Source organism: Nesterenkonia xinjiangensis (assembly GCF_013410745.1).
GTDB lineage: Bacteria > Actinomycetota > Actinomycetes > Actinomycetales > Micrococcaceae > Nesterenkonia > Nesterenkonia xinjiangensis.
Map to the genome: position 1 here is coordinate 746,174 of NZ_JACCFY010000001.1, position 114,400 is coordinate 860,573.

The window sequence follows — 114,400 nt, forward strand, 5'->3', positions numbered from 1 at the left end:
CACAGAGAGGGCGCTGTACTGATACTCGCCGTCACCGACGACGGGAGGGGCCGCGAAGCCGATGTCATCGAAGTACTGGCTGTTGCCTTCCTGCACCAGATCGTTCATCCGGCCAGAGAACATGATGGAGATGGCTGCCGACCCGTTGTACATCTGCTGCTGGACGGCAGGCTGATCGAATGTCGTCACCTGTGGGTCCAGGAAGGGCCGGAGCTCGAGCAGCGCCTCAAAGGCCTGGATGGCCTCGGGCTGGTCGAAGTTGGGCGTCTGGGCCTCATGGTCGACCAGGTCCACGCCCAGAGATCCCAGTGCCGAGTCATAGGCCGTCAGCAGATCCGAGCTGGTGTGCAGAGGCAGCGCGAGCGGGTAGGACATCTCCCCCTGGTCCTGGATCTCCTGGGCCACGTCGCCGAGCTCGTCGAACGTCGTGGGGGGCTCCAGGCCGAGGTCGTCGAAGATATCGGTGCGGTACGCCATCACGAACACCTGAGCCTGCATGGGAAGGGCGTACAGCGACCCCTCGTAGCTCATCGCCTCGATCATCTGCGGGTTCAGCTCGTCCAGTCCATACTGCGCGCTATGCTGTTCCACCAGGTCGTCCAGGGGGATGAGCCGTTCCGTCTCGGCGTTCTCCGGAATGATCATGCCGTAGGTCTCGATGATGTCGTACGTCCCGCTGGAACCGGCGAGGGTGGTGGTGGTCCGCTGGACCTGACCGGCGAAGTCCACCGGCTCGTGGACGACCGAGACGTCATCCTTGGAACAGTTGGCGACCAGTGCGTTCGTGAAGGGATCGATGGCGGATGAGTTGTACGCCAGGACGTTGACCGTCGTCGGGGAGGACGGCGCCTCGAAGTCGCATGCGACCTCCGGAGCGGTCTGGTCCGCGCTCCGCGAACCTGCTCCGCATCCGCTGACCAGCATCGTGGCTCCGATGCTTGCCGCCACGGCGGCCTTCGTCGATGATCGGTGGAACATCTTGACACTCCTATGTGAGGGTGAGCTGGATTCATACGTATACAAGTCTCGGAGCCTGACAGAGGAGCCCTGGATCCGGGAATATCTAGGCATCATTCGCAGGTGATGTGACTCGCAACACACTAATATCGTAGCCCAATGCATACGTATACGCTATGGATTGGGTGAAGTGATCACGACGACGCGACGCCCGCCCGGGCCTCATCTGCGGAGGCTCGGCACCACCGGCTGCGGGATTGCGGGCAGCAGGGCTAGATCACGAGAGATGGCGCTCCAGGCGCATCGTGGCCGTGACCCGGTGCGCCTCCATCCCCTCGTAGGTCGAGATGACCTCCACGTGCCGGGCGACGTCCGGCGTCGCCTCCCTCTCCACGCGCTGATACGTCAGAGGCCTGAGGAATCGAGACACGGACAACCCGGCGCTCGAACGGGCACCGCCGCCCGTCGGGAGGACGTGGTTCGTCCCGGAGACGCCCTTGTCCGAATAGGCGACCGTCGACCACGGCCCCAGGAAGATCGACCCGTAGTTGCTGAGGTTGTCGTGGTAGTACGAATCGTCGGCCGTCTGGATCTCCAGATGCTCCGGGGCCAGGACATCCATCAGCTCCACCGCCGCCTCACGCCCTTCCGCGACATAGACGGTGCCGTAGTCCCTCCAGGCCGGTCCGGCGATGTCACGAGTGGACAACGTCTCCAGCTGCCTCTCGATCGCAGCGATGACGGCCCGCCCGAAGGAGTCCGATGTCGTCACGAGGGACGCAGGCGACTGTGGGCCGTGCTCGGCCTGCCCCAGCAGGTCGGCGGCCACGACCTCGGGGGACGCCGTGTCATCCGCGATGACAGCGACCTCGGACGGACCTGCAAGAAGGTCCATGCCGGTCCGCCCGAACAGCTGCCTCTTGGCCTCGGTGACATAGGCGTTCCCGGCACCGATCAGCATGTCGGCTGGCCGGTCTCCCAACAGTCCGAACGCCATGGCGGCGAGCGCCTGGACGCCGCCCAGCGCGAAGGCGCGGTCGGCGCCGGCCAAGTGGGCGGCATAGAGGACGGCGGGATTCCCGCCGATGGGGTCGTTCGTCGGCGGGGTGCAGGCGATCACGCTGGGCACTCCCGCAGCCTTGGCCACGCCCACCGTCATGAATGCGCTCGCGAGGATCGGGAATCGTCCGGCCGGAAGATACGCTCCGACCCTCGGCACCGGAGTGTAGCGCTGTCCGACGACGACGCCGGGGAGCAGTTCCTTCTCGAAGTCCACCAGGTGATCCTTCTGAGCCAGGGCGAACGCCCTTGTCCGATCCGCACCCGCCGCCAGCGCCTCGCGCAGCTCCGGGGAGAGTGCGCCCCCAGCCCGCTCAAGATCCCTTGCCTGCACCTCGATGTCCCGTTCATGCGAGTCATCCAGCTTCCGGGAGTACGCGAGAACGGCATCCATGCCGTTCGCCTCGATCTCCGAGAGCATCGCGGAGACGGTCTCCACGACTTCAGGGAGCCGCTGAGCCGGCTCGCCGCCGACTTCAGCCGACTTCAACGTGTAGAAGGACCCTTCGATGAACCTGTGATCTGAGTCATTGATCTGCATGGCAATGACCCTAGGAAACCTCAAGGATTAGGACAACCCGGTAGAACACGAAGCTTGCCAACGGCTTTCCCTATACCCCGTGAAGCCGTCCCCCAGGACGGAGTTCGTCGGCGCCTGAGACCGGGCCTGTTCAGCCCGTCACCGACACGCCGGGGCAGCCGGCGCGGCCAGGTGCGGACGCCATAGGGTTGAGCCATGACGATCGCTCAGCTCAGAGCTTTTCTGGCCGCATGTGACCTGGGGTCCTTCACCGCGGCCGCCCGAGAGCTGGAGATCAGCCAGGCTTCGATGTCGGAGCTCATATCCCGTCTGGAGGAGGAGCTGGGCCTGCCGCTCTTCGTCAGAGGAGGACGGCGACTGATTCTGACGTCAGCCGCCGACGAGCTCCTGCCCCACGCCCGAGGCGCGGTCTCCGCGTTCCAGAACGGCTTCAACGCCGTCCGATCGATCTCGGCTCTCGAGGGCGGCGTCTGCACGTTCGGCGTGCTCCGCAACGCGAGCTACTACGACCTGTCCGACCTCGTCGAGCGGTTCCACACCCGCTATCCGAACGTGAAGGTGCGCATGGTCGGCCTGAACTCCGCACTCGTGGCCGAAGCCGTGGCCTCCGGTGAGCTGGAGGCCGGCCTCGTCGTGCTGCCGATCTCCGAGCCGGGCCTCCACATCCGGCCTCTCCTCCGGGATGAGGTGCTCTATGTCTCAGCAGCCAGGGACCCAGACAGCGGCCCAGCCACCATCGAGGAGCTGACGCGGAACAAGCTCGTGCTCTACGACGCGTACGCGGGCTGGAGGGACTCCACCCGGAGACAGCTCTTGGAGCGTGCCAGGCGTCACGGACTGTCACTGGACCCGGACATTGAGGTCGAGCACGTGGAGACCGCCCTCAGACTCGTCGCATCCGGGACGGTCAACACGATAGTGGCCCGCTCCGTCCTGGAGAGCCCGAGCTGCCCGGAGGGCCTGACGGCCGCACCCTTCGCCGAGCCGCTCCATGACACGCTCGCGCTCATCCGGAGAGAGTCCACTGCGCTGTCACCGGCGACGCAGAAGATCGTCGAATTCGCCGAACAGTCATTGAGGGACAGATCCCGACGTCTCCGCCGAAGAGCGTGACCCGCCGGACGGCGGCGCCGTCTCACCCCTCAGACCAGGACATCCCCTTCGCCGCGAGCGCCTCGGTGAGGATGCGGATGGCCTTGGGGCCCACTCCATGGATGGCCAGCAGCTCCTTGGGAGCATGCGAGGCGGCATCGGCGAGATTCCGGATGCCGTGGGAGGACAGCTCGCGGGCCGCGGTCTTGCCGATCGCGTCGGGAAGGTCTCCCACGGGGCGGACGTCAGGGGTGCTCATCAGTCATTCCTCAGAGTCGGGGGTCGTGTAGAAACGCGTGGTGCGTCCTGCGGCGGCCGCGGCCGCCTCGGCAGGCGTCCCGGCCGCCTCCGAGGCCCTGCCCCACGCGGCGCTGCTGCCGGCGATGAACTCTTCAGCGCCCGCGGTGGTGACCCAGAGGGTCTGTTCCGCCGGCACCGTGCTGCCGGTGCGCAGGTGATGGGCCAGCCCGAGCAGCGCGAGGTCCCAGCCCACGCCCCCGGCACCTGGGCCGTATGTGGACCAGAAGTCCCAGGGGATCAGCCCGCGATGCTCCACGGTCAGCCGGGAGGAGCCCTCCGCCTCAGAGTCGTGGCTCGCCGATTCGCCGCGGTACGGTTCGGCGGCCTCACAGCGGACCACCACCTGGGAGACGTCCCGGCCGAACTCCCAGCTCAGCTGCATCTCCCCCGCCTGGCCTCCGCCGGGCGGCGCACAGCGCTCCACAGTGCCGGTGGCGTTGTCCTGCACGCTGAACCGGCCGCCCAGCCGCAGATCACCGGTGACCGGGGCGAACCATCGAGCCAGCCTGTCCTCCCGCACACAGCACTGCCAGAGCTCCTCCAGGTCCACGGCGAAGCTCTGCCTCACCCGGGTCGTGACGGCGATGCCGCCGTCGGACTTGAGGATCTCCAGCTCCCGGTGGACAGCCTCCAGCTGACCTGCGGCCTCGATGATCCGCTCCCCTGAGCTCTGTTCCGCGTGACCTGCCATGGAGACATTCATCCAGAGGACAGCCTCCGGCGGCAACTCCTCGAGGCCGAAGGACCGACGCTGTTCACCGTGAGGCCTATTCCTGTTCTCCACATTCTGTTTGGATGGACAACGATCTGAGCACCTGATCTGAGCACCTGATGAGGGAGAACACGTGACCACACCGACTCGGCCTCCCGTGCCGCCGACACCTCGTATCCGCAGCACCCGCGACATCCGCCTCCGTGGAGCCGCCGGGCTCTCTGCGGGCCTCGCCGTCGCCCTCCTGGCCCCGAGCAGCGCCCTGGCCGCACCCGCCGCCGAGGACAGCACGGCCGGTGAGGTCGTCGAGCTGAGCATCGTCGGAGTCAACGACCTCCACGGCCGGCTCGAGCCCGCCGGCGACGTCCCGGGGGCTGCGGTGCTGGCCTGCGCAGTGGACCAGGTACGCACCGAGAACCCGCACACCGTGTTCGTCTCCGCCGGGGACAACATCGGAGCCTCCACCTTCACCTCCTTCATCCAGCAGGACCAGCCGACCCTGGACTCCCTGGCGGCCATGGATCTGGAGGTCTCGGTGCTGGGCAACCATGAGTTCGACGCCGGCGCCGACGACGTGGACGAACGCGTCCTGCCTGAGGCCGGATTCCCCCATATCGGTGCCAACATCCGCGACGCCGACGGCGAGCACCTCTACGAGCCGTACCACCTCACCGAGGTGGCCGGTGTGACGATCGGCTTCATCGGGATCATCACCGAGGACATGCCGGGCCTGGTCAACCCCGCCGGGATCGAGGGCATCGAGTGGACCTCCATGAAGGAGGAGGTCGGCCGGTACGCCGAGCAGCTGACCAACGGGGACCCGGCCGACGGGGAGGCCGACGTCGTCGTCGTGCTCGCCCATGAGGGCCTACCCGGCACGGATCCCGCCAGCGCGCAGAGCCGCTCCTTCGGGGAGCTGGTGGATGATCCGCACCCGTCGGTGGACGCGATCTTCAGCGGCCACACCCACCAGTCCTACGCCCATGACCTGGACGGGCTGCAGCTGGTGCAGGGCGGGGAGTACGGGGAGCAGATCTCCCGCGTGGACCTCTCCGTGGACACCAGCACCGGCGAGGTACTCGTGAGCCATGCCGAGACCGTCGACCTGGTGGTCGACGGCGCCCCGATCTGCGAACCGGACGAGCATGTCTCCGAGATCGTCGCCGATGCGGTGGAGGTCGCCGACGAGCTCGGGGCGGAAGTGGTCGCCGAGACCGCCGGCGAGGTGCCGTTCCGCCGCGCGGTGAACTCCGACGGCTCCGAGAACCGCGGCGCGGCCTCCACTGTGGGCGAGCTGGTGGCCGACGCCCAGGTGTGGGCGGTGCGGCAGACCCAGCCCGACGTCGACTTCGCCATCACCAACTCGGGCGGGCTGCGTGCAGATCTGCCCAAGGGCGAGCTCGCCTACCGGGACCTGGCGGCGGTCCAGCCCTTCGCCAACACTCTGGTCACTGTGGAGCTCACCGGAGCGCAGGTGCGCGAGCTCTTCGAACAGCAGTGGCGCGAGGACGGCGGCTTCTCCAAGCATGCCCAGTCGGCCGAGGTCAGCTACGTCGTCGACCCCGAGGCACCTGCGGGTCAGCGCATCACCGAAGTGCGGATCGATGACGAGCCGGTGGATCCCGAGGCCACCTACCAGGTGGCGATGAACTCCTACATGGCGGCCGGAGGCGGCGGGGTCGACGTCGTCCTGGAGTCCCCGCAGGCCGTGGACACCGGGATGAATGACCTCGAGGCCTTCGTCAGCTACGCGGCCGAGCAGGAGACCCTGGAGCCCGATCTGCGGCGCCGGGCCGTGGCGGTCAGCTGGGACGGCGACCCGGACGCGGTGCACGCCCCCGGTGATGAGATCTCCTTGGACATCGGCGGACTGGCCTACAGCGCCGAGCACGTCCCCACCGGAGAGACGCTGCAGGCCGAGCTGGGCGGCGTCGACGTCGGCGGGTTCCCGATCGACCTGACCACGGTGGACCACGAGGATCTGCGAGGCCAGGCCGAGGTCACCGTGACGGTGCCCGAGGGCGTGGAGGCCGAAGGCGGCATCGCCGAGCTGCTGCTCACCGAGCCGGTGACCGGCACCGAACTGGCCGTCCCGATACGGGTCACGGAGGATCTCACGACTGACGACTCCGCTGACGAGCGCACCGACGACGGGGTGGACGTGGATCGTCCCGAGGAGGACCGGCCCGACTCCGACGACGGCGCCGAGACGCCCGGGGCTGAGACCGAGGCCGAGACCGCCGAGGACACCACCTCAGCCGGCAACCTGACCGACGCATCAGGGGCGGCTCAGACGGCTGACCAGCCCGGCAGCGGCGCACCCACGGGCGACGCCGCCACAGGCGCGGACGCTCCGGGCTCCTCTGCGGCGACGCCCGGTGACCCGCTGGCGAGCACTGGGGCTCCCGGCATCCTCTGGCTCGGACTCGGCGCACTCGTGCTGCTGGCTGCGGGCATCCTGCTGGTGCGGCGAGGACGGCGCCGCCTGACCGACTGACCCGGCTGAACGCCTCCGAGAGCTGGCCGAAGGGTTCTCGAGCCGCCGTGTCAGAGCCCCGCCCTAAACTGTGTGCCGGCGACCGACGATGACGTGGATCACACCCACGGGTCGGCGCACCGGACCACTGAAGACCGCACGACACGATCACCACACGATGAGGACTCCGCCCCATGCATACACCAGGTGACACATCTGCCAGGAGACGCGCACCCCGCGTGCTCGCGGGGATCGCCTCCGCCGGCCTCGCCGCCTCACTGATCATCCCTACGCCCGCGACCGCCGCCCCGGCCGAAGCCTCGACCACTCCATCCGTCGAACGTGCCGAGAGCGTCGTCATCAGCGAGGTCTACACCACCGGTGCCGGCCAGGACGCCGCCTTCGACGAACGGTTCATCGAGCTGCACAACCCCGGAGACGAGCCTGTGGACCTCGAGGGTTGGGCGGTGTCCTACCGCCCGGCATCCCGCGGCGAGGACGATCTGACGCCCTCGGGCCACGTGACCCTGTCCGGCGCCATCGAACCCGGCGGCCACTACCTGATCGCCAACCCCGGTCTGAGCGCCGGTGACGGAGAGCCCCTCCCCGAGCCCGACGCCCGGCTCAGCGGCGGCACCGCCATCCGTGACGGCGTCATCTGGCTGGCCTCCACACCTGAGCGCCTGGACCTCCCTCTCGGAGACGTGCGGGACCATGAGGACGTCGTCGACCTGCTGGGCTACGGCGGAGCGAACACCTCTGAGACCGCGGCCGCGCCGTCGCCGTCAGGCAGTGCCGACGTGCGCTCCATCGCCCGGGTGGACGAGGCCGTGGACACCGATGACAACTCAGCAGATTTCGCCCTCTCGGAGGCCATCACCCCGACCAACAGCGCCGGGGAGCAAGCGGTCCATGAGCCGGAGGAGCCCGAGCGCCAGGAGCCGACGGACCTGGAGATCCATGAGATCCCGCGCAGCCTGGAGCCAGCGGAGAACCAGCTGCTCGAGCAGCCGGTCACCGTGCGCGGCGTGGTCACGGGCGCCTACCCGACCGGTGGCTTCAACGGGTTCACGCTGCAGACCGAGGGCACCGGCGGCGACCTCGACCTGGAGACCCACGCAGCCTCCGACGGCATCTTCGTCTATTCACCCTGGCGGGCCGACGAGGTGGAGATCGGCGACTTCGTGGAGATCACCGCAGATGTCACCACCTACTCGGGGCAGGTCCAGCTCTCGCTCTACCCGGGCTCCTCGCAGACCCCGGAGCATGAATTCGCCCTGATCACCGACGAGCCGCATGAGGCGGTCAAGCCGGCCGTGGTCGAGATCCCTGAGACCGATGCGGAGCGCGAGGCGCTGCTGGGCATGGTCATCGACCCGCAGGGCACCTACACGGTCACCGACCACTACACGCTGAACCAGTTCGGGGAGATCGGCATCGTCCTCGGCGAGGAGCCGCTGACCACCCCGACCGCAGCCCACAGACCCGGCCCGGAGGCCGATGCCCTGGCGGAGGAGAACGCCGAGCGGATCATCTACCTGGACGACGCCGCCACCACCGACTTCTCCCGCTCCTCCGGATGGGACGAGGAGCTCCCCTATCTCACTGCTGAGGACCCGGTCCGGATCGGGGCGGAGGTCCAGTGGGAGAACACAGTGATCATGGACCGCCGCTTCGATGAGTGGCGCCTCCAACCCACCGCGCAGCTGACCCCGGACAGCGCCGAGGCGGTCCAGCCGGCTCGCGTCGAGAACACCCGGGAAGGCCGAGAGACCTCGGCCGAGCGTGATGCGGACCTGCGCATCGCGGGTTTCAACGTGCTCAACTACTTCGTCACCCTCGGCGAGGACGAGGAGGGCTGCGAGTACCACGCCGACCGTGACGGGAACCCCACCACCGCTGATTGGTGTGAGGTGCGCGGCGCCTGGTCCACCGAGTCCTTCAAACGCCAGGAGGCGAAGATCGTCGACGCCATCACGACGATGGACGCCGACGTCGTCGCCCTGCAGGAGATGGAGAACTCGGCCCACTTCACCGACGACGCCGACCGCGATCTTGCCCACGAGCGTCTCGTCGAGGCCCTCAATCAAGACCTCGGCACCGACACCTGGGCCTACGTGGCCAGCCCGGAGACCGCACCCGCCCCGGAGGACGAGGACGTGATCCGCAACGGGTTCATCTACCGCCCCGAGGCTGTGGAGCCGGTGGGCGAGTCGGTCATCCTCTTCGACGGGGGCGTGGACGAGATCATGACCCCCGAGTTGGAGGACTTCGACCTGGTCGAGGTCTACTCCAACGCCCGCGAGCCGCTGGCCCAGGAGTTCCAGCCAGTGGGCGGTGACGAGCAGGATCGCTTCATCGCCGTCGTCAACCATTTCAAGTCCAAGGGCTCCGCGCCCGACGGCGGACCGAACGCCGACTCCGGCGACGGACAGGGCGCCTGGAACGCCGACCGGGTGGAGCAGGCACGCGCCCTGGTGGCCTTCGCCGACGCGCTGGAGGAGGACACCGGCACCGAGAAGGTCTACCTGATGGGTGACTTCAACTCCTATGAGATGGAGGACCCGCTGCAGGAGTTCCTCGGCGCCGACTACACCAACGTCTCGGCGGAGACCGGCCAGCACAGCTACATGTTCGACGGCCAGGTCGGGTCCCTGGACCACCTCTTCGCCTCCGAAGCCGCCGCCGAGACGATCTCCCAGGCGGAGATCTGGAACATCAATGCCGTGGAACCGATCGCCCTGGAGTACAGCCGGTACAACGGCAACGCCTCCGACCTGTTCAGCGCGGACCTGTGGCGCTCCTCGGACCATGACCCGATCGTGGCCGACCTGCGGTTCGAAGCGACCGAAGCCCCCGGTGACGAGGACGGCTCAGACGAGGACGGCTCAGACGAGGACGGCGGGACCTGGCCCCCGCGCGGACCGGGGAACAACAACGGCCACGGGCATGGCTCGGGCGAGGACCGTGGCCATGAGCGAGAGGGTCACCCCGGCAACGGCCCGGGGAGCACCCCCGGACGACGTTGAGCTGGTGAGTTTCCGCCGAAACCCGAGCCCTACGGGCCGGATTCGGGCGGAAACTCACCAGCTCAACGGGGCTGAGGACCGCTTCAGCGGGACTGCTGGCCCAACGGAGAGACGATCGCGTCCACCCGCTGGAAGGACTTCAGGTCCGAGTAGCCCGTGGCGGCCATCGCCCGACGCAGCCCGCCCATCAGGTTCGAGGATCCGTCCGTGTGATGGGCAGGCCCCCAGAGGACCTCCTCCAGCGGTGCCACGGTGCCCACCCGGGTGCGGTGTCCGCGCGGGAAGTCGGGGTGTACGGCCTCCTGGCCCCAGTGCCAGCCGCGACCCGGCGCCTCCTCGGCGCGGGCCAGGGTGGTGCCCAGCATGACGGCGTCCGCGCCCATGGCCAGGGCCTTGACGATGTCGCCGGATGAGCCCAGGCCGCCGTCAGCGATGACATGGACATACCGGCCCCCGGACTCGTCCAGGTAGTCCCGACGGGCCGCTGCGACATCGGAGATGGCAGTGGCCATCGGCACGCGGATGCCCATCGCGCGACGAGTGGTGGTGGAGGACCCTCCCCCGAAGCCGACCAACACGCCGGCGGCGCCTGTGCGCATCAGGTGCAGCGCCGGCGTGTAGCCGGCCGCCCCACCGACGATCACCGGGACGTCGAGCTCATAGATGAACTCCTTGAGGTTCAGCGGGTCACCGTTCTGCGCGACATGCTCGGCCGAGACCGTGGTGCCGCGGATGACGAACATGTCCACCCCGGCCTCCACCACGGTCTGGTAGAACTCCTGGGTGCGCTGGGGAGTCAGGGAGCCGGAGACCACCACCCCGGCCTGCCGGATCTCAGCCAGCCGTGCCTTGATCAGCTCGGCCTTGATCGGCTCCGAGTACAGCTGCTGCAGCCGCCGGGTGTTCTCCGGGGAGATCTCATCCTCAGCGAGATGCTCGATCTCCTCCAGCACCGGGGAAGGGTCCTCATATCGGGTCCACAGGCCCTCGAGGTTGAGCACACCGAGCCCGCCCAGACGCCCCAGCGCGATCGCCGTCTCGGGGGACATCACCGAGTCCATCGGCGCCCCGATGACCGGGGTCTTGAACGTGTAGGCATCGATCTGCCAGTCCAGGCTCACGTCCTGGGGGCTGCGAGTCCTGCGGCTCGGAACGACGGCGACGTCGTCCAGCGCCCAGGCGCGTCGCCCGCTCTTGGCCAGACCGATGGGGATCTCGTTGCTCAACTGGTGCTCCTTGCTCTCGCAGAGGTTGTCAGAACGTGGTCAGCGGGACCCCGTGGGCCCCAGGTCTTCTCCGCCGGTGAATCTGCTCAGCCGACCGGTGCGGTGCGCCAGGACTCTCGGACGTGGGCCGCCGCCCAGAAGCGGTGCTCGTAGACGCAGCCCTGCTCGAAGGCCGCCAGCATCCGGGCTCGCAGCGCCCCGTCAGCACCCTCGTAGAGCTGCTCGAAGATGCCGATGGCCTCCTCCACCGCCTGGTCGAACTCCGGATCCGAGTAGACCTGCACCCAGCTGCGGTAGGGATGATGCGCCATCGCCTCTCCGATGTCCTCCACCAGGTGTCGACCCACCTCGGCGTAGACCCAGAAGCAGGGCAGCACCGCCGCGACCGCCACCGCGTGATCGTCGACTGCGGCGGTGGCCACCAGCCAACTGGTGTACCCCTGGGTGGTCGGCGAGGGGCGCGGTGCGCCGTCCTCATCAGCCATCTCGGAGGCCAGGGCGGAGAACTCCGTCGAGCTCATCAGCTCGGCCTGCATGGCCTGCTCCTCGGCAATCGTGTCCGAGGTGGCCCGCGCCCAGAACCGGCGGTGCGCGGCCGACGGAGCCCGAGCCGCCAGCAGGGTCATCGCCTGCCCGTATCCGGCGAGGTAGGCCGAGTCCTGCAGCAGATAATGCACGAAGGTCTCAGCCGGCAGGGTGCCGGCGGCCAGCTCGGCCAGGAACTCCAGGGACGAGATCCGCGCCAACGCCTCACGGGAGTGCCGCCAGGCGGTCAGCCCGTGGTCTCCTGCGCACAGCGCCGGCGAGTCCACGTAGGGCGCCGGTCCGATCCGGTGCTGGTCTGCCCCGGGCTGGGTGGTGATCATCAGGCCCGCCGTCAGCGACGCCGGTAGTTGGGCGATTCGACGGTCATCATCACGTCATGCGGGTGCGACTCCTTCAGCCCCGCCGAGGTGATGCGCACGAACTTACCCTTGGACTTCAGCTGGTCGATGGTGTGGGCGCCCACGTAGAACATGGTCTGACGCAGTCCGCCGGTGAGCTGGTGGACCACCGCGGAGAGCGGACCCCGATAAGGCACCTGGCCCTCGATGCCCTCGGGGATGAGCTTCTCGTCGTCGGGCACGTCCGCCTGGAAGTAGCGGTCCTTGGAGTAGGAGGTGTTCTTCCCGCGGGTCTGCATCGCTCCCAGCGAGCCCATGCCGCGGTAGGCCTTGAACTGCTTGCCGTTGTAGAAGACCAGGTCACCGGGGGACTCCGCGGCGCCCGCCAGCAGCGAGCCGAGCATCACGGAGTTCGCGCCGGCCACCAGGGCCTTGCCGATGTCACCGGAGTGCTGCAGCCCGCCGTCGGCAATCAGCGGCACACCGGCCGGGATCGCGGCCTTGGCGGCCTCATGGATGGCGGTGACCTGGGGGACGCCGACCCCGGCGACCACCCGCGTGGTGCAGATGGAGCCCGGCCCCACCCCCACCTTGATCGCATCCGCTCCGGCGTCGATGAGAGCCTGGGCGCCCTCACGGGTCGCGGCCTGCCCGCCGATGACGTCCACCCCGGCGGCGTGCGGCTCGGCCTTGAGCTTGGCGATCATGTCCAGCACCCCGCGGGTGTGGCCGTTGGCGGTGTCGACCACCAGGGCGTCCACCCCGGCGTCGATGAGCGCCATCGCGCGTTCGAAGCCCTCTCCGAAGAATCCGACCGCCGCGCCGACGCGCAGCCTTCCCTCGGAGTCCTTGGTGGCCTGCGGATACTTGTCGGCCTTGTCGAAGTCCTTGATGGTGATCAGCCCGGTGAGGCGGCCGTCGTCGTCCACCAGCGGCAGCTTCTCCACCCGGTGCTCGGAGAAGAGCTGGATGACCTCGTCGCGCGAGATGCCCACCTGGGCGGTGATGAGCGGCTGCGGGGTCATCTTCTCGTAGACCTTGGTGGTCAGGTAGTCCTCGGAGGCGACGAAGCGGATGTCGCGGTTGGTGATGATGCCCAGCAGCTTCCGGTCGGCGTCGACCACCGGCAGCCCGGAGACGCGGTAATGGGCGCAGAGGTCGTCGAGGTCCTCCAGCGTGGCGTCCGGGGTGATCGTCACCGGGTCGGAGATCATGCCGGACTCCGAGCGCTTGACCTGGTCGACCTGCTTCGCCTGGTCCTCCAGGGAGAGGTTCCGGTGGAGGATGCCGATGCCGCCGAGCCGGGCCAGGGCGATCGCCATCGGTGCCTCGGTGACCGTGTCCATGGCCGCGGAGGCCACCGGGGTGTTCAGCGTGATGTTGCGGCTGAACTGCGTGGAGGTGTCGGCGTCGGACGGGATGACGTCAGTGGCGCCGGGCAGCAGGAGGACGTCGTCGTAGGTCAGTCCGACGAAGCCGAAGGGGTCGTGGTCCTCTGCGGGGGTCTCAGTCACGGGGTCTCGCCTCTCCAGGGGGTCGCTCGGGTGCTCGCGGGGCCGCGGCGCCGTCGGGTGCGCCGCCGTCGGTGTCAGGGCCACAACAAGTCTACTGCCGCCGAGATTCCTGTGTGTCCGGCTGACGGCCGGGCCGGGCGGGGCCCATGGCAGGCGTGAGGCGACCAATGTGACAGCATATGAACTTATCTGTTCATATTTCTGAAGATATCGCCCATAGTGGTGTGCAGGCACATCCGCACCACTTCTGCACACACCTTCCTGCAGCGAAAGGCATCACCGCATCATGAGCACCGAAGAGGCACCCACACCCGAAGAGAACCAGAGCTCAGGCCGACGCTCCAGCGGCAAGCTGGCCGTGGCGTTCGTCGCCGTGGCGGCACTGGCCGCCACCGCCGGAGGCGTCGTCACCAGCAGCCTCAGCGGCGGCGACGAGGACGGCTCCGCCTCCGCGGCCCCGGGGGGATCCGGCGAACAGGCCGCCACCGTGGCGAATGTTCAGGTCACCGGCGAGAACCGCGGCCAGGACGAGGTCCACCAGGGCGGCGACGAGGACCTGGAGAACGTCCTGGTCTCCACCGACTGGCTCGCCGATCGCCTCGACGAGGGCGACCTCGCCGAACAGGGCATCGTGCTGATCGACGTCTCCGAGGAGCTGCCCACCTCGGAGCTGACTCCCTACTCCGAGGCCCACATCCCCCAGGCCCAGTACGTGAACTGGTCCACCGAGTTCACCCAGCCCAACACCCGGGAGTTCATCTCCCAGGACGAGTTCACCGAGCTCACCCAGAGCCTGGGCATCGACGACGGCGACACCATCGTCCTCTACGGCGACAGCAACAACTGGTTCGCCGCCTACGCCGCCTGGGTGTTCAAGCTCTACGGCGCCGAGGACGTCCGGCTGCTCGACGGCGGCCTGCACAAGTGGGAGGCCTACGACGAGCGTGAGCTCACCGAGGAGGTCCCCGACGTCGCTGAGGGCACCTGGGAGGCCCAGCCGCAGAACCTCGACATCCGTGCCCTGCAGCCGGAGGTCCTGGAGATCGCCGACGAGAACGTGGACGGCGAGTCCGACACCGCGCTGGTCGACATCCGCTCCGCCGACGAGCACGACGGCGCCGTCGGCGTGGACCCCGCGATCTTCGAAGGCGAGTCCACCTCCATCTGGGGCCACATCCCCGGCTCGGTGAACGTCTCCTGGGGTGAGATCGTCGACCCCGAGACCGGCCAGTTCCTGCCCGCCGACGAGATCCGTGCCATCTACGAGGACGCCGGCGTGGACCTCGACTCCCCGATCGTCACCTACTGCCGCATCGGTGAGCGCGCCTCGCATTCCTGGTTCGCCCTGAACCAGATCCTCGGCGCCGACGCCCAGGTCTACGACGGCTCCTGGACCGAGTGGGGCAACTCAGTCGGCGTGCCGGTGGCCAACAACACCGACGAGCGGGCCGGCCTGTGGGGCAGCGGCAGCGGCTCGTGAGCACCACCGCAGAATCCACGACGACGGAGCCCGCCCGCCGCACCGGCGGCCCGGGCTCCGTCTCGGTCCCCGCCGACCGTCCGCTGGGCTGGACCCGGGCGGACTCGGCGCGCACCGGCGTCGCACTGGGGGTGGCGGCCCTGCTGCTGGGCCTGGCCGCCTGGCTGGCCGTCACCGACGGCGAAGGCCTCGGCGGGTCGAACGCCTCCTTCGCCCTGCTGATCGGCGCCGGACTGGGCATCCTGTTCGAGCGCGGCCGGTACTGCTTCTTCTGCGTGTTCCGGGACTTCTTCGAGAAGGGCAGCTCCCGGGGCCTGTACGCCGTGCTGGTCTCCATCGCGGTGGGGATGATCGGCTACGCCGTCGTCTTCTCCCTGCGGGTGTCCAACCCCACCGGCGGCACACTCCCCTCGGATGCGCACATCGCCCCGGTCTCGCTGGCGCTGGTGATCGCCGGGCTGGCCTTCGGGCTGGGCATGGTCATCTCCGGGGGATGCATCGCGGGGCATCTCTACCGCCTGCCCGAGGGGCATCTTCGCTCGATCCCGGCGCTGGCCGGTGTGGTGGTCGGCTTTGCCGCGGGCTTCCTCTCCTGGGACTTCATGTACTCCGGGTTCATCGCCGGAGCTCCAGTGCCCTGGCTGCCGGCCGGCGGCGGGTACACGGTGGCCATCCTGCTGCAGCTGGGCGTGCTGGCCGGCCTCGGGCTCTGGCTGCTGCGCTGGAACCCACCCGTGCAGGGACGCGGGGATCGCGTGGTCGACGGGACCGAGATCCGCAGGCTGCTCTTCTTCAAGCGCTGGCCCGCCCTGGCCACCGGGGCCGGCGTCGGGGTCCTGGCGGTGCTGGCCTACTACAAGGACCAGCCGCTGGGGGTGACAAGCCAGATCTCCTCGCTGACGCGCACGAGCATGGACTCCGCGGGGCTGCTGCCGAACTTCATGCCTGGCCTGGACGAGCGGCTGGCCGGCTGCGTGGCGCTGGTGGTGCACACCGTGACCACCAACGGCTGGCTGATACTGGGGATCGTGCTGGCCTCCCTGGCGGCGGCGCTGCCCGGTCGCCGAGTCCGTGTGGAGCGGCTCACCGGGTGGAACTCCCTCACCGCGGCGATCGGCGGGGTGCTGCTGGGATGGGGTTCGATGATCGGGCTGGGCTGCACCATCGGAGTGCTGCTCTCCGGCACCCAGGCCATGGCGCTCTCCGGCTGGGTCTTCGGCGTGGCGGTCTTCGTCGCCGCCGGCGTCGGCTTCCGACTGGGCCTGCATCGCCGGGCCAGCCCCGGCGTCTATCGCTGAGCGGAGCACTCCGCATCACCGGAATGGACCGACTCATAGGGCGGTCTTAGCACTCTGCTTGACCGAGTGCTAAGGCCGTCCTAAAGTTTGTGTTGGCACTCGACGTCATCGAGTGCTGATTCGGCGCCGGTGTCACCGGTGTCGGAGCCTGACGGGGCGCCATCCGGCACCGCGACGACGGTTGGTCACTCCCAAGGCGCGCAACAAACCCGGCCTGCGGCACGACGTCGGCGTCACACGACGTACAGCCCTGGCCTGAGCACAGACCCGATTCGACTTCACGCAAAGGAGAGCACTGACGTGTCAGTCTCTATCAAGCCCCTCGAGGATCGCATTGTTGTCCGCCCCCTGGAAGCTGAGCAGACCACCGCTTCCGGCCTCGTGATCCCGGACACCGCCAAGGAGAAGCCCCAGGAGGGCGAGGTCGTGGCAGTGGGCCCCGGCCGCTTCGACGACAAGGGCAACCGCGTCCCGGTCGACGTCTCTGAAGGCGACGTCGTCATCTACTCCAAGTTCGGCGGCACTGAGGTCAAGGTCGGCGGCGACGAGTTCCTCGTCCTGAACGCCCGCGACGTCCTGGCTGTCGTCGAGAAGTGATCGCGGACCTCCGCACACTTCTCGAGACCCGCATCTGACTCGCAAAGGAAGCAACTCACATGGCAAAGCAGCTGGAGTTCGACGATGCCGCCCGGAAGGCTCTTGAGGCCGGCATCGACAAACTCGCCGACACTGTCAAGGTCACGCTGGGCCCCAAGGGCCGCAACGTCGTCCTGGACAAGTCCTGGGGCGCGCCGACCATCACCAACGACGGCGTGACGATCGCCCGCGAGATCGAGGTCGAGGACTCCTACGAGAACCTCGGCGCTCAGCTCGCGAAGGAGGTCGCCACCAAGACCAACGATGTCGCCGGCGACGGCACCACCACGGCCACCGTGCTCGCCCAGGCCCTCGTCAAGGAGGGTCTGCGCAACGTGGCCGCCGGTGCGGCGCCGAGCGAGATCAAGCGCGGCATCGAGACCGCCGTCACCGCGGTGACCGAGCGCCTGAAGCAGAACTCGCGCGACGTCGAGGGCGCCCAGGTGGCCCACGTGGCCGCGATCTCCGCCCAGAACGACGAGGTCGGCGAGCTGATCGCCCGCGCCTTCGACGCCGTGGGCACCGAAGGCGTCATCACCATCGAAGAGTCCTCCACGACGTCGACCGAGCTCGACATCACCGAGGGCATGCAGTTCGACAAGGGCTACCTCTCCCCGCACTTCGTCACTGACGCCGACCGTCAGGAAGCTGTGCTGGAGGACCCGCAGATCCTGATCCACCAGGGCAAGATCTCCAACATGCAGGAGTTCCTGCCGCTGCTGGAGAAGGTCCTGCAGGCGAAGAAGCCGCTGTTCATCATCGCCGAGGATGTCGAGGGCGAGGCCCTCTCCACCCTGGTGGTGAACAAGATCCGCGGCACCCTGAACGCCGTGGCCGTCAAGGCTCCCGGCTTCGGCGACCGCCGCAAGGCCATGCTGGAGGACATCGCGATCCTCACCGGCGCTCAGGTGGTCTCCCCCGACCTCGGTCTGAAGCTGGACCAGGTGGGCCCCGAGGTGCTCGGCACCGCTCGTCGTGTGACCGTCACCAAGGACAGCACCACGATCGTCGACGGCGCCGGCTCCACGGAGGACGTCGAGGCCCGTGCCGCGACGATCAAAGCGCAGGCCGACGCGACCGACTCCGAGTGGGATCGGGAGAAGCTGCAGGAGCGGCTGGCCAAGCTGGCCGGCGGCATCGGCGTCATCAAGGTCGGTGCGGCCACTGAGGTGGAGCTCAAGGAGCGTAAGCACCGCATCGAGGACGCCGTGTCCTCCACTCGCGCGGCCCTCGAGGAGGGCATCGTCGCCGGTGGCGGCACCGCGCTGATCAACGCGCTCTCCGCCCTCGACGAGGACGAGAACGTGCAGGCGCTGGCAGGCGACGCCGCCGCCGCGGTGGGCATCGTCCGCCGCGCGCTGGTCCAGCCGCTGCGCTGGATCGCGCAGAACGCCGGCGAGGACGGCTTCGTCGTCGCCTCCAAGGTCGCGGAGCTGGAGCCGAACCACGGCTACAACGCCAAGACCGGCGTGTACGGCGACCTGATCGCCGACGGCGTCATCGACCCGGTCAAGGTCACCCGCTCTGCGCTGCAGAACGCCGCCTCCATCGCGGCGCTGGTGCTGACGACCGAGACGCTGGTCGTCGAGAAGAAGCACGACGAGGACGAGCACTCGCACTGATTGCTCTGATCCGTCTCTGAGAGGGGCCCTGGCACGTCATCTGACGAGCCAGGGCCCCTCTTCTGTCCCCTCCCACTCCCAGTTGAGCTGGTGAGTTTCCGCCCGAAAGACGCGCTCTGGGGCCGTATTCAGGCGGAAACTCACCAGCTCAACTGAGCAGGAGGACGCTCACTCGGGCCACGACGCCGATGAAGTCCTCTCTGAAGTCCACGCGATTCGCCCGCACGACCGTCCACCCGTCCCGGCGGAACGCCCCGTCGCGCCACTCGTCGCTGGCCTGCTGCTCGGCCTCGAAGTGATGGGCTCCGTCATACTGGACCGCCACCTTCCGACGGCGGTACGCCAGGTCGGTCACGGGGCTGACGGGATCATCCGGGTCAAGTCTCGCCTGCAGCTCCGGCTCCGGATGGCCGGCCTCGACGAGTCGCAGACGAAGAAGGGTCTCCGGCGGGGAGTCCGCCCCGACGCGCACCCTCTCGAGAGCCTGCCGTGCGGCGACGATCCCCCGGGTGTGGCCGTGCCGCGACAGACACTCCTCCAGCAGCTCACGCGTGCTCCAGGGGTGTTCCCCTGCCTTCGAAGACTGCTCGAGGCTCACGGACCAACGCGTCGCCCAGCACCACGAGCTCGTCCGGTCGAAGGTGCGGCATGAGGTCGATGAACACACGCTCCGGTGAAGCGAGCCGCAGGCCCTCCTGCTCCAGCACCTCCCCCATGGTGTTCTTGATCGGACCGTGCTGACGCACTGCTCCGAGCCCGGCCACAGTCCTGCCCCTGAACCGGCCGCTGACATGGATCGCTGAATCCCCCGCGAAACGCGGAGGGAGGGGCAGGCCGTGCACCCGGGCGGCAGTCGCGTGGCTTAACCAGAGGCCCGGCGCACGAGAGCAGAGTGCCTGCAGCAGGGCGAGATCGATCGTCTCGGACGGCACCCCCTCCACATGCGGCCCTTCACCGTGCGGCCCTTCACCGTGCGGCCCACCCACACCCGCGGCGGGTGCGACGTCGGCGTCGCCCGGCACAGGACGATGGCGGTAGATGCCTCGGACGACCCGCTCGATGTCACGGGCCCGGAGCCGCTTCTCCGGCACTCCCGCGGCCAGGGCCTGTTGGCGGGTGAAGATGCGGCCGTAGAGCGACGGCGGGAGCGGGTCAGGTCGACGCATGAGGGCCAGCCTGCCCGATAGGCTTCCGCAGCACAGCCCCACGAGGCGCTTCTGTGGATAACCTTCCCCGGAGACGAGTTGAGCTGGTGAGTTTCCGCCTCAATCAGCCGTAGAACGACCTCTTTCAGGCGGAAACTCACCAGCTCAACCTAGAGGGTGGCGAAGGGTGCTCAGCGCACCGGGACCGGTGCCGGCTGGTCGCCGTCGCCGCCGCTGCCGGAGTCCTGCGGGCCCGACTCGGGGTGGGTGCCGTTGGCGATGGCGTCGGCCCGCTCCTCCCAGAACTCAGCGTTGCGCACGCCCAGGGTGCGCGGGTCGAACTGCGGGTCCTTCCCCGCCTTCATCTGCGCCCGATAGTCCTTGAGCGCCTTGAACGCCGGCTGCTGGATGAGCAGGATTCCCACGATGTTCAGCCAGGCCATGATGCCCACGCCGATGTCACCGATCGACCAGGCCCTGCCTTCAGCGCCCATCGCCCCGTAGAAGACCACGATGAGGATGACGACCTGCAGCACCGCCAGCAGCGCCCGCTGCACACTGGTGCTCTTGACCTTGCGCATCGCGTAGGTCAGGTTCGTCTCGGCCATGTAGTAGTAATAGACCAGCGTCGAGAAGGCGAAGAACGTCAGCGCGATGGCCACGAAGATCGATCCGGCCCCGGCGAAGACCGTGTCCAGCGCGTGCTGGGTGTACGGCGCACCGGCCTCCGCTCCCTCGGGCAGGTTCGTGGCGTGGTCGATGACGCCGTCGTCGGTCTCCACCTGGAACATGCCCGTCGAGAGGATCAGGAACGCGGTGGCCGAGCAGACGATCAGCGTGTCGATGTAGACCGCGAAGGCCTGCACCAGCCCCTGCTTGGCCGGGTGCGAGACTTCGGTCGCAGCGGCCGCGTGGGGCCCCGTGCCCTGACCGGCCTCGTTGGAGTAGATGCCGCGGCGCACACCCTGGTCGACGGCGTAGCCGAGGATGCCCCCGAAGACGGCGTGGGCGCCGAACGCGGAGTCGAAGATCAGTCGCAGCATGGACGGGATCTCGGAGGCGTTGGCCAGCAGGACGATCAGCGCGACGATGATGTAGCCGATGGCCATGATCGGCACCACGGTGGCGGTGAAGTGCGCGATGCGCTTCACACCGCCGATGATGATGATGCCCAGCACGATGGCCAGGAAGACACCGATCATCCAGCGGTCGAGCGCCGGGAAGGCGCTGGTCAGCGCACCGGACATCGTGTCCGTCTGAATGCCGGGCAGGAAGATGCCCAGGGCGATCACGGAGACCACCGCGAAGATCCAGGCGTAGATCTTCAACGGAACGCCCGCCCAGGTGTGCCGGTACACGCGCTCGAAGTAGAACGCCGGACCACCGCGATACTCTCCGGTGCGCGGGTCGCGCTCCTTGTAGATCTGGCCGAGGGTGGACTCCACGAAGGACGTCGCCGCGCCCAGCAGCGCCACGATCCACATCCACATCACCGCACCCGGGCCGCCGGAGGCGATCGCCACGGCCACACCGGCGATGTTGCCGGCACCCACACGCCCGGACAGGGACATCGTCAGCGCCTGGAAGGGCGAGATGCCGTCCCTCGAGCTGCCGCCCTGGACCAGGTTCCGGATCATATTGGGGATCTGGCTGAACTGCACCAGCTTGGCGCGGATGGTGAAGAGCAGACCGGCGCCGAGGCACAGCCACACCAGGGCTGGGCTCCAGACGACAGTGTCCGCCCATTCGATGAAAGCGTCCATGGGTTTCCTTCCCTCATCAACACACTCCTGACCGCGACGCACGGGATGGTGTGGCCTGCAGCCGGCAGCGCGGACGGCGGCTCCTGAGTGTTGCCGGCGTCCATGGAGTGTCGGAACTCACGTCGAGCTCCGGTCGCAAAGATTAGCACCGTCCTGTGTCGGCGAGGTGTCACCGAGGACGGCGCGGCGTGATGCCGCTCACATCATGGCACACCGAGTATGAGATCACCGACTTCTGCCGAGACCGACTTCATCGCCCCACCATGACTATGCTGTGCTCCGTGACCAGCCCGACGTCGTCGACTCCGGAACTCCCTGCCCCGGCACCTTCCCGCCGCTTCCTGGCATGGGAGGTCATCCTGGTGCTGGGCCTGTCCCTGGGCCGCTCGGCGATCTACGCGATCCTACAGCTGGCCGAGCGGCTCTCCCTGGCCCCGCTGTCGGAGCAGTCGGCCACCGTGCACTCCAGCCGCTCCCGACATGAGCTCTTCGACCTGACCTACCAGCTGCTGGACAGCCTCTTCGCCCTGGTGCCGGTGGCCCTGGTGATCTACCTGTTCCTGCTGCACGGGACGAACCCGTTCCGCCGCTTCGGCCTGGACCTGCGCCGCCCTGGACGGGACCTCGGGATCGGTCTCGGACTGTTCGTGCTCATCGGGGCCGGGACCCTGGTGGTCTACCTGGCCGGGCGCACCGCTGGGCTGACCATGGAGATCGTCCCGTCCGACGTCACCGAACATTGGTGGACGACGCCGACGCTGCTGCTGGCCGCGGTGCGCCACGCCCTGGTGGAGGAGGTCATCATGATCGCGTACCTGTTCGACCGTGCGCGCCGCCTGTGGCCCGCCCTGGCGTCGTCGTCCTCGCGGGTCTCCCCGATGTGGTGGGTGATCGCCGCCGCCGCGCTGCTGCGTGGCGCCTACCACCTCTACCAGGGCTTCGGACCAGGGGTCGGCAATGCCCTGATGGGACTGATCTTCGGCGCGGTCTATCTCCGGTACGGCCGGGTGATGCCGTTGGTGATCGCCCACTTCCTGCTGGACGCGGTCGCCTTCCTGGCCTTCCCGCTGGTGCTTCAGCTCACCGGAATGTCGGGGCTCATCGGCGGATGACCGCGGCCAGCGCCTCGATCGGCTCGCTGATCTGCCGGAAGGACTCGTCGTAGACGTCCTCGGGCAGCATGTAGGGGTCGACGACGTCGCCCTCCGGCCCCGGCCCCCCGGCCCCCCGGCGGGCCTCATCCAGCAGCGGGACGACGGCGGCGAGCCTGTCCCGGGACGAGGCACCCTCGCCGACCAGCTCGTCGATCCGCTCCTTCGCCTCTCCCAGACTCCGCAAGTGTTCGAGCAGCCGGCCCAGTTCACGCACCGTGAAGGTCCGGGCTCGGGCGCCGGGCACCTCGGCGAGGACATCGTCGACGTGCTCCCGGGTCGCAGTGAGGATCAGGTCCGCCTCCTCGACCATGGACGCGGTGACCTGCCGGGCGGTGAAATCCCCAGCCTCCGCCCCGTACTCCTCGACGCGGCGCTTCATGGGCGGCTGCATGTCCTCGCCGTCATGGGCGAAGGTCCCCCCGGAGTGCACATGCAGTCCCTCCTCGACGGCGTCACCGAAGACATGGGCGATGAGCCGCTCCATGGCCGGGGAGCGGCAGATGTTGCCGGTGCAGACGGTCAGCACGGTGTAGTCCTGGGTCATGGTCCTCTCCTGGCGAGGTCTCGCGGATCGATTCTGCTCAGGATCCTCTCATAGGGCCAGGGTCGTCTCGCAGCAGCGCAGGGTGGCGGCCGCATAACCGTCCCCGAAGAGCACCCAGTGTCCGAGAAGGTAGAACAGCTGGTGGGCCGGCACACGATCCTCCCATCCCGGCGCGAGGGGCCACTGGGCCTGATAGCCCGCCACCACGGCATCCAGGTGGGGCAGGCCGAACAGCTGCATCATCGCCATGTCCGATTCCCGGTGGCCAGCGTGGGCGAAGGGATCGATGAGCACGCCCTCGACGTCGGCGTCGCGGCCCGGTGAGCCTGCGGCGGCGGGCTCCTCCGGGGAGGCCCGCCGCCACAGCAGGTTCCCGGACCAGAGGTCACCATGGAGGCGCGACGGCGGCTCCGCGTGATCCGTGGCCTGGTCGATCCCGCTTGCGCCGCTTGTGCCACCTGTCCCGCCACCGTCGAGGTCGCCGGACGCGATGCGGTCCCGGGCGGCACGCAGCACCGGCGGGACTGCCGTCAGGCGCTCCAGCAACGGATCCAGTCGCTCAGCGGCGAGAAAGGAGCCCCAGCTGAGATGCGTCCCCGAGCCCATGGGGAGCAGCTGGCCGGCCGGGCCGAACAGGGGCGGGTCCCCGGGCGGGTGCTCCGGGGGCAGGGCGCCGAAGGCCGTGCCGGCAGGCAGGCTCCGGTGGGTGCGGGCCAGGGCTGCACCGAAGGCCGCGGCTGACATCCGATCGGGCCGGGCCTCGACGATGGTCTCCAGAGTGAGCGCGTGCTCGTCGACGTCGAGCACGCGGGCCACGGCGGCTCCCCCATCCGGCACCGCTTCAGCGAGCCAGCGCAGCCCTTCCGCCTCGATCTGCGGCGCCGCCGTCGTCCCGCTGGTCTTGCGGAAGCTCATCGCGCCCACCCGAGGACATCATGTTCCTTACTCACGCTGAGCACTCGCGCTCCGTGCTCGCGGACCGGGCGCAACGTGTCCGGGGCGGGAAAGGGCAGGGTGTGCTCCTGAGGCCGAGCGCCCACTACGGAGGCCGTCCCCATCGCATCCTCGGCCACACGAATACGGTCCGGGCTGACTTCCACGATCCGGACCCGGACCTCGTCTCCCTCCGGCAGCCTCAGCAGCCAGGGACCCGCCAGGAAGGACAGGCCTCGCCCGTCCAGCGCCTCCTCAGCCTGGAGCCAGTCGACCGGTTCGGTGATCGGCCTGCCGAGGACGTCCACGGCGACGAAGCCGTCCCCGATCATACGGATCCATCCCACACGCTCACCGTCGTTCCGGCGATGGTCGATCCAGTTCTCGTCCATGGCGCCACTCTACTCATGGCCATCGACACTGTCGCCGAGACGGCCACCGTCCCCGCAGACTCAGAGATCCTCACCCTGACCGCTGTGCTCCCCCGCCGTCGGCGGAATGTCCGGCGATCTCGCGGAGCTCGGCCCTGATGATGTCGAGCGCCCACGCGGAGTCGGCCTCCGGCGGCTGATGGAAGAGGTGGAAGGCGAGCCCGTCGATCAGCGCGTGGAGCCGCTGCGCCTTGGCGAGGACCGCCGGCGTCCCGGGCTCTGAGGTCAGCATGTCGACGACGCGTCGACAGAGCCCGGCCAGCCGCTGGTGCGCCTCACCCCGGACACGATGAAGCTCCGGCACCGCGGCACGTTCAGCCAGGAGGGCGAGGTTGACCTCGAACTCCGCCCGGGTGTCCGGTGTGATCGGAAGGACCTCTCTGATGAGCGCGAGGGCACGCGCATGCGGATCACCGGAGGCCGCCTTCGGGTAGGTGGCGTACAGACGATCCGTGGCGCGCTGCACCATGAGCTCGGCGGAGAACTGCACGAGCTCCGCTCGGCTCGGGAAGACATGCCGAAGCGACCCGACGGCGACGCCGGCCCGCTCCGCGACGGTGCGGACGGAGACCGCGGAGATGCCCTGGTCGAGGATCACCTGCCACACCGCCTCCGCGAGCTGGTTCTTGCGCGCGTCACGATCCATGGTCCGAGGCATGGACAGACATTAGCACGACCGTGCTACACTCGCGGCGTCATATATAGCACGACTGTACTAGAACCGCTGGGCACCCTGCACCACGGACGCCTCTGACGCCGACCCGGAGTCCAAGACCTTCGACTATGACGGCGACACCCTGGAGGTCGCCGACGAGCGCATCGACCTCGCATCCCGCTGAGCTTCTCGGCAGACCCCACAGCGGCACGCCCCCGATCGCCCCTTCACGGAACAGGAGACCCTTCCATGCGCATTCTCATGGAGATCGTCGGCATCATTCTGCTCATCAACGGCATCGGCGGCCTACGGAACGACGACTTCGGCCTCCTGGGCCGCTTCGCCGACGGCGCCGCACTCACCGCGCTCCAGGGAGCCGCCGTCCTGACCGGCGCAGCACTGACGGGAGGAAGCCTCTGGGGGCGCCGGTCCGCAAAGACGAGGCGGAAGAGATCCGGACCAGCCGATGACTGGACCGACGACGTCCTCGACGAACTGCTGTGACCGGCGATCGGCAGGGAACCCACACATAAGGCCCCAGACATTGAGGAGGCCCGGGCTGACTGCGCATCCCCTCGATACGCAGACCGCCCGGGCTCCCCAGCTCAACGCGCCACCGACTCAGTCGCGCTGCTTCTCGAACGATGTGCCGTACGGCTTGTCCTGCAGAAACTCCAGGATGGCCATCTCTCGGGTGTCCGAGGGCAGCTCGTTCGGGTCCTCGAAGAGGCGTCCGGCGGCCCGGTCGGCGAGGTACTGCTTCATCTCCTCCTTGACCTTCGGCGCCAGGATCACGCAGCCGACGACGTTGATGAAGATGCACAGGAACAGGGCCGAGTCGGCGAAATCGATGATGTTGCCGAAGGACACTATGCAGCCGATCACGATCATCACGCAGATGATGGCGCGGAAGATGAGGTCCTTGGTCTTCGACATGCCCACCAGGTAGCGCCAGGCCTGGATCCCGTAGTAGCTCCAGGTGATCAGGGTGGAGAACGCGAAGAGCGCCACACAGATCGCCAGGACCACGGAGAATCCAGGCAGGAAGGTCTCGAAGGAGGCGGCCGTCAGGCCCACCGGGTTGTCGTGACCGACACCGATGGCCTCCTCGTAGTCGGCGGGCCAGGCAAAGATGATCACCAGTGCGGTCATAGTGCAGACCACCACAGTGTCGATGAACGGCTCCAGGATGGCGTTGAAGCCCTCCGAGACCGGGCGGCGGGTCTTCACCGCAGAGTGCGCGATCGGGGCCGAGCCGATGCCGGCCTCGTTGGAGAACGCGGCACGCTGCACGCCGATGATGATCACACCGATGACACCACCGGTGATGCCCTCGGCCGTGAAGGCCCCGGAGAAGATGGCGCCGAACGCCTCACCGATGTTGGTGATGTTCACCGCGATGACGATCAGGCAGGCCAGCACGTAGATGCCGGCCATCGTGGGCACGATCTTCGCCGTAGCGGAGCCGATCCGGCGGATGCCGCCGATGATGACCAGGGCCACCAGCCCCGCGAAGATCACACCGAAGATGAACGCCGAGGTGTCTGTGCCCAGGAAGGCGAACGTCGAAGTCCCGGTCATCTCGTCCAGCGTGCTGCCGGCGGACTCGATGGCGCCGTACGTCTGGTTGGCCTGGAACATGCCGCCACCGATGATGCCGAACAGCATGATCGAGATCGCGAAGAGGCCGGTGATGATGAGCACCGGTACCCTGCCCAGCTTCCGGAACGCCACCGGCAGGTACTTGAACGGCCCGCCGTGGACGATGCCGTTCTCGTCGATGTGGCGGTACTTGACCCCCAAGGTGCACTCGACGAACTTGGTGCACATCCCGAACAGGCCGGCCAGGATCATCCAGAAGGTGGCGCCGGGCCCGCCGAGCGAGACGGCGGCGGCCACACCGGCGATGTTGCCGAGCCCCACGGTGCCGGAGACCGCAGCGGTCAGCGCCTGGAAATGGGTGACCTCCCCCGGGTCGTCCTCAGTGGTCCATTTGCCGCGCACGATCTCGAAGGTCACCGGAGCCGTGCGGAACTGGACGAAGCCGAAGTAGATGGTGAACCCGATGGCGGCCACGATGGCCCAGAGGACCACCAGCGGCCCGTCCCACAGAGTGGCCCCTTCCGGGAACGGGGCACCGAGTGGAACCTCCACGTTGGTGCCGAAGATCAGATTGACGAAGAACCCGGTGATCTCACCGAATCCTTCGTCGATGGTGTCAGCGATGCCCTGCAGGCCGTTGGCCGGTTCCTCAGCCTCGGCAGCCACAAGGACTGGGCTTCCTATGGACATGTCTCATCCCCCAATGGATGGTAGTGCGAGCCAGATCACATGGATCTTGTGAACCGAGAGTACTACCCGGTCCACGCAACAATCTATAAGTGGGAGATTTCATGCGCTTTGCGCACAGCAATGATGATGTGTCCTGGATGTTTCCTATGACGTTTTTCTTGCGGCGGCCAGCCTGATCAGGGGCGCTGGGACGACAAAGGCCTCGTGCGGCACCGCAGAGGTGCCGCACGAGGCCTTCTCGGCGTGTCGTGCTCCGACGCCCATTGCCGGGCCCGTCCCGGCAGGGAGAGGCCGGCTCAGTGCGTGGTCGGAACGTCTGGTTCGGCCGGTTCGATCTGCGCCGGGGCAGACTCCTCAGAGCCGTACTCCCCCACATACTGGGTCCGGACATCCCGGATCAGGAAGAAGAGGAACACGAAGAGCAGGATGCAGATGACCAGGATCACCGGATGCAGCCCCCGTTGAGGGCTGCGGGCCGGCTCGTCGCCGTCCCGCCCCGGGTCCTTCATCCTTCGATGCCCAGCCTGCTCAGGACGATCTCGCGGACCTTGCCGGCATCGGCCTGGCCGCGGGTCTCCTTCATCACCGGGCCGATCAGCGCCCCGATCGCCTTGAGCTTGCCGCCCTGGATCTTCTCCACCACGTCGGGGTTCTCCGCCATGGCCTTCTCCACGGCCGCGGTCAGCGCGCCGTCATCGGAGACGACCTCCAGGCCGCGTGCCTTCACGATCTCCTGCGGCGTGCCTTCCCCGTCGATGTGGTGCTCCAGCACCTGACGGGCGATCTTGTCATTGATCCGCCCCTCCTCGATGAGGCCGGCCAGCTCGATGATCGTGGCGGGCTCCACACCCAGGGCGCCGGGGTCGACGTCGCGCGCATTGGCCAGCCGGGAGATCTCGCCCATCCACCATTTGCGCGCCACGGCTGGGCTGGCGCCGGAGGCCACCGTCTCCTCGACCTGGTCCATCAGACCGGCGGCGACGACGTCACGGAACTCCGCCTCGGAGTAGCCCCAGGCCTCGCGCAGACGACGACGGCGCTCGGCCGGCGGCTCGGGCAGCTCGGCACGGAGCTTCTCGATCCACTCCTGCGTGGTGACGATCGGCAGCAGGTCGGGCTCCGGGAAGTACCGGTAGTCATCAGCGTCGGACTTGGGCCGCCCGGACGTGGTGGTGCGGGTGCCCTCCTGCCAATGGCGGGTCTCCTGGACGATGCTCCCTCCGGCGGAGAGCACCCCGGCGTGACGACGGATCTCGTAGATCACCGCGTGCTCCACTGCCCGCAGGGAGTTCACGTTCTTGGTCTCAGACCGGGTCCCGAACTCTGTAGTGCCCTTGGGCATCAGCGAGACGTTGGCGTCGCAGCGGACGTTTCCACGCTCCATGCGAGCGTCCGAGATGTCCAGGGCCCTGACGATGTCCCGCACGGCGGAGACATAGGCCCGGGCAATCTCCGGAGCGCGCTCCCCGGCTCCGACGATCGGCTTGGTGACGATCTCGATCAGCGGCACCCCGGAGCGGTTGTAGTCCACCAGGGAGTAGTCCGCGCCCTGGATGCGTCCGCTGGCGCCCGCGTGAGTCAGCTTGCCGGCGTCCTCTTCCATGTGGGCGCGCTCGATCTCCACGCGGAAGATCTCGCCGTCGTCGAGCTCCACATCCAGGTGGCCGTCGAAGGCGATGGGCTCGTCGTACTGCGAGGTCTGCCAGTTCTTCGGGGTGTCCGGGTAGAAGTACTGCTTGCGAGCGAAGCGGCAGGTCTCCGCGATGCGACAGTTCAGCGCCAGCCCCAGCTTGATGGCGTCCTCCACGGCCTGTCCGTTGACCACAGGCAGCGTACCGGGCAGGCCCAGGCAGACGGGGTTGACGTTGGTGTTCGGCTCGTCGCCGAAGGCGTTCGGCGCCGAGGAGAACATCTTGGTCTTGGTGTTGAGCTCGACGTGGACCTCAAAGCCGAGGACCGGGTCGAAGCGTGCCATCGCCTCCTCATAGGACAGCGGCGATGCTTCTGCGAGCGTCTCAGTCATGGAAGTCCTCACTCTCCTGCAGTCTGGGCCGCGGGGGTCTGCAGCTCGGGGGCCCGGGCCCAGAGCGGCTCGGCGTCGGCGGCGAGCAGCCGCTCCAGGGCGGCCCCGGCGTGGTAGACCCGGGCGTCTTCGCGGGCAGGGGCCAGGAACTGGATGCCCACGGGCAGCTGCCCGCCGGCTCCGTCGTCGGCCAGTCCGCCGGGCACGGAGATGCCGGGGATCCCTGCCAGGTTCGCCGGGATGGTGGCGACGTCGTTGAGATACATGGCCAGCGGATCGTCGAGCTTCTCCCCCAGCGGGAACGCCACCGTGGGCGACGTCGGCGAGATCAGCACGTCGGCCTTCTCGAAGGCGGCGTCGAAGTCCTGCTGGATGAGCGTGCGGACCTTCTGCGCGGAGCCGTAGTAGGCGTCGTAGTAGCCCGCGGAGAGGGCGTAGGTGCCCAGCACGATCCGGCGCTTGACCTCCTCGCCGAAGCCGGCGGCGCGGGTGGCACCCATGACGCGTTCGATGGTGAGCGGGGCATCCGTGGGGAGCACCCGGCGACCGTAGCGGACACCGTCGTATCGTGCCAGGTTGGAGGAGGCCTCCGAGGGCATGATCAGGTAGTAGGCGCCCAGCGCGTACTCGAAGCTGGGGCAGTCCACTTCCACAATCTCGGCACCGGCCGCGCGCAGCGTGTCCAGGGACTCCTGGAAGCGGGCGAGCACGCCCTCCTGGTAGCCCTCACCCTGCAGCTGCCGGATGACCCCGATCTTCAGACCGGTGACGTCCTGACGGCGGGCGGCCTGGGCGAAGGCGGGGACCTCGTCGACCAGGGACGTGGAGTCCTTGGGGTCATGGCCGGCGATGAGCTCGTGGAGCAGCGCCGCGTCCTCGGTGGTGCGGGCCACCGGGCCGATCTGGTCCAGCGAGGAGGCCATGGCGATGGCGCCGTAGCGGGAGACCGAGCCGTAGGTGGGCTTGGTGCCCACGGTGCCGGTGACCGCACCGGGCTGGCGGATGGAGCCGCCGGTGTCGGTGCCCAGCGCCAGCGGCGCCTCGAAGGCGGCGACGGCGGCCGCGGAGCCGCCCCCGGAGCCGCCCGGGATCCGGTCCAGGTCCCAGGGGTTGCGGGTGGCCCCGTAGGCCGAGTGCTCCGTGGAGGAGCCCATGGCGAACTCGTCGAGGTTGGTCTTGCCGAGGATCGGCAGCTTCGCGGCGCGGACCTTCTCGATGACGGTCGCGTCGTAGGGGCTCATCCAGCCCTCGAGCATCTTCGAGCCCGCTGTGGTGGGCTGCCCGACGGTGACGATCAGGTCCTTCACCGCGATCGGCACCCCGGCCAGCGGGTGGAGCGCCTCGGTGCCCCCTCCCCCGGCGGCACGGATCTTGTCCACCTCCGCGGCGGTGGCCAGCGCTTCCTCTCCGGAGACGTGGAGGAAGGCGTTGATTCCGCGGTCTCCGCCGTCCACGGCGGCGATGCGGTCCAGGTGTGCCTGCACCAGCTCGGTGGAGGTGAACTCCCCGGCGCGCATGCCCTCCGCCATCTGGGCGGCGGTCAGTCGGATCATCTCAGTCATGCTGGGCCTCACTCCTCGTCCAGGATCGCCGGAACCTTGAATCGCCCGTCCTGGGCGTCAGGGGCGTTGAGCAGGGACTGCTCTTCGGTGAAGACCTCGCCGACGACGTCCTCACGGAATACGTTGGTCAGCGGCAGCGGATGACTGGTGGCGGGCACCTCGGCGGAGACCGCCTCGGACACCGTCTTCACGGAGTCGACGATGACGGCCAGCTCGCCGGCCATGGTCGTCAGCTCCTCCTCGGTCATGCTGATATGCGCAAGTTTCGCCAGATGCTCGACGTCGGCACGCGAGATCTCAGACATGCAGCTCCTACGGGATAGTGGCTTTCTCAGAGGGAAATCGAAGTCCGAGCCAGTCTAGTCGAGCCGGAGCGGGCCATGATGCGGGAGCCACACGCCGGCTCAGCCCGCCACAGGCCGCACGAAGGTCGGGAAGCGAGCGTCCTTGCCGTGCACCTCACGGGTGATCACCAGGTCTCGGGCGGGCGCCTCCACGAAACCCTCTGAGCGGTAGAGCGCATGGGCGGCGGTCATCGAGACCAGGCTGCACAGCACCAGGTTCTCGGCCTCCTCCGCCTCGGCGCGCCGGATCAGATAGCGCACCAGGGTCCGGGCGATCCCGCGGCCCTGGAACTCCGGGGCGACGGCGAGCATGCGGAACTCCATCTCCCCGGGGCCGGCCAGCTCGGCGAGCTCATCACCGGGCCGGGCGATGACCGTCGAGGCGGCGGCGACTCCGTCTACCTCGGCCACCAGCAGTTCCCCGTGCGCAGCACGGGAGGCGACGTCGGTCAGCTGCGCGGTGTAAGGATCGTCCGGGGGCAGATGCCCACCCTCGACATAGGCGCCGAGGGTGATCTCGGCGATACGATCGTGCTCCTCGGCACGGGCAGGGCGGATCACGACGTCGGCGCGTGGGGCGGACGCGGCAGCACCGGTGCCCGGCTCGGCGGGCACCCGTGGGGTGTGGTCCTCTCCGGTGAGCTGGCCCGTCATCCGGCGACGCCGTCCTGAGCCTGCCCGCCCTCCTGCTCCTCGGCCGTGTTCTCCCCGGCGAGGCCGAGCGGCAGGGGCCGCAGCCGGGTGTGGGGCATGCCGATGTCACCCACGACGCACCAGTCTCCGGCCACGGAGCTGTCTGCCACCGCGGGACGACGCACCGGCACGCCCGCCTCCTCAGCGATCAGCGCCGCCGCAGACCAGTCATGCTCCTGGATGCCGAACTCGGCGTAGGCGTCCACGGTGCCGTCGGCGACCATGCAGATGTCCAGCGCTGCGGCACCCAGTCGGCGGAGGTTCCCGAAGCTGCCGAGCATCGCCGAGACCGCGGCGGTCTGCTGAGCGCGCCGGTCGGGGTCGTAGCCGAAACCGGTGGAGAGCAGCCCTGCCGCCAGGCTGCCCTGGGGGCCCTGCAGGCGCACCCGCTCCTGGGCCGGGGAGCCCGGGCCCTCACCCTGCAGCCGGTCGGTGAAGGCGCCACGGTCGCGCGCGGCCCACCAGATGCGCTTCAGGGCAGGCGCGTGGACCACACCGGCCACCCAACGACCCTCAGGGTCCTGCACCGCCACCGAGGTGCCGTAGTAGATGATGCCGCGCACGAAGTTCGTGGTGCCGTCCAGCGGGTCGATGGACCAGCGGTACCCGGTGGCTCCCTGAGGCCTGACGGTGCCGTACTCCTCCCCCGTCACGGTGTCCTCGGGGCGGCGACGCTCCAGCACGGCACGCACCGCCTGCTCGGAGCGCCGATCGAAGTCCGTCACCAGATCGGACACGGAGCTCTTCGTCTCGACCTCGCTCCCGCCGAGCATCAGCCCGGCGGGGGCGACGTCATCACGCTCGGCCAGCACGCCCGCGCCTGCGACGGCGGCCTCCCGGGCGATGTCCAGCAGCTCGTCAACAGTGCTCACTCGTCACTCTCCATACCCTCGTCGGTCTCCAGACCTGCCGGCCCCTTCTTCAACAGCATCTCGAACTGCTCCTCATCGAGCACCGGCACACCCAGCGACTCGGCCTTGTCCCGCTTGGAGCCGGCGCTTGCCCCCGCCACCACGAAGGAGGTCTTCTTCGACACTGAGCCGGCGGCACGGCCGCCGCGGGAGATGATCGCCTCCTTGGACTCATCACGGGACCAGTTCTCCAGGCTTCCGGTGACCACCACGGTGAGGCCTTCGAGCGTGCGCGGGGCCTCCTCGTCGACGTCGTCGACCATCCGCACCCCGGCCTCCGCCCAGCGCTCCACGATGCGCTGGTGCCACTCCAGGGAGAACCACTCGCGGACCGCGGCCGCGATGGTGGGTCCGACGCCGTCGATGCCGGCGAGCTCCTCTTCGTCCGCAGCACGGATCTTCTCCATGGAGCCATAGGCCGCGGCCAGCGTCCGAGAGGCGGTGGGGCCCACGTGCCGGATGGACAGCGCCACCAGCACACGCCACAGCGGCTGCTCCTTGGCCTTCTCCAGCTCGGTGAAGAGCGTGACCGTGTTCTCTCGGGGTTTGGAGGGCTCCTTGAGCTCACCCTTGTGGTACTGGGGCTTCGTCCAGAAGTACAGGACCGGCGCGTACCGCCCGGCGCCTTCGAACCTCCCGCTCTCCGGATTCTTCTCCAGCACCTCCCGCCACCGGTAGACGCCCTTGAGGTCCTCGGCCGTGAGGTCGAAGAGATCCGCCTCCTGGCGCAGCACCGGGGTCTGCGGCAGCGGTTCCCCTTGCTCGCCGTACTCCACCTGGGCCCCCGACTCCGCGGTGCGCTCCTCGTCGATGAGCTCCCGAGGCGGGCGAACCTCATCCGGGTCCGGGTTGGTCAACGCGAGGCCGGCCTCTTCCCCGAGGGCCTCGATGTCCAGGGCACCCCGCGAGCCGACATGGATGACCCGCCCGGAGAGCTGGGCCGGGCAGCTCTCGGCGTTGGGGCAGCGGTAGTCGACGTCGCCCTCCTTGGCGGGGCGCAGCTCTGTTCCGCAGGCCGGGCAGGTCGCAGGGAAGACGAACTCTCGCAGCGCCTCTTCGCGGCCCTCACGGGCGGACAGCACCGGCCCCAGGACCTCGGGAATGACGTCGCCGGCCTTGCGGACGATGACGTCGTCGCCGATCAGCACGCCCTTGGCACGCACCACGTCCTGGTTGTGCAGGGTGGCCCGGGAGACCACCGATCCGGCCACCTTCTTGGGCTCCAGCACTGCGAACGGGGTGACCCGCCCGGTGCGTCCGACCTGCACCTGGATGTCCAGCAGGCGGCTGTGGACCTCTTCGGGCGGGTACTTGTAGGCGGCGGCCCAGCGCGGCACGCGCGAGGTATGCCCGAGGGCGCGCTGCTGGTCGAGGTCGTCCACCTTGATGACGACGCCGTCGATCTCGTGGACGAGCTCGTGGCGCTTGTCCTGGTGCTCGTCCAGGTAGGCCTCGATCTCTTCATAGCTGGTCAGCAGCCGCGTGTAGGGGCTCACCGGAAGACCCCAGGAGGCGAGCAGGTCATAGGCCTCGTGCTGGGAGCTCAGCACCATGCCTTCCCGCGCGCCGATGCCGTGGACGAACATGGACAGCGGACGCTCGGCGGTCTTGGCCGGGTCCTTCTGGCGCAGCGAGCCGGCGGCAGCGTTGCGCGGGTTGGCCAGCGGCGGCCGGTCCGCCGCCGTGAGCTGCTCGTTGAAGGCGTGGAAGTCCCGGGTGGGCATGAAGATCTCCCCACGCACCTCCAGCTCGTGCGGATGACCGGTGCCCTTGAGCCGGCGGGGGATGTCCCCGATGGTGAGCACGTTGTGGGTGACGTCCTCACCGGTGATCCCATCGCCTCGGGTGGCGGCGCGTACCAGCCGGCCCTCGCGGTAGAGGAGGTTGATCGCCAGGCCGTCGATCTTGACCTCGGCCAGCCAGGTAGGTGTCGCCCCGGGGCGCAGCGCGGTCAGCGAGGCGAGCGCCCGGTCGTACCAGGTGCGCAGCTCGCTGCGGGAGAAGAGGTCCTCCAGAGAGTACAGGCGCTGGATGTGGGTGACCGGTGAGAACGCTTCGGAGACCTCGCCGCCGACCTCCTGGGTCGGGGAATCGGCGGAGATCAGTTCAGGGTGCTCTCGCTCGATGCGCTGCAGACGGCTGTAGAGCGCGTCGAACTCCGCGTCGGAGATCAGCGGCTCGTCCGCCTGGTAGTAGGCGATGCGATGGCGGCGCACCTCCTCGACCAGCTGCTCGTGCTCCTCGCGCAGGGCCTCCGGCGGCGGGGACGAGGCGGGCTCGGCGGCAGACGGATCGACGTGCGCGGCGGCAGGGGTCTCGACGGCGTCGTTCTCAGCGGGCTCGGTCACGGAGACAAGTCTAGAACCTCCTGGTGACAGGAGAGGAGGGGCCACGAGCAGACCAGGGCGAGGAAGGTGCCACGGCCATGGCGCACCGGCTGACGGGCGCCCGCTCGACGCCGCCCCGGCCACCCGACAGGATGGAGCCATGAGCCCTGACGGCACCGCCTCCTCACCCAGCTCCGACGGCGGACGCCGCACCCAGGGCAGCATGCTGGTGCTCCTCGGGCTGGCATGCCAGCAGATCGGTGCGGCCCTGGCGGTGCTGGTGTTTCCGGCGGCCGGGCCGGTGGGGATGGTCGCGCTTCGCCTGCTGCTCTCGGCGGGGATGCTGTGGGCTCTGGTGCGGCCCCACGTGCGGGGCCTCTCGGCACGCTCTTGGGCTGTGGCGGCCGGCTATGGGCTGGTGCTGGCGGGGATGAACGTGGCCTTCTATCTCGCGCTGGCCCGGCTGCCGCTGGGCACCACGGTCACCCTGGAGATCCTCGGCCCGCTGACGCTGAGCATCATCGCCGGGCGCAGCTGGCTCAGCGCGCTCTGGGCGGTCGCGGCACTGGTGGGCGTGGCGATGATCGGCTGGGACCCCGCCACAGCGCTGGACCCGGTCGGGGTGGCCTACGCGCTGCTCGCCGCCGCGCTGTGGGCGGCCTACATCCTGCTGACCAAACGCACCGGTGAGGAATTCACGGGCCTGATCGGACTGACCCTCGGGATGACGGTCGGCGGGCTCGCGGTGGCCCCGGCCGCCGTGATGCTCTCCGGCCCTGCCCTACTCGACCCGGCCATACTGATGATCGGCCTGGGAGTGGCTCTGCTGTCCTCCACGGTCCCCTACGCCATGGAGATGCTGGCGCTGCGGCGCCTGCCGGCGAGCTCCTTCGCGATCCTGCTGGCGCTGGCCCCGGCCATCGCGGCCGCGGCCGGATTCCTGCTGCTGGGACAGCAGCTCTCCGGCTACGCGCTGCTCGGCATGGGCCTGGTGGTCCTCGCGGCGATGGGATCGGTCCGGAGCTGAGCTGCCGGCCTCAGCCGTCGCGGACGTCGACCACGATGACCGTGACGTTGTCCCGTCCGCCCTCGCGCAGCGACTGATGGATCAGCCAGTCCACGGTGTCCTGCGGGGACCGGCCGGCCGCGAGGATGTCGGCGATCTGGGCGTCGGTGAGCTCACCGGTCAGCCCGTCGGAGCAGACGAGCAGCCGCTGGCCGGCCGTGACAGGCGTCAGCGTGTAGTCCCCGCTCAACAGGTCCCCGGCGCCCAGGGCGCGGGTGATGACGTTGCGGTTCGGGTGGTCCCGGATCTCCTCGGCGGTGATGATCCCGGACTCGAACATCTCCTGGACCTGCGAGTGATCCCGGGTGAGCTGACGCAGCGTACCGTCCTGGTGCAGGTAGGTGCGCGAATCACCGATGTTGAACACGAGCCACTGGAGCTGGTCCTGGGCCTCCACCAGCACGGCCCCGGTCAGCGTGGTCCCGGCCTTGGCGCCGGTGGCCTCCCGGATCCGCTCGTCGGCGTCGTCGAGGAAGGCCTGCAGATCGACCTGGCTGATCGGCCCGGGCGCCGCGTCCCAGCCCTCCGCGAGCGCCTGGACGGCCAAGGCGGAGGCCACCTCTCCGGCTTCATGGCCGCCCATCCCGTCAGCGACGGCGAACAGCGAGTCTGTGACCACCGAGGAGTCCTCGTTGAGCTCCCGGCGCAGGCCGACATGAGAGCCGTACCCGTAGTCCAGGTACAGGCCGCCGTCGGGGCTCGGCTGCTGCTCGTCACTCATGGTCGTCGTCTGCCCTTCACCGAGTGGGTCGTCGAAGGCGCGGCTGTGCGCCAGAACACCAGACCATCATGTCACGGTCAGGTCACGCACCACAGCATTGCGACCTGCCCGCCTGCGGCCGCATCTCGGCTCGTCACCGGGGTCACGGTCTCGCTGGGAAAGGTCGGCCGCCACAGCCGAGGCTCACGCACCCTCCGACTTGCAGAACATTGATTACATCTATTCTGATAAGGTCACCCTTTGCTGCCAGCCTGTCTATTTCGCAACATATTCATGCGCAAAGCTTGCGAGCCACAGTGGAGGAACGATGGACCGCACCGCGCCCGGCACCCGTGAGGCGCCTCCGCCCCGATTCGCCGAATCCCCGAACCGGCTCTTCCTCACCCGCGTGCACGGCACGACCCGACTCTCACCGGGCTTCCTCCGCATCACCCTGCGCAGCGAGTCCCTGCGCCGCTTCGCTCCCCTGGGGCTGGACCACCGGTTCAAGATCCTGCTGCCCTCCGAGGACGACGGATTCGCTCCCGAACTCGCGGAGGATCTGCTCCCGGAGTCCCGGTGGCGCCGACGCTGGCGGGACTTGCCTGCCCGCCGACGGCCCCTGCTCCGGAGCTACACGGTCAGCGCAGCCCGCCCCGCAGCCGGAGAGCTCGACGTCGACGTCCATCTCCACGCCCACCCCGGCCCTGCCGCACGGTGGGCGTCCCTGGCCCGCCCCGGGGACGCACTGGTCATCTCCGGCGCCGAAGCGTCACAGAGCCGGCTCGAGCGCTGCGTGCAGTGGACACCAGGCGGGGCCCGCAAGGCGTGGATCGGCGGCGACGAGTCCGCCGCCCCCGCAATCCTCGGCATCCTTGCGGGCCTCAGCCGCCCCCACGTGCACGACGACGCCTCCGCTCCGCACCGGCATCTCGGGACCCTGGAGGTGACCGTCACGGCGGAGGCTGAGGCGCCCGAGGACGCCGCCTGGATCCGCAGCTGCCTGCAGGCCCACACAGCGGCCCTCCCCGGCGCCTCGTTCGAGGTCATCTGCCGGCCGGATGCGGCTCGCGGCGAGGCGCTTCATCGTTCAGCGGCACACTGGCTCACCCGCGAGCTCGGTCCCGACAGTGCGTCGGAGGCCGCCGTCGGCCCTCCGGACATCGCCGACCTCTACGCCTGGGCAGCCACAGAGAGCTCCCAGGTCGCGGCGCTCAAGCGTCGGCTCCGCCTCGCAGGGCTCCCCGCGGCCCAGATCCAGGCGCAGGCCTATTGGACTCAGCGCCCGTCCCGCCCGTCCCTCCAGCCTTCGCCCGAGCCCGGCTTCCCATACCCCTCCGGCTTCCCATACCCCCTCCCACGACATCGAACAGAGGCATGATGACCCACACCGACCTGTCCCGCACTCCCGTCGAGGAGGCCGTCCAGAGCTCTGACCCCGCTCGGCTCCGGCTGATCAGCGTCACGGTCGCCGTCGCGGCGCTCAGCCTGGTCACGGCGTGCAGCGCCTCACCCGAGGAACCCGCCTCCTCCGAGGAGGGCCCCGGAGCCGCCCAGACGAGAACGATCGACCATGCCCGCGGCGAGACGCCCGTGCCCGACGACCCGGAGCGGATCGTCGTCCTGGAGCCGGTCCAGCTGGACACCGCCGTCGCCCTGGGACGGGCGCCGGTGGGTGCTGCCGTGCTGGATGAATCCACCGGTGCCCCCGAATACCTGGGCGACGACGTCGCAGACCTCACCACAGTGGGCACCGTCCCCGAGCCCGATGTGGAACGCATCGCCGCTCTGGAACCTGATGTCATTCTGGGCACCGAGTCCCGGCACTCCGCGATCTATGACCGCCTCTCCGACATCGCCCCCACCATCTTCATGGAGACCCAGGCGGACCCTTGGGAAGAGAACGTGAAGCTGATCGCCGAGACGCTGGGAGATGCCCAAGGAGGACGTGACCTGCTCGCCGACTATCGGGACCGCTGCGAAGAGATCGCCGACGAGCACGACACCGCCGGGGAGACCGCACAGCTGATACGCCCTCGAGACGCCCGGCTGACCCTCTACGGCCCGATCTCCTTCGCGGGCAGCACCTTGGAATGTGCCGGCTTCACCATCCCCGACCATGACTGGGAGGACATCTCGCTGGACATCTCCCCGGAGAACGTCCGCTCGGGCACCGCCGACCTCGTCCTGGTGACCTCCATCGATGCTGAGGACCCCACCACCATGCCCGAGGCCGTCACGCAGAACTCGGACGCCTTCGAGGACGTGCACCTGGTGGACCAGTCGTTCTGGATCACAGGTGTCGGGCCGCTGGGCGGCCAGGTGGTGCTCGACGACCTCGACGCCATCCTCTCCGAGCGGTGACCGCGGCAGTCGGCACGGCCGCCAGGAGGCCCCGCTCGCAGCATCGGCGGAGGGGCGGCATGATCGCCATTCTGCTCACGGCCGTCCTGCTTCCCGGCGCACTCGTCGCGTCCCTGGCGGTGGGCGCCAATCCGCTGTCGCCCGACACCGTGCTGGCGACGATCACCGGAGGCGGCACCGCCGAATCTCACTACGTGATCTTCGAGCAGCGGCTGCCCCGGACCGCGGCCGCCGTCGCGGTCGGCGCCGGGCTCGGGGCCGCCGGTGCGCTCATCCAGGCCTTCACCCGCAACCCGCTTGCGGATCCCGGGATCCTGGGCGTCAACGCGGGGGCGGCATTCTTCGTCGCCGTCGGCGTGGGTCTGTGGGGCATGACCGACCCGGTGGCGCACGGTTGGCTGGCCTGCGCCGGGGCCCTCCTCGCTGCCCTCGCCGTCCAGACGATCGGCACCTCCCGGAGGGGTCCGGCCGAGCCGACGCACCTGACGATGGTCGGAGTGGCGGTGGGGGCCGTGCTCTCCGGGCTCACCACCGCGCTGGTGCTGACCCATCCGCAGGCGTTCGACCATATGCGCAGCTGGAACGCCGGAAGCCTCCTGGACCGCGGCTTCGAGGTGAGTCTTCCGCTGATGCCGCTGATCGGGCTGGGCCTGCTGGGTGCTGTGCTGATGACCCGGGCGCTGAACTCCATGAGCCTGGGAGCTGACGTCGCCCGCGCCCAGGGAGTCGCGCCCCACCGGCTGCAGCACCTGGTCCTGGGCTGCCTGACGCTGCTCGCCGGCGGGGCGACCGCGATCGCAGGGCCGATCGCCTTCGTGGGACTCATGGTCCCGCATGTGGCCCGCTGGACCTGGGGCACGGACCAGCGCACGATCATGACGGGATCCATCCTCCTGGGTGCGCTGCTGATGCTCCTCGCCGACGTCCTGGGCCGGCTCCTCGTCCCCGGGGAGATGCCCGTCGGACTGGTGACCGCCTTCGTGGGGGCCCCAGTGCTGATCGTTCTGGTCCGCAGACGTCGAGCGAGCACCCTGTGAGCATCACGCCGGGCCCGAGGAACATGCTGCTCCGCATCGGCGGAGCCCGCGTCGTGGCGGCACGCCGCGCCCTCACGACCACAGCCATCCTCTGCGCAGCCTCCGGGCTGCTGCTGATCGGCTCGCTGGCCTGGGGCGACTATCCGCTCAGCGTCACCGAGCTGCTCCACGCTTTCGCCGGACAGGAGGACGGACTCACCCGCACCATCGTGATGGAATGGCGCCTCCCCCGCGCTCTGGCCGCCCTGGCCTTCGGCGCCGCACTGGCCGTCTCCGGCGCGATCTTCCAGACCTTGACGCGCAACCCCCTCGCCAGCCCGGACATCATCGGGCTCTCCCATGGATCCTTCACCGGGATGCTGGTGGTCCTGGTGGTGCTCGGAGGCAGCTGGACCGGGCAGCTGGCCGGCGCGCTGCTGGGAGGTCTGGCCGCTGCGGCGATCATCCATCTGCTCGCCTGGCGAGGCGGTCTGCAGGGGTTCCGGCTGATCGTCGTCGGGATCGGAGTGTCCTCGATGCTCGCCTCGACGAACACCTGGCTGCTGCTGACCGCGGACCTCGACACCGCGATGGCAGCCTCCGCTTGGGGCGCAGGGACGCTGAGCCGGCTGCCCCTGCACGCCCTCCCCGCGGCCCTGGCCCTGACACTGATGCTGCTGGGCCTCGGGCTGCTCGGGGTCCCCGCGCTGCGTCAGCTGAGCCTCGGCGACGACGTCGCCCGCAGCACAGGGCTGCGTGTGGAGAGGGCGCGGCTGCTGCTCATCGGGGTGGCCGTCGCGCTGATCGCCGTGGTGACCACGATGTGCGGGCCGATCTCCTTCGTCGCGCTGGCCGCACCGCAGATCGCTCGCCGCCTCGCGGGCACCGCGGAGATCCCCCTGACCACGACCGCCGCCTGCGGGGCGCTCCTCCTGCTGAGCTCTGACGCCGTCGCCCAGCATGTCCTGCCGATGACCATCCCAGCAGGCGTGGTCACGGTGGCGCTGGGCGGCGCCTACCTGATCTGGCTGCTCATCCACGAGATCCGAAGGACCCCATGACGACTCCCCGCCGCCGGAACGTCCCGACCGGCCCCGCCTCCCCGGCCGGGGCCGACCCGCTCGTGGCCGACACCGTGACTCTCCAGCCGGGAGATACCCCGGTCTCGTCCGGACTGAGACTGGAGATCGCCCGAGGCTCGTTCACCGTGATCATCGGCCCCAATGCCTGCGGAAAGTCCACGCTGCTGCGCGCCCTGGCCGGGCTGCTGACCCCCGAGGAGGGCCGGATCCTGCTTGACGGGTCCGACCTGCGCCGATGGTCCGCGCGGCAGGCGGCCTCCCGGCTGGGCCTGCTGCCGCAGACAGCCACCAGCCCGGACGGCATCGGCGTCAGCGAGCTCGTCGCCCGAGGTCGGTTCGCACACCAGCGGCTGCTGCGCCAGTGGTCCGCCGACGACCAGCACGCCGTGGACGAGGCGCTCCGCCTCACCGGCACGGAGCACCTGGCCGCACGCCGAGTCGACGAACTCTCCGGCGGCCAGCGGCAGCGCGTCTGGATCGCCATGGTGCTGGCCCAGCAGTCGCCGACGATCCTGCTCGACGAACCCACCACCTATCTCGACATCTCCCACCAGCTCGAGGTGCTCAACGTCCTGCACGCCCTGCATCTGCAGGGCCGGACGATCGTCGTGGTCCTGCACGACCTCAACCAGGCCGCCCGCTATGCCGACCGGCTGGTGGTGATGCGCCAGGGGAAGATTGTGGCCGAAGGAGACCCCCAGCGGGTGCTGACCACCGAGCTGGTGCGAGAGGTGTTCGAGCTGCCCAACCGCGTGGTGCCGGACCCCGTCACCGGCACCCCTCTGGTGGTGCCCGAGGATACCCGCGCGGGTGCCCCCGCCCCCTGAGGAGGGCTCAGGAGTTCTCGAGCACGATCCCGGTGCCGCCGGCGCGCAGCAGCATATGCGGCTGGACCTCCCCGAACCCGCGCACGATCCGCGGCGGCTGCGGGACCAGCAGGTAGTCGTCGTCGGGCTCCAGGGAGCGAGCCGTCACGGAGTCCACGAGGATGGTGCCGGGGTCTGCGAGCGCGGTGAGCCGTGCGGCCAGGTTGACCGTGGGCCCATAGATGTCACCCATGCGGGAGAGCACCCGGCCCCACACCACCGAGACACGCGCCTGCGGGAGGACGTCATCGGCAGCGATGCTCTCGGCCAGGGCCAGGGCGATCTCCGCTCCGGCCTCAGGGGTCTCCGCGTTGAACAACACCTCGTCCCCGACGGTCTTGACCAGCCGGCCGCCGCCGATGGAGATGATCTCCGCACAGGTGGACTCGAAACGTTGCACTGTGTGGGCCAGCGTGCGCTCGTTCATGGTCCGCGAGAGAGAGGTGTAGGAGACCAGATCCGCGAAGCCGACCGCACGGGCCAGCGGCAGGGGCGAGTCATGCTCGGAGCCGTCCCGACCCAGCGCGGTGGCCGCCAGACCGGACTCCACGCGTACGGTGAGCCGCTGCAGCGCGGCGGAGAGCTGCCGGCGCCAGGTGTAGCCCATCAGCTGCTGGATCGGTCCGATCAGCTCGGGAAGGGTCTCCACCACCTGCGTGCGGGCCTTGGCATCGGAGAGTCGCTGGTTGGCGATCTTGTCCTCCACCAGCGCCTCGATCTGCCACACCACCATGCGATCGGTCATCTGCCCCACGGACCGGGTCAGGGAGATCGCCGTCTCCTCGTTGAGATGTCCTTCACGGACCAGGTCGATCATCGTGGACAGAGCTTCGACGTCGGCGTCGGTGAAGGCCTTGACGTCGTCATCCAGGTTGGGGAATCCCAGGGCGCGCCACAGCCTGCGGGCCGCATGGGTGGAGACCCCGAGCTCGGCGGCCATCTCCCGATAGGTCAGGGTCCGCTCGGCGCCGAGCAGACGATGCTCCAGATCCCGGATGTTGCGGTGCCAGCCCTGCTGCTCGACCGTGGGGATCGGGATGGCGGCCGTCTCGGGGGCACGCTCCCACTCGGGGTATTCGGCGTCACCGAGACCCTCCGGAGTCTCGTCATCGGCAGGGACCTGCTCAGCCTGCTCAGCTTGGCCGGTCTGCTGCGCCTCCTGCGGGGTCGCCGCCGTCGGGGCACCCGCGTCGAGGCGATCGCCCAGGTCCACGTTCTGCGGAGTGGGCGCGGTCGGGGGCGGACCAGCAGGCCTTGTGGCGGTGGGGCGGGGCAGGGTGATCTCACCGGTGTGGAGGCTGGGTGTCGTCGTCGGCCGTGGGGAGGGGAAGTCAGACCAGTCCGAGCGCGCCGCGGAGAGCTCATCGGCGGAGTAGGGGGCGGCATCTTCGCCGGTGCTCTCGCTGGGAGCCTCGACCCCCGCGCGGGTCCCTTCACCGTGCTGCTCAACCATGCCTCACACCGTCCGTCCTGCCGAATGGCCGAAGTTCTCCGGCCCGCGCGGAGCCTGCATGCCGGGCTGCTGGGAGTACTGCCGGGCCACGGCCTGCCGGTAGGCCGCCAGCTCCTCGGCCATGACCGTGTGGAGATGCTCGACGTCGGGCATGTCCTCCAGCACGGTGCGCTGCTGCTGTCCATAGGCCCCGTGGATGAGCACCAGGTCCCCGGCCAGCTGCATGGACTGCACCCTCGACTGCTTGAGCTGCACCTCGGACATCAGCCCGAGCGGCACCACGACCGGTTGGGGTGCGCCGAGCAGGTTCTTCTGCACCACGCGCAGGGTCGTCAGATAGGTGAGTCGCACCGCCCAGCGCAGCACCGGGCGGAGAGTCCCGAGCACCAGCCACAGTCCGCCGGCCACCCAGATCAGGAAGACCCCGATGTGGCTGTAATAGCGGATGAACTCAGGCTGGGATCCGCGGGAGACGTAGCCGAGCAGGAAGCTGATCACCGTCACGGCCAGGAGGAGGTTCAGCAACGCAGGGATCAGGGCGCGATGGTGGGCGCGGGTGCGCACGACGACCTGTTCGCCGTCCACGAGCTTCAGCTTCATCGTGAGCCCTCGTCCTCCGCTCTGATCAGGTCAGACACCGGCCAGCAGGGGTTGGGCCGGGCACCGGGCCAGTCTACCTGCGGGCTCAGCCATCGGCCCGTCGCAGGTGGACCACGTCTCCGGCGGAGAATCCGCGGCGTCGTTCCGCGGCAGGGCCGGGAGCCGGCAGCCAAGGCTCCTCGGCGCCGGAGCGGCGGTGGGTGACCTCCACCAGCAGCGAGCCGTCCTGCTCGAGCCCGACCGCGACGCCGCGCGCAGCGCTCCCGCCGGGCAGCTCCACCCGGACCTCCTGGCCGAGCGTGTCCATGGCCCGGCGGATGCGCTCACCCAGGTCGCTGTCCCGGATGCCGGATCCGGAGGCGGCCGTGCGCTCCAGCTCCGCGAGGTTCGCGGCGAGGCGTTCCAGCAGCCCGACGAGCACCTCGGTGCGCAGCCCGGTGATCAGGTCGGTCTTCTGCTGTGCTCCCGGCACGCGCTCAGCAGAGCCGTCCTCCCCGAGGCGGCGCAGTTCAAGGAGGACGGAGGTCGAAGTCGAGGTGGGCAGGTCCCGAGCCTGCAGCAGCACGTTGACCCCCACACCGAGCACCACGGTGATCCCTCCTCGGGAACCGGCAGGAACCGGAGCCAGCACCGAGAGGATCCCGGAGATCTTGCGCCCCGCGACGTGGACGTCGTTGGGCCACTTCAGTCGAGCCGGGATCCCGTGCCCGCCGCGCAGCGCCTCCACCAGGCTGAGCCCAGCGACCAGGGAGATCCAGGGCAGCTGGCGGGTGGGGTCGACGCCGTCCCGTCCAGGACGCAGCACCACGGAGGTGGACAATGAGGTGCGCGGCGGGGAGCTCCAGCCCCGACCGAGCCGACCGGTGGCACCGGTCTGCTCCTCTGCGGTGAGCACAGAGAGGTGGGGCCATGTCTCGGTGAATCCGGGCTCCCCGGCGGCCCGGGTGAGCTGGAGGTTGGTGGAGTCCACGGTGTCGAGCACCCGCAGCTGGGAGTAGGGCCCGGCGCTGACCAGCTCCTCGCGCAGCCGCGCAGTGTCGAGGGGCCCAGCGTCGAGGGGCCCAGTGTCGAAGGGCCCGGTGTCGAGGGGGCGTGCACCGGCGGGTGCCGCCGCCGTCGGGCTGCCTCCAGCGCCCTGATCATGGTCCTGCCCGCTGCCGTCTCCCACTCCGCTCCTCCCGATGATCCTGCGCCACCCTGATGCCCGGAAGATCGCCCCTCAGAGGAAGATGTCCGGGATCAGCTCGCGCCCGTGCTCCACAGCGTAGTCGGAGAGGTCCTCCACCCCCGCGGCGGCGAGCACCTGCTCATCGGTGAGGAACTCCCCGCTGCGCCGTCCGGCCGCACCCGAGAGCAGGGCCAGTGCCGCGTGGGCGACGACGGCGGGGGTCCGCGCCGCGCGGACCATCTCCTCGCCGCCGGGCATGGCACGGATGGCGGCGGTGTCGATGAGCGTGGCGGGCCACAGCGAGTTCACATCCACCCCTGTCCCGGAGAGTTCCTGGGAGAGCCCCAGAGTGGTCATCGACATCCCGTACTTGGCCATCGTGTAACCCAGATGACGGCCGAACCACTGCGGATCCAGGCGACCCTCGGCGTCGGTCAGCGGCGGCGACAGGGTCAGGACCTGCGCGTGCCGTCCCGCGGCGGCGGCCTCACGCAGATGCGGCATGGCGGTCTTGGAGAGGTGGAAGGTGCCCCGGACGTTGATGTCGTGCATCAGGTCGTAGCGCTTCATGTCCAACGCCTCGATGGTGGAGAGATCGATCGCCGAGGCGTTGTTGATGATGATGTCCACGCCGCCGAACTCCGCCTCGGTGGTCTCCACGGCACGGACGACGTCGGCGTCCTCCCGCAGGTCCCCGACGATCGCCAGTCCACGGCCTCCTGCGGCCTCGACGTCGGAGACCGCCGAATGCACGGTCCCGGCGAGCTTGGGATGCGGGGTGTCGGTCTTGGCGAGCATGGCGATGTGTGCACCTCGGCCGGCCAGGGCGACGGCGATGGCGTGACCGATGCCCCGGCTGCCGCCGGACATCAGCACGCGGGCGCCGTCCAGGTCTCGGTCGCCGAGGATCTCAGCGGGGATCCCGGTGAGGGCGTCTGCGGGGGCGTCTGCGGGAGTGGATGCTGCGGACTCAGTCATGCCCCCAATTCTACTCATGGGTAACCCTCATATGTCACCTGCGTCACACTCGCGTTCCGCCCCGGGCCCAGCCTTGTAGGGTTCCTACAGCCGTCGGCCGACCTGAGCGGGCTAGACTGGCCGCTGGATTGTAGAGTTCCTGAAGGATCCGGCAGCGACGCGACCGCGCACCAGCGCACCCTGTGACGCTGCCGTCCGCCGACCGCCGGAGAAAAGGGTTCCCCACGGACGATGAGCACCTCCCCCCGCACTGACGCCCGCGCCAACGCCGACGGCCGCACCGCCCCGAAGCCCGGCGCCGAGCACGATCAGTCCACCACCGCCGGCAAGCTTGCCGAGTTCCGCCGCCGGCGGGACCTCACCCACGCCCCCGCGGGAGAGGCGGCAGTGGAGAAGCAGCATGCCCGGGGCAAGCACACCGCCCGGGAGCGCATCGAGATGCTGCTGGACCCCGACTCCTTCGTGGAGCTCGACGCCCTCGCGGTGCACCGGTCCACCTCCTTCGGCATGGAGAAGAAGAAGCTCCTCGGCGACGGCGTCGTCTCCGGCTACGGCACCATCGACGGACGCATGGTGGCCATCTTCGCCCAGGACTTCACGGTCTTCGGCGGCTCGCTCTCCAAGGTCAACGGCGAGAAGATCGTCAAGGTCCAGGAGTTCGCCGCCCGCAACGGCTGCCCGGTCATCGGCATCAACGACGGCGGCGGCGCCCGGATACAGGAGGGCGTGGCCTCGCTGGCCATGTTCGCCGACATCTTCCGGAACAACGTCCATTCCTCCGGCGTGGTCCCGCAGATCACCCTGATCATGGGCCCCTCCGCCGGCGGCGCCGCCTACTCCCCCGCGCTGACCGACTTCGTGATCATGGTGGACAAGTCCTCGCACATGTTCATCACCGGTCCCGACGTCATCAAGTCCGTCACCGGTGAAGACGTGGACATGGAGACCCTCGGCGGGGCTCGCCAGCACAACACCACCACCGGCACCGCCTCCTACCTGGCCTCCGACGAGGAGGACGCCCTCGAGTTCGTCAAGGAGCTGCTGGAGTTCCTGCCGCTGAACAACCTCGCCGAGGCCCCCGTGGAGCCCCACGAGGACCGCGCCAAGATCGAGGCCGAGGACGAGGCGCTGAACACGCTGATCCCCGATTCGGCCAACCAGCCCTATGACATGCGCGTGGTGATCGAGCAGATCCTCGACGAGGGCCACTTCCTGGAGCTCCAGGCGCTCTACGCCCCCAACGTCACCATCGGCCTGGGTCGGGTGGAGGGCCGCAGCGTCGGAGTGGTCGCCAATCAGCCCGCGCAGCTCGCCGGGACCCTGGACATCGCCGCCTCCGAGAAGGCCGCCCGCTTCGTGCGGTTCTGCGACGCCTTCAACATCCCAATCCTCACCCTGGTGGACGTGCCCGGCTTCCTGCCGGGGACCGACCAGGAGTTCAACGGCATCATCCGCCGCGGCGCCAAGCTGCTCTATGCCTACGCGGAGGCCACGGTCCCGAAGATCACCGTCATCACCCGCAAGGCCTTCGGCGGCGCCTACATCGTGATGGGCTCCAAGAAGCTCGGCGCCGACGTCAACCTGGCCTGGCCCACTGCGCAGATCGGCGTGATGGGCGCCCAGGGTGCGGTGAACATCCTGCACCGCCGGGAGCTGGCCGCCGTGCAGAAGGAGGGCGGCGACGTCGAGACCCGCCGCCAGGAGCTCATCGACGACTACGAGTCCGAGCTGCTCAACCCGTACCAGTCCGCCGAACTGGGCTACATCGACGCCGTCATCGAACCCGCCGAGACCCGCTGGCAGGTCACCAAGGCGCTGCGCGCGACGTACCACAAGCGCGAGGCGCTGCCCGCCAAGAAGCATGGAAACATCCCGCTGTGAACGGGCGGAGCGCACAGGCATCGACGTCGCGGAAGGAGACCCGAGCATGACGGTCGTCCCAGAGGACCCCGGCAGCGAAGAACCGGTGCAGGAGCAGGCTGTCCTGCAGGTCGGCGGCACCCCGCTGAGCATCGAGGAGCTCGCCGCGGTCACCGCCGTCATCGGGCGGCTGGCCACTGCGGAGCCGGTGGCCGACGTCAGCGCCGGCACCACCGGCCCGCGCGACCGCACCCTGCAGCGCCGCCGCCACCTGGGTCTGTGGGGCCGCCCGGGCACAGACTCCTGGCAGCACGCGGCAGGACTGAGGTGACCCGATGAGCAGCGCACATCGTGACCGAGCGCCCCGGCTGATCCTCGCCTCCGCCTCCCCGAGCCGCCGCCAGATCCTCGAGGCGGCCGGCCTCGACTTCGAGGTGGTCGTCTCCGAAGTGGACGAACCCGCCGTCGTCGCCTCCGCCGTGGAGGCCCTGGGGCCGCTCTCCCCCGCCGAGGAGGCCCTGCTGCTGGCCCGCACCAAGGCCGAAGATGTCGCCTCCCGGGGCGCGGCCCGCGGCGCCCTGGTGCTGGGCTGCGATTCGGTCTTCGAGCTCGACGGCGTGGCCTACGGCAAGCCCTATGAGATCGAGGTCGCCGTGGAGCGCTGGCGGCAGATGCGCGGGTCCACCGGCACACTGCACACCGGCCACTGGCTGGTCGACGCCGCGAGCGCCACCCGCACCACCGGCTCCAGCTGGCTGGGGCAGCAGCCCGGCCATGACGGAGAGCTGCAGGCCGCAGGAGAGACGGTCTCCACCCGCATCACCTTCGGCCGCCCCACCGATGAGCAGATCCGCACCTATGCGGAGTCCGGAGAGCCCCTGAACTGCGCCGGCGCCTTCACTCTGGAGGGTGCGGCGGCGGAGTTCATCGAGCACGTCGACGGCGACCGGGAATCGGTCATCGGCGTCTCACCCGCCGCGCTGGCCCGGCTCCGTGCCCAGCTGGAGAACGGGCCGGTCCCCCAGCCCGGATCCAGCAGCTGAAGTTTTTGCCGCGTCCACCCCGACTACCAGGAGTGCAGAAGAGACCATGACCGAGTTCAGCAAGGTGCTGATCGCCAACCGCGGCGAGATCGCGGTCCGCGTGATCCGTGCGGCCCGCGACGAGGGGCTGTCCACTGTGGCCGTCTATGCCGATCCGGACCGCGACGCCATGCACGTCACCATGGCCGACGAGGCCTACTCCCTCGGCGGGGCCACGGCCGCGGACAGCTACCTGGTGGTCGAGAAGCTCCTGGAGGCCGCCCGCGCCACCGGCGCCGACGCCGTCCACCCCGGCTACGGGTTCCTCTCCGAGAATGCCGACTTCGCCCGCGCCGTCACCCGGGCCGGGCTGACCTGGATCGGACCCACCCCGGAGGCGATCGAGACCCTCGGCGACAAGGTCTCCGCCCGGCAGCTGGCCGAGAAGGTGGGCGCACCGATGGCACCCGGCACCAAGGAACCGGTGAAGTCCGCCAAGGAGGTCATCAAGTTCGCAGACAAGCAGGGGCTGCCCATCGCGATCAAGGCCGCCCACGGCGGCGGCGGACGCGGCATCAAGGTGGTCCGCGAGCACGAGGAGATCGTGGAGCTCTACGACTCCGCCGTGCGTGAGGCCACCGCCGCCTTCGGCCGCGGAGAGTGCTTCATCGAGCGGTTCCTGGACGCCCCGCGCCACGTGGAGACCCAGTGCCTGGCCGATGAGCACGGCAACGTCGTGGTCGTCTCCACACGTGACTGCTCCCTGCAGCGCCGCAACCAGAAGCTGGTCGAGGAGGCCCCGGCCCCATTCCTGAACCGCCAGCAGAACCGGCAGCTCTACCGAGCATCCAAGGCGATCCTGCGCGAGGCGGGCTACACCGGTGCCGGCACCTGCGAGTTCCTGGTGGGCCGGGACGGCACAATCAGCTTCCTGGAGGTCAACACCCGCCTGCAGGTGGAGCATCCTGTCTCCGAGGAGGTCACCGGCATCGACCTGGTCCGTGAGCAGTTCCGGATCGCCCGCGGCGAGCGGCTGGGCTACGACGACCCGGAGATCCGCGGTCACAGCATCGAGTTCCGCATCAACGGTGAGGACGCCGGTCGCAACTTCATGCCCGCCCCGGGCAAGCTCGAGCGCTTCGACCTGCCCACCGGGCCCGGTGTGCGCGTCGACTCCGGAGTGCGTGCCGGCGAGACCATCTCGGGGGCCTTCGACTCCATGGTCGCCAAGCTCATCGTCACCGGCGCCACCCGCGCCCAGGCCGTCCAGCGTGCGCGTCGGGCGCTGGCGGAGATGACCATCGAGGGCATGCCCACCGTGCTGCCCTTCCACCGCCGGGTCCTCGAGGACCCGGCCTTCGTCCCGGAGCTCGCGGCCGAGGAGGGCGGGCACGGACACCGGAGGGCGCCGGCGTCGTTCTCCGTGCACACCCGGTGGATCGAGACCGAGTTCGACAACACGATCCCTCCGTACAATCCGCTCTCCGCCCACGCCGACCCGGATCACGAGGAGGAACGTGCCTCGGTGGTCATGGAGGTCAACGGCAAGCGGGTGACCGTCGGCCTGCCGGCGTCGCTGGCCGCCGGGAAGCTCGCCACCCAGGCGGGCAGAAAGCGACGGCGCAAGTCGCGCAGCACCGCGGCCGCCGGAGCCTCCGGTGACCAGCTCACCTCGCCCATGCAGGGCACCATCGTGAAGGTGCAGGCCAAGAACGGGGACAAGGTCGCCGAAGGCGACCTGATCCTGGTCCTCGAGGCCATGAAGATGGAGCAGCCGCTGACGGCCCATAAGGCCGGCAAGATCAAGGGGCTCAAGGCCGAGCCGGGCGCCTCCGTCGGTGCCGGGGAGGTCCTGGCCACGATCGAGGGCTGAGCACGGCGCCTCATCCCGTTGACTCCGGAGGGATTGTCGCTAGACGTCGCGTCAGCGCGTGTGTTCCGACCGTTCCTCCGGGGTGGCGCTGTCTCTGGTCTGGGCAGGGCGGGGCGTGGTCTCCACGTCTCGCGCAAGCTCTCCGAGGATCGGAGACACTGACCTCGACAGGTTCAGCCACAAGTCAGACGCTGTCGAGTCGACGTGCATTTTCCGGGACAAGTCTTGTGACAGGAACATTCCCGCTTGATGCCTGTGTCGACACGAGAGGAGCTCCGGCTCATGAAAACTCCAGCACGTCTTGCTTGCACGTTCGCCGCCCTCGGGATGATGTCATGGGGAATCGCGCTTTCAGCTCCTGCTGCTTCCGCGTCGAGCTGCCATGGAGTCAGTGACCGGGAACAAGTGGCCGCGAGTGAAGCACATGTCTGGGCTGACTCCTGCGCTGTCGACGGTCTCATCGATGACTACAGGCTCGTGAGTCAGACGACCGGTGACGTCACCTCGATCCTCAAGAACCCCATAGGGACCGTCACCACTCAGGCCTACGGCTGGTGGGCCGACTGGAACGCAAGCAAGCTCGAAGACTGCGCCGCTGCCGGCACTGGGGTCAAGTGGTGGGAAGCCAATGGCATCATCGGCAGCTGCGAAGCACAGTGAGGCCCCAAGGGCCGTCATCGGCGCCTCCTTCGGCGTCTGACTCAATGCCGGGTCCATGGGAACCGGTGAGGATCTCAACCTGTGGCAGATGCTGCTCTTCCTCAGTGTCGGCATGACCCGGATGGGGCTCTTCCCCACCACCACCCGGTACACCGGCTCCGGTGTGCACTACTACGCCTGCTCGGGGCCGCGCTGCCCCCTGTTCGCCGCGACCTGGCTGGTCCAGAATCATGGGATCCACCCCGTCGGTCTCTATCTGGCGACCCTCGGGGCGCTCACGCTCACCGCGAGTCCGTGTCGGCCCCTGCGGAGCGCGCCGCAGGTGCGACGTCACGTCGGTGCCACAACCCCCAGAAGGAGAGGATGGAGAGTCCCGCGAAACCGAGCGACAGCACACTCGCCCCCAAGTAGGCGTTGTAGTCCCACACCTCGTCGGGTGCGGAGAAGTCGATGCCGCGACTGAAACCTGCGCCCCAGAGGAGTCCACCCATCGCCAGGGTCAGCGCGGTCAACCCCATGATCAGGACGGCGAGGATGACACGTCCCCGGAACGTCCTGCCTCGGTATCGGACCACGCGGCCGCGGCGGGCAAGCCACCACGAAGACAGGCAGGCACATAACAGTGCGACCGCCATGGCACCGAGGGTGTCGCTGAACCTGTGCCACTGGGCGGTGATGGTGTACGCGCCGATGCTGAGGGCCCACGGCGCTGCGAAGAACATCATGATCCCGCGCATCCGGTAGGGCACGACAAGGATGAGCGCGAAGATCACCGTGAGCGCGATGGTGGTGTGGCCGCTGGGAAAACTGTTGTGCGCATGGCCGGCGGCGTCCACCAGTTCTGGCCGAGGCAGGATGAACCGCTTCAAGAGCTGTGTGATCGCCTGGCTCAGGACGATCAGCCCGGCACCCGCGACCGCCAGGTCCACCCTCCTCCGCACCAGCGCGATCGTCGCCACAAGGAGCGTCAGCGCCGCGAGAGAGACCATGGTGATGGCGTGCAGTTCCACGTTGGCGCTGACGAAGTCCTGGCCGCTGACCTGGTCCGCACCGCGCAGCGCGGCGTTCTCCAGGGCCTGGCCCTGTGGCGTCCACACCGCGAGCAGATAGCTGCCTGCCAGCACGACCGCTCCGGCCCAGGATCTCAGCCGCCGAGCTTGGCGGCCTCGGCTGCTCGGCGCCTGATATCGTCCCAGTCCCCTGCGGCGAGCGCGGCCTGCGGTGTCAGCCAGCTGCCTCCGACGCAGGGCACGTTCTTCAGCTGGAGATACTCCCGCACGTTGCCCAGGCCGATCCCGCCGGTGGGACAGAAGGTGACCTCCGGCACGGGCCCGGCGACGGCTTTGAGATAGGGCACGCCGCCGGCGGCTTCCGCCGGGAAGAACTTGAGCTCGGTGATCCCGGCGTCCAGCGCGTCCATCACCTGACCCAGGGTGGAGACGCCGGGCAGGCACGGGACACCGGAGCTGGGGATCCATGTCAGGAGACTCTGTGAGAGACCGGGAGTCACCAGGAACTCCGCCCCGGCCTCCAGCGCGTCCTCCGCCTGCTGCGGATTCAGGACCGTGCCGGCCCCCACCAGCATGGAGGGCACATCCGCCGCGATGCGGCGCAGGGCCTGCAGACCCTGGGGCGTGCGCAGAGTGACCTCGATGATCGGCACGCCACCGTCCACCAGCGCCTGCGCCACAGGCACCGCCGCCTCGACGTCGTCGATCGTCACCACGGGGATCACCGGCGACGCCGCCAGGACCTCTCGAGTGTTCTCAACCATCTGCGCTGCTCCTCTCCTCTGACCTGCGTATGATCTCGGATCTCAGGGCCTCGTCACCCGTGCGCAGGATCCTCACCCATTCGACGATGACGCGCAGCAGCTCATCCCGCTCCAGCAGGTCCTCGAACAGACCGGCGACCCGGAGGACCTCTGAGACGGAGCTCTCAGCGCCCTCCGCCGCCAGACCCTGCCGACGCATCTGTTCGGCGAGCGGGTCCGCGACATCCTCTTCGCGGCCATGGAGGACGTGGTGGACCCAGGCGCCCACTGCCAACGACGCCCACTGCGGTGTCAGGCCGCGGTCCAGGCACCGTGTGATGGTCTCGCCCAGCCGGGGACCGATCTTCAAGGAACCGTCGGAGCCGACCTTGGCCGTCGTGTGGCCCAGCGACTCGTTCGCGAACCGGTGGAGCACCTCCTCGCCGTAGGCCTCTCCGTCGACGCCCTGCGGGAGCTCCAGTGTGGGCAGGACCTCCAGCCGATACATCTCGCGGCAGGCACGAGCGAAGGCCTCCTCCTGCACGGCATCGTTGATCGTCGGCGCCCCGACGCACAGCCCCAGGGAGGCCAGCAGGGTATGTCCGGCGTTGAGCATCCGCAGTTTGGTGTCCTCCCACTGCCTCACCTGATCACTGAACGTGGCTCCGGCGAGCTCCCACTGCGGCCTCCCACCGGGGAAGTCGTCCTCGATGATCCATTGGGTGAAATGCTCACCGGGCACGGCACCTTCATCGGTGAAGCCGAGGGCCCGAGCCGCCTGCTCCACGGTCTCGGCCGTCGGCTGAGGCACCATCCGGTCCACCATCGTGTTGGGGAAGCTCACCGAATCCTGGACCCCGGCCAAGAGCTCCTCAGTCCCGTCCTCGGGCAGGGCCCGGATGAACGAACGCACGGCCTCACGCGTCAGCTCCCCATTCCCGGGGAGATTGTCGCAGGACAGCACAGCCAGTGGCCCGGCATCGCGCCGGTGGCGCAGCTGCAGCCCCCGGACGATCTGCCCGACGGCGGTCCCAGGGGCGCGACCAGCCAGGTCAGCCTGGATCTCCGGGTCGGCGCAGTCGATCCCGTGCCCCGCGGCGTCGAGGCGATAGCCCTTCTCCGTGATCGTCAGGCACACGATCCGCGTCTGCGGATCGGCGATCAGGGCGACCACCGCATCGGACTCGTCCGGGCCGGAGAGCACCTCGTCGACGCAGGTCACCAGCTGGACTCCGGTAGCGCCGGGGCCGACGTCGACCACGCTGTACAGCCCGTCCTGCGGGTTCAGCTGCTCGGCGACGGTGTTGGACCGCTGAGTGACTCCGACGACCCGCCACTGCTGACTCGGGTCCTGCGAGCGCAGCTCGGCCAGTTCGGTGTACAGGGCAGTGTGGGCACGGGCGAACGCCCCGAACCCGAGATGGACGATCCGCAGGCTCTGCTGCCCCTGGACGCCTGCGGCATCAGGTGTGAGGGGCAGGAGACCTTCCTCACGGGCGGCGGGACGACTGAGCCGCGGCATCATGGGGCTCCTTCCTCAGTGATCGACGCAGTGCGGAGGTGCTCCCGGGTCTGAGCGGCCGTGGGGACGAATCCGGTCCCGCCTCGGCCACCCACCACCAGGGACGCGACGGCGGCACCCCAGCGAACCGCGTCGGGCAGGGTGTCCCCCAGCACAGCACGGGCCGTCGTGGACCCGAGGAACGCATCGCCGGCCCCTGTCTGGTCGATGACGTGGGGAGCCGGAACAGAGGAGATCCACCGCGTTTCTCCGTCATGGAGCAGGTAGATTCCGTCGGCACCACAGGTGACCGCGACGTTGCTCGCTCCCATCGAGGTCAGGGCCTGTGCCGCGGCGTCGGGGGACTCGGCGTCGAGCAGATCTGAGGTCTCACCCGGAGAGGAGGGGGTGACCAGCCAGCTGAGCGGGGCGAGCTCCCGGAGCCGTCGCCGCGCATCCTCCAGGCTGCTCAGCCGGGGACGGTGGTTCGGGTCGTAGACGAATCGCCGGGCGGCGGCAGCCGCGACGTCGACGGCCTGCGCCGCAGTGTCGGAGATCGCTGCTATGATGCCGCTGGCGATCACCGCCCCCGCGTTCCGAAGGACTTCCAGGTCGAGGTCTTCGGGCGAGAGCGTCGACCCGACGCTGTGCGAGCGGGCGTAGGAGAACTCTCGGTTCCCCTCAGGATCGCTGTGGACGAAGTATGCCCCCTGCTGTCCCGGCCGCTGGCGCAGCAGGTCTGTGGAGACGCCGAGCTCTTCGATCCTGCGCCGCACGGCCTGCCCGAGCTCATCCTCACCCAGGACTGAGATGAGCCCGACCTCAGCACCGGCCGCCGCCGCAGCGGCCGCCACGTTCAGGGCGTCGCCGGAGACGCCCAGGCGGGCCTCCACGCCGTCGTCGAAGGCAGCCTCCGTGGCCACCTCCACCAGGACCTCGCCGAGGACGACGACGTCATAATGCCTCCGGCCGCTGGGCGCAGCTGCTGTCATGTCGTTCACCAGTCGTGCACCGTCCCGTCCAGTCGACGATTGATCGGCAGATACTTCGGGTCGTAGGGATGCCGCGCGGCGGCCTCCTCGTCGAAGGTGACCCCGATGCCCGGCGCGTCCCCGGGGTGCGCGTGCCCCTCGGAGATCGAGTAGGAGACCGAGAAGACCTCATCCGCCGGGGGCCGATGCCCCATGTACTCCTGGACACCGAAGTTCGGGATGCTCATGTCGACGTGCAATGCGGCTGCGAACGAGGCCGGGGAGAGGTCTCCGGCTCCGTGGGAGCCGGATCTGACCCCGTAGAGGTCGGCCAGGGCGAAGATCCTGCGCAGGTGGGTGATGCCTCCGGCGTGTGAGACGGAGGCCCGGATGTAGTCGATGAGGCGCTCGGTGATCAGCTGCTGGCAGTCCCAGATGGAGTTGAAGACCTCTCCCACGGCCAGCGGGGTCGTCGTGTGCTGCCGGATGGTGCGGAAGGCGCTCTGGTCCTCTGCCGGTGTGGGGTCCTCGATCCAGAACATCCGGTGGGGCTCCAGCGCCTTGCCCAGACGAGCCGCCTCGATGGGACTCAGCCGGTGGTGCACGTCGTGGAGCAGGTGGGTCCCGTAGCCGAACTCCTCACGGATGGAGGCCACCATCTGCGGCGCGAAGTCCAGATAGGGAGCCGTGTCCCAACGATCCTCCTGGGGGCGGCTTCCGCTCGCCGGCTCATAGATTTCTCCGCCCGGAGCAGGGATGCCGTAGGTCTTCTCCAGCCCGGGGATCGCCGACTGGACGCGGATGGCTTTGAAGCCCTGGTCCAGATGGGCCTGGAAGTCTTCGTGGAGGTCGGCCAGAGTCTCCCCGCTGGCGTGGGTGTAGAGCATGACGCCGTCCCGTGCCGCACCCCCGAGCAGCTGGTAGACGGGCATGTCGGCAGCCTTGCCCTTGATGTCCCACAGGGCCACGTCGACGGCGGCGACGGCGGTCATCGTCACCGGGCCACGCCGCCAATAGGCCCCTCGGTACAGGCACTGCCAGGTGTCCTCGATGCGGCGCGCGTCCCGCCCGATCAGCAGCGGGCACACATGGTCCCTCAGGTAGGAGGCGACCGCGAGCTCCCGGCCGTTGAGCGTGGCGTCACCGATGCCGGTCAGCCCGTCCTCGGTCTCCACGATCAGCGTGACGTAGTTCCGACCGGGGGAACTGACCACCACCCTGGCGTCGATGATTCTCATGCTTCAACTCCTCATAGGGGCAGGGCATCGGCGCCAAGAGACCACCGACGCCTTGTATGTCAGCACTTGTATACCAGACGTGTCAAGGTGACCCCTCCCGAAAAGGAGGGCAGGACTCAGCCCTGGGGAGACTCCCAGACGTACGCGGGACGCCGCACCGGACGGGCTGTGCTGTCCCCGATGAAGAGCTCCGGAGACTTCGCACGGATCGCCTCGATGTCGTCGAAGACCACGCGCAGATGAGCAGCCAGCCGTCGCCCCGCCTCCTCGAACCGACCGGCCACCACGGCATCGAAAATCGACCGGTGCTCCTCGACGAAGGAGTCGACCCGTGGCATCTCCTGGATCCCCAGCATGCGGGCTCGATCCAGGTGCCCCTTGGCGCTCGCCACGGTGGACCAGGAGCCCTCATGGCCGGCCAGCGCCATGAGTCCGCGGTGAAACTCCTCATCCAGCACGAAGAAGCGCCGCACATCTCCTCCGACGTCCGACTGGTCCGCAAGGTTCTGCCGCAGCCGCTCCAGCACGCCGTCGTCGAAGGGCTCGACGAGAGTCCGGAGCGAGGCAAGCTCCACGGCCTCCCTCAGGAACTGGGCCTCCGCCACTCGCCGCGGATCGACCCGAGAGACGAAGGTCCCGACCTTCGGGAAGACCTCGACGAGGCTCTCCTTGGTCAGCAGGAGGAGCGCCTCGCGGATCGGGGTGCGGGAGACCCCCAGCGCACGCGACAGCTCATTCTCGGAGATCGCCGCCCCTGGAAGCAGCTCCAGATCGATGATCCTGCCGCGGATCTGGTCGTACACGTGATGTCGCTCAGACCGACTCATACCCTGCTTCACCATTGCCACAGTCTACGACTCACCACCACTCACCCATTCCTCCCGACCGACTTGACATCCCGATGACTCACGTCACATCATTCTTCCATACTAGAACTTGAATACAAGTTCGAGGAGGAGTCTCCGCGCCGTGCAGAGAGCGCCACGAGACGACCCCGCCCGCATCAAAGCACAGAGGAGCCACGTGAAAGCAGCAGTCGTACACGGCACCCGGGACCTGCGCGTCGACGAGCGTCCCTCTCCCACTCCGGGCCCCGGAGACGTGCTGATCGCTGTGGAGTGGGGCGGGATCTGCGGATCTGACCTGTCCTACTTCTCCCGGGGCGCCTCAGGGACAGCCGTCCTGCGGCACCCTCTGGTGCTGGGCCATGAAGTCGCCGGGCGCGTGGTGGATCGAGGGCAGGACGTACCGACCGCGCTGGACGGCCAGCGCGTGGCCGTGATGCCGGCGTCCCTGCCGGACGGGGTCGAACTCGATGACGTGTGGGCGCACCGCAGCAACCTGCACCCCGAACTCCGCTACCTGGGCTCGGCGGCCCATGATCCGCACACCGACGGAGGCTTCCGTCAGCTGCTGAGCGTGCCCGCCGATCAGGCGCTGCCGCTCCCGCACTCGGTCGACACCCGGCGAGGCGCTCTGGCAGAGCCGCTGGCCGTGGCCCTGCACGCCATCAATCGGGCGCGCGAGGCCTCCGGAGCCCTCTTCGAATCGGCCGACGTGGTCGTCAACGGCTGTGGCCCGATCGGCCTGCTCCTCATCGCGGCGTTGACCAGACGAGGAGCTGGGCGCGTCGTCGCCGCGGACATCTCCTCCTCGAGTCTGGCCCTGGCGTCACAGATGGGTGCCGACGAGCTCATCGACCTCTCGCAGGGGCTCTCGACGCCAGAGGCTCCGGTCGTCTTCGAGGCCTCCGGCGCACCTGCGGCGCTCGAAGGCGCCCTCGCAGGCACCTCACGAGGAGGAACCCTGGTCCAGGTGGGCAACCTCCCCAAGAACCCCGCCCCCGCAGTGCTCGGCGATCTGATCTCCCGGGAGATCACCTGGATCGGTTCGTTCCGCTTCCGCGACGAGATGCCAGACGCGATCGAGCTGCTGGGTGACGGCCTCGATGTGGACCCGCTCATGACCCATGAGTTCGACCTCTCGGAGGCGCATCGGGCCTTCGAGACCGCGCTGGATCCAGCAGTGGCCTCCAGCAAAGTCATGCTTCGGATCCAGTGACAGCCCCGGCCCGTCAGACCTAGAGGAGCCACCATGAAGAAGTCAGCGTCCGCGATGGCTGTGCTGGCGATCGTCGTACCCCTCGCAGCCTGCGGCGGAGGGGACGACGAGACCACCACCATCACCCTCGCCAATGTGTGGGACATCGACCACCCGATGTCCCAGGCGGTGGACGAGGTGTTCACCGCCCAGGTGGAGGAACGCTCGGGAGGCGCGCTCCAGGTCGACACCTTCCACGGGGGAACGCTGGGCAGCGAGGATGAGCTGTGGGACAGCGTCCGGAACGGCTCCATCGACGCGGCCATCATCGGCTCCGGGATGAACCAGGAGTATCCCACCATGCTGATCTCCGACTGGCCCTTCCTCTACCGGGATCTCGAGCACGCCCAGACCGTCTGGACGACGTCGGACGTGGCGACAGACCTCGCGGAGGACTTTCACGACCAGTTCTCCTCCACTCAGGTCCTGGCCTGGGGGCCGAACAGCGCCAGGACGTTCTCCTCGAACCGGCCGCTGGAGTCCGTCGAGGACTTCGCCGGTCAACGGATCCGCATGCCCGGGAACCCGATCCACCTCGAGATCGCCGAGCTCTTCGGGGCCAACCCTCAGGTCATCCCCTTGGGGGACCTCTTTACGGCCTTGGAGACCGGCGTGGTCGACGGGCAGGACAACGGAATGGTCACTCTCATCGGCGAGGCACTCTACGAGGTCCAGGACTACGTCTACGAGACGAACCACATCACCGCGGTGCTGCCCTTCGTCACGAACGACCATTTCCTGGAGGAGCTCTCGCCCGATCACCGGGAGATCGTGAGGGAGGCCGCCGCCGACACGGCCGCGGCCGCGTGGCAGAACTATCTCGACGGCATCGAGCACGAGGTCGAGTTCCTGGAGGAGAACGGCGTCACCGTCACCCAACCCACCGAGGAGGAACGGGAGCAGATGATCGACAGACTCGCACCTCTCTACGAGGACCTCTACGACGAGCACGAGTGGGCCGAGGACCTGGTCCACGAGATCGAGGCGGTGGAGTGAGCCCATGACCTTCAGAGCCGCCACAGAACGCGCGATGAGCACCCTGTTCCGCGCGATCGAGATCATGATGGTGATCTTCCTGATCTCGATGGTCCTCTTCGTCTTCCTGAACATGGCACTGCGGTATCTCTTCGACTCCGGACTGGTCTGGTCAGAAGAGATCGCCCGGCTGTGCTTCATCTATCTGGTCTATCTCGGTGCCGTGGGCGCCTTCAGGGAGAACCGGCATCTGGGCATGCACACCCTGTTGGAACGCGTGCCCCTCCCCGCGCAGAAGACCCTGTACACCATCGTGCAGCTGATCATCATCTGGGTCATGGTGCTCCTGGTCAGCGGCAGCTGGGACCTGGTGGTGCAGAGCATGGGCGATCGCTGGGTCGCGACTCAGTATCCCCGGCCGCTGATCTACGCCATCGGTCTCATCACAGGCCTGGCCATCTCGCTGATGGCGCTGATGAACATCCTCAGGCTGTTCGCCTTCAAACTGACGGTCGCTGAGCTTCTGGCCATCCCCGATGACGACACCGACCTGCTCCGGCAGGCGGCGAACTAGGACAAGGAGTTCCATGCCTGCTCTGGCACAGATGTTCGGGTACCTCTTCGGTGCCATCGCCATCGGAGTCCCCATCGCCTTCGCCCTGCTCTTCTGCGCGATGGTCACCGGCATGCAGCTGGGCAGCGCCGCTGACTCCCAGGTCATGGCGGCCCAGCTCATGCGAGGCACCGACTCCATCGCCATGATGGCTCTGCCGTTCTTCATCCTGACCGGCGAGCTCATGAATCGCGGCGGACTCACCCACCGCATCATCGACCTCTGCAAGGCCACGGTCGGCCGGGTCCGTGGCGGGCTCGGCTACGTCACGATCATCGCCTGTCTTCTGTTCGGAAGCCTGGTGGGTTCAGCCGTCGCCAGCACCGCGGCCCTCGGTGCCATCCTCATCCCCATGATGGCCAAAGCCGGATACGACCGGGCGAGGTCGACAGCCCTGACGGCGAGTGCGAACCTCGTCACCCCCGTCATGCCTCCCTCGGTCCCGCTCATCGTCTATGGCGCCACCGCGGGGGTGTCGATCCAATCGCTGTTCCTCGGCGGTCTCGCCCCGGCGCTGTACCTGACGCTGACCATGTGCGCAGTGTGGTTCGTCATCTCCCGCACGAAGGAGAACGTGCAGGAGGCGCCGACGGAGCCGCCCACCTTCACCGAACTGTCCAAGCTAGCCCTCGGGGCGTTCTGGGCGCTCCTGCTTCCGGTGATCATTCTCGTGGGGCTCCGCGGAGGCGTATTCACCGCCACCGAGGCCGGCGTCGTCGCCGTCGTCTACGCGACGATCGTGGGTGGGGTGATCTACCGCGAGCTCTCCATCCGGACCCTGTTCGAAGCCCTGCGCTCCACAGCCAAGATGTCCGCGGTCGTCATGTTTCTCGCCGCCGCCGCGCAGGTGCTCGCCTACTACATGACGATCTCCGGCCTGCCCGACATCATCACGGACACCTTCAGCGGGCTGGCCGATAACCCGACGCTGCTGGTCATCAGCCTGATGCTGTTCGTCATCCTCATCGGCACCGTCCTGGACGTCATTCCGACGATCCTCATCGTCACCCCGATCGTGGTGCCGCTGCTGGAGGCCGCCGACGTCGATCTGGTCTACTTCGGCATCATCTTCACCCTCGCCAACGTCATCGGGCTCATCACTCCACCGGTGGGGCCCTCGCTCAATGTCGCCTGCGCGGTGGGGAAGGTGAAGATCGACCACGTGATCAGACCGGTGCTGCCCTATCTGCTGGCCCAGACCTCGCTGGTGCTCCTCATGGGGCTCTTCCCCGAGATGATCATGGTCCCGCTGGAGTGGTTGAGCCCGTAGCAAGACCGCCGCCGGCGCCGCCCGCGCCGATCTCATCACGCGTGAGAACGACCCGCCCCTCCCCCAAGGCCTGACCAGCAGGCTAGCGGTCTGGCACGAGAAAGGGGTCGAGGAGCCCCGGGGCCGCCTGCACTGCGAACTCCAGGCTCTGCCGCCGTTCGATGTCCGGGGTGTCGTAGCCGCCCTGTCCCGCCGCGGTCATCGTGGAGACCGTGCGCAGATTCAGCCGCCGCTGAAGCAGTGATTCCCGGATCACTATGGTGCTCACCGATGAGCGCTGGAGGACGGTGGTCGCTCGGCTCAGCAGTCCTGAGCGAGTGATGACATAGCGGTCTGTGATCGTGTGACCCAGTGCTCGATAGGCGAGGACCGCCGCCAGCAGGCTCGCCGGACCGAAGGCCGCCGTCGCCCAGATCACCTCGTAGGGGAGCACGTCGCTGACCGCGAGCCAGGTCAGCAGCGCACCGAGGCCGACGGTGAGCCCGCCAGCCCACCACAGTCGACGTCGCAGCGCTCTCCAGGGATGGGGCCTCAGGTGCGCGTGGAAGGGGTTCTCCGGGTCGCCGAGCACCTGTCCAGCGACTTCTCTGGTGCGGGAGATCGGGCCGCGGGGCAGGATCGCCGCGGGTTCTGACATCGACCACACATCGAGCCCGGTGGTGAGCACGCTGGTGTCGCTCACGCCCATCCAGCGCCACAGCACCGGTTCCGAGATCTGGGCTCCCCGAATCCGATTCTCATCACGGTTGACCTCCCGAGTGGTGAACAGGCCTCTTCGGGTCCGCAGCATGGTGCCGTCTCTGCTGCGGATCCGAGCCAGTTCGAAGTTCCAGTTCTCGGCGAAGTAGTTGATGCCAAGACCAACGGCCCCGAGTGCTCCGACGACGACCACCGCGATGAGCGTTGTGCCGACCCAGCCGATCGAGTCCCAGTCGAGCAGCCCGACGACGAAGCCGTAGAGGTCCACACCGACAGTGCTCAGCAGCCAGAGGGCACCCCAGCCCAGCCCCAGAGCCAGGACGTAGGCCCAGATGGTGAACATGTTGTAGATGCACCAGCTCGGTTCGAACCGAGCGAAGATTCTCAGCGGCTCATCTGCTTCGGGAGCAGCTGCCGGGCTCTCATGACCGGCCCCGTCCTGCGCCGTCGTCCGGCGGTGCTGTGAGGAGAGTTCCGAGTCCACCGACGCCTCGAGGACTTCTGCGGGTCCTTCAACCGCGCTGAGCAGGCTGTGCTGAAGCCTTCGAGCATCCTCAGCGCTGAGGGCGTCCAAAGACAGCGCGGACTCCCCCGCCGAGGCTTGCTGGCCGGCCCCGATGTTGACCACCCGCATCCTCGCCAGCCGGTGACGCAGCTTCGCTTCGACATCCACGCTGCGGATGCGGTCTCGTTGGATCGAGCGATGCCGCCGCAGGAAGACTCCGGTCTTGAGCTCGACGTAGGTCGGCGTCACCCGAAAGCGTGTGAAGACCCACCGCAGCCCATCGGCGACGGCACCCAGGACCCCGAACGCTGCCAGAGCTATCAGCGGCCAGATCTGCCCGGCGGAGACATCGATCCCGAAGCCCCAGATCGCCACCATCGGCGGCACGATCGACACGATGCTGATGACCAGGTCGACCCAGATGATGCGGACACTGAGCCGATGCCAGGTCGTCGCGGGAGCATCGCGGGAGGCCTGGACTTCAGCTGGGTGAGGCGGCGACAGGCTCATGTGCCGTCCCCGGGGATCTGCTGAGTCGCCTCGGTCAGCTCTTCGGCCAGACGGGCTGCTGTCCTCTGATCAAGGCCACCGATGTCTATGGCCCCGTAGGACGAGGCTGTGGTGACTCGCAGCGTGGACAGTCCCAACAGCTGCTCGAGAGGTCCGCGCAGAGCGTCCACGGTCTGCACGCGGGCCAGCGGCGCTGCTCGCCATTCCCTCACCAGCCAGCCGCTTCGAGCATAGACCGCATCCTGGGTGGTCTCCCAACGGTGGACCCGGTACCGCCAGAATGGCTCCACTGCCACTCCGACGATGAGCAGGAGAGCTGCAGCCAGGACCACCAGGATCAGCCAGGGACGGGCGGCATCCCACCACACGTAGGCCACGATGGCGGCGGCGAGGATCGGCACGGCCAGCACCAGAGACTGCAGCATCCACCACCCGATGGCGCGCTTCTCCAGCTGATTCTCCGGCGGGCGCAGGGACAACGCGGTGGGGCCGACCACTGATCCCTCCCCAGAGGGTGGGTCGTCGATCGTCGAAGTCCGGGGAGCCCCGTCACGGGCGCAACTGTTCACTCCTTCACCCTAGGACGCGCCTCTGCTCGGGCGCCCCTGCTGATGGTCATGACTTCGGTGCGCCCGCCCGAGCGGGTGTCTCAATGAGAATTCTCTATCTGCCGACCGCCTCCTGGCGACGAGGCGGAGGCGATGTCGACCTGTGGGGCCGGAAGACGTGGGGATGGGGCTGACTCCGCTCCGCTGAATGAAGGCCGGCACACCCCCGCCGTCGCCGGTCTCCGGGAGGATCGGAGACTCTTGGCAGGCACAGACGGATCGCGCCATGCCGCCGCCTGCGTTCATCTGGCCGACGAATCGCACCTCGTGCATCACCCAGGACGTCGATCCCCATTGGGCCGGTATCGCGGGCGGACAGAGGGCCATCGACTCGCTACTGACCGAACCACGTCTCGACGCTGTTCAGGTCGAGGCGAATCAAGAGATGCCCTTCTACCACTAGCGGCGCCCAGAATGGCAGTCAGCAGCTCTATACAGTAGGAGCGGAGACGTTGTGATCGGCGAGTCCGAGGTTCACCAAATCCGACGGCAGGAGGAGCCTGAATGAAGCAGTTCACACTGAACCATCACGGCCTGAACTTAGTGGTGGAGGTCGACCAGGGAGCACTGTTCTGGTACCGAGTACGGCTCATCATAGACAACGATGTCGCCGACGAACGCAACCTCTTCTGGGGAACCACACGGCTCCGGGCGAACCACGCTCAACCTGTGACTGTAGATGTGACGGCAGGTTTTTTCGGAGCCAGGAGAGTCGTTCTCCGCGACGGCACCCAGTCAGTCGCCTTCACCAAGGACCGGTGAGACGACCGCCCCACGTCTATGAGGTCGGTGCGGCCTGATCAAAACCGGCCGATAGTCACCACCAGAGGAGCGGAGCCCCTGCGACGGACCAGCGTGAGGGGACGCTTTTGGCGGTCAGCCGCAGGGGCTCCTGTATCACTCGCACCTTGATGAGGTAGTAATCACGCTATCGGTGGCCACTGGCAGGAAGCCGCACGTGGGCTCTGAGTTCACTGAAGACTCAGTGGTTCCGGCTCCCAGAACCAACGCTGTCGGTATGCGGCCGCGTTCAGGAACTCCCGGATGGAAGAGGGTGGGTGAAGCGCCCTGGCTTTCGTTCCGACCTACTTCCTCAAGGAGGGTCGGATCATGCCCCTGAAGTACTCCCCTGAGTTCAAGGCCCGTGCGCTGCAGCTTATCGAAGTGAGGATCCAAGCCGAGCAGTGCTCAGGCTGGGTCGCCTGCACCGCGGTAGGTGAAGCCCTCGGCGGTATCTCACCCCACACCCTGCGCAACTGGTGGAAGCAGAACCGCATCGATCAGGGCCTGGCCCCCGGAGTGAGTAGCGAGGGCTCAGAAGAGATGCGCCGGTTGCGCAGAGAGAACCTCGAACTACGCCGAGCCAACGAGATCCGGCGGAAGGCCTCGGCCTTTTTCGCAGCGGAACTCGACCGCCCCACGACGAAATGATCCGGTTCATCGACGAACACCGCGATCGCTCCTTAGGTCAAGGCGATCTGCCGCACCCTGCGTGCTACAGAGCATGGGTTCATCACCTCCCGCGGCTACCGCTCCGCGAAGGTCCGCCCACCCTCGGACCGGGATCAACGCGCAGAACTACTCCGTTTACGGGATGAGGAAGATGCACCGCGCCATGGGCCATGCTGGCTGGGACGTGGGACACGACCAGGTCGCCCGCCTGATGAAACGTGCCGACCTTCGCGGCATACGCCGCGGCCGGAAGCCAGTCACGACGAAGCCGGCGACTGAGCCGGATCATCGTCCTGACCTGGTGGAGCGCCAGTTCGTCGCTGAGCGTGCTGATCAGGTGTGGGTCGCTGACATCACCTACGTGAGGACACTGGCGGGGTTCTGCTACGCCGCGTTCATCACGGATGTCTACTCCCGGAAGATCGTGGGGTGGGCGATCTCTGCGAGCCTGCACGCCACCGGGTTGCCGCTGCTCGCGCTGGAGCATGCTCGGCTGAGCACAGGTGCCACCCGGGACCGGCAGGGCCTGATCCACCACTCGGATCGAGGCAGTCAGTACGTGAGCCTGGCCTACTCGGATGCCCTGATCACCGCCGGTGTCAAGGCTTCTGTCGGGACCGTGGGCGATAGTTTCGACAACGCTCTGGCTGAGGCGGTCAACGGGCTCTACAAGGCCGAGCTCATCCACTCGAATCGCCTCTGGGAGTCCACCGAGGCCGTGGAGCTGGCCACCATGGGGTGGGTGCATTGGTGGAATACCCTGCGCCTGCACGAGGCTCTGGGCTACTCCACCCCGACCGAGGTCGCAGCCACGGACACTCACGACCATGACGTAGCGCCCGTTGCGTCCTGACCCCGGAACGAAACCCAGGGCGCTTCAAGTCGCCATGGAACACGTCCCACAACCAAGGAACTGGGACGGTCACAGCTGAATATAACGGACTCGCTCTCAAGCCATGAAAAGCCCAAACCACCCCTGGCAAGCCCGGTTGGCGTCATCGCTTTGGAGGGGTAGATCGAGGGCGTAGGTGTTAATGCGTGTGAGACGATCGGGCGATGGATTCTCCAGATAATTCTCCTCAGATCGGTTCAGTTGACGTTGAACGCGACGCCCTCAACAAGGGGGGTGCTCAACTCGCGCAGCTCATCGAGGATCTGGGCTTCAAGCTGGACACGGAATCGGCCTCCGGTGCGCCCACCGATGGGTGGCGGGTCCTTCGACGCCATGCGGGCAGGGCGACTCTGCTGGGTACTCCCATCAGCAGTGAGGGAGATAGCTGGCGTCTAGCGACCGTTCAGCTCGACACCGGGGCCGGTATCGTTCGGGTGCACCCCGAGACGGCACGGCTTCGACCCAGCAGAGCAGACCGACGGCGCCCTCTCGAGTTGCGCTGGCCCGCCTTGATGGAGACGGGCAGTGACCTAGAGGATTTCGCGATCGACATCGTCAACGTCGGCTCCACCCGGTGGCTTCCGAACGATGACACGTTCTACGTCATCGGTATCTTCACAAAGCCGGGCGTGACAAGTTTCGACTATGGCGTGGTGAGTTCGGGGAGCTCGAAGGCGGTGCCGCTAGACCCGCAAGAGTACGCCCGGGTGCCAATACACATCGACCCCAAGACGTGGGCCGATCTCGAACCGGGCAACTACGACCTCCACACGGTACTCATCGGACTAAATCTTCACGGCACCGTTCCCTTGCGCGTCAGCGTATCGGCCGAGATCATCGCCCGGCACGTCGCTCGGGCGCCGCGGCCTCGACGCACGGTGGCCGAGCGACGGAGGTCGGTCGAATCTCAGATTGATCAGTTGCGCAGTCTCATTTCGGCCGGGGCCTCCCTCGCGCCTCTGGCTCAGGCTGTGTCGTCATCGGCAACAGAAGAGGATGCTCTTGTTCGAATCCGAGACCTCCTCGTCTGTGACGAGCAAACAGCGCAGACCATATATGGGTCCTCGCTCCGGGAGCTTCGCCCAGGAAACGCCGCAACCTTGCAGCAGCAGATCGACGAGCTAGCTCGGCATCTCGACAAGACGTGACCGAAACCGTCTTCTACCTGCGCCAGACCTCGAACCGTACGATCCCTAGAGGAGCATTTGCTTGACGGGTTCGGGAAACAGTCAATGAGCTGGGCAAAGCATACCGCTATCGATACTCCTTTCGCCTGGGAGCCCGTGCACTTGCTTCGAGGACAGCTCGTCACTCAGACGCGCTACGAGTGATGGGAACAAGAGAGAGAAGCCCCAACACGGACTGAGGAAGTCGCCGGACTTCTGGTGGGGTTCTACATCGGGGTCGCGAGCATGATCGCGTGGACGGGGATCTTCCGACTGATGCTGGTCGGGCTGGCCGATGCCCTCCCTGGCGAACGGCACGCTGGGGTGGTCACAGGCGGCTGTTCGGTGGGCAGACCGGGCATCCCCTCTCAGTAGTACACCGCCAGCGGTCCGTTCGGCCCCTCGATCACCTGCACCTCAGTGTTGAAGACCCGGCTGAGGACCTCGTCGCGCATGATCTCGGCCGGGGCGCCGTGCTCCACGACCTGACCGTTCTTCATGGCCAGGATCCGGTCCGAATAGTGCGCGGCGAAATTGATGTCATGCAGCACGATCACCACGGTGCGGCCCAGCTCGTCGGCGGCACGCCGGAGCTGCTTCATCATCGCCACCGCGTGCTGCATGTCCAGGTTGTTCAGCGGTTCGTCCAGCAGCACGTACTCGGTGTTCTGCGCCAGCACCATCGCCACATAGGCACGCTGCCGCTGCCCGCCGGAGAGCTGGTCCAGGTAGCGGTCCTCCAGGTCGGTCAGGTCCAGGAAGTCGATCCCCTCGGAGATGTACTTCTCGTCCCCCAGGGTGAGCCGCCCCTTCGAATAGGGGAAGCGCCCGAAGCTGACCAGCTGACGCACGGTGAGCCGGGTGACGAAGTGATTCTCCTGGCGCAGGATCGAGATGATCTTCGCGATGGCCTTGGAGGGCGTGTTCACGACGTCGTGCCCGGCCACCTCGATGCTGCCCGCATCCAGGCTCAGCAGTCGGCCGATCATGGTCAGGATCGTGGACTTCCCCGCCCCGTTCGGGCCCACCAGTGCGGTGACGCCGCCGGAGTCGATGTCGACGCTGACCGGCCCGATCGACACGGTCGAGGAGTAGTCTTTGCTGACGTCGGTCAGGGTGATCACAGGCGGCCCTTTCGCAGGAGGAAGAACAGGAACACGAGCCCGCCGACGAGCTCCACGATGACGGTCACCGCTCCCCCGGCGTCCCAGACGTGGCGCAGCACGAAGTAGCTGGCTGAGAGGACGGCGTAGCCGAAGAGGAATCCCATGGGGAACAGCAGCCGGTGGGAGTAGGTGTCGCCGAACTGATAGGCCAGCGCCGCGGTGAGGAAGCCCAGGAACATCATGGGTCCCACCAGCGCAGTGGCCATGGAGACCAAGATTGAGACCAGCAGCAGGATCTTGATGACCTCCCGCTTGTGGTCCAGCCCGAGGTTGGTGGCGTTGTCCCGCCCCAGGGCGATGACGTTGAGCTTCGGTGCCCAGAGCCAGAGCACGACGGCGACGGCCAGCGCGATCGGGATGGCATAGGGCAGGTACTCGGCCCGGGCGTTGGAGATGTTGCCGAAGAGCCGGGCGGTGAGCACGTCGAACTCGGAGGGGGTGAGCATGCGCTGCATGAAGGCGGACAGCGAGCCCAGCGTGCCGCCGAGCACCACACCGACCAGCAGCATGATGTGGATGTTGGAGAACCTCCCGGACAGCAGCCAGGTGTACAGGGCAGTGGCCAGCAGCATCATGACCGCCATCTGGAGGAAGAACTGCGGGACGCCCACCAGCATGGTCACTCCGGCGATGCCGAAGAGGTAGACGAATCCGGTCTGGATGGCGGTGTAGAGAGACCCGAAACCCATGATGCCCGGAGTGATGATGCGGTTGTTGACCGCGGTCTGGAAGGCGATGGTGGACATCGCGTGGCACAGGGCGACGACGGCGATGGTCAGCAGGGAGTCCCGCCGCATGCCGGCGATGAGCCACCAGCCGTCGCTGCCGAAGGGGACCGGGTTGTTGTAGAAGAGGATCCCCGCGGTGGAGCCGAGGGAGATCAGGCCCAGCAGGATCATGACCAGCACATAGATGCGCCGGTGCCGCCGGTCGATGATGGCCCCGGAGCGGCGCGTCTGCGCCGAGGTCTCAGCAGGTTTGAACATCAGGTGACCAGTCCTCCCTTGCGGCGCTGACGCAGCAGCAGCCCGATGAACACCACGCCGCCGACCAGGCCCAGCACCATGGACACGGGGATCTCGAAGGGCGCGATGATCAGCCGGCCGACCAGGTCGCACACCGTGACGGTGGAGATCCCGACCAGGCAGACCCAGGGCAGGTTGCTGCGCAGGTCGTCTCCGCGGAACAGCGCGACGATGTTGGGCACCACCAGCCCCAGGAACGGCAGCGTGCCCACCACGGTGGCGGTCACTCCGGTGGCGACCGCGACCATCGCAGTGCCCATGAAGAGCACCAGGGCATAGTTGAGCCCGACGTTGGTGGCCATGTCCTTGCCGAGGCCGGCTGCGGTGAACTGGTCGGCGACGAGGAAGACCAGCACGGTCACACCCAGCACGATCCACATCAGCTCGTAGCGACCCTGGATCACCCCGGTGAAGGAGCCCTGGAACCAGATGGCCAGGGTCTGGAGGCTGTCGGTCATCAGCGCCAGATACGTGGAGAAGGAGCTGACCACCGCGCCGAGCATGATGCCGATGATCGGCACGATCAGGCTGGACTTCAGCGAGACCCGGCGCAGGAACAGGAAGAACACCATGGTGCCGAGGAAGGCCATGCCCACGGCGGCGCTCATCCGAACGAACAGCGAGGCGGTGGGCGCCAGCCACATGACCAGGATGAGGCCGAGACCGGCCCATTCGGTGGTGCCGGTGGTGGTCGGCTCCACGAAGCGGTTCTGGGTGAGCAGCTGCATGATCACTCCGCACATGGCCATCGAGGCCCCTGCGAGCACGAGCGCGACGGTGCGCGGGATGCGGGTGATGCCGAACATCCAGAAGTTCCCGTCGGCGAACACGTCGAACTGTCCGACCAGCAGGGACAGGACGAGCAGCCCGAGCGTGACGACGACGGCGAGCGAAAACGCCGGGGTCCAGAGCGGGCGACGACGGGAGCGCTCGGCGTCGACGAGGATGTCACGGCTGGTGTGGGCGATGTCCTGCCGCAGCGTGGTGGTCATGGTGGCTTCCGGGTCGATGGGGGTGCAGGGGCCGATGCACGGACCGGGGCGGTGGCGCGGCCGAGCCCCGCCGGCCGGTGGGCCTGCGGGGCTCGGCCGGCTCAGCGGCCGGTGCCCTCCGGAGGGAGGGTCACTCGGCGCTCTCCAGGGCGTCGGCGAAGTCCTCGAGGAACTCGGTGTAGGCCTGGATGTCCTCGGTGAGGTACATGTTCTGCGGCATGTAGACGATCTGATCCTCCTGGACCGCGGTGACCTCCTGCAGCGCCGGGGAGTCGGCGATGAGCTCCTGGGCGGGGGTGTACTCGGGGTCTTCAGGGGCCATGCCGTCACGGTCGAGGACGATGATCCAGTCCGGGTTCGACTGGGCGATGGCCTCCACGGAGATGTCGTCGCCCTCGTGGTCGCTGGACTGGTCGTCGACCTCCAGGGCGGGGACGAGGTCGAACCGCTGGAAGATCGGCGCCACTCCGCGGCCCTCGTTCGGCCCCGCGTAGTTGATGTCTCCACCGGAGGTGAGCAGTCCCATCACCGTCGACTCGCCGTCGTAGGCGGTCTCGACTCGCTCGATGGCGGCGTCGAGCTCCTCGACCAGCCCGGCCGCGGCGTCCTCTGACTGGAAGACCTGTCCGAGCTTCTCGGTCTGCTCGGTGAGCCCCTCGAAGTAGGTGGACGCGTCGGTGGTGGCCTCGTCGAACTCGAGGATCACGCCGTCCTCGGGCAGCAGGGCTGCGATGTCGTCGTAGTACTGGGAGTACCGCTGACCGTTGATGACCAGGTCCGGCTCCGCCGCGACGATGAGCTCCAGGTTGGGCTCACGGTGATTGCCGGTGTCCAGGATGTCCTCGTCCTCGGCGTAGTCGGTGATGCCGGTGCCCATCAGGGAGCGAGCGGCCACCGTGAGCTCCACGCCGAAGTGCTCCAGGGTGCGGAAGGTGTGGTTGTCGAAGGCGCCGACGGAGTCGATGGTCTCGACGTCGATCTCATGGGTCCCGTGGTCGTCCTCGATCGTGATGACGCTCGACTCGGAATCGACCTCGTCCTCTGCACCGTCCCCCTCGGTGGAACCGGCGTCGGCGTCGGAGCAGGCGGTCAGGGCCAGGGTGGCCACGGCGAGCGCAGAGAGGCCGACGGCGGCGCGGTTCCGACGGGGCGCCTGCGCGCGACGACGGCGGCGCGGCACAGTGGTGTCGGTGGCGTCAGTGGCGTCGATGACGTCTCCGCCAGCCGGGGCCGGGAGCGTCTCAGGGCTGGTGTTCTCAGCAGCGGTCATGGAACCTTCCTCAAGGTCATGGGCCGGCACCCGGTGCGGGGGCGTCCGGTGGGTGAGTGTGCGATGAGCTCGGAGTGCGACGAGCTGAAAGACGGGAGCCTGAGCACCGCCGGAGATGACATACCCCGGAGCGAATGAACTTAGCCTCGCCTAAGCAAATAAGAACCTATCGAGCTGGCTAATACGCTGCAACTCTGTGACGAGGGGATGACACAGTCCGGCGCCGGCCCGCCTGGCGCTAGGCTGGCGGGGATGCCTGAGACCTCCGCGCTCGCACCGCTGCTCACTCCCCAGGGATGGGAGCTGGTGAACTCGCTGCCGCCCTACGATCCCGACGATGCCGCCCGGCTCAACCAGGAGCTGCGCCGAGCGGGCCATCCGCCCGAGCTCGTGGCCGCCGCCCTGACCCAGTCCCGGCTGCGCCGTGACGCCGCGCAGAAGTTCGGTGACTTCGCCGCCAGGATGCTGTTCACTCCGGACGGACTGCAGCAAGCCACCAGGCTCCCCGTGGCGGCCGCCCACGCCCGTCGGTTCCGCGACGCCGGTCTGACCCATGTGGCCGATCTCGGCTGCGGGCTGGGCGGAGACTCCCTGGCACTGGCCTCGCTGGGCCTGCAGGTCATCGCCGTCGACGCCGATGAGGACACCGCTGCGGCCGCGACCATGAACCTCACCCCCTTCCCTGAGGCGCAGGTGCGGCACACCACGGCCGAAGCGTTCGTCGCAGAGCTGGGCGAGCCGCAGGACTGGGGACTGTGGCTCGATCCGGCGCGGCGGGACGCCGGCCGAGGTCACGGGGCCGACGGCGGCGCCCGACGCATCTGGGACCCCGAGTCCTTCTCCCCGCCGCTGAGCTTCGTCACCGCTCTGGCGGCCACCGGCCTCCCCCTGGGCGTGAAGCTCGGTCCGGGCATACCGCATGACCTCATCCCCGCCGATTGCGAGGCGGAATGGATCAGCGTGGACGGCCAGGTGGTGGAGGTCGCACTGTGGTTCAATGCCCTGGCCCGCCCCGGGATCCGCCGAGCCGCCACGGTGATGAGTCCCAGCTCCGTGGAGGAGCTGACTTCCGGAGCCGACTTTGAGCAGCACCGCTCCCCCGACGGGACGCTCGGCCCCGAGGGCCTCGCCGGCCTGCTCTGCGAGCCAGACGGCGCGGTGATCCGCGCGGGGCTGGTCGCCGACCTGGCCGAGCGGCTGGGCGGGCGGATGCTCGATGAGCACATCGCCTACTTCGTGCTGCCCGCCGACTCTGCCCCGCCGGCTACGGCCGCGGTGCGCTGCCACCGTGTGCTGGAGACCTTCCCCTACAGCGTGAAGCGGCTGCGCAGCTGGGTCCGGGAGCAGGGGGTGACCTCGGTGGAGATCAAGAAGCGCGGGGTCGACGTCGTGCCGGAGACTCTGCGTCGGCAGATCCTCCCCGGGAAGAAGGGGAGGAAAGCCGGCTCGATGAAGGCCGGCTCCCCGACGACCGACGGGCCGCAGCACCGGACCCTGGTGATCACCCGCCTGGGCGATCAGCGGATGGTCGCCGTCGTCGAGCCGCTCTGACCCCTTCCCAGCGGCGCCGGAGCGCAGGTGGTCAACAAGCCGAGTGGCCCGCCTCCAGCTCTCCGACCTGCACGGGCAGGGCACCCGGCGCGGGGGCCCCGTCGAGCACGTCCACCAAGGCTTCGAAGCTCTCCGGCGTGCGCCCGTACAGGGCCACCTGGGTCTCCCCCGGTGCCAGCGCCAGCGGCTCGGGCCGATCCAGGGTCACCACGACGTCGCCGTCGCTGCCCCATGCCCCGGGGGCGATCAGCCGGATGGTCGTCCCACCGTCGCCGAGGGTGTGCCCGGAGTCTTCCAACGCCGTGGCGAGCCGGGTGCGGTCGGCCTCCTGGCCGCCGTCGACCGAGATGGGGTCCTCCAGGACGCCGGCTTCGCACCGGCCGGAGACCAGGGTGATGGAGCGCTCGGCCACCGCACGGGCGACCTCCGCGCTCTCGAGGGCGCCGTCGGCCGCCGGTTCGGGCAGCTCCGCGTAGGTGGCCTCACCACCGAGGTCCGCCTCTTCCAGCGCCTCCGGCAACACCACACCGGGGCCGGCGTCGAGCTCTCCTGCCGCCAGGTCCCGCTGCCAGAGCATCAGGGCGATGACTCGCTCAGCGGCCTCGGTGAGCCGGTCCTGGCCCACCCGGCCGGATTCGACGGCGTCGACGATCGCCTGATGGGCGGTGCGCACGTCTGAGGGCATGAGCAGCAGGTCCGCCCCGGCCTCCAGCGCCTGCACCGGGGCCTCGGCAGGCCCGGCATGCTGCACCACGGCGGCCATGTTCAGCGCATCGGTGACGATCACGCCCTCGTGCCCCATCTCCCGAAGCTCCGAGTACGAGGCCGCCGACAGCGAGGACGGCACCCCCGGCTCCAGAGCGGGCACGTCCAGGTGGCCCATCATGATCATCGGGGCACCGGCGTCGATGACGTGTTGGAAGGGCGCCCAGTCCCTCGCGGTCAGCTCCTCCCGGTCCGCCGCCTGCTCAGGCAGGGTGTGATGCGAATCCTCGGTGACCCCGCCGTGGCCGGGGAAATGCTTGGCGGAGCCGGCGACGCCGCCTTCCGCGAGTCCGCGCAGCCCGGCCAGGGCCAGATCGGCCACCTGCTCGGGGCCGTCGCCGAAGGAGCGTGAGCCGATGGCGGCGTCCTGGTCGCCGATGGTGACGTCCGCGTTCGGCGCGAAGTCCACCGTGAAGCCCAGCTGCGCGAGATCGGCTCCCATGGCCTCATGCCCCAGGGCGGCGAGCTCGTCATAGCCGGCCAGGGTGTCCTCCTGGCCGGTCACGCCGTCGCGCTCCTCGGCGAGGGCTCCCAGGTGCGCGGCCCCGTAGGCCATGGGCGAGGGCCATTCGGTGAGCGGGTCCCCCACGCGGGTCACCAGCCCGCCCTCCTGGTCCACCGCGACGACGGCGGGCCACTCGCGCGCCGACGCCGCGTCCTGCAGGCTCTCCAGCTGCCCGGAGAGCGCCTCGAGATCAGCCTCGGAACCGCTGCGGGGCACATTGTCACCCATGACGATGGCCCCGGCCAGATGAAGCTCCTCGATGGCGGAGGCCATCGAGGAGGCATCGGTGCTCCCGTATTCGCCCACCAGCACCTGCCCGGCCTGCTCCTCGGTGCTGAGCTCGGCCGCAGCCAGAGAAGCGGCCTCGCGGTGCCGCTCCCCCGGCCCGGCCAGCGCCGCCTGTCGAGCCTCGTGGGCTTCCTGGCGCTCGCGGGCGAGCCGGTCCTGCTCGTCCTGCTCCCCACCGGTCTCCGCGCCACCCTCGGTGTCCCCGGCGCCGTCGTCGTGGGCCCCGTCGTCGTCGTCGGTGCCGGCCGGTCCGCAGGCGCTCAGCAGCACCGCCGGGACGAGAAGCAGGGGCAGGACGCCGCGCAGGGAGACGATCCGGTGCCGGGGAAGGATCCGGCGCCGTCGGGCGGAGAGGACCGCGGAGGAGGGTGTGGCCATGGTCCCAGGGTATCCAGCCTCGGAGGGTGCCGTCAGACCGGGGCCTCACGGGTATCCTGAAGCTCCGCATCCGTCGACCCGAGATCCGAGGAGCCCCGTATGGATCTGCCTTTCGCCCCCTCGGCGCGCTCGTCCCTCGGCCTCGAATGGGAGCTCGCCCTGGTGGACCGCCAGACCGGCGATCTGCGCTCCGTGGCTGAACGGCTGCTCAACGCCTGCCAGGAGGACGCGGCCGCGGACCCTGACATGGGGCTGGAGCCCGACGGTCAGCACCCCTTCGTGAAGCAGGAGCTGCTGACCAACACCGTGGAGCTCATCACCGAGGTCTGCGACGACGTCGCCCAGGGCGTGGGATCCCTACGGCAGACCGCCCAGCACGTGATGCGCTACTGCGACCCCCTCGACGTCGACCTCTACTCCCAGGGCTCCCACCCCTTCGCCCCTCCCACCGAACAGCCGGTCACCGATAAGGAACGCTATGCGGAGCTGATCCGCCGCACCCAGTGGTGGGGACGCCAGATGGTGATCTACGGGGTGCACGTGCACGTTGGCCTGGACGACCGTCGCCAGGCCATGCCGGTGGTCGACGGCCTGCTGAACTTCTACCCCCACTTCCAGGCGCTCTCGGCGTCGTCGCCGTACTGGTCCGGGGAGGACACCGGGTACGCCTCCCAGCGGGCGCTGATGTTCCAACAGCTGCCCACTGCGGGGCTGCCCTTTCAGTTCGAGGAGTGGTCCGGCTTCGAGCAGTGCGTGGCGGACCTCGCGCACACCGGAGTGATCGACGACGTCAGCGAGGTCCGCTGGGACGTGCGCGCAGTGCCGCGCTTCGGGACCGTCGAGATGCGGATCTGTGACGGCCTGGCCACACTGGAGGAGATCGCCGGGATCGCCGCCCTCACCCAGTGCCTGGTGCACTCCCTGGTGGAAAGGATGGAGGACGGGGAGAAGATCCCCACCATGCCTCCTTGGTACACCCAGGAGAACAAGTGGCGCGCCGCCCGATACGGCCTGGACGCGATCATCATCCTCAACGCGGAAGGCGACGAGGAGCTCGTCACCGACCACCTGACCCGCGAGCTGGAACGTCTGGAGCCGGTGGCCAAGCGGCTGGGCTGCGCAGCGGAGCTGAGCCTGGTGGAGGACATGATGCGCGAGGGCCCGGGCTACCTGCGGCAGCGCCAGGTGGCCGAGGCCCACGACGGCGATCTGCGGCAGATCGTGTTGGACTCTGCGGCCCGGACCCGGATGTCGATCAACGGGGGACGCTCGGTCTGAGGGGCTCACGGCACGCGATCTACGCACCGGACGTGATGAGGCACCACATTCAGCGCAGTGCAACGCCCGATGTTCATCGAGACTTTCGTTTCCGTATCGGCAGTCTCGTATTTCCTGGTCACCTGGGTTCGGTGGGGTAGGGAGCGTCTCGTTCCAAGACGCTCCCGATCTGAAAGGCACATCCATGCGAATTCGTGGCCCCCGCACGCCCGCTGTCGGCTCGCTCACTCTCTGCGTCGCCTCGCTCCTCGTCCTGTCCGGCTGCTCGGCGTCGGCGTCGGAATCCGGCGACTCAGTCGACACTGCGGGGAGCGCCGGCGAGGACGACGTCATCCGCTTCGCGACCCTCCCTCTCAGTGATGACCCCACCGTCGAGACCCCTGTGGAGGCTATGAAGGAACTCCTCGAGGCTGAGACGGGTATGCCCGTGGAGATCACCGACGTGCCGAACTATTCAGCGGTGATCGAAGCGGTCCGTGCTGGCCATGAAGACATCGGGCTGATGAGCGGCTTTCCCTCAGCTCTGGCGGTCAACACCGGAGAGGTCGACTCGCTCGTGGCCTGGCCGGGCAGCGATGCGCCCGTCTCGACCTGTCTGGTGCTCGAGGACTCGCCCCTGGAGTCCCTCGGAGACATCACCTCCCAGACAGTCATCGCCTTCGCTGACCCTGCCTCGAGCTCTGGCTTCTTCATGCCCGTCCATATGCTCCACGAGGCAGGTCTTGAGGCCGGCGAGGACTTCCAGGAGCTCTTCTCCGGTGGCCACGACCGCAGCTTCATGGCACTGCAGGAAGGCCAGGCCGACGTTGCGTGCACCTCGACGATCTTCCCGCAGATGGCCGGTCAGGGGGACCCGATGTTCCCGTTCGAGGAGGGGGAGACCCGCTCGATCGGGGAGAGCATCGGCATGCCGATCGGCTTGTCGTTCCTTGGGAACCAGGACATGAGCCGGGAGAAACGTGAGGCGTTGCTCGAGGCGATCCCGGTGGTCTTCTCTGATGAGAACCGCGAAGCCCTCGGCCTCTATATGGATTCCATGCCTGAAGGAACTGACCCCATCGTCGAGCCCGAACTGGAGATGTTCCAGCCATTCGTGGACATCGCGGCGATCGCTGACGTCGACATCTCCGACCTCGAGTGAACGGAGGACCCATGAGCACCACACTTCTGCCACTCGAGGCGGCCCTGCCTGCAGAACAGACCACCGAACAGGACAGCCTCGTCCGTGTCCGGGACCTGAAGGTGCAGTACACCCCTGGCTCGGGGCTCGTGCTCGACGGCGTCGACCTCGATCTCTTCCGGGGGGAGACCGTGGCGCTGCTCGGATCCTCCGGGTCTGGGAAGTCGACACTGATGAAGTCCCTCACGGGATTCGCGCCCATCACCTCAGGCACCGTCCAGGCCTGCGAATTCAACGTCGCCGACCTCCGCCGCGGGCAGCTGCGGAGGCTTCGTTCCCAGGTGGGACAGGTCTTCCAGCAGTTCAACCTCATCGGCCGGATCAGCGTCCTCACCAACGTCCTCACCGGAGCCCTCCACGATGCCGGACCGGTGAACCTCGCCGGATCCTTCCGCAGCTCTGACAGGCGTCGGGCGCTGGAACTTCTCGACCGAGTAGGCATCGCGCACAAGGCCGCAGACGAGGCCCGTTCTCTGTCTGGAGGACAACAGCAGCGAGTCGCCATCGCACGGGCGCTGATGCAGAACCCCCGCCTGATCCTCGCGGATGAACCCGTGGCCTCCTTGGACCCGAGGATGAGCCGCGTGGTGCTGGAGCTGCTGCAGTCCATCGCCCGCGAGGAGAACATCCCCGTGCTGGTCAGCCTGCACGTGCTGCCGCTGGCGCTTGGACACTCGGATCGTATCGTCGGTCTGCGTCACGGACAGATCATCGTCTCAGGCCGCACGAACGACCTCGATGCCGAGCAGCTGGCCCCGGTGTATGACATTGATGACCAGGGGGAGGAATGATGTCGAGGCTGGAAGACCGCCCTCCGACCGGTCGCAGAACAGCGGACGCATCAGGCCAGCTGGATCCGCACGCTCGGGAACGCATGGAGAAGGCGTTCAGCATCCCCCGCACCCGTTTCGTCGTGGGTGTCGCCCTCGCCGTCGGTTTGTTCCTGTGGTCCGCCGATGGTGCGCAGTTCGATTTCCTCAAGCTCGGCGAGGGTGCGGTGAACATGGGCGAGTTCGTCGGACGCATGTTCCCGCCGGACTTCTCCAAGATCGACACCATCCTGCTGCTGCTCCTCGAGACATTGCAGATGGCGATAGTGGGCACCGTGCTCGGCGCAGGGCTGGCCATCATCATCGCCTTCGGCGCTGCGACCAACATCGCCCCCACCTGGCTCTACTACCTGTGTCGTTGGACGATGAACACCATCCGTGCGCTTCCTGACCTCGTCATAGCCCTGATGTTCGTCTCAGCCGTCGGGCTGGGGCCGTTCGCCGGGATCCTCGCCATGACGATCGGCTCGATCGGGTCCATCGGCAAGGTCTTCGCCGAGGCGATGGAAGCCGTCGACCGCGGTCCCATCGTGGCGATGGAGTCAGTCGGGGCTTCAAAGCGGCAGATCGTCCAGTACGCCATCCTTCCGCAGGCGCTGCCCCTGCTGACCAGTTACACGCTGCTGCTCTTCGAAGGCAACGTGCGCGGAGCAACGATCCTGGGCCTCGTAGGCGCCGGCGGCATCGGACTGGAGCTGACCACCGCGATCAACCGGTACGACTACGGCCACCTGCTCGCCATGGTCCTCTGCATCATCGTGCTCGTCACGATCATCGACCAGGCGAGCGCCATCATCAGAAAGAAGATCACATGAGCATCGACTCCCTCGAACTGACCCTCTCCGCCCCGGTGAACCTCCGTGATCTCGGTGGAATCCACACAGCCGGTGGAACGGTTGCCGCCGGATTCGCCATCCGTGCTGACGACCTGTCCATGGCAGACGCCGCCAGCGCCACAGACCTTGTCGACGCGGGTCTGACCGCGATCATCGACCTGCGGTCCCACCACGAAGTGCACCTGACCGGCCGCGGGCCCCTGGGCGAGATGCCCGTGGCGTATCACCACCTGCCGCTGATGACGTCGCTCGGGCCGGCGGGTGAGGCAGATCCGACGGACATCACGGACCAATCGACGTTCGGACGGATGTACATCCGCATGTACGAAGGATCTGCCCCACGCATCGTGGCCGCTCTTGCGGTGATGGCGACCTCACCCGGCGCGACGGTGTTTCACTGTGCCGCAGGCCAGGACCGTACCGGGGTGCTGGCGGCGTCGTTGTTGCTGGCTCTCGGGGCTTCACACGAGACCATCGTCGAGGACTACACGCGCACCGGAGCAAATTCACAGGCGATCATGGACCGGCTCGCACCGGTGATGGGCCCGCTGATGGCGCGACATGGCTACGACCTCCAGCAGGCCGCGAGGGCGGCGACCCGCACGGAGTTCTCCCCGGCTCCCATGGAGGGTCTCCTGCAGCACCTGGAACGTACCTACACAGATCCCCTGGAACCGTTGCGGGCCGCAGGACTCAGTGACGGTGTCCTGTCAACTCTGCGTCAGAGGGCCCTCTCGTGAGCTCCACAGTTCAGCCGGACGTGGGCGCCAGGCGGACTCCCGGCCGTCCTCGTCGGGAGGGACACGACGAGCGGGCCCTCTCCGCTGTCATCCACCTGATCGATCAGGGGCGACCGGTGACCGTGAGCGCGGTCGTCGAGGCCAGCGGTGTCTCACGGTCCGCGCTCTATCGCCGGTGGCCCGGCATGACGGAGCTCATCGCGGCAGCCCTGGATCGCGGGCGTGCCACCATCGAGCTGGATATCGACGGTGACATCAGAGAGGCGATCATGTCGATCATGTTCGGAGACCCTGCGGCGGCATTGGGGCCCTCCTACAGTGAGCGACGGTTCCGCGCCCGTATGGCGCTGGTGATGCAGAACCCCGATGTGCAGCAGGCGTACTGGAAGGCCCACGTGCGGCGCAGACGCGCGGCGTTCCACCGGGCGCTCAGCGAAGCAGTGCGTAGGGGAGATCTGCGGAGTGACCTGGATCTGGAGGCATGCATCGATCTCATCAATGGAGTGTTCTACTACCAGGTCGTGGTGCGCGGCGCGCGGATGGATCATCCTGAGGTCGCAGCTCGTTGCTGCGAGGCGTTCGACGTCGCCTGGCGCGGCATGATCACCGGCTGATCCATCCACGGGGCTCCAAGGGGGGCTCTATGGGGCATCCACACGGCGCGGAGTCTGACGCGGGCCGGCGAGGCGTCGGTCAGAAGCTGGTGGCTGAACTGCTCGTGCCGCTCACTCTGAGCGCTCAGGGCACCCAGCGGTAGCGATGCTCCGGCCGGCCGGCCTGACCGTAGCGCAGGGTCAGCTCCGCCCGCCCCTCCGAGCACAGGTGCTCCAGGTAGCGGCGCGCGGTGACCCTGGCGATGCCGGTGGCCTCGGAGAGCTCGGTGGCGGAGGTGTCCTCCTCCACCGCGCGGAGCGCCTCGGCGACCCGTTCGGCGGTGGCCGAGGTCAGTCCCTTGGGCATCGAGCGTGAGGCCCGTGGGCGCATCGTGGCGAACAGCGCGTCGACGTCGTTCTGGGTGACGGTGGACATCGTCTGCATCCGCTTGCGGGCGGCCGCATAGCGTTCGAGCTGATCCCGCAGCTGACGCAGCGGGAACGGCTTGATCAGGTAATGCAGCGCGCCTAGGGCCATGGCGGTGCGCACATGCTCCATGTCGCGCAGGGCGGTGATGATGACGGCATCGACGACACCGACCTCCCGCCTCCACACCGGGGCGCGCAGCTCCTCCAGGACCTGGAGCCCGGTCCTGTCCGGCAGGAAGAGGTCCAGCAGCAGGAGGTCCGGTCGATGGTGCCGCACCGCCTGGAGCGCCTCGGCGCCGGTATGGACCACGCCCACCACGGTGAACCCGGGCAGCGACTCCACCAGTTCCCGGTGGTTGTGCGCCACGCGGACATCGTCGTCGACGATCAGCACCGAGCACGTCACGGTCGCTCCTCCCTCTGAGGCCGGGGACGATCCGGCGCCGCCGTGCCGACGAGCTGCGGACGCACCGGCAGATAGGCGCAGAACGTGGTCTCGTCCTCGTTCTCCACGGTGACGGATCCTCCGCGGCGCAGGCAGGCCTGATGCACCAGGGCCAGGCCCATCCCGTGGCGGCCGCCCTCGCCCTTGGTGCTGCGCCCGACCCGGAAGATGTCCTCGGCAATGTCCGGGTCCACCCCTGGCCCGGAGTCGATCACCCGGACCTCGACGACCCCATCCGCCGTCTCCCCCGTCTCGCGTGCCTCGTCCGCCTTCCCTGCGCTCTCGTCCGTGACGTCCCCATGCCGGCGGACCAGCAGCTCCACCCAGCCTTCGGGCCCTGCGGCGTCCATGGCGTTGTCCACCAGGTTGCCCACCACCAGGAGCACATCGTCGCGCAGGTCCTCCGGCTGGCCCTCGGGCAGATGCGAGAGCTCGGAGAGGCTGAACCGGACACCCCGCTCGGCTGCCTGGACCGATTTGGCCAGCACCAGGGCCGCCAGCGTCATGTCTCCGATCCGGGCGGCGATCTCGGCGTCGGCGCCGGAGGTGGCCAGGGACAGCTCGGAGAGGTAGTCCCTGGCCTCATCCACCGCTCCCAGCTCCAGCATCCCGGAGACCGTGTGGATCCGGTTGGCGAACTCATGACGCTGGGCGCGCAGGCCCTGAGTGACCGTGCGGGCACCGTCGAGCTGGTCGCTGAGCCGGGTGAGCTCCGTCCGATCGCGCAGGGTGACGACGACGCCGCCGTCGGCCTCCCGGACCCGCACCGGACGCCGGTTGCACACCAGGATCCGCCCATGCACGCCCAGGAGCAGATCCTCTCCGGCCTCGGGCCCGCTGAGCACCGCCTCGGCCTCGGCGCTGAGCCCGAGCTGCGCCGGGGTCCGACCCAGATGAGCAGCAGGCAGCCGAAGCAGCTGCCGGGCCGGAGTGTTGGCCAGCACCACACGGCGCTCCCGATCCAGACCGATGACTCCTTCGCCGATGGCGTGCAGCAGCGCCTCGCGCCCGTCGAGCAGCGCGGTGATCTCCCGCGGCTCCAGCCCATGGGTGTCGGCACGGAGCCGACGAGCGAGCAGGCGGGCCCCGACGGCGCCGGCCCCGACCGCGACCAGCGCCACGGACAGGATCAGCGGGATGGTCTGCATCGAGGCCAGCCGGACCTCGGAAGCAAGGGTCCCCACCGAGACATAGCCGATGACGTCCTCGGCCTCGTCGAGGATCGGCACACGGGCACGAAGGGTGAGCCCGGCATGGCCGTGCTCGACCCCGGTCCAGGTCTCCCCGGCCAGCACCGGCGCCGGGTCCAGGCTGGGCCGCTGACCGATGGCCTCCGGATCCGGGTGAGACTGCCGGATTCCGTGGCGGTCGGCGATCATGATGTATTCGAAGCCGGTCGCCGCGCGCAGCCGCTCCGCCCACGGCGCCAGCACCTCAGCGGGCTCCTCGGTCTGCAGGGCCTCTCTGACCGTGGGCATCACCGCCACCGACTCCGCCATCGTCAGCACCCGCTCCTCGTACTGCTGGCGGGCCTCGATGTATTGGACCACGCCCCAGAGCAGGCTGACCACCGTCACCGCACCGATGAGCAGCGCCATGTTCCACCGGAACAGACGCCGACCCAGGGAGACCTCACGCCGAGGGGCACGGCGTCGCGTCCCGACAGGCGGGGTCTCAGCTTCCGGCAGCTTCGCGAGCATCGGAGGTTCTCCTCTCGGACCGCAGACAGCGTCGTCGACCCTGCGTCGGTGACCAATACGACCACTATGACGCCGGCGTGCACAAAACTGTGGCGGGGGTCACATGGGCACCATGCTGTCACAGAGATCACAGGCGCGACCACGCTCACGCCGCACCCTCGTACACCAGGAGAATCCCATGCTCAGCCTCATCGGTCTGGCGGTGATCGTCACCATGACGACGCTGCTGATCCTCGGGCGCATCGCGCCCATCGTCGGTCTGACCGTCATCCCCGTCACCGGGGCACTGGTCGCCGGCTTCACCTTCACCGAGATCGGCGACTTCTTCGGCGAAGGTCTCAGCTCCGTGCTCGACGTCGCGGTGATGTTGGTCTTCGCCATCCTGTTCTTCGCGATCATGAATCAGGCCGGCCTCTTCGACCCCCTGGTGCGGCTCACGGTGAAGCTCACCCGCGGCAACGTGGTCGCGATCTGTGTCGGCACCGTGCTGCTCGCCGCCGTCTGCCACCTCGACGGCGCCGGCGCCTCCACCTTCCTCATCGTCATCCCTGCCCTGCTGCCGCTCTATCGCCACCTGGGCATGAGCCCCTACCTGCTCCTGCTGCTGGCGGCCATGAGCATGGGTGTGCTGAACATGCTTCCCTGGGGCGGACCCGTGGGTCGGGCCGCCGCCGTCAGCGGCATCGACCCGGTGGAGCTGTGGCGCGGCCTCATCCCGGTGCAGATCCTCTCACTGGTGCTGCTGGTGGTCGCCGCCGTGCTGCTCGGCCTGCGTGAGCAGCGTCGTATCGCCGCGCGCGGCGGCGCCCCGGCCATCCAGGACGACGTCCAGGAGGAGAACTCCTCTGAGACCACCGCGGAGACCCGCGTCGAAGAGCGGGAGCTGGCCGCGGTCGGTGCCGGCTCGGCCGGAACCACCAGCACCGCCGACGCCGCCGTCGGCACCTCGACCGGAGGCCCGTCGGACAGCATAGGCAACGGCACCGGCTCCGCCCGGAGCACCCAGGACTTCGCCGGAGACAACGACGACGTCTGGGGCGCCCACGACGACGCCCCGGCCACGCCCCGCTGGCGGATGCTCACCAACGCCGTGCTGGTGCTGGCCATGCTGGCGCTGCTGATCTCGGACATCCTGCCCGCCCCGCTGGCCTTCATGCTGGGCCTCAGCGCCGCGCTGATGGTCAACCACCCGCGGGTCAAGGACCAGATGGAGGCGATCAGGGCCCACGGAGGCAGCGCCGTCGCCACCGGCGCGATCGTGCTGGCCGCCGGCTGCTTCCTGGGCATCATGGACGAGTCCGGGATGCTGGACTCCCTGGCCACCGACGCGGTCGCGATCCTGCCCAGCGCCCTGGTCCCCTACCTGCACCTGATCGTCGGATTCTTCGGACTGCCCCTGGAGCTGCTGCTGAGCACCGACGCGCACTACTTCGCCCTGCTCCCGGTGGTGGAAGGCATCGCCGGTGAGGCCGGCGTCGGCACCCTCGCCGTGGTCTACGCCGTCCTGGTGGGCAACATCATCGGCACCTTCATCAGCCCGTTCGCCGCCGCCCTGTGGCTGGCGCTGGGGCTGGCCGGCTGCGACATCGGCAAGCACATCCGCTACTCCTTCGTGCCGATGTGGATCTTCTCGGTGGTGGTCCTGGTGCTGGCCCTGGCCCTGGGGTTCATCCCCTGGAGCTGAGCACCACGCCGACGCCACACTGACGCCGCCCGCTGTCAGGTGAGATGGTCTGGAGCTCCGGGAACTCGAGTCGATCGAGTCAGGTTCCCGGAACTCCAGACCACCTCGCGTCCCGGGCCGCCTCTGCGGCGTCATGGATCATCAGCGCGGCGTGCAGGGAGCTGCGGGACTCACCGTCCTCCAAGGACACCCCGAGGATCTCCTGGATCCGCTCGAGGTGCGTGTACAGGGCCGGGCGGCTCATATGCAGGGCCTGAGCCACCGCGGACTTGTTCCCGGCCAGCCGCAGGTGGGCGCGCAGGACCTCCATGGATCTGCCACCCCGTCGGATGTCATCCAGCACCAGGGGCCCCAGCTCGGCCTCGGCGAACCGCTGGACCCGCGGATCATCCCGCAGCAGCGTGGCCAGACCCCGGAATCGCAGGTCGGTGAAGGAACGGCACACCTCCGCCGACGCCGGCAGCGCGAGCCCGGCCAGGGCCGCCTGCCCGGCATGCGGCGTGGCGAGGATCGCCTCGACCAGGTCCTCGGCGGGCTCCCCCAGCCCGACCACGAGCCCGGGGGCCGCGGAGGTCTGCTCCACGTGACGGCGCATCTCGCGCCCCAGCACCTGCATCTCCTGCTGCATGCTTCGCCCCGGACGGGGCCGCAGCGCCAGCACCATGTGCACCGAGCCGTCGTCGGCCGTGGAGAGCAGCCCGGTGTGTCCCTGGGAGCGGATCGTGGAGGAGAGCGTGTCATGGAGGCGCCGCGCCCGCGTCCGCCCGGACTCCGCAGCCTGACCCCGTCCTGCGGGGCCGGGCTCGGGCAGACGGGCCACCGCCGCCAGATAGCCCGGGCCCCGGTCCAGGCCCATCGCCGTCGCGCGGGCCTCCGCCTGCAGCGGCCCCGCTCGGCCCTCCAGGACCTCCTGGAAGAGATCCCGATGAGCCTGCTGGTGGAGATCCGTTCCACGGTGATCCTGCATGCGTTGCAGGTGCATCGACTGGGCGGCCCGCTCCAGCACCATCTCCACCCGCGCACGGCGCATCTGCGGCTCCACGGCGATCAGCTTCCCCCAGGGGTTCTGCGGATCACCGACGTCCACCGTGCTCCAGGTGGACTCCCGCTCCTGGTCCACGCGCCGGGACTCCTCGGACCACCGGCCCAGCAGCCCGCTGAGCTCCCGCCCGGCCTCCGCCAGCGCCACCACACGGTGCAAGAGGTCCTCCAGCACCACCGGGGCGTCGAGCAGCTCGGCGGTGGTGCTGACGATCCCCTGGGGTGAGGTGCGGTGCATGGCCAGCTCGGTGAAGGTCTCGTAGATCCGGCGGGCGAACTTCACCTCGTCGTACTGCTCGGCCACCAGCCGGCGGTGGACCTGCTCGGTGATCTCGACGAAGCGGACCTGCCGGCGCAGCACCACCAGGGTGAGCCCGAGCCTGCGGGCCAGGGTGACGAATCCTGGGGGCAGGACCTCCCCCGCCGGCGTCTGCGGGTCCTCGAGCAGCTCCACCATGACGCCGACGGCGCCGGCATCGGCCAGGCCACGCAGATAGCGCTCGGGCGCGCTGGAGAGCGCCGGCCCGGTGGTGAGCACCAGTTCTCCGCCGGGCAGCAGGTGCGAGAGGTCCTCGTTGCCGCTGCTGTGGACCCAGCGGACGGGCCGTTCGAGGCCGTGGGTGCTCAGCACCTCCGGGGCACCGGCACGCACCACGTCCAGCTCCATGATCTCCGCCAGGGTGACAGCCATTGACACAGTGTAAACAGCACCCGCTCAAGTGCATACAGCATGCGCATCGGCGCCCTCCTTGTGCCCTGCCAGGCTGGACCCAGCAGATCAGCCCCCGGACCCGCTGTCCCGACAGCAGCAAGGAGCACCACGATGGCGAAGACGATCACCCATTGGCTCAACGGCGAGCCCTTCAGCGGCGCCTCGGAGCGCCGGGCTCCCGTGACCGACCCGGCCACCGGGCAGGTCACCGCCGAAGTAGCCCTGGCCGGGGCCGAGGACGCCCGCGCGGTGATCGAGGCCGCCCACTCCGCCTTCCCCGGCTGGCGTGACACCTCGCTGGCCCGCCGCACCTCAGTGCTCTTCGCCTTCCGTGAGCTGCTGAACTCCCGGAAGGGAGAGCTCGCCGAGATCATCAGCGCCGAACATGGCAAGACGGTCTCCGACGCGCTGGGCGAGGTCGGGCGCGGCCAGGAGGTGGTGGAGTTCGCCTGCGGCATCGCCCACCTGCTCAAGGGCGGCCACACCGAGAACGCCTCCACCCAGGTGGACGCCTATTCGATCCACCAGCCCTTGGGCCCGGTCGGCGTCATCAGTCCTTTCAACTTCCCGGCCATGGTGCCGATGTGGTTCTTCCCCCTGGCCGTCGCCGCCGGCAACACCGTGGTGCTCAAGCCTTCCGAGAAGGACCCCTCAGCGTCCCTGTGGATGGCCCGCCTGTGGAAAGAGGCCGGCCTGCCCGACGGCGTGTTCAACGTCCTGCACGGTGACAAGGCCGCCGTCGACGAGCTGCTGACCCATCCGGCCATCCGAGCGATCAGCTTCGTGGGGTCCACCCCGATCGCCGAGTACGTGTATCGCACCGGCACCGCGGCGGGCAAACGGGTCCAGGCCCTCGGTGGGGCGAAGAACCACGCCATCGTGCTCCCCGACGCCGATCTCGACCTGGCCGCGGACGCCATGGTCTCCGCAGGATTCGGCTCCGCCGGCGAGCGCTGCATGGCGATCTCCGCCTGTGTGGCCGTGGGCCCGATCGCCGACGAGCTGGTCGCCAGGATCGCCGACCGCACACGCGGCCTCACCCTCGGTCGGGGCAGCGCCGAACCGGACATGGGCCCGCTGGTCACCCGCGAGCACCGGAACAAGGTCTCCGGCTACATCGACGCCGGCGTGGCGGCCGGAGCCGAGCTCGTCGTCGACGGTCGGGGCAGACAGGCCGAAGGCCTCCCCGGGGGACACTGGCTGGGGCCTACGCTCTTCGACCGCGTCGCCGAGGACATGTCCATCTACACGGACGAGATCTTCGGCCCGGTGCTCTCCGTGGTGCGTGCCGAGTCCTATGACGAGGCGCTGGCACTTGTCAACCGCAACCGGTACGGCAACGGCACCGCGATCTTCACCCACGACGGCGGCGCGGCGCGCCGGTTCCAGAACGAGGTGGAGGTCGGTATGGTCGGGATCAACGTCCCCATCCCCGTGCCCATGGCGTACTACAGCTTCGGAGGGTGGAAGGCCTCGCTGTTCGGGGACTCCCACGCCCATGGGATGCACGGAGTCCATTTCTTCACCCGTGCGAAGGCCGTGACCAGCCGCTGGCAGGACCCGAGCCACGGCGGCCTACAGCTCGGTTTCCCGCAGAACGCCTGATCACCGCTTCGCCGACGAGGAAGGACCTCCTGACATGACACCTCGCACCCCCGCCGTGGACACCCATCCGGCCGACGCCCCGCAGCGGGACATCGGGGCAGACGTCCTCGAGGACGCCCGGACGACCTACGAGCTGGACCGCCGCCATGTCTTCCACTCCTGGTCAGCCCAAGCGGAGCTGGATCCGATGACCATCGTCGGCGCAGAGGGTAGCTACATCTGGGACGGCACCGGCCGTCGTCTGCTGGACTTCTCCTCCCAGCTGGTCTACACGAACATCGGCCACCAGCACCCCGCCGTCGTCGAGGCCATCCAGCGGCAGGCCGCGGACCTGTGCACCGTGGCCCCGCAGCATGCCAACGCCGCCCGCTCGCGCGCCGCCCAGCTGATCGCCGAGCGGACTCCCGGGGATCTGGACCAGATCTTCTTCACCAACGGAGGGGCCGACGCGGTGGAGCATGCGGTGCGCATGGCGCGGCTGCACACCGGCCGGTACAAGGTGCTCAGCCGGTATCGCTCGTATCACGGCGGCACTGACACCGCGATCAACCTCACCGGCGACCCGCGCCGCTGGCCCAACGACTACGGCTCCTCCGGGGCCGTGCACTTCTTCGGGCCGTTCCTCTACCGCTCGGCATTCCACTCCACCTCGGAGGAGGAGGAGTCGGCGCGCGCCCTGGAGCATCTGGAGCAGACCGTCCGTCTGGAGGGCCCGGAGACGATCGCCGCCATCGTGCTGGAGTCCATCCCCGGCACCGCAGGGATCATGATTCCCCCGGTGAGCTACATGCAGGGGGTCCGGGAGCTGTGCGACCGCCACGGGATCATGTTCATCGCCGATGAGGTCATGGCCGGCTTCGGGCGCACCGGCCGGTGGTTCGCCATCGAGCACTTCGACGTGGTCCCGGACCTGCTGACCTTCGCGAAGGGGGTGACCTCCGGGTACGTGCCGCTGGGCGGCGTGGCGATCAGCCGGCGCATCGGCGAGACCTTCGACCACCGTCCCTACCCGGGGGGCCTGACCTATTCGGGCCACCCGCTGGCCGCCGCCGCGGCAGTGGCCACGATCGAGGCCATGGAGGCCGAAGGCATCGTGGAGAACGCCCGGCGGATCGGCGAGGAGGTCATCGGGCCGCGGCTGCGTGAGATGCAGCAGCGGCACCCGTCGATCGGAGAGGTCAGAGGCGCGGGAGTGTTCTGGGCCGTGGAGCTGGTCAAGGACCCCGTCACCCGTGAGCCGCTGGCCCCCTACGGGGGCAGCAGCCCTGACATGGCGGCGGTGCTGGCCGAGTGCAAGGCGCTCGGGCTGCTGCCGTTCGCGAACTTCAACCGCATCCACGTGGTGCCGCCCTGCACGATCACCGAGGCGGAGGCCCGCGCCGGGTTGGACATCCTGGACCGCGCCCTGGAGACCGCCGACGCCGCCGTCGCCGGCTGACACGCGGCGGAGGGCCTGCCTGCGGGCGTCCCGACGGGGGCTCAGACGCTGATGCGTTCCACCGGCTGGGAGGAGTCGGCCGGGATGTCCAACGACGACGGCGCCACGCCGGCCGCCACCAGCTGAGCTCCGAGTGCGGCCACCATCGCGCCGTTGTCGGTGCACAGGGCCACCGGCGGGATGCGCAGCTCGATGCCGGCAGCTGCGCAGCGTGCGGCCAGCAGCTCGCGCAGTCGGCGGTTGGCGGCCACTCCTCCGCCCAGCAGCAGCGTGGTGATGCCGTGCTCGCGGGCCGCTCGGACGGCTTTGGACGTGAGCACGTCCACCACGGCCTCCTGGAAGCTGGCGGCGATGTCCGTGGTGGGCACCGGCCGCCCGGCGGCCTCGAACTGCTCCACGGCACGGGCCACGGCGGTCTTCAGCCCGGAGAACGACCAGTCGTGCCGGTGCCTGCCGGGCTGCTCGGCGGTGCCGATGAACTTCGGCAGGGTCAGCCCACGCGGGAAGCGGAAGGCCTCCGGATCGCCCTTCGCGGCGAGACGGTCGATCGTCGGGCCTCCCGGGTATCCCAGTCCCAGCAGCCGGGCCACCTTGTCATAGGCCTCCCCGGCGGCGTCGTCAATGGTGGATCCGAGCAGCTCGACCTCGTGGGTCAGGGAACGCACCCGCAGGATCTCGGTGTGCCCGCCGGAGACCAGCAGGGCCCCGGTCCCCGCGGGAAGCTGAGTCACCCCGGTGTGCTGGTCCGATGTCAGGGACCCCTCCAGCAGCGCGCCCTCGCCCGGACCGCCCTCCAGCAGCCCCACTCCGACGTGGGCGACCAGGTGGTTGATCCCGTAGAGCGGCTTGCCCGCGGCCAGGGCGAGCCCTTTGGCGGCGGAGAGGCCCACCATCAGGGCGCCCGCCAGGCCGGGGCCGGAGGTCACAGCGATCGCGTCGACGTCGTCGAGGGTGACCTCGGCGGTCTCCAGGGCCTGGCGCAGCGTGGGCACGAAGGCCTCGAGGTGGGCGCGGGCGGCGATCTCGGGGATCACCCCGCCGAAGCGTGCATGCTCCTCGATAGAGCTGGACACCGTGTTGGCCAGCAGTCGGGTGCCGCGGACGATGCCCACGCCGGTCTCGTCGCAGGAGGTCTCGATGCCCAGCACCAGCGGTGCGGCCGGGTCGGCAGCGGGGATCTGCTCAGTCATCATGTCCCTCTCCTCCAGGGTGAGATGGTGTGTTTCCGCCCGAAAGAGCGCCGAGAAGCGTGTGTTCGGGCGGAAACACACCATCTCACCGTGAACACTCAGCGCAGCCGGGAGGCCGAGGTCGGGGCGTCCAAGTCTGTCAGCGGCTTCTGCATGATCAGCGCGTCGGCGCCGTCCGGGTAGTACCGGCGGCGGGTATGGATGTGGGTGAAGCCCTCGCGGCGGTAGAGGCCCTGGGCGCCGTCGTTGTCGGACCGGACCTCCAGCAGCACCTGCTCCGCTCCGAGATCGCGGGCGGTGTCCACCACCAGGTGCAGCATCGTAGTGCCCAGCCCTCGGCCCTGGGCCTCGGGCGCCACCGCGATGGTCTGCACATCCGCCAGCGGCAGCACGCACATCATCCCCACGAAGCCGATGATCCGCTCGTCGGTGAGCGGATCGTCCTCCACCGGTTCGGTGCAGACCCAGTAGCGGCGGGTCGCCCGCTCCCCCTGCGTGTGGGCGAGCTCCTCGTGGAAGAACTGCTCCGGCCAGGCGTCATGCGGGAAGAGCCGCTGCTCCAGGGCGAGGACCTCGGGGATGTCCTCGGCGACCATGCTCCGCAGCGAGACCGCGGGCCCGGCGCTCATGCCCTCGTCTCCGTCATGCGGTGGCCCTCTTGCGGCGGACCGGCACCTTGGCATCGGATTCCCGCAGGTAGAGCGGCAGGGGCTCGCGGCGGGCCTGGGGCCTGGATTCGGCGAGCAGCGCGAGCTCGGCGGCGTCGGCCGTCCACTGCCCGGCCTCATCAGGAGCTCCCGGGGGCAGGCCGAGCTGCTCGGGATAGAGCGTGACGCCGACCCCGACGGCACCGAGTGCGGGCAGCTCCGCGGCGGGGCCCACATGCGGACCGTCGATCAGCTCGGCGGCCGCCCAGCTGGCTCCGCCTGCGTCGGCATCAGGCGCCGCGGCCCGGTACCGGCCCCAGTAGACCTCACGACGGCGCGCGTCGACGGCGACGAGGAACTCGGCATCGGCTCCCAGCCCGTGGGAGATCGCACGCCGGGCCGGCGAGTCGAGGCTGCAGATGCCGTGCAGAGGCCTGTGCCAGACCTCGGCCAGGCTGTGGGCGAGCACCAGGCCCACCCGCAGCCCGGTGAAGGGCGCCGGCCCCACCCCGACCACCACGGCGTCCAGCCGGGCTCCGGTGACACCGGCCCGGTCCATCACCTCGCCGACTGCGGAGGCCAGGACCTCGGCATGGGTGGTGGTGGCGTCGGTGCGCCAGCTGGCCAGCACCTCGCCGTCGTGCACGACGGCGGCGGAGGCACCGGCGGAGGAGTCGATCGCGAGAAGCACCCCTCCATGGTAGTGGGTTCGCCGATCGTCGGCCGCCGTCGCCGGGCGGAGCCGCGCTCCCTCGGAGGGAATGGCCCGATGCCCGACCATGTTGATGTGGCCATGACCGAGATCTTCCGCATGACGGCGTTCAGCGATCACCCCGACGGGGGCAACCCCGCCGGCGTCGTGTTGGAGGGGGCTGGTCTCACCGATGCCGAGATGCTGCACCTGGCAGCCGAGGTCGGCTTCTCCGAGACCGCTTTCGTCCTCTCCGGTCCGGACAGCGACGGCGCCGCACGGCTGCGCTTCTTCTCGCCGCTGGCCGAAGTCCCCTTCTGCGGGCATGCCACGGTGGCCACGGCGGTGCTGCTGGCAGAACGCACCGGTCAGGATCGTTTCTCCTTCGACACTCCGGCAGGGGAGATCAGTCTCCGCACCAGGACGGCAGACGGGGTCACCCATGCCTCGTTCACGAGCGTGGAGCCGTGGGTGCGGGAGCTGGAGCACCAGACCCTCACCGACCTCCTGAGTCTGCTGGGCATCCACCGCGAGGATCTCGACCCGCGGCTGCCTCCGCGGGAGTCCTTCGCGGGCAACCCGCACCCGGTGCTGGCGGTCCGTGACGCCGAGGTCTTCGACAGCTTCGACGTCGACCCCCAGGCCGTGCGGCGCCTCATGGACGCCCAGGGTTGGACCGGGACCGTGACGGTGGTCCACAGGATGGCCCCCACCCCGGGGTCCGAGCCGCCCGGCCCGTTGACCTTCGAGGCACGGAACATCTTCCCGGTCGGAGAGATCACCGAGGATCCGGCCACCGGTTCGGCAGCGGCCTCCGTGGGCGCCTGGCTGCGTTCACTCGGAGCGGTGAGCCCACCGGAGCAGGTGGTGATCCACCAGGGCCGCCATGTGGGCCGGCCGAGCGTGCTGCTCGGGCACGTGCCGGAGGCCGGCGGCATCACGGTCACCGGTACCGCGACGCTGATCCGCTGAACTGCTGAACCCGAAGAGCGCGAAGGACGCAGCTGGAGCCGGGCTCAGCGGCGGAGGTCCGGCGGGGTCGACCACCGCGGGCCGTACCCGCGCACCACCGCGTGGCGGGCGGCGCCTCGCACGTCCTCCTCGGTCTCTGAGAAGTCGGTGATGATCTCCGCGTCGCCTTCCCCTGAGCCCTCGGACTCCGGGGTCACCAGCTCCAGATCCAGCCAGGAGCCGGACTCACTCACCAGCGCGGGCTCGGCCAGGTTCCGCCCCCACTCGACCACGGTGACCGACTCTCGCAGGGTGGCGGCGATGTCGAGGTCCTCGAAGCCGGCGGCGTCGGTGCGGTAGGCGTCCACGTGGACGAGATCGACGTCGGCAGGCCCTGCCCCGCGGTGGATCCGGCTCAGCACGAACGTCGGCGAGCTGATCTGCCCCTCCACTCCGAGTCCGGCGGCCAACGACTGGGTGAAGGTCGTCTTGCCCGCGCCGAGCCCTCCGGTGAGGATCAGCAGATCCCCGGCTCGCAGGCTCTTCGCGAGGACTCGTCCCAGCGCGGCGGTGTCGTCCAGGTCCTGCAGCTCGAGCCGACGTGTCCAGGCCTCTCCCGGAACCGGCGCGGGAACCCCATCCGCACCCCCGGGCGCGGCGCCGCTCATGGACTGTCCTCCTCCAGGCTCCCGGCACCGGGCAGCCCGACGACGGCGTCAGCCGTCCTGCCGGCCTTGGCCTGACCCGGTTCCGCCGCGGAGGCGGGCCCGGAAGAGTCGGCCACCAGTCGGGGCACACGCCCGCCGATGCGGGTGATGATCTCGTAGTTGATGGTCTGTGCCGCCCGCCCCCAGTCGGCGGCGGAGATCCCGGAGTCCCCGCCGAAGAGGACCACCTCGTCGCCCACCTGCACCTCGGTGTCCGGGTCACCCAGGTCCACCACGAACTGGTCCATGGCGACCCGCCCCACCGATTGATAGGTCCGCCCGGAGATCTGCACCGGGGCGTGCACCGCGATCCTCGGCACTCCGTCGCCGTAGCCCAGCGGGATCAGCGCCAAGGCGGTGGGGCGGTCCACCCGGTGGGTCAGCCCGTAGCTGATGCCCTGCCCGGAGGGCACACGTTTGACGTTGGCGACCCTGGTGCGCAGCTCCATGGCCGGGCGCAGTCCCAGGTCCTCGGCGGTGCGGTCCGCGAAGGGACTCTGCCCGTAGACGCCGACGCCCACTCGCACCATGTCGAAGTGCGCGTCGGGGCGGGAGAACGCGGCCGGGGTGTTGGCCACATGGCGCAGCGAGACGCTCAGGCCCGCCTCCTCGGCGACCTTCAGCGCCGCCTGGTAGACCTCCAGCTGCTCGTCAGTCTCCCGCCGGTCGGGCTCATCGGCCACCGCCAGGTGGGTGAAGATCCCCACCACGGACAACAGCCCGCGATCCTGATGCTCGGCGGCGCGGGCCACCAGCTCCGGCCACTCGGCCACGGTGCACCCGTTGCGGCCGAGCCCGGTGTCGATCTTCAGGTGCACATGGGCCGGGGTCTGCAGCGCCGACGCCGCGGCGGCGACCTCCTCGAGCTCCCAGCCGGAGATGCCGATGTCGATGTTCTGGGTGATCGCCTCGGCGAAATCGGTCTGCGAGGTGTGCAGCCAGGCCAGCACCGGGACCTCGATCCCGGCCTCACGCAGCGCCAGCGCCTCGGTGACATGGGCGACGCCGATCCAGTCGGCACCTGCCTCGACGGCGGCCCGCGCCGCGGTCACCGCGCCGTGGCCGTAGCCGTCGGCCTTGACTGCCACCATGAGTTTGGCGGGGCTGACATAGGAGGCGATGGTCTCCACATTGTGACGGATGGCGGCGGGATCGATGATCGCCGCGCGTTCGAAGCCGTCGGGAAGACCCCGCAGCGGTGCGGGCACGCGACCATGCGTGCCGGGGGTGGACATCATGACATCCACTCTACGCGGAGCCGGTGACCTGACCGGGGCGCTCAGCGCATCTTGTCGGACAGCCAGCTTCCCCAGCCGACGGCGGCACCCAGCAGCAGGATCCAGGCCACCTGCAGCACCGGGCTCAGGGGCGCCCAGAGCAGGGCGAAGGTCACCACCGCACCCACTCCGGCCGCAGCGACGCCGGCGGTGACGGCGGTGCCCATCGGAGTGGTCGCCGACATCCACCGGGAGAGCATCCCCAGTCCGGCCCCGAGGAGCCCCGCGACCAGGCTGATCGGGGTCAGCAGCCGCAGATAGGCGGCCATCGCCAGCAGCGTCTCGTCTCCGGCGATGAACCCGGTCATCAGGTCCACCGGCACGGCCACGATGACGATGAGCGCGACGGCGGTCAGCGAGCCGAGGACGCAGAAGATCAGGCGGGCGATCGGCCGCACGGGCGGGACGGTGGAAGTCATGGCAGGTTCATCCTCGCAGATAATGGCCCGCGTCAGCGGGTCGGTCCGACGGCCGAGAGCAGCTCCCCGGCGCCGAAGGCCCCACAGGCGTAGGGGTCGAGTCGTTTGGCCGCCTCGGCGTGCAGCCGCACGCCCAGCGCCGCCGTGCGCCACATCGGGGCCGTGGGATCCACTGCGGCGAGGGCCCCGATGATGCCGGTGAGCACGTCGCCGGAGCCGGCGGTGGCCAGGCCCGGGGCGTGGACCCGATGCACCACGGTCGGTCCACCGGGTGCGGCGATCACCGTGGAGGGCCCCTTCAGCAGCACGGTCACGTTGAGCCGGGAGGCCAGCTGCTCCACCGCACTGGCCGGGTCCCGGTCCAGCACCTCGACGAGCTCCTCGTGGCCGGTGTTGACCATGACCCGGCGGAGCTCCCCGGCGTGCGGTGTCAGCAGCACGTTGGGACCCAGGTCCTCGTCGGCGAAGTACTCCTCGTCCAGGTTCGCCAGGGCCGAGGCGTCGATCACGCAGGGGTGCTCCTTGCCCGCCCATTCCACCGCGCGGCCCATCGCCGCGATCTGGAAGACGTCGCGGGAAATGCCCGGGCCGATCGCCGTCGCGGAGGCACGCTCCAGCACTGCAGCGGACTTCCCGGAGGTGGTGACCACCTCCGGCATCATGATGCTCAGCCGTTCCCGGACCTCTTCGGGCGCCTGCAGGGTGACCATGCCGACCCCCGAGGTCACCGCCGCCGTGGCGGTCAGCTGCGCGGCTCCGGGGTACTGCACGGAGCCGGCGATCACATGCAGCACGCCGCGGGAGTACTTGTGGTCCCGCGGGGAGACCCGGGGCCGGGAGAGCGGCTCGGGGGCGTCCGGGGCGTCGGGGGTGGTGGCGCGCAGCCGTTCGTCGCCCACCAGCCAGCGGGCAGGGGTGGGCAGGTGCTCGCCCAGGCCGATGTCGACGGCGCGGATCTGTCCGGCGGCATGGGAGCCCTCCCCCAGCGCAAGCCCTGACTTGATCCCGCCGAAGGTGACGGTCATGTCCGCATCGATTACGTCACCGGCCACCGCGCCGGTCTCCACGTCCACTCCGGAGGGGATGTCGCAGGCGATCACCTGGGTGGACTCGTCGGCGAGGACCTCCCCGAGCCCGGGGATGTGCGGCATCTCGAAGCCCACCCGGGAGCCGGTGCCGATGATCGCGTCGATCAGCGCATCGGTCCCAGTGTCGACGACGTCCACGAGCTTCCCGCCGGCGGCCAGGAACGTCGCCAGTCCGGCCTCATGGGCACGGTCGCGCATCAGCACCGCATGCGTCTCCACCCCGCGGCGCCGCAGCATCGCCAGGGCGTAGAGGCCGTCACCGCCGTTGTTGCCGGAGCCGATGAGCCCGGTGACCTTGGCCCCGTACACGGAGCCGCGGACGGAGCGCAGACGCTCCAGCACCACCTGGGCGAGCCCGTAGGCGGCTCGGCGCATCAACGTCTCGCGGTGTCCTGCCTCCAGCAGCGGAGCCTCCGCCTCGCGGATCTGTCGTCCGGAGTAGAGCGGGATCAGCGGAATCCGTGCGGGTGCACCCATGGGTCAGCCCTTCCCCTCGGCCACTACCATGGCGGTGGCGACGTCGCCGTCGTGGGACAGCGAGAGGTGCCAGCGCACGACGCCGCGCGCCCGCGCGACCTCAGCGACTGTTCCGGTGACCTCCACCTGGGGGGCACCGCGGGAGTCGAGCACCACCTGGCAGTCCTGCCAGTTCATCCCGGCAGGGGCGCCCAGGGCCTTGGCCACCGCCTCCTTGGCGGCGAAACGGGCTGCCAGCGAGCGCACCGTCAGCGGGCGCTCCGCCGGGACGAAGAGCCGCTCCCGCAGGGCGGGAGCCTTCTTCAGCTGCTGGGTGAAGCGCGTGACGAGCACGACGTCCACACCGATCCCGACGATCACGGCAGGTCCTCCTTCAGCGGGTGTTCGGGGCGAGGACCGCCGCGCCCGGCTCGCACCGGACACAGCGGCTCATTCGACGGTGACGGACTTGGCGAGGTTGCGCGGCTGGTCGACGTCGAACCCCTTCTCCGAGGCCAGCGCGCAGGCGAAGATCTGCAGCGGGACAGTGGTCAGCAGCGGCATCAGCAGCGGCTGCGTCTCCGGGACGCGGAACACCGACTCGGAGAACTGCCGCACCGAGTCGTCGCCCTCTTCGGCCACGGTGATGGTCTTCGCACCCCGGGCGCGGACCTCCTGGATGTTGGAGACCACCTTGGAGTGCAGCGAGTCGCGGCCGCGCGGGGACGGGACCACCACGAAGACCGGCTGGCCCTCGTCGATCAGCGCGATGGGGCCGTGCTTGAGCTCACCGGCGGCGAAGCCCTCGGCGTGGATGTAGGCCAGCTCCTTGAGCTTGAGCGCACCCTCCATGGCCACGGGATAGCCGACGTGGCGTCCCAGGAAGAGCACCGAGGGGGTGTCCTTCATGTCCCGGGCGAGCTGCTTGATCTGCTCGGAGCCGTCCAGGATCGTCTGGATCTTGCCGGGGATCTTGTGCAGGTCGGCCAGGATGTCGGAGATCTGGCCCTGGAACAGCTGACCGCGCAGCTGGGCGAGGTAGAGGCCCAGCAGGTAGGCCGCGGCGATCATCGCCAGGAAGGCCTTGGTGGAGGCCACCGCGATCTCCGGGCCGGCATGCAGGTAGAGCACGGCGTCGGACTCGCGGGGGATGGTCGCCCCGTTGGTGTTGCAGATGGACAGCGTGCGGGCGCCCTGCTCCTTGGCATAGCGGACCGCCATCAGGGTGTCCATGGTCTCCCCGGACTGGGAGATGGAGACCACCAGCGTGGTCTCGTCGATGATCGGGTCCCGGTAGCGGAACTCGTGGGCCAGCTCCACCTCCACGGGGATGCGGCACCAGTGCTCGATCGCGTACTTGGCCACGGTGCCGGCGTAGGCGGCCGTGCCGCAGGCCAGCACGATGATCTTCTGGACGTCCTTGAGCTCCTGCGGATCGATGCGCAGCTCGTCCAGGGTGAGACGGCCCTCGGCGTCGGTGCGGCCCAGCAGGGTGTCCTCGACCGCCTTGGGCTGCTCGTTGATCTCCTTCTCCATGAAGGTGTCGTAGCCGCCCTTCTCCGCGGCGGCGGCGTCCCAGTCCACGCGGAACCGCTTGCCCTCGGCCGGTGTGCCGTCGAAGCCGATGATGGCGACCGCGTCGGAGGTGATGGTGACGATCTGGTCCTGCTCGAGCTCCACGGCGTCGCGGGTGAAGTCGATGAAGCCGGAGACGTCGGAGCCCAGGAAGTTCTCTCCCTCGCCCAGGCCGACCACCAGCGGCGAGTTGCGGCGGGCGGCGACCACCCGGTCCGGCTGGTCGGCGTGCACCGCCAGCAGGGTGAAGGCGCCGTCGAGCTCCTGGCAGGCCAGGCGCATGGCCTCGGTGAGGTCACCGGCGGCGTCGCCTGCGAAGTGCCGGCCGATCAGCTGGGCGGCCACCTCGGTGTCGGTCTGCGAGTCGAAGGTGCATCCGTCGGCGAGGAGGCGCTCCTTGAGCTCGGCGAAGTTCTCGATGATGCCGTTGTGGATGACGGCGAGCCTGCCCTCGTCCCCCAGGTGCGGGTGGGCGTTCTGATCAGTGGGGCCGCCGTGGGTGGCCCAACGGGTGTGCCCGATGCCCAGGGTCGCAGGCGTGAGCGGCGCGGTCTCGATCTCCGTGACGAGGTTGGCCAGCTTGCCGGCCTTCTTGCGCGCCTCGACGGCTCCCCCGGCGATGGTCGCGACGCCGGCGGAGTCGTACCCGCGGTACTCCAGGCGGCGAAGCCCCTCGAGGAGCACGTCGAGTGCGTTGTGTCCAGCAGTCTTCTCAGGCAGGCCGATGTAGCCGACGATTCCACACATGCGACATAGCGTATCGTGTTCACGTGTCACCGCACTCTGATGAGCATCCGCGCCCCGCGGCTCCGATCCCGACCGAGCCGCATCCCACAGGCCCTCTTCCGGCCGAGGTCGCGGGCACGGCTCCGTGGGCGGGATCACCCCCGATGGCTGCGGACTCCTCTGACCACTATTCGCCCTTCGTGGAGTTGGACCGCCGGGCCTGGTCGCGGCTGGCCGACACGATCGAGCAGCCGCTGAACCAGGAGGACGTCGACCGGCTGCGCGGCATCGGCGAGCACCTCTCGCTGGACGAGGTGGCCCAGATCTATCTGCCGCTCTCCCGCCTGCTGTCCATCTATGTGGAGTCGGCCGCCCACCTGCGCGCGGCCACCAACGACTTCCTGGGAGGCAACGCCCGGCGCACCCCGTTCGTCATCGGCGTGGCCGGATCGGTGGCCGTCGGGAAGTCCACGACCGCCCGCGTGCTCCAGGAGATGCTGCGCCGCTGGCCCTCGACCCCGCGGGTGGAGCTGGTCACCACCGACGGCTTCCTCTATCCCAACGCGGAGCTGCGCCGCCGGGGCCTCATGGAGCGCAAGGGGTTCCCGGAGGCCTATGACCGGCGCAAGCTGCTGCGCATGGTCTCCGAGGTGAAGTCCGGCAAGCCCGAGGTGCGCGCCCCGTGGTACTCGCACCTCTACTACGACATCGTCCCGGACAGGGAGGTCGTGATCCGGCGCCCCGACGTGCTGATCGTGGAGGGACTGAACGTGCTGCAGCCCGCCCGGGTCCGCGCCGACGGCACCACCGGGCTCGCGCTGAGCGACTTCTTCGACTTCTCCATCTACGTGGATGCCAAGCCGCGCCACATCGAGCAGTGGTATGTGGACCGGTTCATGCGCTGGCGCACCGGCGCCTTCGCGAACCCGGAGAGCTTCTTCCACCAGTACTCCTTCCTCTCCGACGAGGAGGCGGTGCAGCGCGCCACCGACATCTGGCACCGGATCAACGGCCCGAACCTGCGGGAGAACATCCAGCCCACCCGGTCCCGTGCCCGGCTGGTGATGAGCAAGGACAGCGACCATTCCGTCTCCCGCGTCCTGCTGAGAAAGGTGTGACTCGGTCCCCGTGAGCCCCAGCTCTCCGACATCTCCGCCATCCGCCCGGCAGCCCACCGGCTCCACCGCAGGTTCCGGACGCCGACGTCGCCCTTCCGCCGCGGTGATCCGCCGACGTCGACTCCTGGTGGTGGCGCTGCTGCTGGTGCTGCTCGCCGGGCTCGGCTGGGGCGGCGCACGGCTGGTCGACACGTTCAGCGGAGCAGACCGGGAGCCGGCCTCCGAGCAGGCGGCCGAACAGACGGCCGAGCAGGGAGCCGAGCAGGATACCGACGACGGCGAGTCCGAGGCCGCGCCTGCCACGGACGCCGATGCTGACACTGACACTGGCGCTGACACTGGCGCTGACGCCGACACGGACGCCTCGGGAGGCTCTGAGCCTTCCACCCGGCGGACCGACACCCAGTCCCCCGAGGAGTACTATCCCCGGGTCAGCGACGCGTCCTTCGATCCGGACTCCATCCACGTGCTGGTCAATCGCCTCAATCCGTTGGAGCCGCTGGACTACCAGCCTGATGATCTGGTCACCCCGGAGGTGCGCTCCGTGCGCGACGGCATGCTGCTACGTGAGGAGCCCTCTGAGGCGCTGGTGGAGCTGTTCGAGGCCTCGGACGCCGAAGGGCTGCTGCTCACCCTGACCAGCGCCTACCGATCCCACGGCTATCAGCAGACGCTCTATGACGCGCGCGCCGCCGAGATGGGCGTGGAGGGCGCCGACGAATACACCGCCCGTCCCGGCCATTCGGAGCACCAGACCGGGCTCGCCGCCGATGTGATCGCCTATGACAACGCTTCGTGCGGGCTCGGCGCCTGCTTCGGGGACACCGCCGAGGGCATCTGGCTGGCAGAGAATGCCCACCGGTTCGGGTTCATCATCCGCTACCAGGAGGGCAGCGAGGACATCACCGGCTACGCCTACGAGCCCTGGCATCTTCGCTACGTCGGGGTGGAGACTGCGGAGGCCGTCCACGAGGAGGCGGTGACCCTGGAGGAGTTCTGGGACGAGCCGCCCGCTCCGGAGTATCCCTCGGACGAGGCGGAGGACTGAGCGCCCACCGCGGCTCGGTGCAGCCTCTGCGCGCTGATGATGTTCTGCGTCACACTCGGCGCGATCAGGTCTGCCCCCGGAAGACAGTCCTGACCTGTCGTGCTTAGAATCAGGCCATGATCAAGGGATTCAAAGAGTTCATCCTGCAGGGCAACGTCGTGGACCTCGCCGTCGCCGTCGTCATCGGGACGGCCTTCGCCGCCGTCGTCAACGCGCTGGTGGAGCACGTGCTCATGCCGCTGATCTCCGCGCTCGTGGGAGCTCCGGACTTCGACAGCTTCGCGGTGGTCTCGCTGAACGGGAACGACATCCTCTTCGGCGTGCTGCTGACCCAGCTGATCAACTTCCTGCTCATCGCCGCGGCCATCTACGTGGTGGTCGTGGTCCCGATGAACAAGATCATCGAGGCCCGCAAGCGCCGCCTGGGCCTCGATGACGCCGAGGACGTCGAGGCGGACGTGCAGCTGCTCACCGAGATCCGCGACCTGCTCCAGGCCCAGCAGGCGTCCCGCTGATCCTCGCAGCACCGCGGGGTGCCGGGAACTAGAGCGCCAGCTCGGAGCGGACGACGGCCGCCAGGGTCTCGGACTCCTCGCGGGCGATCTCCGCGGTGGAGGCCTCCACCATCACCCGCACCACCGGTTCGGTCCCGGAGGGACGCAGCAGCACGCGTCCCGCCTCCCCCAGGCGACCTTCGGTCTCCGCGACGGCGGCGAGGACGGCGTCATGGGTCTTCACGCGGGCCTTGTCCACCCCGGAGACGTTGACCAGCACCTGAGGGAGCCGCTCCATGGCCTCCTCCGTGAGCTGGTGGAGGGACTTGCCGGTGGCCGCCACCCGGGCGGCCAGCTGCAGTCCGGTGAGCACGCCGTCGCCCGTGGTGGCGAACTCGGAGAAGATCAGGTGCCCGGACTGCTCACCGCCCAGCGAGTATCCTCCGGCGCGCATGCCCTCCAGCACGTAGCGGTCGCCCACGGCCGTCTCCACCACGGTGATGCCCGCCTTCTGCATGCCCAGCTTCAGTCCCAGGTTGCTCATCACCGTCACCACGAGCGTGCCGTCCTTCAGCTGCCCGGAGGCGTGCAGCGCCAGGGCCAGGACTCCCATGATCTGGTCGCCGTCGACGACGGCGCCTGTGTGGTCCACGGCCAGACAGCGGTCGGCGTCGCCGTCGTGCGCGATGCCCAGGTCCGCTCCCTGGGAGACCACGGCATCCTGGAGCTGCTCCAGATGGGTGGAGCCGCACCCGTCGTTGATGTTGAGCCCGTCGGGTTCCGCCCCGATGACCACGACTTCGGCCCCGGCGTCCACGAAAGCTTCCGGGGAGCACCCCGAGGCCGCTCCGTGGGCGCAGTCCAGCACGATCTTCAGACCCTTCAGCGAGGTTCCGCCCAGGGAGCGCAGCAGGTGGACCACGTAGCGGTCCTCCGCGTCCGCGAAGCGCCTCACGCGGCCGACCTCTCCGCCCACGGGGCGGGGAGGCTCATGCCCGAGCTGCTCTTCGATCTCGTCCTCCAGGGCGTCATCGAGCTTGTGGCCGCCGCGTCCCAGGAACTTGATGCCGTTGTCCGGCGCGGGGTTGTGCGAGGCGGAGATCATCACCCCGAAGTCCGCGTCGATGTCCGCCACGAGGAATGCCGCGGCCGGGGTGGGCAGCACACCGGCGTCGTGGACGTCCACGCCGGCGCTGGCCAGGCCGGCCTGCACGGCAGCGGAGATGAACTCTCCGCTGACGCGGGGGTCGCGAGCGACCACCGCCACCGGGCGGCGCCCTGGAGGGGTGCGGCGGTGGCCGAGCACCTCTGCGGCGGACTGGGAGAGGGTCAGTGCGAGTTCGGCGGTCAGCAGGCCATTGGCCACACCGCGGACTCCGTCGGTTCCGAAAAGTCGTGCCATGATGCGGACAAGTCTAGCCATAGCGGAGCGGTGCTCCTGCACCGACACCGTCGCCACTCGCTGACCTGCACCGTCAGATCACGTCTGCCTCATCAGATCTGCTGGTGCAGACGTGATGTCGGTGTGCAGGACGCGCACGGGACGCCTGGGAGCACCGGGCGAGCCAGCCCCAGACACACGAGGACCCCGTCCGGCATATGCCGGGCGGGGTCCTCGTGGTGCTCCGCACCGCTGGTTCAGCGGCGTGGGGCGACAGCGGCTGAGATCAGCGCTTCGAGTACTGCGGAGCCTTGCGGGCCTTCTTGAGACCGGCCTTCTTCCGCTCGACGGCGCGCGCGTCGCGGGTCAGGAACCCGGCCTTCTTCAGCGCCGGACGGTTGTGGTCGCGGTCGATCTCGTTGAGCGCACGGGAGATGCCCAGGCGCAGGGCGCCGGACTGGCCGGAGGGACCGCCGCCGTCGATGCGGGCGACGACGTCGTAGGCGCCCTTGAGGTCCAGCAGGGTGAAGGGGTCGTTGACCTCCTGCTGGTGCAGCTTGTTGGGGAAGTACTCCTCCAGGCTGCGGCCGTTGATGGTCCACTGGCCGGAGCCGGGCACGATGCGCACTCGCGCACGGGCCCGCTTGCGGCGGCCGATGGCGGCGCCGGGGACGGTCAGCGGGGCGCGCTCGGCCTCGCCGGTCTCCTGGACGGGGGCGGACTCCGAGGTGAAGCTGGTGGGCTCCTCGGAAGTGTTCAGCTCTTCAGTGTTCTGAGCCACGGTTCTCCTTGAAAATGTTCTCGTGTCGGGTGGCCAGGACTACTGAGCGACCTGGGAGATCTCGTACGGCTTGGGCTGCTGAGCCACGTGAGGGTGCTCCGGGCCCGCGTAGACGCGCAGCTTCTTGAGCTGTGCGGCGCCGAGCTTGTTGTGCGGCAGCATGCCCTTGACGGCGTTGTAGACCGCACGAGTCGGGTGACGCTGGATCATCTCGTCGAACGTCATGGACGAGATGCCGCCGGGGAAGCCCGAGTGGCGCCAGTAGCGCTTCTTCTGGCCCTTGTCGCCGGTGACGGCGACCTTCTCAGCGTTGATGATGATGACGAAGTCGCCCATGTCCTGGTGGGGAGCGAAGGTCGGCTTGTGCTTGCCGCGCAGCAGTGCGGCGGTCTGGCTTGCCAGACGACCCAGCACGACGTCGGTGGCGTCGATGATGTGCCACTGAGCGTCGGCGTCGCCAGGCTTCGGAGTGTACGTACGCACGGTGATGATGCCTTCGGTCGGTGTTCTACGGATCAGCGCACTGGACACATGGTGGTGTGAGAAGCACCGTACGTCAGTGGCTGTTTCTTCGCGAGTGCGCCGTCCGGCTTCCCAGGTGAGGGCTGGAAAGATGCCGGGCCCGTGAGTTCCCCTGCTGCTCGTGGAGGCATACGGCCATGCAACTGAACCGCCTCGACACGAGCCCACGCAGGAGTGGACACGCACAACAGCTGTTTACTATACCGGCTGGCATCGACTGCGGCAATGTGGCAGCCCCGGGCCTCGTCAGAGCGTCGAGCCTCGAACGGCCACAGCACTCCCACCGTGGACAGCGACTGGGCGATATGGCTGCTACCACGGCGCCCAGAGCACCCAAGAAGCGGTCATATCGCCCAGTCGATGTGGTGGAGCCAGACTCAGCCGCGGCGGCGGGCCACCAGCTGCTCCACCGGTCCGGCCAGCGCGTGCTCCGCCTCCAGCCCGGTGACCTGCTCCACGAACTTACGCGGGGGGAGGTCGGCCAGCAGGCCCTCCAGCTGGCGGGCCTGCTCATCCTCCGGATCCCGGAAGTCCAGGGCGGCGTCGACGACGGCGAGCAGCCCGTCCGCAGACAGACCCCGCTCCACCGCCTGGGCGGCGGGGCCGATCAGCCGCTCGTGACGGGAGAGCTTGCGCAGCGGCTGACGCCCCACCCGCTGGACGGTGTCCGGCAGGGCCGGATTGCGGAACCGGCCCAAGATGGTCCTGCGGTACTCCGTCATGTCCTCGGGCGTGAAGCCGTGCTTGGCCACCAGAAGCGCCGAGGTCTCCTCCAGCGCGGCCGCCACCCCGGCGGCCACGGAGTCCTCGGCGAGCGCCTCGGCGATCCGATCCTTCCCGGCACGGGCTCCCAGATACGCGGCCGCCGCATGTCCGGTGTTCACGGTGAACAGCTTCCGCTCGATGTACGGGCCGAGGTCGTCGACGAAATGCGCACCCGGGATCTGCGGCAGGGACTCCCCGAACGGACCCCGCTCGATCGCCCACTCGTAGAAGGGCTCCACGGTGACGTCGATCCCCGCCCCCGCGGGCTGCCCCGGCACGATACGGTCCACCGCCGTATTGGCGAAGACCGCGCGGGCCGAGAGCTGCTCCCAGTCCGCACCGGCGTGCTCCCGCATGTGTCCGGCCAGGGTGTCAGTGGCTCCGATCGCGTTCTCACAGGCCATCACCTGCAGCGGCGCCGCCGCGGGGTCACGACGCCGCAGCCCGGCGAGCACATGCGGAGCGATGAACTTCAGTACGGTGGGCCCGACGGCGGTGGTCACTACCTGAGCGGTGGCCACCTCCTCGGCCACCGCCTCCGGGGATTCGGCGGAGCTGATCGCCCGGAACCCCTCGACCACCCGGTCTGTCCCCCCGTCGCCGACCTCGTGGACGGTGTAGCTCTCGGCGGCGTCCAGGGCCGCCACCAGCGGGGCGACGACGTCGGAGAAGACGACCTCGTAGCCCCCCTCGTGGAGCAGCAGCCCGACGAACCCGCGGCCGATGTTCCCCGCACCGAAATGCACTGCCTTCATCGATGGTCCTCCTGTCGACTCCATGGTCAGCCCTCGTCCACCACGGAGAGGAGCTCGAGCAGCTCGTCCTCGGTGGCGGCGTCCTTGAGCCGCTGGACGGCCTGCTTGTCGGCGAACAGGCGGGCGATGCGGGAGAGGATCTGCAGGTGCTCCTCCCCCACCCCGGCGATGCCGACGACGAAGGTGGCGCGCTGGCCGCCCCAGTCGACGCCATCGTCGTACCGGGCCACCGAGAGGGCGGATGCCCTGATGGCGTCCTTGGCCTCATGGGTGCCGTGCGGGATGGCCAGCTCGTTGCCCATGAAGGTGGAGACGGTCTCCTCACGCTGGTGCATGGCCGCCAGGTACTCCCCGGTGACCGCGCCGGCCGCCTCCAGAGCGGCGGCGGCCTCCGCCATGGCCTCGTCCCGGGTGGCGGAGCCGGCGTGGATGCGGACTCGGTCCCTGCTCAGAATGCCGGAGGCTTCGGGCTGCGCGGACGCCGGCGCCGAGACCTCTTCGGCCGGCCCTGCGCCGACCGCGATGGGCTGGGCGTCGCCGCCCTCGGCGCTGCGACGGACGAGTTCGACGACCTCCTCGTACTCCGGAGCGTCCATGAAGCTGTCCACCGAGACGTGGATCGCCTGCGGCTCCTGTCCGCGCGCCCTCTCGGTCAGCTGCTGCTGCGTGATGACCAGGTCGGTGTCACCGGGCAGCGAGGCGACGGCCTTGTTGGTGACCGTGACACCTTCGATGCCGGCGTCGGCGATCTTCTTGCGGAGCACCGAGGCGCCCATCGCAGAGGACCCCATGCCGGCGTCGCAGGCGAAGATGATCGAATTGATCCGGCCGGCGGCCTCGCCGGAGGAGGCCTGGGCGGCCAGACCGGCCAGCGCCGCGGAGGACTTGCCCTTCGCGGCCTCTGTGCGGGCCACGGCGTCGGAGAAGGAGTCGTCGCCCTGCAGGTCCCGCTTACGGCTGGCGAGCAGGATCATCGCCGCGATGGTGAAGCTGACCGCCGCGGAGAGGATGACCGAGAGGGTGACGCCGAGGTAGGAGTCAGAGGCGGTCTGGATCAGCACCGCGAAGATCGAACCCGGCGCGGCAGGTGCCCGCAGGCCGGCGTCGAAGAGCACATTGGTGGCCACGCCGGTGGCACCGCCGCCGATGACGGCCAGCAACAGGGCCGGCTTCATCAGCACATACGGGAAGTAGACCTCATGGATGCCTCCGGCGAACTGGATCAGCGCAGCCCCCGGGGCGGTGGCACGGGCGGCCCCGACGCCGAAGACGGTGAAGGCCATCAGCACGCCGAAGCCGGGGCCGGGGTTGGCCTCCAGCAGGAACAGGATGGACTTACCCTCCGCCGCGGCTTCGGCGATCCCCAGTGGAGTGAGCACCCCGTGGTTGATGGCGTTGTTGAGGAAGAAGACCTTCGCGGGTTCGATGATGATCGAGGTCAGCGGCAGCAGGCCGTTGTCCACCAGGAACCGCACGGCACCGCCGAGGACGTCCATCAGACCGTTGACGATCGGCGCGAGGGCGAAGAAGCCGACCACCGCCATCAGGAACGCCGTGATGCCGGCAGAGAACATGTTGACCAGCATCTCGAAGCCGGCCTTGACCTTGCCCTCCCACAGGGCGTCGAGACGCTTGATCACCCAGGCCGCGAGCGGCCCCATGATCATCGCGCCGATGAACATGTGGATCTCGTTGATGTCATCCACGCCCTCGGGAAGGGCCGCGTTGGCCTGCGCGATGAGGAAGTCCGAACCGACGATCACGCCGAAGGTGGCCGTGGCCCCGACGACGGCGCCGCGGATGTCGTAGATCATCTTGCCGCCCTGGACCGCGATCAGGATGGGCAGCAGGTAGTGGATCATCGGGCCGATGATCTCGCCGAAAGCATCCGTGGCCGCCGTACCCTCGGTGAACTCATCGACGTTCACGATCACCGCGGTGATGATGCCCCAGGCGATGAGCGCGGGGATGATGGGCATGATCATGCCCGAGAGGAAGGATCCGACCTTCTGGACTCCGACGCGCAGGCCCCCCGGAGACTTCTTCTCCGGGGACTGCGCGACGGGCGACGTCGACGTCGTCGTCATGGCGTGTGCCTTTCGTCAGGTGCCCCAGCGGGGCGAGTGAGATGCAACGGTGCGAGATGCAGGGATTCGAGGATCAGCTCGAGGGTGCGGGACCCGTCGAGGTCGCCGAAGACGTCCGGTGGGAGGAGCGCCACCTCAGCGCCGGTGATCCGGGTGCGGATGTCCTCCAGGGAGGCCTGCAGATGGGGCCCGACCAGGACCAGGCCGACATCGTCGAGGTCCCCGTCCAGTGCGGACTCCGCGCCCGCCCGAGCGGTGTGGGCGAGCCCGGCCCGCTGCAGTGCCCCCCGGACCCGCTGGACCACGAACGTGCTGGACGCTCCCGCGCCGCACACCACCAGGATCTCCATCGATCACCAGCCCCTTCAGCGCCCTCTGCTCCTGAGGACGATTCTCCGTGCGGAGAGATCCCGGTCACAACCACTGATGTTTCCGCCCCTGCGGAAACCCCCGGTCACCCGGGTCGGGGCGCCGTCTGTGGCGATGCCGGCCGCGGGTAGGGTGGGCGGGGAGCCCAGCCCTGCCAGCACGCGGGAGCAGGGCCCGCTCATCATCCATCCGATGCGTAGGAGGGGGCATGCCATGACCCGGCAGCGCCAGGACCAGCTGGTCGCCCTGCTGCTGCGCGATCGCGGCTGGACCACCGCGGCCGCCTTGGCGGACCTGCTGGGGGTGACCCCGCGCAGCGTGCGTTCCTACATCGCCCAGATCAACGCCCGGACCGCGGACGGCGACGCCGTCGAGTCGGGTCCCTCGGGCTACCGCGCCCACCGCCCGGTGCTGGCCGGGCTGCGCGCCGACCACACGCAGGAGACCCCGCGGGACCGTCTGCACCGCCTGGTGCGCGTGCTGCTGGAGGCTGAGGACGGCCTCGACATCTTCGCGACGGCCGAGCGGCTGTTCGTCAGCGAGGCCACCGTGGAGGCCGACCTCGCGCGGGTGCGCGGGCTGCTCGACGGCACCGAGCTGCACCTGGCACGCAGCGGCCCCCGAGTGCGGCTGCTGGGCGACGAGCTCGCCCAGCGCCGCCTGGTCTCTCGGCTCGCCCATGAGGAGATGGAGGAGGGCACCTTCGACGTCGAGGCGCTGCGTCGTGCCGCAGGTCTGGGCACGGTGGACAGCGCCGCCTTCGGGGCCTTCACCCGCGAGCTCACCGCGGAACTGGCCTCACTGGGCTGGTACGTCAACGAGTTCGCCGCCGCCGACGTCGCCCTGCACTCCGCCATCGCCGCCGACCGGGTGCTGCGAGGCCATGCCCTGCAGAGCACCCACGGGGATCCGAGCCCGGACCAGCGCCGGCTGACCGCCACCATCGACTCGCTCAGTCGCCGCCACTTCGAGGTCTCCCTGGGCCCCGGGGACCTGCAGCACCTCTCCTCCCTGGTGCTGACCCGCGTGGTCGCACCGGGCGGAGCCACCCGGGAGCAGGTCCGGCTGGACCCGCAGATCGAGGCCACGGTGCGCGAGGCCGTGACCCATGCCGCTCACGGCTATCTGGTGGACATCGTGGAGGAGGAGTTCATCCGGCGGCTCAGCCTGCACGTGCAGAACCTCGTGCTTCGCTCCCGGGAGCACGCCACGGTCAGGAATCCGCTGACCCGCTCGCTGAAGTCCGCCTACCCGATGATCTTCCAGGTGGCCGTCTCTATCGCCAGCCACGTGGCGCAGCGGCTGGACGTGGAGATCCACGACGATGAGATCGCCTATATCGCCATGCACGTGGGAGGCAGGCTGGAACGCAGCCGCATGGCGGAGTCGGTGCTCACCGCCACGATCGTCTGCCCCGGCTACTACGAGCTGCATGAGCTGCTGCGTTCACGGATCGCCGGGGCCCTGGGGCCCAGCATCGAGGTCGTCGGGGTGGAGACCCAGGCGGACCCGGACTGGGCAGCTCTGGACACCGATCTGGTGCTGACCACCATCGAGCCGCCCCAGCGCGACGAGCGGACCGTCACCCTGCCGCCCTTCCTCACGCAGGCGGACTTGGAGCGGATCACCCTGGCCGCGTCTCGGCTGCGCCGGGGACGTCGACTGGCGCGGCTGCGTGAAGAGCTGAAGCGCTACCTCAGCGCGGATGCGTTCATCCGGCCCCTGGACACCAACGACGAGGAGCAGGCGATCCGCCGGCTCGCCGCGCCGCTGGCCGCCCGAGGCATCATCGACCAGGGCTACATCGACCGCACCGTGGAGCGCGAACAGCTCTCCTCCACGGCGTTCACCGAGGCGCTGGCGGTGCCGCACGCGCTGCAGATGACCGCCAGCCGGACCGCCATCGCCCTGGGCATCGCCGAAGGCTCCGTGCCCTGGGGCGACGCCCGGGTGCAGGTGGTGGCCCTGGTGGCGTTCAGCGAGGAGGAGCGTGAGGCCTTCCAGACGATCTTCGAGCAGCTGGTGGAGGTCTTCAGCGAACGTGCCTCGGTGCAGCGCATCCTGCGCCGCGGACACGACTTCGAGTCCTTCCTCGACGAGCTCGTCGCCGTCATCGACGGCTGATCCGGTCAGCCGCGCCGGCCGGACTCAGCCCTGCTTCGAGTAGGCCCCCTCGGCCATGTCCTCGAGCTCACGCCCCTTGGTCTCCGGGACCCACTTCAGCACGAAGACCAGCGACAGCAGCGCGGAGACGGCGTAGAAGCCATAGGCGAAGACCAGCGACAGCTCCGCCATGGAGGGGAAGATCGTGGAGATCACGAAGTTGGCCGCCCAGTTCGCCGAGGCGGTCAGGCCCAGGGCGATCGCTCGGATGCGGTTGGGGAACATCTCTCCCAGCAGCAGCCACATGAACGGGCCCCAGGTGGCCCCGAAGAACAGCACGAACACGTTGGCCGAGATCAGCGCGACGACCCCCCAGGCTCCGGGCAGGCTGACGATCTCCTCCCCACCGGCGCCCTCGGCGACCACGGCCTGGGAGAAGGCCACGGCCATCATGGCCAGACCTGCCGCCATGCCGGCCGAACCGATCGCCAGCGGGATGCGGCGGCCCACTTTGTCCACGATCATGATGCCGACCACGGTGGCGATGATGTTCACCGTGGTGGTGATGACCTGGATGAGGAAGGACTGGTCCTCGGGGATCCCCACCGACTGCCAGAGGGTGTTCGAGTAGTAGAAGATCACGTTGATGCCCACGAACTGCTGGAAGACCGCCAGCCCCAGCCCGACCCACACGATGGGCATGACCTTCCCCGAGGCCAGCAGATCCCGGAGGCGCTGACGGGACTCCATATTGATGGTGCGGCTGATCTCGGAGATCTTCTCGCGCACCTCGGCCTCCCGAGTGAGCCCGACGACCTCGCGCAGCACCTTCGCGGCTCGGGTGTCGTCCCCACGCGAGACCAGATAGCGCGGAGATTCCGGGATGGAGGTGGCCAGCAGTCCGTAGATGAGCGCCGGGACGGACTCGATGATGAACATCCAGCGCCAGGCCTCCACGCCGAACCAGAGCTCACCGGAGGCGCCGCCGGCCAGGTTGGAGATGAAGGCGTTGGAGACGGCGGCGGCGAAGATGCCGATGACGATGGCCAGCTGCCACAGCGAGCCCAGCCGACCGCGCAGATTGGTGGGCGCGACCTCAGCGATGTACGCGGGTGCGATGACCGAAGCCATGCCCACCCCGATGCCGCCGAGCACGCGCCAGATGATCAGGTCCACGGTGTCCACCGCCAGGCCGGAGCCGAGCGCCGAGACGAAGAACGCGGCCGCCGCGATGAGCATGGCGCGCACGCGGCCGAGACGATCGGAGAGGGCCCCGCCGATCCAGGCGCCGACCATGCAGCCGAGCAGCGCGGAGGAGACCGTGAAACCGATCAGCACCTCCGAGAGGCCGAAGGTGTCCTGGATGGCGCCGACGGCGCCGTTGATCACAGCGGTGTCGAAGCCGAAGAGGAAGCCGCCGAACGCGGCAACCAGGACGACCCACGTCACGGCGGTGACCGCGGGATCCTGGGATCGGGTGGTGGTGCTCATCAGGAGGTGGTCCTTCGAGTCGACGGGGTCTGCGACCCATGATGCGCGGCCCATGAGCCACGTCGCAGACGGTGCGGAACTGTGGCACCCTACCCCACGCTCCAGAAAGCGCTTCCACTCCCCGCAGGAGCCTCGGATCCTGCTCACCCCGTCCTCCCGGCGGAAGCTGGGGCGACGTCGAGTCGTGACCCCGCCCACTGGGTGGGGAACATCACTTTGATGCACGCCCAGGGCACGCTGCACGTCTCAGGTGCGGGCCGACCCTCAGGCCGGCGAGGTCGGACGGGTCGCCCGTGTCTGCTCCGCACGTGCGGCGAGCCGTTCCGCCTCCGGGTAGGCCACCGACTCCAGGACCAGTCCATGCGGTGCGGCCAGGCGAACCGCGGAGTCCCACTCAGGGGTGCCCAGACGCTGCATCAGCCACCCCGGCTCCCGGCGCCCCTCCCCCACGTCCACGGCCGCGCCGATGAGCGCTCGGACCATGTGGTGGCAGAAGGCGTCGGCAGTGAGCCGAGCGGTGAGCACGCCGTCCTCGCCGCGGGCGATGCTGAACTCGTGCAGTTCGCGGATGGTCGTGCCCCTCTCCCGGGGGCGGCAGAAGCTGCCGAAGTCATGGAGCCCGAGCAGCCCGGAGGTCTCCGCCGCCATCAGCGCGTCGTCGAGCCGGGCCCGGTGCCAGGCGGTGTCCGCGCGACGCAGCGGATCACGCCGGGCGCGCTCATCGGCGAGGCGGTACGTGTAGCT

General features: G+C 68.8%; 101 protein-coding genes and 1 pseudogene (2 of these 102 cut by a window edge). 42 read left to right on the plus strand and 60 right to left on the minus strand.

The features are described from left to right. Together HNR09_RS03445 and hisD are read right to left on the minus strand one after the other, a co-directional pair. On the minus strand, window positions 1-978 hold the 5' portion of the coding sequence (locus HNR09_RS03445; protein WP_179540776.1) for an ABC transporter substrate-binding protein. It extends 333 nt beyond the left edge of the window; 978 of the gene's 1,311 nt are visible here — the first part of the coding sequence; the start codon lies at window positions 976-978; its stop codon lies beyond the left edge, outside the window. A 256-nt stretch (window positions 979-1,234) separates the two neighbouring features. Continuing rightward, window positions 1,235-2,557 (minus strand): histidinol dehydrogenase, encoded by a 1,323-nt coding sequence (hisD, locus tag HNR09_RS03450; RefSeq protein WP_179540777.1) that lies wholly within the window; start codon window positions 2,555-2,557, stop codon window positions 1,235-1,237. 195 nt (window positions 2,558-2,752) lie between these two features. Between hisD and HNR09_RS03455 the strand changes: the two genes are divergently transcribed. Continuing rightward, window positions 2,753-3,670 carry a LysR family transcriptional regulator gene (locus tag HNR09_RS03455; RefSeq protein WP_179540778.1) on the plus strand — a complete coding sequence of 306 codons (918 nt, stop codon included), beginning with the start codon at window positions 2,753-2,755 and terminating at the stop codon, window positions 3,668-3,670. A gap of 22 nt (window positions 3,671-3,692) precedes the next feature. On the opposite strand, the gene HNR09_RS03460 is transcribed toward HNR09_RS03455, so the two are convergent. After that, complete coding sequence (locus tag HNR09_RS03460; RefSeq protein ID WP_179540779.1) at window positions 3,693-3,908, minus strand: helix-hairpin-helix domain-containing protein; 216 nt, start codon at window positions 3,906-3,908, stop codon at window positions 3,693-3,695. Between the two features lie 3 nt (window positions 3,909-3,911). After that, window positions 3,912-4,640, minus strand: coding sequence for an SRPBCC family protein (locus HNR09_RS03465; RefSeq protein WP_179540780.1), 729 nt, complete (start codon window positions 4,638-4,640; stop codon window positions 3,912-3,914). A gap of 154 nt (window positions 4,641-4,794) precedes the next feature. Here HNR09_RS03465 and HNR09_RS03470 point away from each other — a divergent pair, with 154 nt between their 5' ends. Both HNR09_RS03470 and HNR09_RS03475 read left to right on the plus strand, forming a co-directional pair. Beyond that, window positions 4,795-7,158 carry a 5'-nucleotidase C-terminal domain-containing protein gene (locus HNR09_RS03470; protein WP_179540781.1) on the plus strand — a complete coding sequence of 788 codons (2,364 nt, stop codon included), beginning with the start codon at window positions 4,795-4,797 and terminating at the stop codon, window positions 7,156-7,158. 218 nt (window positions 7,159-7,376) lie between these two features. Continuing rightward, on the plus strand, window positions 7,377-10,166 hold the full coding sequence (locus HNR09_RS03475; protein ID WP_179540782.1) for an ExeM/NucH family extracellular endonuclease: 2,790 nt from the start codon (window positions 7,377-7,379) through the stop codon (window positions 10,164-10,166). Window positions 10,167-10,249: 83 nt separating this feature from the next. Here the strand turns inward: HNR09_RS03475 and HNR09_RS03480 are convergent, their stop codons facing one another. From HNR09_RS03480 to guaB, 3 genes are all read right to left on the minus strand, one after another. Further along, on the minus strand, window positions 10,250-11,392 hold the full coding sequence (locus tag HNR09_RS03480; protein ID WP_179540783.1) for a GuaB3 family IMP dehydrogenase-related protein: 1,143 nt from the start codon (window positions 11,390-11,392) through the stop codon (window positions 10,250-10,252). Window positions 11,393-11,478: 86 nt separating this feature from the next. Beyond that, a complete protein-coding gene (locus HNR09_RS03485; protein ID WP_179540784.1) occupies window positions 11,479-12,258 on the minus strand; it encodes a TenA family protein in 780 nt (259 codons plus the stop codon). An 11-nt stretch (window positions 12,259-12,269) separates the two neighbouring features. Further along, complete coding sequence (gene guaB, locus HNR09_RS03490; RefSeq protein WP_179540785.1) at window positions 12,270-13,790, minus strand: IMP dehydrogenase; 1,521 nt, start codon at window positions 13,788-13,790, stop codon at window positions 12,270-12,272. A gap of 286 nt (window positions 13,791-14,076) precedes the next feature. Between guaB and HNR09_RS03495 the strand changes: the two genes are divergently transcribed. The 4 genes from HNR09_RS03495 (at window position 14,077) to groL (ending at window position 18,826) form a co-directional block, all read left to right on the plus strand. Then, window positions 14,077-15,270: a sulfurtransferase gene (locus HNR09_RS03495; RefSeq protein ID WP_179540786.1), complete on the plus strand. Its 1,194-nt coding sequence runs from the start codon at window positions 14,077-14,079 to the stop codon at window positions 15,268-15,270. After that, the gene (locus HNR09_RS03500) at window positions 15,267-16,568 is read left to right on the plus strand and encodes a YeeE/YedE thiosulfate transporter family protein (protein ID WP_179540787.1); all 1,302 of its coding nucleotides are present in this window, start codon (window positions 15,267-15,269) and stop codon (window positions 16,566-16,568) included. Before HNR09_RS03495 ends, HNR09_RS03500 begins: the two co-directional genes overlap by 4 nt. A 300-nt stretch (window positions 16,569-16,868) precedes the next feature. Next, window positions 16,869-17,165: a co-chaperone GroES gene (gene groES, locus HNR09_RS03505; protein WP_179540788.1), complete on the plus strand. Its 297-nt coding sequence runs from the start codon at window positions 16,869-16,871 to the stop codon at window positions 17,163-17,165. Window positions 17,166-17,224: 59 nt separating this feature from the next. Beyond that, window positions 17,225-18,826 carry a chaperonin GroEL gene (groL, locus tag HNR09_RS03510; protein ID WP_179540789.1) on the plus strand — a complete coding sequence of 534 codons (1,602 nt, stop codon included), beginning with the start codon at window positions 17,225-17,227 and terminating at the stop codon, window positions 18,824-18,826. Between the two features lie 148 nt (window positions 18,827-18,974). Here groL and HNR09_RS03515 read toward each other — a convergent pair whose 3' ends face one another. The 3 genes from HNR09_RS03515 to HNR09_RS03525 form a co-directional block, all read right to left on the minus strand. Beyond that, window positions 18,975-19,424: a DUF559 domain-containing protein gene (locus HNR09_RS03515; RefSeq protein ID WP_179540790.1), complete on the minus strand. Its 450-nt coding sequence runs from the start codon at window positions 19,422-19,424 to the stop codon at window positions 18,975-18,977. Next, window positions 19,372-19,992, minus strand: coding sequence for a type IV toxin-antitoxin system AbiEi family antitoxin domain-containing protein (locus tag HNR09_RS03520; protein WP_179540791.1), 621 nt, complete (start codon window positions 19,990-19,992; stop codon window positions 19,372-19,374). Before HNR09_RS03520 ends, HNR09_RS03515 begins: the two co-directional genes overlap by 53 nt. A 170-nt stretch (window positions 19,993-20,162) precedes the next feature. Further along, complete coding sequence (locus HNR09_RS03525; RefSeq protein WP_179540792.1) at window positions 20,163-21,734, minus strand: alanine/glycine:cation symporter family protein; 1,572 nt, start codon at window positions 21,732-21,734, stop codon at window positions 20,163-20,165. Between the two features lie 281 nt (window positions 21,735-22,015). On the opposite strand from HNR09_RS03525, the gene HNR09_RS03530 reads away from it, so the two are divergent. After that, window positions 22,016-22,846, plus strand: a complete 831-nt coding sequence (locus HNR09_RS03530) for a CPBP family intramembrane glutamic endopeptidase (protein ID WP_343047435.1) — start codon at window positions 22,016-22,018, stop codon at window positions 22,844-22,846. Here the strand turns inward: HNR09_RS03530 and HNR09_RS03535 are convergent. The 4 genes from HNR09_RS03535 to HNR09_RS03550 all read right to left on the minus strand — a co-directional run bounded on the left by HNR09_RS03535 (window position 22,833) and on the right by HNR09_RS03550 (window position 25,442). Continuing rightward, window positions 22,833-23,432 (minus strand): arsenate reductase/protein-tyrosine-phosphatase family protein, encoded by a 600-nt coding sequence (locus HNR09_RS03535; RefSeq protein WP_179540793.1) that lies wholly within the window; start codon window positions 23,430-23,432, stop codon window positions 22,833-22,835. The two genes, HNR09_RS03530 and HNR09_RS03535, sit on opposite strands and share 14 nt — an antisense overlap. A 48-nt stretch (window positions 23,433-23,480) precedes the next feature. Further along, complete coding sequence (locus HNR09_RS03540; protein WP_179540794.1) at window positions 23,481-24,347, minus strand: fructosamine kinase family protein; 867 nt, start codon at window positions 24,345-24,347, stop codon at window positions 23,481-23,483. Then, window positions 24,344-24,757 (minus strand): hypothetical protein, encoded by a 414-nt coding sequence (locus HNR09_RS03545; protein ID WP_246348703.1) that lies wholly within the window; start codon window positions 24,755-24,757, stop codon window positions 24,344-24,346. The genes HNR09_RS03540 and HNR09_RS03545 overlap by 4 nt, the downstream gene beginning before the upstream one ends. Window positions 24,758-24,827: 70 nt before the next feature. Then, complete coding sequence (locus tag HNR09_RS03550) at window positions 24,828-25,442, minus strand: TetR/AcrR family transcriptional regulator (protein ID WP_218881876.1); 615 nt, start codon at window positions 25,440-25,442, stop codon at window positions 24,828-24,830. A gap of 258 nt (window positions 25,443-25,700) precedes the next feature. On the opposite strand from HNR09_RS03550, the gene HNR09_RS03555 reads away from it, so the two are divergent. Further along, window positions 25,701-25,955: a hypothetical protein gene (locus HNR09_RS03555; protein WP_179540796.1), complete on the plus strand. Its 255-nt coding sequence runs from the start codon at window positions 25,701-25,703 to the stop codon at window positions 25,953-25,955. A 117-nt stretch (window positions 25,956-26,072) separates the two neighbouring features. Here the strand turns inward: HNR09_RS03555 and HNR09_RS03560 are convergent, their stop codons facing one another. From HNR09_RS03560 to ligA, 8 genes are all read right to left on the minus strand, one after another. Then, entirely contained in the window at window positions 26,073-27,743 is a 1,671-nt protein-coding gene (locus HNR09_RS03560) for an alanine/glycine:cation symporter family protein (RefSeq protein ID WP_179540797.1), read from the minus strand. 296 nt (window positions 27,744-28,039) lie between these two features. After that, window positions 28,040-28,252: a hypothetical protein gene (locus HNR09_RS03565; RefSeq protein WP_179540798.1), complete on the minus strand. Its 213-nt coding sequence runs from the start codon at window positions 28,250-28,252 to the stop codon at window positions 28,040-28,042. Further along, window positions 28,249-29,766: an Asp-tRNA(Asn)/Glu-tRNA(Gln) amidotransferase subunit GatB gene (gene gatB, locus HNR09_RS03570; RefSeq protein ID WP_179540799.1), complete on the minus strand. Its 1,518-nt coding sequence runs from the start codon at window positions 29,764-29,766 to the stop codon at window positions 28,249-28,251. Before gatB ends, HNR09_RS03565 begins: the two co-directional genes overlap by 4 nt. 8 nt (window positions 29,767-29,774) lie before the next feature. Then, window positions 29,775-31,328, minus strand: coding sequence for an Asp-tRNA(Asn)/Glu-tRNA(Gln) amidotransferase subunit GatA (gene gatA / locus HNR09_RS03575; protein ID WP_179540800.1), 1,554 nt, complete (start codon window positions 31,326-31,328; stop codon window positions 29,775-29,777). 8 nt (window positions 31,329-31,336) lie between these two features. Continuing rightward, window positions 31,337-31,633: an Asp-tRNA(Asn)/Glu-tRNA(Gln) amidotransferase subunit GatC gene (gene gatC / locus HNR09_RS03580; RefSeq protein ID WP_179540801.1), complete on the minus strand. Its 297-nt coding sequence runs from the start codon at window positions 31,631-31,633 to the stop codon at window positions 31,337-31,339. Between the two features lie 99 nt (window positions 31,634-31,732). After that, complete coding sequence (locus HNR09_RS03585) at window positions 31,733-32,326, minus strand: GNAT family N-acetyltransferase (protein ID WP_179540802.1); 594 nt, start codon at window positions 32,324-32,326, stop codon at window positions 31,733-31,735. Then, window positions 32,323-33,237 (minus strand): inositol monophosphatase family protein, encoded by a 915-nt coding sequence (locus HNR09_RS03590; RefSeq protein ID WP_179540803.1) that lies wholly within the window; start codon window positions 33,235-33,237, stop codon window positions 32,323-32,325. Before HNR09_RS03590 ends, HNR09_RS03585 begins: the two co-directional genes overlap by 4 nt. Beyond that, entirely contained in the window at window positions 33,234-35,624 is a 2,391-nt protein-coding gene (ligA, locus tag HNR09_RS03595) for an NAD-dependent DNA ligase LigA (protein WP_378937641.1), read from the minus strand. The genes HNR09_RS03590 and ligA overlap by 4 nt, the downstream gene beginning before the upstream one ends. Before the next feature lie 139 nt (window positions 35,625-35,763). Here ligA and HNR09_RS03600 point away from each other — a divergent pair, with 139 nt between their 5' ends. After that, window positions 35,764-36,630, plus strand: coding sequence for an EamA family transporter (locus HNR09_RS03600; protein WP_179540805.1), 867 nt, complete (start codon window positions 35,764-35,766; stop codon window positions 36,628-36,630). A 10-nt stretch (window positions 36,631-36,640) separates the two neighbouring features. On the opposite strand, the gene HNR09_RS03605 is transcribed toward HNR09_RS03600, so the two are convergent. Next, complete coding sequence (locus HNR09_RS03605) at window positions 36,641-37,390, minus strand: PP2C family protein-serine/threonine phosphatase (RefSeq protein ID WP_179540806.1); 750 nt, start codon at window positions 37,388-37,390, stop codon at window positions 36,641-36,643. A 307-nt stretch (window positions 37,391-37,697) separates the two neighbouring features. Between HNR09_RS03605 and HNR09_RS03610 the strand changes: the two genes are divergently transcribed. Genes HNR09_RS03610 through HNR09_RS03630 form a run of 5 tightly spaced genes read left to right on the plus strand, consistent with a single transcriptional unit; the run spans window position 37,698 to window position 42,658 of the window. Beyond that, on the plus strand, window positions 37,698-38,750 hold the full coding sequence (locus HNR09_RS03610) for a siderophore-interacting protein (RefSeq protein ID WP_179540807.1): 1,053 nt from the start codon (window positions 37,698-37,700) through the stop codon (window positions 38,748-38,750). Further along, window positions 38,747-39,733 carry an ABC transporter substrate-binding protein gene (locus tag HNR09_RS03615; RefSeq protein ID WP_246348705.1) on the plus strand — a complete coding sequence of 329 codons (987 nt, stop codon included), beginning with the start codon at window positions 38,747-38,749 and terminating at the stop codon, window positions 39,731-39,733. The genes HNR09_RS03610 and HNR09_RS03615 overlap by 4 nt, the downstream gene beginning before the upstream one ends. Window positions 39,734-39,792: 59 nt before the next feature. Next, on the plus strand, window positions 39,793-40,770 hold the full coding sequence (locus HNR09_RS03620) for an iron chelate uptake ABC transporter family permease subunit (protein ID WP_179540808.1): 978 nt from the start codon (window positions 39,793-39,795) through the stop codon (window positions 40,768-40,770). Continuing rightward, window positions 40,767-41,810, plus strand: a complete 1,044-nt coding sequence (locus tag HNR09_RS03625) for a FecCD family ABC transporter permease (protein WP_343047436.1) — start codon at window positions 40,767-40,769, stop codon at window positions 41,808-41,810. Before HNR09_RS03620 ends, HNR09_RS03625 begins: the two co-directional genes overlap by 4 nt. Continuing rightward, on the plus strand, window positions 41,807-42,658 hold the full coding sequence (locus HNR09_RS03630; RefSeq protein WP_179540809.1) for an ABC transporter ATP-binding protein: 852 nt from the start codon (window positions 41,807-41,809) through the stop codon (window positions 42,656-42,658). Before HNR09_RS03625 ends, HNR09_RS03630 begins: the two co-directional genes overlap by 4 nt. 7 nt (window positions 42,659-42,665) lie before the next feature. On the opposite strand, the gene HNR09_RS03635 is transcribed toward HNR09_RS03630, so the two are convergent. The 4 genes from HNR09_RS03635 to HNR09_RS03650 all read right to left on the minus strand — a co-directional run bounded on the left by HNR09_RS03635 (window position 42,666) and on the right by HNR09_RS03650 (window position 46,896). Beyond that, complete coding sequence (locus tag HNR09_RS03635; RefSeq protein ID WP_378937843.1) at window positions 42,666-43,910, minus strand: adenylate/guanylate cyclase domain-containing protein; 1,245 nt, start codon at window positions 43,908-43,910, stop codon at window positions 42,666-42,668. A gap of 243 nt (window positions 43,911-44,153) precedes the next feature. Next, window positions 44,154-44,750 carry a hypothetical protein gene (locus HNR09_RS03640; RefSeq protein WP_179540811.1) on the minus strand — a complete coding sequence of 199 codons (597 nt, stop codon included), beginning with the start codon at window positions 44,748-44,750 and terminating at the stop codon, window positions 44,154-44,156. An 85-nt stretch (window positions 44,751-44,835) separates the two neighbouring features. Then, entirely contained in the window at window positions 44,836-45,918 is a 1,083-nt protein-coding gene (locus tag HNR09_RS03645; protein ID WP_179540812.1) for a biotin--[acetyl-CoA-carboxylase] ligase, read from the minus strand. A 51-nt stretch (window positions 45,919-45,969) separates the two neighbouring features. Further along, window positions 45,970-46,896, minus strand: a complete 927-nt coding sequence (locus HNR09_RS03650; RefSeq protein ID WP_179540813.1) for an SDR family oxidoreductase — start codon at window positions 46,894-46,896, stop codon at window positions 45,970-45,972. A 231-nt stretch (window positions 46,897-47,127) separates the two neighbouring features. Between HNR09_RS03650 and HNR09_RS03655 the strand changes: the two genes are divergently transcribed. The 5 genes from HNR09_RS03655 to HNR09_RS03675 all read left to right on the plus strand — a co-directional run bounded on the left by HNR09_RS03655 (window position 47,128) and on the right by HNR09_RS03675 (window position 52,311). Beyond that, complete coding sequence (locus tag HNR09_RS03655) at window positions 47,128-48,777, plus strand: acyl-CoA carboxylase subunit beta (RefSeq protein ID WP_179540814.1); 1,650 nt, start codon at window positions 47,128-47,130, stop codon at window positions 48,775-48,777. A gap of 46 nt (window positions 48,778-48,823) precedes the next feature. Further along, entirely contained in the window at window positions 48,824-49,087 is a 264-nt protein-coding gene (locus tag HNR09_RS03660) for a hypothetical protein (protein ID WP_179540815.1), read from the plus strand. 4 nt (window positions 49,088-49,091) lie between these two features. Next, window positions 49,092-49,799: a Maf family protein gene (locus HNR09_RS03665; RefSeq protein ID WP_179540816.1), complete on the plus strand. Its 708-nt coding sequence runs from the start codon at window positions 49,092-49,094 to the stop codon at window positions 49,797-49,799. 46 nt (window positions 49,800-49,845) lie between these two features. Further along, a complete protein-coding gene (locus HNR09_RS03670) occupies window positions 49,846-51,651 on the plus strand; it encodes an acetyl/propionyl/methylcrotonyl-CoA carboxylase subunit alpha (protein WP_179540817.1) in 1,806 nt (601 codons plus the stop codon). A gap of 282 nt (window positions 51,652-51,933) precedes the next feature. Continuing rightward, complete coding sequence (locus HNR09_RS03675) at window positions 51,934-52,311, plus strand: hypothetical protein (protein ID WP_179540818.1); 378 nt, start codon at window positions 51,934-51,936, stop codon at window positions 52,309-52,311. A 281-nt stretch (window positions 52,312-52,592) separates the two neighbouring features. Here HNR09_RS03675 and HNR09_RS03680 read toward each other — a convergent pair whose 3' ends face one another. The 6 genes from HNR09_RS03680 to HNR09_RS03705 form a co-directional block, all read right to left on the minus strand. Further along, window positions 52,593-53,435: a phosphatase PAP2 family protein gene (locus tag HNR09_RS03680; RefSeq protein ID WP_218881877.1), complete on the minus strand. Its 843-nt coding sequence runs from the start codon at window positions 53,433-53,435 to the stop codon at window positions 52,593-52,595. A gap of 20 nt (window positions 53,436-53,455) precedes the next feature. Continuing rightward, window positions 53,456-54,085: a bifunctional 4-hydroxy-2-oxoglutarate aldolase/2-dehydro-3-deoxy-phosphogluconate aldolase gene (gene eda / locus HNR09_RS03685; protein WP_179540819.1), complete on the minus strand. Its 630-nt coding sequence runs from the start codon at window positions 54,083-54,085 to the stop codon at window positions 53,456-53,458. Further along, window positions 54,078-55,589: a mannitol dehydrogenase family protein gene (locus HNR09_RS03690; protein WP_246348707.1), complete on the minus strand. Its 1,512-nt coding sequence runs from the start codon at window positions 55,587-55,589 to the stop codon at window positions 54,078-54,080. The genes eda and HNR09_RS03690 overlap by 8 nt, the downstream gene beginning before the upstream one ends. After that, window positions 55,586-56,557, minus strand: coding sequence for a sugar kinase (locus HNR09_RS03695; protein WP_179540820.1), 972 nt, complete (start codon window positions 56,555-56,557; stop codon window positions 55,586-55,588). Before HNR09_RS03695 ends, HNR09_RS03690 begins: the two co-directional genes overlap by 4 nt. 5 nt (window positions 56,558-56,562) lie before the next feature. After that, window positions 56,563-57,774, minus strand: coding sequence for a D-mannonate dehydratase ManD (manD, locus tag HNR09_RS03700; protein WP_179540821.1), 1,212 nt, complete (start codon window positions 57,772-57,774; stop codon window positions 56,563-56,565). 116 nt (window positions 57,775-57,890) lie between these two features. Beyond that, entirely contained in the window at window positions 57,891-58,616 is a 726-nt protein-coding gene (locus HNR09_RS03705; protein ID WP_179540822.1) for a GntR family transcriptional regulator, read from the minus strand. Between the two features lie 181 nt (window positions 58,617-58,797). Between HNR09_RS03705 and HNR09_RS03710 the strand changes: the two genes are divergently transcribed. Genes HNR09_RS03710 through HNR09_RS03725 form a run of 4 tightly spaced genes read left to right on the plus strand, consistent with a single transcriptional unit; the run spans window position 58,798 to window position 62,732 of the window. After that, window positions 58,798-59,835: a zinc-binding dehydrogenase gene (locus HNR09_RS03710; RefSeq protein ID WP_179540823.1), complete on the plus strand. Its 1,038-nt coding sequence runs from the start codon at window positions 58,798-58,800 to the stop codon at window positions 59,833-59,835. Window positions 59,836-59,868: 33 nt separating this feature from the next. Then, complete coding sequence (locus HNR09_RS03715) at window positions 59,869-60,870, plus strand: TRAP transporter substrate-binding protein (RefSeq protein ID WP_179540824.1); 1,002 nt, start codon at window positions 59,869-59,871, stop codon at window positions 60,868-60,870. A 4-nt stretch (window positions 60,871-60,874) separates the two neighbouring features. Further along, a complete protein-coding gene (locus tag HNR09_RS03720; RefSeq protein WP_179540825.1) occupies window positions 60,875-61,423 on the plus strand; it encodes a TRAP transporter small permease in 549 nt (182 codons plus the stop codon). A 13-nt stretch (window positions 61,424-61,436) separates the two neighbouring features. After that, window positions 61,437-62,732 carry a TRAP transporter large permease gene (locus HNR09_RS03725; protein WP_179540826.1) on the plus strand — a complete coding sequence of 432 codons (1,296 nt, stop codon included), beginning with the start codon at window positions 61,437-61,439 and terminating at the stop codon, window positions 62,730-62,732. 82 nt (window positions 62,733-62,814) lie between these two features. On the opposite strand, the gene HNR09_RS03730 is transcribed toward HNR09_RS03725, so the two are convergent. Together HNR09_RS03730 and HNR09_RS03735 are read right to left on the minus strand one after the other, a co-directional pair. After that, window positions 62,815-64,446 (minus strand): PH domain-containing protein, encoded by a 1,632-nt coding sequence (locus tag HNR09_RS03730; RefSeq protein WP_179540827.1) that lies wholly within the window; start codon window positions 64,444-64,446, stop codon window positions 62,815-62,817. Then, the gene (locus HNR09_RS03735) at window positions 64,443-64,943 is read right to left on the minus strand and encodes a PH domain-containing protein (protein ID WP_343047437.1); all 501 of its coding nucleotides are present in this window, start codon (window positions 64,941-64,943) and stop codon (window positions 64,443-64,445) included. Before HNR09_RS03735 ends, HNR09_RS03730 begins: the two co-directional genes overlap by 4 nt. Before the next feature lie 615 nt (window positions 64,944-65,558). Here HNR09_RS03735 and HNR09_RS03740 point away from each other — a divergent pair. The 3 genes and pseudogenes from HNR09_RS03740 (at window position 65,559) to HNR09_RS03750 (ending at window position 68,546) form a co-directional block, all read left to right on the plus strand. Further along, the gene (locus HNR09_RS03740) at window positions 65,559-65,816 is read left to right on the plus strand and encodes a hypothetical protein (RefSeq protein ID WP_179540828.1); all 258 of its coding nucleotides are present in this window, start codon (window positions 65,559-65,561) and stop codon (window positions 65,814-65,816) included. A gap of 348 nt (window positions 65,817-66,164) precedes the next feature. Continuing rightward, a pseudogene (locus tag HNR09_RS03745) lies at window positions 66,165-67,359 on the plus strand (IS3 family transposase). Between the two features lie 203 nt (window positions 67,360-67,562). After that, complete coding sequence (locus HNR09_RS03750; protein WP_179540829.1) at window positions 67,563-68,546, plus strand: hypothetical protein; 984 nt, start codon at window positions 67,563-67,565, stop codon at window positions 68,544-68,546. A gap of 386 nt (window positions 68,547-68,932) precedes the next feature. Here HNR09_RS03750 and HNR09_RS03755 read toward each other — a convergent pair whose 3' ends face one another. From HNR09_RS03755 to HNR09_RS03770, 4 genes are all read right to left on the minus strand, one after another. After that, window positions 68,933-69,688, minus strand: coding sequence for an ATP-binding cassette domain-containing protein (locus HNR09_RS03755; protein WP_179540830.1), 756 nt, complete (start codon window positions 69,686-69,688; stop codon window positions 68,933-68,935). After that, a complete protein-coding gene (locus tag HNR09_RS03760) occupies window positions 69,685-70,716 on the minus strand; it encodes an iron chelate uptake ABC transporter family permease subunit (RefSeq protein WP_179540831.1) in 1,032 nt (343 codons plus the stop codon). Before HNR09_RS03760 ends, HNR09_RS03755 begins: the two co-directional genes overlap by 4 nt. After that, window positions 70,716-71,747, minus strand: coding sequence for an ABC transporter permease (locus tag HNR09_RS03765; RefSeq protein ID WP_179540832.1), 1,032 nt, complete (start codon window positions 71,745-71,747; stop codon window positions 70,716-70,718). Before HNR09_RS03765 ends, HNR09_RS03760 begins: the two co-directional genes overlap by 1 nt. Before the next feature lie 130 nt (window positions 71,748-71,877). Then, the gene (locus HNR09_RS03770) at window positions 71,878-73,017 is read right to left on the minus strand and encodes a siderophore ABC transporter substrate-binding protein (RefSeq protein WP_179540833.1); all 1,140 of its coding nucleotides are present in this window, start codon (window positions 73,015-73,017) and stop codon (window positions 71,878-71,880) included. Between the two features lie 252 nt (window positions 73,018-73,269). Here HNR09_RS03770 and HNR09_RS03775 point away from each other — a divergent pair, with 252 nt between their 5' ends. Then, window positions 73,270-74,568, plus strand: a complete 1,299-nt coding sequence (locus tag HNR09_RS03775) for a THUMP-like domain-containing protein (protein WP_179540834.1) — start codon at window positions 73,270-73,272, stop codon at window positions 74,566-74,568. A 31-nt stretch (window positions 74,569-74,599) separates the two neighbouring features. Here HNR09_RS03775 and HNR09_RS03780 read toward each other — a convergent pair whose 3' ends face one another. After that, entirely contained in the window at window positions 74,600-76,504 is a 1,905-nt protein-coding gene (locus tag HNR09_RS03780; protein WP_179540835.1) for a glycoside hydrolase family 3 protein, read from the minus strand. 99 nt (window positions 76,505-76,603) lie between these two features. Here HNR09_RS03780 and HNR09_RS03785 point away from each other — a divergent pair, with 99 nt between their 5' ends. The 6 genes from HNR09_RS03785 to HNR09_RS03810 all read left to right on the plus strand — a co-directional run bounded on the left by HNR09_RS03785 (window position 76,604) and on the right by HNR09_RS03810 (window position 81,982). After that, complete coding sequence (locus tag HNR09_RS03785) at window positions 76,604-77,782, plus strand: glutamate--cysteine ligase (RefSeq protein ID WP_179540836.1); 1,179 nt, start codon at window positions 76,604-76,606, stop codon at window positions 77,780-77,782. A gap of 184 nt (window positions 77,783-77,966) precedes the next feature. After that, window positions 77,967-78,923, plus strand: coding sequence for a phosphate/phosphite/phosphonate ABC transporter substrate-binding protein (locus tag HNR09_RS03790; RefSeq protein WP_179540837.1), 957 nt, complete (start codon window positions 77,967-77,969; stop codon window positions 78,921-78,923). An 11-nt stretch (window positions 78,924-78,934) separates the two neighbouring features. Continuing rightward, complete coding sequence (locus tag HNR09_RS03795; protein ID WP_179540838.1) at window positions 78,935-79,753, plus strand: phosphonate ABC transporter ATP-binding protein; 819 nt, start codon at window positions 78,935-78,937, stop codon at window positions 79,751-79,753. An 83-nt stretch (window positions 79,754-79,836) separates the two neighbouring features. Further along, on the plus strand, window positions 79,837-80,607 hold the full coding sequence (gene phnE, locus HNR09_RS03800) for a phosphonate ABC transporter, permease protein PhnE (protein ID WP_246348708.1): 771 nt from the start codon (window positions 79,837-79,839) through the stop codon (window positions 80,605-80,607). Further along, window positions 80,604-81,368 (plus strand): tyrosine-protein phosphatase, encoded by a 765-nt coding sequence (locus HNR09_RS03805; protein WP_179540839.1) that lies wholly within the window; start codon window positions 80,604-80,606, stop codon window positions 81,366-81,368. Before phnE ends, HNR09_RS03805 begins: the two co-directional genes overlap by 4 nt. Beyond that, window positions 81,365-81,982 carry a TetR/AcrR family transcriptional regulator C-terminal ligand-binding domain-containing protein gene (locus tag HNR09_RS03810; protein ID WP_179540840.1) on the plus strand — a complete coding sequence of 206 codons (618 nt, stop codon included), beginning with the start codon at window positions 81,365-81,367 and terminating at the stop codon, window positions 81,980-81,982. Before HNR09_RS03805 ends, HNR09_RS03810 begins: the two co-directional genes overlap by 4 nt. 124 nt (window positions 81,983-82,106) lie before the next feature. Here the strand turns inward: HNR09_RS03810 and HNR09_RS03815 are convergent, their stop codons facing one another. Next, window positions 82,107-82,796: a response regulator gene (locus tag HNR09_RS03815; protein ID WP_179540841.1), complete on the minus strand. Its 690-nt coding sequence runs from the start codon at window positions 82,794-82,796 to the stop codon at window positions 82,107-82,109. Further along, a complete protein-coding gene (locus HNR09_RS03820) occupies window positions 82,793-84,535 on the minus strand; it encodes an ATP-binding protein (RefSeq protein WP_179540842.1) in 1,743 nt (580 codons plus the stop codon). The genes HNR09_RS03815 and HNR09_RS03820 overlap by 4 nt, the downstream gene beginning before the upstream one ends. A gap of 178 nt (window positions 84,536-84,713) precedes the next feature. Here HNR09_RS03820 and HNR09_RS03825 point away from each other — a divergent pair, with 178 nt between their 5' ends. After that, window positions 84,714-86,219: a CitMHS family transporter gene (locus tag HNR09_RS03825; protein WP_179540843.1), complete on the plus strand. Its 1,506-nt coding sequence runs from the start codon at window positions 84,714-84,716 to the stop codon at window positions 86,217-86,219. A gap of 79 nt (window positions 86,220-86,298) precedes the next feature. Here HNR09_RS03825 and HNR09_RS03830 read toward each other — a convergent pair whose 3' ends face one another. Next, on the minus strand, window positions 86,299-87,951 hold the full coding sequence (locus HNR09_RS03830; RefSeq protein WP_179540844.1) for a PucR family transcriptional regulator: 1,653 nt from the start codon (window positions 87,949-87,951) through the stop codon (window positions 86,299-86,301). Window positions 87,952-88,083: 132 nt separating this feature from the next. On the opposite strand from HNR09_RS03830, the gene HNR09_RS03835 reads away from it, so the two are divergent. Beyond that, window positions 88,084-89,577: a CoA-acylating methylmalonate-semialdehyde dehydrogenase gene (locus tag HNR09_RS03835; protein WP_179540845.1), complete on the plus strand. Its 1,494-nt coding sequence runs from the start codon at window positions 88,084-88,086 to the stop codon at window positions 89,575-89,577. A 34-nt stretch (window positions 89,578-89,611) separates the two neighbouring features. Further along, window positions 89,612-91,015, plus strand: a complete 1,404-nt coding sequence (locus HNR09_RS03840) for an aspartate aminotransferase family protein (protein ID WP_179540846.1) — start codon at window positions 89,612-89,614, stop codon at window positions 91,013-91,015. Window positions 91,016-91,056: 41 nt separating this feature from the next. Here HNR09_RS03840 and tsaD read toward each other — a convergent pair whose 3' ends face one another. The 3 genes from tsaD to tsaB all read right to left on the minus strand — a co-directional run bounded on the left by tsaD (window position 91,057) and on the right by tsaB (window position 93,543). After that, window positions 91,057-92,208 (minus strand): tRNA (adenosine(37)-N6)-threonylcarbamoyltransferase complex transferase subunit TsaD, encoded by a 1,152-nt coding sequence (gene tsaD / locus HNR09_RS03845; RefSeq protein WP_246348709.1) that lies wholly within the window; start codon window positions 92,206-92,208, stop codon window positions 91,057-91,059. A gap of 95 nt (window positions 92,209-92,303) precedes the next feature. Next, a complete protein-coding gene (gene rimI / locus HNR09_RS03850; protein WP_179540847.1) occupies window positions 92,304-92,834 on the minus strand; it encodes a ribosomal protein S18-alanine N-acetyltransferase in 531 nt (176 codons plus the stop codon). 13 nt (window positions 92,835-92,847) lie between these two features. After that, complete coding sequence (tsaB, locus tag HNR09_RS03855; RefSeq protein ID WP_343047439.1) at window positions 92,848-93,543, minus strand: tRNA (adenosine(37)-N6)-threonylcarbamoyltransferase complex dimerization subunit type 1 TsaB; 696 nt, start codon at window positions 93,541-93,543, stop codon at window positions 92,848-92,850. A gap of 102 nt (window positions 93,544-93,645) precedes the next feature. Between tsaB and HNR09_RS03860 the strand changes: the two genes are divergently transcribed. Then, window positions 93,646-94,515, plus strand: coding sequence for a PhzF family phenazine biosynthesis protein (locus tag HNR09_RS03860; protein WP_179540849.1), 870 nt, complete (start codon window positions 93,646-93,648; stop codon window positions 94,513-94,515). A 44-nt stretch (window positions 94,516-94,559) separates the two neighbouring features. On the opposite strand, the gene tsaE is transcribed toward HNR09_RS03860, so the two are convergent. The 6 genes from tsaE to glmS form a co-directional block, all read right to left on the minus strand. Then, window positions 94,560-95,162: a tRNA (adenosine(37)-N6)-threonylcarbamoyltransferase complex ATPase subunit type 1 TsaE gene (gene tsaE / locus HNR09_RS03865; RefSeq protein ID WP_179540850.1), complete on the minus strand. Its 603-nt coding sequence runs from the start codon at window positions 95,160-95,162 to the stop codon at window positions 94,560-94,562. Next, complete coding sequence (gene alr, locus HNR09_RS03870) at window positions 95,159-96,436, minus strand: alanine racemase (RefSeq protein ID WP_179542999.1); 1,278 nt, start codon at window positions 96,434-96,436, stop codon at window positions 95,159-95,161. Before alr ends, tsaE begins: the two co-directional genes overlap by 4 nt. 44 nt (window positions 96,437-96,480) lie before the next feature. Continuing rightward, the gene (locus tag HNR09_RS03875) at window positions 96,481-96,897 is read right to left on the minus strand and encodes a hypothetical protein (RefSeq protein ID WP_179540851.1); all 417 of its coding nucleotides are present in this window, start codon (window positions 96,895-96,897) and stop codon (window positions 96,481-96,483) included. A gap of 32 nt (window positions 96,898-96,929) precedes the next feature. Beyond that, window positions 96,930-98,462 (minus strand): NAD(P)H-hydrate dehydratase, encoded by a 1,533-nt coding sequence (locus HNR09_RS03880; protein ID WP_179540852.1) that lies wholly within the window; start codon window positions 98,460-98,462, stop codon window positions 96,930-96,932. 3 nt (window positions 98,463-98,465) lie between these two features. After that, complete coding sequence (locus tag HNR09_RS03885) at window positions 98,466-98,822, minus strand: holo-ACP synthase (protein WP_179540853.1); 357 nt, start codon at window positions 98,820-98,822, stop codon at window positions 98,466-98,468. 69 nt (window positions 98,823-98,891) lie between these two features. Next, a complete protein-coding gene (glmS, locus tag HNR09_RS03890; RefSeq protein WP_179540854.1) occupies window positions 98,892-100,763 on the minus strand; it encodes a glutamine--fructose-6-phosphate transaminase (isomerizing) in 1,872 nt (623 codons plus the stop codon). 143 nt (window positions 100,764-100,906) lie between these two features. On the opposite strand from glmS, the gene coaA reads away from it, so the two are divergent. From coaA to mscL, 3 genes are all read left to right on the plus strand, one after another. Continuing rightward, entirely contained in the window at window positions 100,907-101,860 is a 954-nt protein-coding gene (gene coaA, locus HNR09_RS03895; protein WP_179540855.1) for a type I pantothenate kinase, read from the plus strand. A gap of 10 nt (window positions 101,861-101,870) precedes the next feature. Further along, a complete protein-coding gene (locus HNR09_RS16455) occupies window positions 101,871-102,908 on the plus strand; it encodes a D-alanyl-D-alanine carboxypeptidase family protein (protein ID WP_179540856.1) in 1,038 nt (345 codons plus the stop codon). A gap of 116 nt (window positions 102,909-103,024) precedes the next feature. Further along, entirely contained in the window at window positions 103,025-103,423 is a 399-nt protein-coding gene (mscL, locus tag HNR09_RS03905; RefSeq protein WP_179540857.1) for a large conductance mechanosensitive channel protein MscL, read from the plus strand. 28 nt (window positions 103,424-103,451) lie between these two features. Here the strand turns inward: mscL and glmM are convergent, their stop codons facing one another. The 6 genes from glmM to HNR09_RS03935 all read right to left on the minus strand — a co-directional run bounded on the left by glmM (window position 103,452) and on the right by HNR09_RS03935 (window position 110,043). Further along, a complete protein-coding gene (glmM, locus tag HNR09_RS03910; protein WP_179540858.1) occupies window positions 103,452-104,804 on the minus strand; it encodes a phosphoglucosamine mutase in 1,353 nt (450 codons plus the stop codon). A 265-nt stretch (window positions 104,805-105,069) separates the two neighbouring features. Continuing rightward, the gene (rpsI, locus tag HNR09_RS03915) at window positions 105,070-105,564 is read right to left on the minus strand and encodes a 30S ribosomal protein S9 (RefSeq protein WP_179540859.1); all 495 of its coding nucleotides are present in this window, start codon (window positions 105,562-105,564) and stop codon (window positions 105,070-105,072) included. A 39-nt stretch (window positions 105,565-105,603) separates the two neighbouring features. Next, a complete protein-coding gene (gene rplM / locus HNR09_RS03920; RefSeq protein ID WP_179540860.1) occupies window positions 105,604-106,047 on the minus strand; it encodes a 50S ribosomal protein L13 in 444 nt (147 codons plus the stop codon). A gap of 416 nt (window positions 106,048-106,463) precedes the next feature. Further along, window positions 106,464-107,606: a mannitol-1-phosphate 5-dehydrogenase gene (locus tag HNR09_RS03925; protein WP_179540861.1), complete on the minus strand. Its 1,143-nt coding sequence runs from the start codon at window positions 107,604-107,606 to the stop codon at window positions 106,464-106,466. A 26-nt stretch (window positions 107,607-107,632) separates the two neighbouring features. Then, on the minus strand, window positions 107,633-109,693 hold the full coding sequence (locus HNR09_RS03930) for a PTS mannitol transporter subunit IICBA (RefSeq protein ID WP_179540862.1): 2,061 nt from the start codon (window positions 109,691-109,693) through the stop codon (window positions 107,633-107,635). Then, the gene (locus tag HNR09_RS03935) at window positions 109,690-110,043 is read right to left on the minus strand and encodes a PTS sugar transporter subunit IIB (RefSeq protein ID WP_179540863.1); all 354 of its coding nucleotides are present in this window, start codon (window positions 110,041-110,043) and stop codon (window positions 109,690-109,692) included. The genes HNR09_RS03930 and HNR09_RS03935 overlap by 4 nt, the downstream gene beginning before the upstream one ends. 232 nt (window positions 110,044-110,275) lie before the next feature. Between HNR09_RS03935 and HNR09_RS03940 the strand changes: the two genes are divergently transcribed. Continuing rightward, entirely contained in the window at window positions 110,276-112,186 is a 1,911-nt protein-coding gene (locus HNR09_RS03940) for a BglG family transcription antiterminator (protein ID WP_179540864.1), read from the plus strand. Window positions 112,187-112,210: 24 nt separating this feature from the next. On the opposite strand, the gene HNR09_RS03945 is transcribed toward HNR09_RS03940, so the two are convergent. Together HNR09_RS03945 and truA are read right to left on the minus strand one after the other, a co-directional pair. Next, a complete protein-coding gene (locus HNR09_RS03945; protein ID WP_281366337.1) occupies window positions 112,211-113,710 on the minus strand; it encodes a sugar porter family MFS transporter in 1,500 nt (499 codons plus the stop codon). Window positions 113,711-113,920: 210 nt separating this feature from the next. Next, window positions 113,921-114,400 carry the 3' portion of a tRNA pseudouridine(38-40) synthase TruA gene (truA, locus tag HNR09_RS03950; RefSeq protein ID WP_179540866.1) on the minus strand. The gene runs 372 nt beyond the window's last position, so the window shows 480 of its 852 coding nt (coding positions 373-852); its start codon lies beyond the right edge, outside the window — the gene reads right to left on this strand; the stop codon is at window positions 113,921-113,923.

Bases quoted from the DNA above. Each gene is read 5' to 3' on its own strand.
- HNR09_RS03935 (WP_179540863.1), bottom strand. From the start codon at position 110,043: ATGGAGATCCTGGTGGTGTGCGGCGCGGGAGCGTCCAGCACGTTCGTG.
- tsaD (WP_246348709.1), bottom strand. From the start codon at position 92,208: ATGATGACTGAGCAGATCCCCGCTGCCGACCCGGCCGCACCGCTGGTG.
- gatB (WP_179540799.1), bottom strand. From the start codon at position 29,766: ATGACTGAGACGCTCGCAGAAGCATCGCCGCTGTCCTATGAGGAGGCG.
- coaA (WP_179540855.1), top strand. From the start codon at position 100,907: ATGGCTGCGGACTCCTCTGACCACTATTCGCCCTTCGTGGAGTTGGAC.
- HNR09_RS03695 (WP_179540820.1), bottom strand. From the start codon at position 56,557: ATGACAGCAGCTGCGCCCAGCGGCCGGAGGCATTATGACGTCGTCGTC.
- HNR09_RS03835 (WP_179540845.1), top strand. From the start codon at position 88,084: ATGGCGAAGACGATCACCCATTGGCTCAACGGCGAGCCCTTCAGCGGC.
- HNR09_RS03660 (WP_179540815.1), top strand. From the start codon at position 48,824: ATGACGGTCGTCCCAGAGGACCCCGGCAGCGAAGAACCGGTGCAGGAG.
- HNR09_RS03665 (WP_179540816.1), top strand. From the start codon at position 49,092: ATGAGCAGCGCACATCGTGACCGAGCGCCCCGGCTGATCCTCGCCTCC.
- HNR09_RS03655 (WP_179540814.1), top strand. From the start codon at position 47,128: ATGAGCACCTCCCCCCGCACTGACGCCCGCGCCAACGCCGACGGCCGC.
- HNR09_RS03540 (WP_179540794.1), bottom strand. From the start codon at position 24,347: ATGAGCTTCCGCAAGACCAGCGGGACGACGGCGGCGCCGCAGATCGAG.
- mscL (WP_179540857.1), top strand. From the start codon at position 103,025: ATGATCAAGGGATTCAAAGAGTTCATCCTGCAGGGCAACGTCGTGGAC.
- HNR09_RS03600 (WP_179540805.1), top strand. From the start codon at position 35,764: ATGAGCCCTGACGGCACCGCCTCCTCACCCAGCTCCGACGGCGGACGC.
- HNR09_RS03670 (WP_179540817.1), top strand. From the start codon at position 49,846: ATGACCGAGTTCAGCAAGGTGCTGATCGCCAACCGCGGCGAGATCGCG.
- groL (WP_179540789.1), top strand. From the start codon at position 17,225: ATGGCAAAGCAGCTGGAGTTCGACGATGCCGCCCGGAAGGCTCTTGAG.
- HNR09_RS03610 (WP_179540807.1), top strand. From the start codon at position 37,698: ATGGACCGCACCGCGCCCGGCACCCGTGAGGCGCCTCCGCCCCGATTC.
- HNR09_RS03725 (WP_179540826.1), top strand. From the start codon at position 61,437: ATGCCTGCTCTGGCACAGATGTTCGGGTACCTCTTCGGTGCCATCGCC.
- glmM (WP_179540858.1), bottom strand. From the start codon at position 104,804: ATGGCACGACTTTTCGGAACCGACGGAGTCCGCGGTGTGGCCAATGGC.
- HNR09_RS03945 (WP_281366337.1), bottom strand. From the start codon at position 113,710: ATGGGCCGCGCATCATGGGTCGCAGACCCCGTCGACTCGAAGGACCAC.
- phnE (WP_246348708.1), top strand. From the start codon at position 79,837: ATGGAGAAGGCGTTCAGCATCCCCCGCACCCGTTTCGTCGTGGGTGTC.
- HNR09_RS03940 (WP_179540864.1), top strand. From the start codon at position 110,276: ATGACCCGGCAGCGCCAGGACCAGCTGGTCGCCCTGCTGCTGCGCGAT.
- gatA (WP_179540800.1), bottom strand. From the start codon at position 31,328: ATGACTGAGATGATCCGACTGACCGCCGCCCAGATGGCGGAGGGCATG.
- HNR09_RS03620 (WP_179540808.1), top strand. From the start codon at position 39,793: ATGATCGCCATTCTGCTCACGGCCGTCCTGCTTCCCGGCGCACTCGTC.
- HNR09_RS03760 (WP_179540831.1), bottom strand. From the start codon at position 70,716: ATGTTCAAACCTGCTGAGACCTCGGCGCAGACGCGCCGCTCCGGGGCC.
- HNR09_RS03780 (WP_179540835.1), bottom strand. From the start codon at position 76,504: ATGGCCACACCCTCCTCCGCGGTCCTCTCCGCCCGACGGCGCCGGATC.
- HNR09_RS03485 (WP_179540784.1), bottom strand. From the start codon at position 12,258: ATGATCACCACCCAGCCCGGGGCAGACCAGCACCGGATCGGACCGGCG.
- HNR09_RS03765 (WP_179540832.1), bottom strand. From the start codon at position 71,747: ATGACCACCACGCTGCGGCAGGACATCGCCCACACCAGCCGTGACATC.
- HNR09_RS03630 (WP_179540809.1), top strand. From the start codon at position 41,807: ATGACGACTCCCCGCCGCCGGAACGTCCCGACCGGCCCCGCCTCCCCG.
- HNR09_RS03650 (WP_179540813.1), bottom strand. From the start codon at position 46,896: ATGACTGAGTCCGCAGCATCCACTCCCGCAGACGCCCCCGCAGACGCC.
- manD (WP_179540821.1), bottom strand. From the start codon at position 57,774: ATGAGAATCATCGACGCCAGGGTGGTGGTCAGTTCCCCCGGTCGGAAC.
- gatC (WP_179540801.1), bottom strand. From the start codon at position 31,633: ATGTCTGAGATCTCGCGTGCCGACGTCGAGCATCTGGCGAAACTTGCG.
- HNR09_RS03545 (WP_246348703.1), bottom strand. From the start codon at position 24,757: ATGGACGAGAACTGGATCGACCATCGCCGGAACGACGGTGAGCGTGTG.
- HNR09_RS03690 (WP_246348707.1), bottom strand. From the start codon at position 55,589: ATGATGCCGCGGCTCAGTCGTCCCGCCGCCCGTGAGGAAGGTCTCCTG.
- HNR09_RS03880 (WP_179540852.1), bottom strand. From the start codon at position 98,462: ATGGGTGCACCCGCACGGATTCCGCTGATCCCGCTCTACTCCGGACGA.
- HNR09_RS03875 (WP_179540851.1), bottom strand. From the start codon at position 96,897: ATGACTTCCACCGTCCCGCCCGTGCGGCCGATCGCCCGCCTGATCTTC.
- HNR09_RS03825 (WP_179540843.1), top strand. From the start codon at position 84,714: ATGCTCAGCCTCATCGGTCTGGCGGTGATCGTCACCATGACGACGCTG.
- HNR09_RS03720 (WP_179540825.1), top strand. From the start codon at position 60,875: ATGACCTTCAGAGCCGCCACAGAACGCGCGATGAGCACCCTGTTCCGC.
- HNR09_RS03740 (WP_179540828.1), top strand. From the start codon at position 65,559: ATGAAGCAGTTCACACTGAACCATCACGGCCTGAACTTAGTGGTGGAG.
- HNR09_RS03790 (WP_179540837.1), top strand. From the start codon at position 77,967: ATGCGAATTCGTGGCCCCCGCACGCCCGCTGTCGGCTCGCTCACTCTC.
- HNR09_RS03550 (WP_218881876.1), bottom strand. From the start codon at position 25,442: ATGGATCGTGACGCGCGCAAGAACCAGCTCGCGGAGGCGGTGTGGCAG.
- HNR09_RS03525 (WP_179540792.1), bottom strand. From the start codon at position 21,734: ATGGACGCTTTCATCGAATGGGCGGACACTGTCGTCTGGAGCCCAGCC.
- HNR09_RS03795 (WP_179540838.1), top strand. From the start codon at position 78,935: ATGAGCACCACACTTCTGCCACTCGAGGCGGCCCTGCCTGCAGAACAG.
- eda (WP_179540819.1), bottom strand. From the start codon at position 54,085: ATGGTTGAGAACACTCGAGAGGTCCTGGCGGCGTCGCCGGTGATCCCC.
- HNR09_RS03705 (WP_179540822.1), bottom strand. From the start codon at position 58,616: ATGGTGAAGCAGGGTATGAGTCGGTCTGAGCGACATCACGTGTACGAC.
- HNR09_RS03455 (WP_179540778.1), top strand. From the start codon at position 2,753: ATGACGATCGCTCAGCTCAGAGCTTTTCTGGCCGCATGTGACCTGGGG.
- HNR09_RS03775 (WP_179540834.1), top strand. From the start codon at position 73,270: ATGCCTGAGACCTCCGCGCTCGCACCGCTGCTCACTCCCCAGGGATGG.
- HNR09_RS03715 (WP_179540824.1), top strand. From the start codon at position 59,869: ATGAAGAAGTCAGCGTCCGCGATGGCTGTGCTGGCGATCGTCGTACCC.
- HNR09_RS03785 (WP_179540836.1), top strand. From the start codon at position 76,604: ATGGATCTGCCTTTCGCCCCCTCGGCGCGCTCGTCCCTCGGCCTCGAA.
- HNR09_RS03535 (WP_179540793.1), bottom strand. From the start codon at position 23,432: ATGACCCAGGACTACACCGTGCTGACCGTCTGCACCGGCAACATCTGC.
- HNR09_RS03860 (WP_179540849.1), top strand. From the start codon at position 93,646: ATGACCGAGATCTTCCGCATGACGGCGTTCAGCGATCACCCCGACGGG.
- HNR09_RS03465 (WP_179540780.1), bottom strand. From the start codon at position 4,640: ATGGCAGGTCACGCGGAACAGAGCTCAGGGGAGCGGATCATCGAGGCC.
- alr (WP_179542999.1), bottom strand. From the start codon at position 96,436: ATGTCCACCCCCGGCACGCATGGTCGCGTGCCCGCACCGCTGCGGGGT.
- rimI (WP_179540847.1), bottom strand. From the start codon at position 92,834: ATGAGCGCCGGGCCCGCGGTCTCGCTGCGGAGCATGGTCGCCGAGGAC.
- HNR09_RS03820 (WP_179540842.1), bottom strand. From the start codon at position 84,535: ATGCTCGCGAAGCTGCCGGAAGCTGAGACCCCGCCTGTCGGGACGCGA.
- HNR09_RS03565 (WP_179540798.1), bottom strand. From the start codon at position 28,252: ATGAAGGACCCGGGGCGGGACGGCGACGAGCCGGCCCGCAGCCCTCAA.
- HNR09_RS03615 (WP_246348705.1), top strand. From the start codon at position 38,747: ATGATGACCCACACCGACCTGTCCCGCACTCCCGTCGAGGAGGCCGTC.
- tsaE (WP_179540850.1), bottom strand. From the start codon at position 95,162: ATGAGCGGCGCCGCGCCCGGGGGTGCGGATGGGGTTCCCGCGCCGGTT.
- HNR09_RS03805 (WP_179540839.1), top strand. From the start codon at position 80,604: ATGAGCATCGACTCCCTCGAACTGACCCTCTCCGCCCCGGTGAACCTC.
- HNR09_RS03560 (WP_179540797.1), bottom strand. From the start codon at position 27,743: ATGTCCATAGGAAGCCCAGTCCTTGTGGCTGCCGAGGCTGAGGAACCG.
- HNR09_RS03495 (WP_179540786.1), top strand. From the start codon at position 14,077: ATGAGCACCGAAGAGGCACCCACACCCGAAGAGAACCAGAGCTCAGGC.
- HNR09_RS03675 (WP_179540818.1), top strand. From the start codon at position 51,934: ATGAAAACTCCAGCACGTCTTGCTTGCACGTTCGCCGCCCTCGGGATG.
- HNR09_RS03830 (WP_179540844.1), bottom strand. From the start codon at position 87,951: ATGGCTGTCACCCTGGCGGAGATCATGGAGCTGGACGTGGTGCGTGCC.
- HNR09_RS03750 (WP_179540829.1), top strand. From the start codon at position 67,563: ATGGATTCTCCAGATAATTCTCCTCAGATCGGTTCAGTTGACGTTGAA.
- HNR09_RS03520 (WP_179540791.1), bottom strand. From the start codon at position 19,992: ATGCGTCGACCTGACCCGCTCCCGCCGTCGCTCTACGGCCGCATCTTC.
- HNR09_RS03840 (WP_179540846.1), top strand. From the start codon at position 89,612: ATGACACCTCGCACCCCCGCCGTGGACACCCATCCGGCCGACGCCCCG.
- HNR09_RS03925 (WP_179540861.1), bottom strand. From the start codon at position 107,606: ATGAAGGCAGTGCATTTCGGTGCGGGGAACATCGGCCGCGGGTTCGTC.
- HNR09_RS03585 (WP_179540802.1), bottom strand. From the start codon at position 32,326: ATGACGGGCCAGCTCACCGGAGAGGACCACACCCCACGGGTGCCCGCC.
- HNR09_RS03460 (WP_179540779.1), bottom strand. From the start codon at position 3,908: ATGAGCACCCCTGACGTCCGCCCCGTGGGAGACCTTCCCGACGCGATC.
- HNR09_RS03770 (WP_179540833.1), bottom strand. From the start codon at position 73,017: ATGACCGCTGCTGAGAACACCAGCCCTGAGACGCTCCCGGCCCCGGCT.
- HNR09_RS03640 (WP_179540811.1), bottom strand. From the start codon at position 44,750: ATGAAGCTGAAGCTCGTGGACGGCGAACAGGTCGTCGTGCGCACCCGC.
- hisD (WP_179540777.1), bottom strand. From the start codon at position 2,557: ATGCAGATCAATGACTCAGATCACAGGTTCATCGAAGGGTCCTTCTAC.
- glmS (WP_179540854.1), bottom strand. From the start codon at position 100,763: ATGTGTGGAATCGTCGGCTACATCGGCCTGCCTGAGAAGACTGCTGGA.
- HNR09_RS03930 (WP_179540862.1), bottom strand. From the start codon at position 109,693: ATGACGACGACGTCGACGTCGCCCGTCGCGCAGTCCCCGGAGAAGAAG.
- HNR09_RS03605 (WP_179540806.1), bottom strand. From the start codon at position 37,390: ATGAGTGACGAGCAGCAGCCGAGCCCCGACGGCGGCCTGTACCTGGAC.
- HNR09_RS03555 (WP_179540796.1), top strand. From the start codon at position 25,701: ATGCGCATTCTCATGGAGATCGTCGGCATCATTCTGCTCATCAACGGC.
- HNR09_RS03730 (WP_179540827.1), bottom strand. From the start codon at position 64,446: ATGAGCCTGTCGCCGCCTCACCCAGCTGAAGTCCAGGCCTCCCGCGAT.